The sequence below is a fragment of the Streptomyces sp. NPDC052701 genome (genome assembly GCF_040678355.1).
Classification (GTDB): Bacteria; Actinomycetota; Actinomycetes; order Streptomycetales; family Streptomycetaceae; genus Streptomyces.
This window is the reverse complement of sequence record NZ_JBFATO010000009.1, coordinates 57672-173014: the sequence shown is the minus strand read 5'-3', so window position 1 is coordinate 173014 and position 115343 is coordinate 57672. Positions and strand designations below refer to the sequence as shown.

Sequence of the window (115343 nt, the reverse complement as noted above, 5' to 3'; positions counted from 1 at the left end):
CGCAGGACGTCACCGACCAGGTCGTCGACGTGGAGAGCCGCATCGCGTCGCAGCGCGCCAGCGTGGCCCGCATCCGCGAGCTGATGGACCGGGCGGACAAGCTGAGCGACGTGGTGATGCTGGAGGGCGAACTGAGCTCCCGCCAGGCCGACCTGGAGGCGTTGCTCGCCCGGCAGGCGTCCCTGAAGGACCGCACGAGCCTGGCCACCATCACCCTGTCCCTGTCCGAGACTCCGGTGGAGAAGGCCGCGAAGGAGGACGACGAACCGGGGTTCGTGGACGCGCTGGCGGGCGGCTGGGACGCGTTCGTGACGATGCTGCGCTGGCTCGCGGTGGCGTTCGGCGCGGTGCTGCCGTTCGCCGCGGTGGCGGCCCTGCTCGCCCTGCTGTGGCTGCGGGTCGTACGCCCCCGGCTGCCGCGCCGCCCGCGGCCCGCGCCCGCGGCGAGCGCCCCGGGCCCGCTGCCGGCGGCCCGGCCGGCCCCGGGGGCCGGGCACCCGCAGGAGCCGGGCGGGCAGGTCTGAAGTCCCCTGCCCGCGTAGCGTGTTCGCATGAACATGAGCCGTGCGCGCAGGGGAACGGAACGACTGGTCGTGATCGGCGGCGACGCCGCGGGGATGTCCGCGGCGTCGCAGGCGCGCCGCCTGAAGGGCCCCGACGAACTGGAGATCGTGGCGTTCGAACGCGGCCACTTCACCTCCTACTCGGCGTGCGGCATCCCGTACTGGGTGGGCGGTGACGTCCCCGACCGGGACATGCTGATCGCCCGCACCCCCGAGGAGCACCGGGCGCGCGGCATCGACCTGCGGCTGCGCACCGAGGTCACGGAGATCGACGTCGCCCGGCAGCGGGTGCGCGCGCGTGAGGTCGACTCCGGCGCCGAGTCGTGGACGCCGTACGACAAGCTCGTCATCGCGACCGGGGCGCGGCCGATCCGCCCGGACATGCCCGGCGCCGACGCGCCCGGTGTGCACGGCGTGCAGACCCTGGACGACGGGCAGGCCCTGCTCGACACGCTGGCACGCACGCGTGGCCGGCGGGCGGTCGTGGTCGGCGCGGGCTACATCGGCGTGGAGATGGCCGAGGCGCTCATCAAGCGCGGTTACGAGGTGACGGTCGTCAACCGCGCCGAGGAGCCCATGGCGACCCTGGACCCCGACATGGGCCGGCTGGTGCGCGAGGCCATGGAGGGCATGGGCATCACCATGGTCGGGAACGCCGCGGTCACCGGGATCCTGACCGGGGACGACGGCCGGGTGCGCGCGGTGGCCACGGACGGCGCCGAGTTCCCGGCGGACGTCGTGGTGCTCGGCATCGGCGTCCGCCCCGAGACGACCCTGGCGAGGGCGGCGGGACTGCCCCTGGGGGTGCACGGCGGGCTGCTGACGGACCGGTCCCTGCGGGTGCGCGGCCACGAGGACATCTGGGCCGGCGGCGACTGCGTCGAGGTCCTCGACCTGGTCTCCGGCCAGGAGCGCCACATCGCGCTGGGCACGCACGCCAACAAGCACGGCCAGGTCATCGGCACCAACGCGGGCGGCGGCTACGCCACCTTCCCGGGCGTGGTCGGCACGGCGGTCAGCAAGGTCTGCGACCTGGAGATCGCCCGCACCGGCCTGCGCGAGAAGGACGCGCGCCGCGTCGGCCTGCGGTTCGTGACGGTCACCGTCGAGTCCACCAGCCGCGCGGGCTACTACCCGGACGCCTCCCCCATGACGGTCAAGATGCTGGCCGAGCACCGCACGGGCCGACTGCTCGGCGTGCAGATCGTGGGCCGGGAGGGGGCGGGCAAGCGGGTCGACATCGCGGCGGTCGCTCTCACGGCCGGCATGACGGTGGACCGGATGACGTCCCTGGACCTCGGCTACGCCCCGCCCTTCTCGCCGGTGTGGGACCCGGTGCTGGTGGCGGCCCGCAAGGCGGCCGGGGCGGTGGAGGAGCACAGCTGACGGCCCCGCGGGGCGGCGGCCGGCCCGCGGGGACGGCGCAGCGGCCCCGCGGTACGCCTACGCCGTCCCGTTGATCCGGTCGATCGCCTGTCGCGCCTGCTCGGCCGGCGGCCGCGAGGGCAGCGAGGACACCGAGGCCGCGGCCGTCACGGTCGGCGGCTGCTCCCCCGCCGGTTTGGCGTGCGCGGCGGTCCGCGGCGAGCGCAGCCGATGGCTCACCGCCTCGTCCAGCGTCACCGGCCGCTGCATCTGGGAGGCCAGCCGCCCGGCCTCCTGGCCGAGCCGGGCCACGTCCTCCCAGGGCAGGCGCACCACCAGGGTGAGTTCCGCCTCGCCGTCGGGCAGTGCGTGCATCGCAGGAGCGCCTCGGTCGTTCATCGCCTGTCCCTCACCTCGGCCCCGCGGCCCGTCTTCCCCGTGCCGCGGACGGTTGAGGAGACATACGCACGCGCGCGAGCCCGCGTTCACCGATTCGCCGACGGCTTCCCGGGCACACGTGGGGTGTGGTCATCCCCGTCCATGACGTGAATCCGGCGCGCCGCACCCCCTGGGTGACGTACGCGCTGCTCGCCGGCAACCTCCTCGTCTTCCTGTTCATGCCGGGACTGGCCGGTTCCGTGGCGGGCGACGGCAGCCTGGCCCAGCTGTGCCACCTCCAGTCGTTCCTGGACCAGTACGCCGTGGTGCCGCGCGAGCTGATCCACCACCGGATGCCGCAGCTGGTGCCCACCGGCGACGTCGGGGTGGGCCCGCAGGGCCCGGGCTGCCTGGTCGGCCCGCCGTCCTACGACAAGTCCCCCGAGCTGAGCGTCCTGACGGCGATGTTCCTGCACGGCGGCTGGCTGCACCTGCTGGGCAACATGCTGTTCCTGTGGATCTTCGGCAACAACATCGAGGACCGGATGGGCCACGTCCGCTTCGCGCTGTTCTACGTCGTCTGCGGGTACGCGGCGTCCTACGGCTTCGCGCTCGCGAACTCCGGTTCGGGAGAGCCGCTGATCGGCGCCTCCGGGGCGGTCGCCGGGGTCCTCGGCGCCTACCTGGTGCTGTATCCCCGGGCCCGGGTCTGGGTCCTGGTGCCGTTCCTGGTCTTCCTGCCGCTGAGGCTGCCGGCCTGGATCGTGCTCGGCTTCTGGTTCGTGCTCCAAGCGGTCTACTCATCCGGCGAGGGCGTCTCCCAGGCCGGCACCGTGGCCTACCTGGCGCACGTCGTCGGCTTCGTGACGGGCATGCTGATCGCCTGGCCGCTGCGTCCCGGCACTCCGCCGCCGCCGGAACCGCGCGGCGTGCTCTTCGGCAGGCAGGCCCGGCCGGGCTGGTGAGGGGGCCGGGCGGGTCGTGTGCGTGGTGGTGCGGCGGGGTGGCGGGGTGGCGGGGTGGTTCAGAACGCGTCGCTGGGCACGTAGGTCCCCCACACCTCGCGCAGCGCGTTGCAGACCTCGCCCACGGTGGCGCGGGCGCGCAGGGCTTCCTTCATGGGGTAGAGCACGTTGTCGTCGCCCTCGGCGGCCTTCTGCTGGACGAGCCGGGACCCGGTCCGGGCGGACGTCCTCGCTGGCCTGCCGTTCGGTGAGGCCGGTGATGAGCGGTCCGCCGGGCCGTCCCCCGAACGGGACGCGGTCTCCGCCGGCTTCGCGTGGGGCGGTGCGTCGCCGAGGACCCGGGCCCGTTCCGGCCCGCGTCACCGGGGTCAGCGGCTGACGAGTCCGGCGTCGTGGGCGATCAGGCCGGCCTGCGTCCGGTTGGCGCACCCCAGTTTGACGAGCATGCGCGAGACGTAGCCCTTCACCGTGGCCTCGCTGAGGAACAGCTTCGAGGCGATCCGGGCGTTCGACAGGCCCCCGCCGAGGCAGGCCAAGACGTCCCTCTCCCGGTCGGTGAGCCTGCTCACCAGGCTCTCGGCCCGCTCGCGGACGGCCTCCGCGTCGGAGGAGGCCGCCACCAGCCGGCGCGCGGCCACCGGCGAGAGGACCGTGTGGCCGTCGGCCGCGACGCGCACGAGCCCGATCAGGTCCTCGGGGGGCGTCGACTTCACCAGGAATCCACTGGCCCCGCTGCGCAGGGCCCGCAGCACGTACTGGTCGGCGTCGAACGTGGTCAGCGCCACGACCTTCGGCGGCCGGTCGAGTACGGAAATGCGCTCGATGGCGGCCAGGCCGTCCACACCGGGCATCCGCAGATCCATCAGAACGACATCGGGGCGGTGCCGGACCACGGCCTCCACCGCGGCCGCTCCGTCATGGGCCTCATCGACTACTTCGATGTCCTCGGCGGATCCGAGAATCGTGCGCAGATGTGCACAGACCATGGGCTCGTCGTCGACGACCAACACCCGAATCGCTCCGTGCCCCATGCGCGGCAGTCTATCCAGCTATCCAGCCGAAGGTTCGGTGGGCAGAACGGCTTTCAGGTGGAAGCCGCCGTCGGACCCGGGCCCCCACTCGATGGTCCCGCCCACGAGTTCCACCCGCTGCCGCAGCCCTTCCAGGCCACTGCCCGACCCGCTTCCCGCCAGTTCCTCGTCCACCGGCCTTCCTTGGCCGTCGGGAGCCTAATGGGTCCTCACGCGGAGCTTCGACGGCCGCTGTGACCCGGGGCCTCCCACGTCCCGCCGCGGGAGGCCGCCGGACGGGAAGGAGGGGGCCGACCGGCTACTTTCGTCGGTAGGGGGGCCAACGTTTCCCTCTGCCGGACGGGAGGCCGGGCGGTGTCCACTCGTATGTGTCGGCGGCCCGGTGGTCGGACTCCGGGCCGGGGGTGAGAGGCACGAGGCACTCACCCGGAACGAATCGAGGAGCGGCATGCTGTGGGTCGGCATCGTCCTGGCGGTCCAGGGGTTCGGATCATTCCTGACCGAGCGGGCCTGGGACACGGAATTCGGCGTCACGGCGCTGCTGCCGGACAGTACGCCTTCATGGGTGGGTCTTCTGGTCGGCGTCGTCGGCCTGGCCGTCATCGCGATGACGGCCCCCCGTTCCCGCGGGTCCGCGCGTGACTGACGCTTTCGCACACCGCCGGCACCCGAGTCCCCGGTGATCGGCGCATCCCCCGTCGCCGACGGTAGGACCCGGTACGACCGCCTGGTGGAGCGACCTGCCGCTCCACCACGGCCGGCGCCCGTCCGCCTGCCCGGCCCCGCGGTCTCACCGTGCCGCGGCCGGCTACCGCGGCGCGGTGAGACCGACGCCGAGGGCGCCGAGCAGCTCCGATGCCGTCCGGGCGGCGGAGGGGCTGGTGAGCACCTCGGCGGGGCCGTGCCCGAGGGTGATCTCCCGGGCGACGAACCTCGCCTCGGGCAGCACCAGGGCCTCCCGGGTCCGGCTGAGCCCGCGACCGGGGTCCGACGAACTCAGCGCGGTGCAGCGGGCGCAAGGCCGGCCCCTCCGGGGCCGTCCGGAACGACGCGCCGGGCGAACGGTCCACTGCTTTGGACACCCGCTGCCGGGAAGGACGGACGGCGCGTGTGACACCCGGCGCCGGACATCCGTTCGGGAAGCCGGGTTAGTTCCGGGAGGGCACCGCCCGAATACCCCTACCGAGCCCTTATCAGGCGGTCAGCCACCCCCTGGCCCGGGCCAGTTCGACCACGCAGCTGCGGATCTGCCTGATCTGCGCGGCGGTCAGCGAGTCGACCGACTCGACCAGCGCTTCCGTCAGGTCGGTGCGGAACCGTGCGGTGTCGCGCGGGGCGTCGCCGCGGTCGCCCGGCCGGTCCGCGACCGACTCGCCCGTCGCGGCGGGGCGGTGGGGAATCCGGTTCGCGGACGGCTGGTAGACCAGCCGGACCTGCGAGGCCTTCGGGCCCTTCTCGCCCATCTCCATGAAGAACTCGACTTCGCTTCCCTCGTGGTAGAGGTACTTTTCGTCGAGCAAGTCGTTCGCGTGCATGAAGACGTCTTCACCCGGCTCCGACGGGACGATGAATCCGTACCCACGGACCTCGTCGAAACGCAGCACCTTGCCGGTCATCAGCACAGCCCACACCTCCAGCGACAACACCACGACAACCGAGGGACCCCGCGCGCGGGCCGCCTCGCGGGGCGAACTTACACAGCCTCACCGCGGGATACGACCCCTGCTTTTCCCGGCGGGCCGCTCGCACGGCGCCACCCGCCGGGTGCCGGCGGCACCGCCGGACCGTGCCGGGCCCGCGGTGCGCGCTGCGGGCGGTGCGCCCCTGCGGCGCGGGCGTACGCGGCGCCGGGACCGGGCGTACGCGGCGCACGTCGGCGGCTTCGCCGCCGGCCCGCCGGCCGCCCGGCCGCTCAGGCCCGGCACGCCGTCCCCGCCAGAACCGCGCGGCCTGCCGTCCGGCAGGCGGGCGCGGCCCCGGCGCACCCGGTGATCAGCGGGCCGTCCGGGTGTGGACGTACTCCACGAGCCGGGTCAGCGCGTCCGGGTCGGTGGCCGGCAGGACGCCGTGACCGAGGTTGAAGACGTGGCCCTCCAGGCCCGCCGCCGCGTCCAGGACCTCCTGCGTCCTCGCCTCGACCGCCTCCGGGGTGGAGAACAGCACGGTGGGGTCGAGGTTGCCCTGGAGCGCCTTGCCGGGGCCGACGCGGCGGGCGGCCTCGTCCAGCGGGACGCGCCAGTCGACGCCGACGACGTCCGCCCCGGCCTCGCCCATCAGCTTCAGCAGCTCGCCGGTGCCGACGCCGAAGTGGATGCGGGGGACGCCGTAGGGCGCGACGGTCTCGAAGACCTTGCGGGAGGCCGGCATCACCGAGCGCCGGTAGTCGGCGGGTGCCAGGGCGCCGACCCAGGAGTCGAAGAGCTGGACCGCCGAGGCGCCCGCCTCGATCTGCACCCTCAGGAACGCGGCCGTGATCTCCGCGAGGCGGTCGAGCAGGTCGGCCCACAGCCCGGGGTCGCCGTACATCATCGCCTTGGCGTTCTCGTAGGTGCGGGACGGGCCGCCCTCGACGAGGTAGCTCGCCAGGGTGAACGGCGCGCCCGCGAAGCCGATGAGCGGGGTGGGGCCGAGCTCGCGGGTCAGCAGGCCGATGGCCTCGGTGACGTAGGAGACGTCCTCGGGGGTGAGGTCGCGCAGCCGGGCGAGGTCCGCGCGGGTGCGGATCGGCTGCTCGACGACCGGGCCGACGCCCGGCTTGATGTCGAGGTCGATGCCGATGGCCTTGAGCGGGACGACGATGTCGCTGAAGTAGATCGCCGCGTCCACGCCGTGGCGCCGCACCGGCTGGAGCGTGATCTCGCAGACCAGCTCGGGACGCATGCAGGACTCCAGCATCGGGATGCCCTCGCGCACCTTGCGGTACTCCGGCAGTGAGCGCCCGGCCTGCCGCATGAACCACACCGGCGTGTGCGGCACGGGCTCGCGCCTGCACGCCTTCAGGAAGGCGCTGTCGTACGTCGCGGTCGGCTGCTTGCCCGAGGGGCTTCCGTTGGCACTCACGACGGCAAGTCTCGCACGGCGGCCCGGGCGGCACGGTCCGGGTGCGGGGTGCCGCGCGGGGCGCAAGGGGTGTCTTGCCCTGCGCGAGACCCCCGTTGCGCTTAATCTTCCCCGCATGGCTGCGGCTCAGGGACGACTGTCGGACGGCGCTGGCGGAATGGACGATTCCAAGGACACCTCCGAGGACACCTCCAAGGACACCTCCAAGAACACCGGGAACGGCCTCCGGGACGAGGGCTCCGCCCCGCTGCCGTTCCGGGCCGCCGTCGACGCGCTCAGGGCGGCGCGGCCGCGACCGCAGATCGAGGTGGAGCCGACGCGTCCGCCGCAGCGGCTCGCTCCGCACGCGTACGCCCTGGAGGCCACGGTCGTCGACGGCGAGCAGGACCTGGCCGACGGGCGCCTGGTGCTGCTGTACGACCCGGCCGGGCACGACGCCTGGCGGGGCACGTTCCGCCTGGTGACGCTGGTGCGCGCGGAGCTGGAGGCGGAGATGGCCGCGGATCCGCTGCTGCCGGAGGTGTGCTGGTCGTGGCTGACCGGCGCGCTCCAGGCGCGCGGGCTGGCGTACGGCGAGCCCAGTGGCACCGTCACCCGGGCGAGCTCGCACTACTTCGGCGGGCTGGCCACCCGCCCGGCCGCCTCGCAGATCGAGATCCGCGCCTCCTGGACGCCCCGCGAGGGCCTGGGCGGGGTCCCGGACACGGCCGCGCACCTGACCGCCTGGTGCGATCTGCTCGCCCAGGTCGCGGGATTGCCGCCGGCCGGGCCGGGGGACGCGTCGGTGGTGACGCTGCCGCAGCGGCGCGGACCGCAGGCCCACTGACCGTCTCTTTGTCGATACGACCACTTCCAGTCACGAGCGTTCCTCGAACGAACCGATTCGTTCACCGAACGATCGACCGCATGTCCGAATTGCACAGATTGTTACTCACTAAATCGTGATCTTTCTCTAAAGGGCCGCAGGTTTGGTGCCGAAGACGACTGTGACCTTGAAAGCCGTCCCGCACCCAGGAGGCCTGGTGTCCGTTCTCCTCGAGCAGCCCGCAAGCCTGGTCGCCTACCGCCCGAACAAGCCGACCGCCATGGTGGTCGTGGCCGATCCGCGCGTCCGTTCCACCGTCACCCGCCATCTCTGGGCGCTCGGTGTGCGCGACGTCATCGAGGCCTCGTCCATCGCGGAGGCTCGTCCCCGCATCGGCAACCCGCGCGACATCTGTGTCGCCGACGTCCACCTGCCCGACGGCTCGGGCCTCACCCTGCTGTCGGAGACCCGCGCCGCGGGCTGGCCCAACGGGCTCGCCCTCTCCGCCGCCGACGACATCGGCGCCGTTCGCAACGCCCTCGCCGGCGGTGTGAAGGGTTACGTCGTCACCGGCACCCGCACCAACGTCGGGCTCCCCACCCGGCCCGGTGCCGCCCCCATCGGCGCCGCCGCCGCGCGGCTGCACCGCCGCCCCCCGGGTGCCCCGAGCCACCCGGGCGGCTACCGGGAGCTGTCCGGCCGCGAGGTCGAGGTGCTGCGACTGGTCGCGGAGGGCCAGTCGAACAAGGCGATCGGCGTCTCCATGGGCCTGTCCGCGCTGACCGTCAAGAGCCATCTGGCCCGCATCGCCCGCAAGCTGGGCACCGGCGACCGCGCCGGAATGGTCGCGGTGGCCCTGCGGACCGGCATCATCCACTGACCGCCCGCGATCATTCACGGACGTGAACGGCGCCGGCCGCCGGTTCCCCCCGCACGCCCGCCATCCCTCATGAATCCACCGTTTCCCCGGCCTGACCGGTTTACGACCCTCGGGTGCCCGTCGACGGAACGTTCCGTCGGCGGGCGCCGTCGTTGCACGGATACTCTTGACATGTGACCGACGCCCACGAGACCGCAGCAGACAGTTCACTGCGAACCACCGGAGGCGCCCCTCCGGACGACGACGGACCCTCTGCTGCCGAGGCGCCGATCCCGCTGCTCGAACCCCGTGAGGGCGTTCCGCCCGTGGTCGCGGACGAGGCCGCCCTCACCGAGGTGACCGCCGCCTTCGCCGCGGGCTCGGGTCCCGTCGCCGTCGACGCCGAGCGCGCCTCCGGCTACCGCTACGGCCAGCGCGCCTACCTGGTGCAGCTGCGCCGCCAGGGCGCCGGGACCGCGCTGATCGACCCCGTGGCCTGCCCCGACCTGACCGCGCTGGGCGAGGCGCTGTCCGGCGCCGAGTGGGTGCTGCACGCGGCGACGCAGGACCTGCCCTGCCTGCGCGAGATAGGCATGGTGCCGACGCGGTTGTTCGACACGGAGCTGGCCGGGCGGCTCGCCGGGTTCCCGCGGGTCGGCCTGGGCGCGATGGTCGAGAGCGTGCTCGGCTTCGTCCTGGAGAAGGGCCACTCGGCCGTCGACTGGTCCACCCGCCCGCTGCCCGAGCCCTGGCTGCGGTACGCGGCCCTGGACGTCGAGCTCCTGGTCGACCTGCGGGACGCGCTGGAGAAGGAGCTGGACCGGCAGGGCAAGCTGGAGTGGGCCCGGCAGGAGTTCGACGCGATCGCCTCGGCCCCGCCGCCGGAGCCCCGCAAGGACCCGTGGCGGCGCACGTCCGGGATGCACAAGGTCCGCCGCCGGCGGCAGCTGGCCGTCGTGCGGGAGCTGTGGCAGACGCGGGACCGGATCGCGCAGCGGCGGGACGTCTCGCCCGGCAAGGTGCTCCCGGACGCGGCCATCGTGGAGGCCGCGCTGGCCATGCCGGCCGATGTGCACGCCCTCGCCGCGCTGAACGGGTTCGGGCACCGGACGGGGCGGCGGCAGCTGGAGCAGTGGCAGGCCGCCGTCGACCGGGCCAGGACGCTGCCCGACGCGCGGTTGCCGCAGCCCGGGCAGCCGGTGGCCGGGCCTCCGCCGCCGCGGGCGTGGGCCGACAAGGACCCGGCGGCGGCGGCTCGCCTCTCGGCGGCCCGGGCGGCGGTGTCCGCGCTGGCCGAGCGGCTCAACATGCCGCAGGAGAACCTGATCGCGCCGGACACCGTGCGGCGGGTGTGCTGGGAGCCGCCGAAGTCCGTCGACGCGGAGTCCGTGGGGGCCGCGCTGGCCGGCCACGGTGCGCGGCCGTGGCAGGTCGAGCAGGTGACGCCGGTGCTGGTGGCGGCGCTGTCCGTCCAGGGCGCCTGACCGCCGCAGGGCCGTGTGCCGCAGGGCGTCCGCGGGATCCGCCGCGGCCGTCCGCGCCCCTTGCGGGGCGCCTCACCTCGTGGCGCCCTTCGTGAAGCCGTTGTAGATGTAGCGCTGCAGGCACAGAAAGACGATCAGGGTCGGCAGGATCACCAGGACCGCTCCTGCCGAGATCGTCTCCCAGTGGGCGCCGAAGGGTCCCTTGAAGCGGAACAGGGACGTCGAGATCACGCCAAGATCTTCGGACGGCATGTAGAGGAAGGGGATGTAGAAGTCGTTGTAGACGGTGATCCCCTTGACGATCACGACCGTCGCGACCGCCGGCTTCAGCAGCGGGAAGATGATCTTCCGGTAGATCGTGAAGGCGTTGGCGCCGTCCAGGCGGGCGGCCTCGTCCAGGGAGACGGGGATCGAGCGGACGAACTGCAGGAAGATGTAGACCGACACGATGTCCGTGCCCGTGTAGAGCAGGATCGGCGCCCAGAGGGTGTCGAACACACCGAGGCTGTCGACGATCCGGAAGGTCGCCACCTGGGTCGTCACCCCGGGGACGAGGGCGGCGACCAGGAACAGCCCGAGCACCAGCTTCCTGAAGCGGAACGTGAAGCGGTCGATGGCGTAGGCCGTCATCGAGCCGATGAGGACGGTTCCGCCCACGGCGACGAGCAGGATGACGGCCGTGTTGCCGAACGCCGCCGCCATCCGGCCGTCCCGGAAGGCCGTCCGGTAGTTGCCGAAGTTGAGCGGGTCGTCGGGGAGCGCGAGCGCGCCGCCGTCGTCCGCCATCTCCCCGGGGGACTTCAGGGACGTCAGGAACATCGCCGCGAGCGGCAGCAGGACGACCACCGTCGCCAGGACCAGCGACAGGTACACGAGGGTGCGGGCCACGGCGCGGCGCGTCATACGAGGTCCACCTTGTCGTCGGGGACGAGGCGCCGCTGCAGCCAGGTCACCGCCAGGACGATCAGCAGCAGCACGACCGCGGCCGCCGAGGCGAGCCCCGTCCTGTTGAACTGGAAGGCCAGCTTCACGGTCTGGATCACGAAGGTCTCGGTGCCGGTGGCGCCGCCGGTCATGATGTACGGGATCTCGAAGACCGACAGCGAGCCCGAGACGGACAGGATCACGCTCAGGGACAGCACCGGTCTGATCCCCGGCGCGATGATGTGGCGGAACTGGTGCCAGCGGTTCGCACCGTCCAGTTCGGCCGCCTCGTACAACTCCCCCGGGATGGACTGGATCGCGCCGAGGAACAGCACGAAGTTCAGGCCCAGATGGCGCCAGACCGAGACACCGGCGAGGGAGGCGTTCGCCGAGACGGGCGTACCGAGCCACGCGCGGTCGCTCTCCTGCCCGAACAGGCGCAGGACCGAGTCGAGGGTGCCCCCGTCCTGGAAGAAGTACAGGAAGACGAAGCCGATCGCGACCCCGTTGATCAGGTACGGGAAGAAGAGCACGCCCTTGAAGAAGTTCCGGAAGCGGACGTCGAAGCTCAGGACCGTCGCGAAGTAGAGCGCGGCGGCGATCTGCACCACGGAGGCGAGGAGGTAGTAGCCGCTGACGAAGAACACCTCGAACAGCCGGGGGCGGGTGAAGAGCTCGGCGTAGTTCCCGGCGCCCGTGTAGCGCAGTTCGGGGCTCACGCCGTCCCAGTCGGTGAAGCTGTACGCGACCATGTTGACGATCGGCGCGTAGGTGAAGGCGATCAGCAGGGCGAGCGGCGCGATCAGGAACAGCCAGGGCGTCCCGCGCCGCCACAGCCGCGCGCCGCGCGGCGCGGGGGCCGGCACGGGCCCGGCGGGCGCGGCCGGTGACACCGGCCGCGCCGCCTTCCGGGTGGTGTCGGTCATCAGGACCCCAGTTCGGCTTGCGTCCGGGTCCACCGCTCGCCGAGGCCGTCCAGGAAGTCGTCCAGGCTGCCCTCGCGGGCGCCGCGGGCGAGGTCGACGAGGTCCTGGCGGTAGTCGGGCTTGTAGATGCCGATCTCGGACCGGTTGTCGATGGACTTCACCTCGGCGCCCTTGGAGTCGTCGAGGTCCAGGATCCGGACCCCGGCCTCCTGGTACGGCTCGAGCACGTCGGGCAGGGGCGCGTCCTTGAGGGGGGACAGCGCCAGGTTGGCCTCGGCGTAGCCGGACTTGTCGGTGAACCAGTCGATCCAGGCGCGCGCGGCGGCCTTATTCCCGGAGTGGACGTTGACGGCCTGCTGGTAGTCGGGGGAGGTCACCGCGCAGAACACGCCGTCCTTCTGCGCCGGGAAGGGCATGAAGCCGATGTCGCCGGGGTCGGTGCCGGCCTGCTTCGCCGCCTCCCGCATCTGGACGACCGCCCAGGAGCCGAGCCACATCGTGGCGATCTCCCCCTTCGCCAGCCGGGGCTTGGACGCCTCCCAGTTCGTCGTGGTCGGGTCCTTCTCGGCGAGCCCCTGCCGCACGATGTCGTGCAGCAGCGTGTCGGCGACCCGCAGGTCGGCGCCGTCGGCCCACGGATCGCCCTCGGCGAGCCTCGTGGTGGCCCGCGCGTCACAGCCGACCGAGCCGTTGACGTTGGTCCACTGGGTCAGCGGCCACCTGTCCTTGAAGTTGGTGTAGTACGGGATCGCGCCGGTCCTCGCCCCGATGGCCTTCAGCGCGTCGAGGAACGCGGACGGGGTGGTCGGCCAGCCGGTGACACCGGCCCGGCTCCACACCTTCTTGTTGTAGACGAAACCCGGTACGACGCCGATCGGGCTCTGCCCGTAGACCTTGCCGCCCACGGTGGAGTAGTCGGTGAAGCGGTACTTCCCGCTGCGCTCGGCCCGGCTGCCCAGCGAGGCGAAGAACTTCGGGTAGTCCTTCTTCTCGATCACCGCGGGGATCATCAGGACGTCGCCGTAGTTCTCCGTGTTCATGCGGATCTTGACCTCGCCCTCGTAGTCGGTGAGGCCGTCGAACTCGACCTTCACCTTCGGGTGGGTCCTGGTGAACTCGGCGGCGTACTTCTTCATCGTCCCGTCCTGCACGAGGTCGGTGCGGTGGGTGAGGACCGTGATGGTCCCGCTCACCTTGCCGGGATCGTCCGGGGCCTCGGCGTCGGCGCCCTCGGAGGATCCCCCGGTGCCGGTGCAGGCGGCGGCCAGGAGGGCCAGGGCGGCGAGCGGGACGGCGAGTGCTGTGCGGCGGTTCATGTGCGTCAGCTCCGTTCTCGGGACGGACGAGCACTGCGGGTTGGCTGGTTCGGCACTCTGGCAGGCGGAAACTGAACCGGTAAAGTCTCTATTGCGCCAACGATGTCAAAACGTTCCCTGGAAATCGGTAAACCGGTTTAGGAGTGTGCATGCTTCAGGTCACACCGCTCACCGAGGGATGGACGCTGCGGCACGACGGGGAGGCGCTGCCGGCCGTGGTGCCGGGCTGCGTGCACACCGACCTCCTGGCGGCGGGGGTGATCCCGGACCCCTTCCTCGGCCGCAACGAGGCGGAGGTGGCCTGGGTGGGCCGGCGCGACTGGACGTACGAGACGGACCTGCGGGCCGGCTCGCACCACGAGCAGACCGACCTCGTCTTCGACGGGCTGGACACGGTCGCCGAGGTCCTGCTGGACGGCAGGCCGCTGGGCCGGGTGCGGAACATGCACCGCCCCCACCGGTTCGACGTGACCGGCCTGAGCGGCCGGCTCGCCGTGCGGTTCGTCTCCGCGTACGCCGAGGCCGGGGCCGTGCGGGGGCGGCTGGGCGAGCGGCCCGGCGCCTACGCCGAGCCCTACCAGTACGTCCGAAAGATGGCCTGCTCCTTCGGCTGGGACTGGGGGCCGACCCTGGTGACGGCCGGGATCTGGCGGCCGGTGCGCCTGGAGCACTGGTCGACGGCCCGCTTCGCCCGGGTGCGTCCGCTCGTCACCGTCGAGGAGGGTACGGGGCGGATCGAGCTGGCCGTCGACGTCGAGCGGACCCGGGTCGAGGCGCCGCTCACCGTCGAGGCGACGGTCGGCGGGGTGCGGGCACGCGGCGAGATCGACGGCACGCACGGGGCCGTACGGCTCCGGGTGCCGGACGCGCGGCTGTGGTGGCCGCGCGGCTACGGGGCCCAGCCGCTGTACGAGGTCGAGGTGACGCTGCTGCACGGTGACGAGGTGCTGGACCTGTGGCGGCGGCGCGTCGGCTTCCGCACCGTCGAGCTGGACACCGCGCGGGACACCCACGGCACCGGGTTCACCCTCGTCGTCAACGGCGAGCGGCTCTTCGCGCGGGGGGTCAACTGGATCCCGGACGACGTCTTCCCCTCCCGGATCACCCGCGAGCGGTACCGGGAGCGGCTGGCGCAGGCCGCCGGCGCGGGTGTGGACCTGGTGCGGGTCTGGGGCGGCGGGATCTACGAGAGCGAGGACTTCTACGACGCGTGCGACGAGCTGGGGCTGCTGGTCTGGCAGGACTTCCCGTTCGCCTGCGCGGCCTACCCGGAGGAGCAGCCGCTGCGGGGCGAGGTGGAGGCGGAGGCCCGGGAGAACGTCGTACGGCTGATGCCGCACCCCTCGCTGGTGCTGTGGAACGGCAACAACGAGAACCTGTGGGGCTTCAGGGACTGGGGCTGGGAGGGCCGGCTGGCCGGGGACTCCTGGGGCGAGGGCTACTACCTCGGCGTGCTGGCACGGGTGGTGGCCGAGCTGGACCCGACGCGGCCGTACACGGCGGGCAGCCCCTGGTCCGGGTCCTGGCGGCACCACCCGAACGACCCGGCGCACGGCACGCACCACTCGTGGGAGGTGTGGAACCGGCGGGACTACGCGGACTACCGGCTGAGCGTGCCGCGGTTCGTGGCCGAGTTCGGCTGGCAGGCGCCGCCCGCGTACGCCACCCTGCGCCGGGCACTGCCCGGCGAGGAGCTCGCGCCCGGCTCCCCCGGCATGCTGCACCACCAGAAGGCGGACGACGGCAACGGCAAGCTGGAGCGAGGGCTCGCACGGCACTTCGCCGTGCCGGAGGAGGACTTCGACCGCTGGCACTACCTCATGCAGGTCAACCAGGCGCGGGCGGTCGCCGCGGGGATCGAGCACTGGCGGTCGCACTGGCCGGTGTGCGCGGGCACGGTGCTCTGGCAGCTCAACGACTGCTGGCCGGTCACCTCCTGGGCGGCGGTCGACGGCGACGGACGCGAGAAGCCGCTCTACCACGAGCTGAAGCGGCTCTACGCGGACCGGCTGCTGACGATCCGCCGGGAGGGGGACGGACTGGTCCTGGCCGCCGTCAACCAATCGGCCGGGGCCTGGTCCCCCGCCCCGGTCCTGCGCCGGATGTCCGTCGGGGGCGCGGTCCTCGGCGAGGCGAGCGTGTCGCTGACGGCCGGGGCGCGGGCCGTGGCCGGCCTCGCCGTGCCCCGCGAGCTGACGCCCGCCGGAGCGGGGGAGTTCCTGGTCGCGGACGCGTGGGGGTCCCCCCGCCCGGGCGGGGCCGAGGGCGGGGGGAGGCTGCGCGCCCTGCACTTCACGGCGCCGGACCGCGAGATCCCCTACGTCAGGCCGCAGTTCGACGTGACCGTGGCACCCGGCGGCGACGTCACGGTCACCGCCCGTACCCTCGTACGGGACCTGCTGCTCCAGGCCGACCGGCTGGCCCCGGACGCCCGGGCCGACCGGGGGCTGGTCACGCTGCTCCCCGGCGAGCAGGTGACCATCGGGGTGCGCGGCTGGAAGACTCCGGACGCAGCCGCCGCCCGAGCCGCCCTGTACTGCGTGGAGCCCGCCTGATGCCATCGACGCCCACCGCCCGCGTCACCATCAAGGACGTCGCCGCGCGCGCCGGCGTGTCCAAGGGAGCCGTGTCCCTCGCCTTCAACCACAAGCCCGGCCTGTCGGAGGCGACCCGGGACCGGATCTTCCGGGCGGCCCGGGAGCTGGGCTGGGCGCCGAGCCCGACGGCCCGGTCGCTGGCCGGCTCGCGCGTGGACGTGGTGGGGCTGGCGGTCTGCCGGCCGGCGCGGATGCTCGGCCTGGAGCCGTTCTACATGGAGTTCATCTCGGGCGTGGAGAGCGTCCTGGCCGAGCGCTCCTGCTCGCTGCTGCTGCGGCTGGTGCGCACCCTGGAGGAGGAGGCCGGGCTGCTGGAGTCCTGGTGGCGGGGGCGGCACGTCGGCGGGTCGATCCTGGTCGACTTCCGTGTGGACGACCCCCGGGTGGCGCTGGCCGAGCGGCTCGGACTGCCGGTGGTCGCCGTCGGGCACCCCTCGCTGACCGGCGGTCTCACCTCCGTGTGGACGGACGACGTCACCGCCGTCACGGAGGCGGTGCGGTATCTCGCCGCGCTCGGGCACCGGCGGATCGCCCGGGTCGGCGGCGCGGCCGGCCTCGGGCACACCGCCCTGCGCACGGCCGCCTTCGACGAGGCGGCCCGTGCGCTGGAGCTGGCCGGGGCCTGGCAGGTCGCCACCGACTTCTCCGGGGACGCGGGCGCCCGGGCCACGCGCTCGCTGCTGGCCGCCGCGCCGGCGGACCGGCCGACGGCCATCGTCTACGACAACGACATCATGGCGGTGGCGGGCCTGTCGGTGGCGGCCGAGATGGGCCTGCGCGTCCCCGCCGACGTCTCCCTGCTGGCCTGGGACGACTCCCAGCTGTGCCGGCTCACCCACCCGACCCTGTCGGCGATGAGCCACGACGTGTACGGGTTCGGGGCGGAGGTGGCGCGGACGCTGTTCGGTGTGATCATGGGGGAGGACCCGGGCTCGCACCCGGTACCGACGCCGGTGCTGACGCCCAGGGGCTCCACGGCTCCTCCGAACGTGTGACCTTCGCCGCTTGGGGCGGGGAGACTGGGCAGTTACGTTACCCATAAGTAGCATGGGCCTGAGCGCGCGCTCAGTGCATGCGTGCCGCAGCAGTGCCATCCCGCACCCTGGAGGAGAGCCATCGTGCCTCGTACCGTCAGGGACGTCGTCTTCGTCGACGGCGTCCGCACCCCGTTCGGCAAGGCGGGCCCGAAGGGCATCTACCACGAGACCCGCGCCGACGACCTGGTCGTCAAGGCGATCCGGGAGCTGCTGCGCCGCAACCCCGGTCTCGACCCGAAGAAGATCGACGAGGTCGCCATCGCCGCGACGACGCAGATCGGCGACCAGGGCCTGACCATCGGCCGCACCGCCGGCATCCTGGCGGGTCTGCCCACCTCGGTCCCGGGCTACTCCATCGACCGCATGTGCGCCGGCGCCCTGACCGCCGTCACCACGGTCGCCGGCTCCGTCGCCTTCGGCGCGTACGACGTCGCCATCGCCGGCGGTGTCGAGCACATGGGCCGCCACCCGATGGGCGAGGGCGTGGACCCCAACCCGCGCTTCGTCTCGGAGAAGCTGGTCGACGAGTCCGCCTTGTTCATGGGCATGACCGCCGAGAACCTGCACGACCGCTACCCGCAGATCACCAAGCTGCGCGCCGACGAGTACGCCGTGCGCTCGCAGGAGAAGGCGGCCAAGGCCTACGCCAACGGCAAGATCCAGGCCGACCTGGTGCCGATCTCGGTGCGCCGCACCAACCCGGAGGGCGGCGAGACCGGCTGGGGCCTGGTCACCGCCGACGAGCCGATGCGCCCGGGCACCACGCTGGAGAACCTCCAGGGCCTGAAGACGCCGTTCCGTGTGCACGGCCGGGTCACCGCGGGCAACGCGGCCGGTCTGAACGACGGCGCCACCGCCTCGATCATCGCCTCCGAGGAGTTCGCCCGCGCCCACGACCTGCCGGTCAAGATGCGCCTGGTCTCCTACGCCTTCGCCGGCGTCGAGCCCGAGGTCATGGGCTACGGGCCGATCCCGGCCACCGAGAAGGCCCTCGCGCAGGCGGGCCTGTCCATCTCCGACATCGGCCTGTTCGAGATCAACGAGGCCTTCGCCGTCCAGGTCCTGGCCTTCCTCGACCACTACGGCATCGCCGACGACGACGAGCGCGTCAACCAGTACGGCGGCGCCATCGCCTTCGGCCACCCGCTGGCCTCCTCCGGCGTCCGCCTGATGACGCAGCTGGCCCGCCAGTTCGAGGAGCAGCCGCACGTCCGCTACGGCCTGACCACCATGTGCGTCGGCTTCGGCATGGGCGCGACGGTCATCTGGGAGAACCCGCACTTCGAGGGGGACAAGTGAGCACCACCGCCGAACTGCTGAGGGGCGCGGCCGAGCTGTTCCCCGACGAGGTCGTCACGACCGCGCACGTACGCCACTTCGACCTGCCCCTGGGCGCCGGGCGCTTCGCCCTGATCACCCTGGACAACGGGCACGACCACACCAAGCCGACCACCTTCGGCCCCCAGTCGCTGGCGAACCTCAACACCGCCATCGACCAGGTGGAGAAGGAGGCCGCGGACGGCGAGATCGTCGGCGTCGGCATCACCGGCAAGCCGTTCGTCTTCGCCGTCGGCGCCGACCTCAAGGGCGTCGAGCTGCTGAAGGAGTGGGACCACGCCCACGCCATCGGCAAGGGCGGCCACGAGGTCTTCAAGCGCCTCGCGGGCCTCGCGGTGCCGACGTTCGCGTACTACAACGGCGCGGCGATGGGCGGCGGCGTCGAGGTCGGTCTGCACTGCACCTACCGCACGGTGTCCGCGGCCGTCCCGGCGTTCTCCCTGCCCGAGGTCTTCCTCGGCCTGGTCCCCGGCTGGGGCGGCTGCACCCTGCTGCCGAACCTGATCGGCGCCGACAAGGCCGTCTCGGTGATCATCGAGAACAGCCTCAACCAGAACAAGCAGCTCAAGGGCGCGCAGGTCTACGAACTCGGCATCGCCGACGCGCTGTTCGAGGGCGCGGACTTCCTGGAGCAGTCGCTCGTGTGGACCGCGTCCGTCCTCAAGGGCGAGATCGTCGTCGAGCGCCCGGTGATCGACCGCGGCGAGGCCTGGGACCAGGCCGTCGCCAGGGGCCGCTTCGTCGCCGACTCCAAGGTGCACGGCGCCGCCCCGGCCGCCTACCGCGCCCTGGACATCATCGCCGCCGCCAAGGACGGCGACCTGCAGCGGGGCTACGACGCCGAGGACGAGGCGCTCGCCGACCTGATCATGGGCGGCGAACTGCGCGCCGGCATCTACGCCTTCAACCTGGTGCAGAAGCGCGGCAAGCGCCCCGCGGGCGCCCCGGACAGGAACCTGGCCCGCCCGGTCACCAAGGTCGGCGTCGTCGGCGCCGGTCTGATGGCCTCCCAGCTCGCGCTGCTGTTCCTGCGCCGCCTGGAGGTCCCGGTCGTCCTGACCGACATCGACCAGGAGCGCATCGACAAGGGCGTGGGCTACGTCCACGCCGAGATCGACAAGCTGCTCGGCAAGGGCCGCATCAACCAGGACAAGGCCAACCGCCTCAAGGCGCTGGTGACCGGTGTCCTGGACAAGGCCGAGGGCTTCGCGGACGCGGACTTCGTCATCGAGGCCGTGTTCGAGGAGATGGGCGTCAAGCAGCAGGTGTTCGCGGAGGTCGAGGCGGTCGCCCCGGCGCACGCGATCCTGGCGACGAACACCTCCTCCCTGTCGGTGACGGAGATGGCGTCGAAGCTGAAGAACCCCGAGCGGGTCGTCGGCTTCCACTTCTTCAACCCGGTCGCCGTGCTGCCGCTGCTGGAGATCGTCCGCGGCGAGCGGACCGACGACGCCTCGCTCGCCACCGCCTTCGCGGTGGCCAAGAAGCTGAAGAAGACCGCGGTGCTGGTCAAGGACGCCCCGGCGTTCGTCGTGAACCGCATCCTGACCCGCTTCATGGGCGAGATCCAGAACGTCATCGACGAGGGCACCCCGGTCGAGGTGGCGGAGAAGGCGGTGGAGCCGCTCGGCCTGCCGATGTCCCCGCTGGTCCTCCTCGAACTGGTCGGCCCGGCGATCGGCCTGCACGTCTCGGAGACGCTCAACCGGGCGTTCCCGGACCGCTTCACGGTCTCCCCGAACCTCAAGGCCGTCGTCGAGGCCGGCAAGCGCGGCTTCTACGTCTACGACAGCGGCAAGCCCGAGCTGGACCCGGAGGTCGCCGCGCTGCTCAAGCAGGGCGACACCGTCCTGACCGAGGAGCAGGTGCGGGCGCGCGTGCTGGACGCGGTGGCGCAGGAGATCGGGCTCATGCTCGACGAGGGCGTCGTCGCCGAGGCGCAGGACATCGACCTGTGCCTGATCACGGGCGCCGGCTGGCCCTTCCACCTGGGCGGCATCACGCCGTACCTGGACCGCGAGGGCGTCTCCGAGCGGGTGAACGGCAAGCGGTTCCTCGCCCCGGGCGTGGCGAGCGTCCCGGCGTAACGGCCGTACGCGAGGAGGGCCTCCGCCGTCGGCGGGGGCCCTCCGTCGTTCCCCGGACGGCGCCTCGGCCGCGGCGGGCCGGGCCCTCGGGTTCGACCGGCCCGAGAGCAAGGCCGACGGCCGCTGTCCGGTGTGCCGCGGCATCCGCACGGTGCGCGGGCCGCGACCACTGGGGGAAGACGGGGGCCGCTTCGTGTGAGTTTCATGTGAATTCAAGGCCCGTCGGACGCTGACTTCGGGATCGTCCCAGGTCACGGGCTCGGCGTTCCCATGAGACGTTGATGTTCGTCCAGATGTGACACACGTCGGCGCCCGACAGTGGAGCGGTGCGCGTGACGGTCGCGTGCACCGCACCGGCTCTGGAGTGCTCGTGATCGAGGTATGTGGCCTGACGAAACGCTACGGCGAGGTTCTGGCCGTGGATGATCTCACCTTCGCCGTCCGCTCCGGGGAGGTGACCGGTTTCCTGGGGCCCAACGGCGCCGGCAAGTCGACCACCCTGCGCATGGTCCTGGGCCTGGATGCCGCAAGCTCCGGCACCGCCACGGTGGGCGGGCGGCCGTACGCGTCGCAGCCCGCGCCGCTGAAAGCGGTCGGTGCGCTGCTGGACCCCGGTGCGGTTCTGCCCAGCCGCACCGCCTATCACCACCTGCTGGCGCTCGCGGCCGGCAACGGGATTCCGCGCAGCCGTGTGGACGAAGTCCTGGCGGAGGTCGGGCTGGAGAAGGTGGGCCGGCGCCGCACGGGCACGTTCTCCCTGGGCATGCGCCAGCGGCTGGGCATCGCCGCGGCACTGCTCGGCGACCCTCCGGTGCTGGTCTTCGACGAGCCGCTCAACGGGCTGGATCCGGAGGGCATCGTGTGGATCCGCTCGTTGATGCGCAAGATGGCCGCCCAGGGTCGCGCGGTGCTGATGTCCAGCCACCTGATGAGCGAGATGGAACTGACCGCCGACCACCTCATCGTCATCGGCCGCGGAAAGCTGATCGCTGACACGACGATGAAAGACTTCATCGAAGCGCACTCCGAGCGCGAGGTCCTGGTGCGCACCCCGCAGGCGGAGATGCTGCGCGGCCTGCTCACCGAGGCCGTGGACGTTCGTGCCGAGAACACCGACACCCTGGTGGTGAGCGGTCTGGAAGCTGCGGCGATCGGAGCGAAGGCAGCGGCCGGGGGCGTGGAACTGCACGAGCTGACCCCGCGCCAGGTGTCCCTGGAGAAGGCGTTCATGGACTTGACCCGCGATGCGGTGGAGTACCAGGCAGACAAGGAGACGAGCCGATGAGCCGTACCACGCAGCTCCCCACGGGGCCGGCGACGGCCCGCCGGGGCATGCCCACGCGGCGGCCCCGGCCGGGCCCGGGCCGTGCAACGGCCGGCGGGGCGGCCTTCTGGCGCAGCCTGCACGCCGAATGGATCAAGATCCGTACGATGCGGTCGACGCTGTTCGTGATCCTGGGCACCCTGGCGTGCACCATCGGGCTGGCCGCGTTGAACGGTTCGTCCGCCGGCGGCGAGGTCGCGGGGATGAGCCCCGCGGACCGGGCGTCGTTCGACCCGCTGGCCACCAGCATGCGCGGCTATCTGCTCGCGCAGATCGCGCTCGGCCTGCTGGGCGGCCTGGTCATCACCTCCGAGTACGGGGCACGCACCATCGTCCCGACCCTCACGTCCGTGCCGCACCGGGCGCGGGTGCTGGCCTCCAAGGCCCTGGTACTGGTGGGAGTGGCGCTCCCGGCCGGGATCGTGGTGTCGCTGGCCGGCTTCCTGGTCGGGCAGGCGACGCTGTCCGGGGCAGGCGCTCCGAGCCTGGCGCTCACCGACGGCGTGGCACTGCGCGGCATCATCGGCGGCGGCCTGTACCTGGCACTGGCCGGGCTCTTCGGCCTGGCCCTGGGCACGGTGATCCGCTCCACGACGGCTACCGTGACCACGCTGTTCGGCGTCATGCTGATCGTGCAGGCGTTCGCTCCGGCGCTGCCCGGCGGGATCGGCGACTGGGTGTCCAAGTACTGGCCGCCGATCGCCGGCGGGCAGATCATCACCAGTGTCCAGGACCCCGGGCTGCTGGAACCCTGGGCCGGATTGGGCGTGATGGCCGGGTGCGTGGCGGTCTTGCTGGCGGCGGCGTTCATCGTCTTCCGCAAGCGCGACGCCTAGGGCCTGTCGTCACATTCCCGCCGTCCGCCCGGAGGGCGGGACCCGCGGCGTCAGGTGCGTGCTCCCTGCGTGCCGGGCGCGGACCCTCGTACTGGATGTGTACTCGGGTCTGCGCCCGGTGCGGCGAGAGGGCGTGCAGGGCGTCGCGGGGCAGGCGGGAGTTCGACGACAGGCCCCAGCGGGCCGGGACAGTGAAGACACGGGATCGGCGGCCGGAGGCGCGCGGCATGACAACGACGGCGGCACAGAGACTGCTGGTGGTGGAGGACGAGCCGACGCTGCGTGAGCTGCTGTCCGCCAGCTTGCAGCTGGCCGGCTTCGAGGTGATCCCGGCCGAGACGGGCGCACAGGCGCTGGAGGCGGTCCGCGAACAGCGCCCCGACTTGATCGTCCTGGACGTGATGCTGCCCGACTTCGACGGCTTCGAGGTCGCCCGCCGCCTGCACGAGCGCCCCGCCGGAGCCGGGAGCGGCACGGGCGGGCACCCGCCCATCCTGTTCCTGACCGCGCGGGACGCGGCCGAGGACCGGATCAGCGGTCTGCGGGCCGGCGGCGACGACTACGTCACCAAGCCCTTCAATCTGGAAGAGCTCGTCTTGCGCATCCGGGCCGTGCTGCGCCGCACCAGCGGCCGCCGGAGCGACGGGCTGCTGGTCGTGGACGACCTGGAACTGGATCCCGACAGTCATCAGGTGACCCGGGGCGGTCAGCCGGTGAGGCTGTCCCCGACCGAGTTCAGCCTGCTGCGCGTACTGATGGAGAACGCCGGGCAGGTCCTGTCCCGGGATCAGCTCCTGGACCAGGTGTGGCACTACGACTTCGACGGGGACGACTCCATCGTCGCCTCCTACATCAGCTACCTGCGCCGCAAGATCGACGCGGGTGAACCCAAGCTGATCCACACGGTGCGCGGCACCGGCTACGTGCTGCGCAGGACCCGCGCATGACCGCCGCCTCCGCACGCGGGCCGATCAGCCGACTGTCATTGCGCGGGCGGGTCGTGGCCATCACCTTGCTTCAGGTGGTCGCCGCCCTGCTCGCCAGCAACGCCCTGCTGGTCACGCTGTTGGAGCGGCAGCTGGTGCACCAGCTGGACGGCCGGCTGCACGCGGCTGCCACGACGGCGGCGCGCCTGCCGGTCCCGGCCGACGCACCGGGGCAGGACGAACCGCAGCTGCGCGGCTCGGGGGAGGGCGAACTGGTCGGTGACGTGTACGTCGCCTACCTGAACGCCGACGGCCACGTCCAGCGCACGCTGCGCCCGGCCACCGGCAGCGCCCCGCGCCTGCCGGTACTCGACCGCGCGGCGGTCCGGGAGCGGCAGGCACGAGGCGCCTTCACGGTCCCGGCCCAGGGCGGCGGGGACGACTGGCGGGTGATCACCCTGCTGCTGGAGAGCGCCGGCCGGCCGGGAGCGGGCACAGCCGCTTCCGGCAGTGTCGTGGCGGCCGGTTCGCCGGCGTCGGTCAACGCGACGATCCGGCACCTGGGTGTGTGGATGCTGGTGATCGACTCTCTGGTGCTCGCCCTGTTGGGCATCATCGCCTGGTTCGCCGTGCGGGCCGGACTGCGGCCGCTGCGGCGCATCGAGACGACGGCCGCGGCCATCGCCGGCGGCGATCTGTCCAGCCGGGTACCGGAGCCGGCCACCACCAGCACTGAGCTGGGACGTCTGTCGGCCGCTCTCAACGGCATGCTCGACCGGATCGAGGCCGGGGACGCGGCCCGCGCCGCCACCAACGAGCGCATGCGTGCCTTCCTCGCGGACGCCAGCCACGAACTGCGCACCCCGCTGTTCGGGATCAAGGGCTTCACCGAGCTCTACCGGATGGGCGGCATGCCCGAGCGCGGAGACGTCGACGGGGCCATGAGCCGCATCGAACAGGAGGCGGCCCGCCTCGTGCGGATCGTCGAGGACCTGCTGCTGCTGGCCCGGCTCGACGAGGAGGGCGCCGCCGAGGCGCGCCTGCCGCTGCAGCTCACCCCGATGGACCTGCGCACCCTGGCCGCCGACGCCCTGCACGACCTGCGTGCTCTGGCCCCCGAGCGTCCCGTCACCCTGACCGGCCCGGGTGGCGGCCCGCCCGGCCGCGCCCCGGTGCTCGGTGACGAAACGCGCCTGCGCCAGGTGACCTCCAACCTCGTCGGCAACGCCATCGCCCACACCCCGCCCGGCACCCCGGTCCGTATCGGTGTGGGCACCCTGGAAGGCCGGGCCGTCCTCGAGCTGAGCGACCAAGGGCCCGGGATGACCGCCGAACAGGCCGCCCGCGTCTTCGACCGCTTCTACCGCGCCGACTCCGCCCGCGGCCGGACCCGGATGGGCGGTGCCGGCCTCGGCCTGTCCATCGTCCGCTCCCTGGTGAGCGCGCACCACGGCCGTGTCGACGTCGACACCGCACCCGGCCGGGGAGCCACCTTCCGCATCCTGCTGCCGCTGCACACCGACAGTCCCGCCACCGGTTCCTGAACCGCTCCCCGCCGCGGACCCCGGCTCAGGCCGTCCTGTCCTGCGGCGTGTCCGGCGGGACTTCCCGGGCCCCGGTGCACCGCACGCAGGAGACCTGTACGCAGGGGGCGCCACGCCCGCGGCGCCCTGCTTGATCTCCAGTACACGGGATTGCCGATGCGGCCGACGACACGCACACAGCCGCCCCGCGAGGGCGAGCGACGTTCCCGATACCCCCGTCCCCGGCACCACGCCGGGGACGGCCTCGGACGCGAAGGACTCGGTGATCGCCGCACGAGCAGGGCGTTCTCGGCCGGCCCGTCGTCCGCGGTCACGTGGGCGCCCCGGGCGGCGGTCCTCCGCGTCCTCGGACCGGTCGGGTGCCCGCAGGCGCCGTGGTGCGGGCCGCCGTCGTACTCGGGGTGTCCGGAAGGGACGGGCGATCCTCGCTCCCGGCGATCCGTCAGACCTCGCGCCAGGCCTCCAGGGCCAGTCCCGGCTCGTCCTTGCGGCGGGTCAGGCGCAGGTCGCCGTCCGGGGTGAGGGTGGCGGCGACGACCCGCCCGGCGGCGTCCTCCGCGAGGGCCACCCGGGTGCCCGTCGGCAGGCTCGGCCCGGACTCGGTCCACCACAGGCCCGCCGCCTCCCGCTCGGTCGGGTAGGCCGCGAAGACGACCCGCCCCGAGGCCGAGCGCTGGGCGAGCAGCGTGCAGTCGTGGCCGTCGATGTCACAGCGCAGGGCCGCCACGGGACCCGGGCCCGCCGCGGCGAGCAGGGGCGCCGGTTCCCCGCCCGGCCGCCAGGCGTACAGCATGCCGTCGGGGCCGGAGAAGAACAGGGTGGTGCGCTCCTTGGAGGTGGGCAGCGCGCTCAGCGTGCCGGGCTCGACGTCCACCGGCAGCGGGTCCGCGGCCACGGGACGGGCGCCCGGCTCCTCCTGGATCCAGCGCAGCACCCCCCGCGGGTGGGTGGCGTACAGCTCCACGCGCCCGGACCCGCCCGTGACGGCGACGAGGTGCTCGTGCACCTCGGGGGCCTTCAGGTCGTGCCAGCCGTTCCAGCCGCCCCGCTCCTTCTGGTTGACGGTGTGCACGCCCTTGTCGCGGTTGTGCACGAAGACGTAGGCCCGGCCCTCGGCGTCGACGGCGACCGCGGGCATCCCCGTCCGGTCGCCCTTCTTGTCGGGGTGGCCGATCGGGATCCAGTCCAGGGGCGCGAGCAGCGGCCGGAAGTGCGTGGAGTGCACGAGGCCCGACTCGCCGGGCACGGTGGGCCGCCACGCGACCAGGTGCGCGTAGCCGTCGCTGCCCTGGCCGACCGCCAGTCCGGGACGCAGCTTCTGGTCGCCGCCGACCTTGCGGGGCGCCTCCCAGGGCCCCCCGGGGACGCGCTCGGCGCGGCACAGGACGGCGTCGCCGGACGGCAGGTAGACGGTGAGGCGGCCGTCGCGGCCGCGCAGGAGCCAGTCGCCGTTCACCGGATCACTCTAAGCCGGTGCCCGCGCACACCGCGGCCCGACCCTGCCGGACCGGACCGGCCGGCGGCCGTGGGACCCTGGCGGCATGAACGACACCACCGCCCTGCTCGTCGTCGTCGACGCCGCGAACGTCGTCGGGTCGGTGCCCGACGGCTGGTGGCGGGACCGGCGGGGGGCCGCGGAGCGGCTGCGGGACCGGCTGGCGGCGAAGGGGCTGCCGGGGCACTGCGGCCCCGTGGAGCTGGTCCTGGTGGTGGAGGGCGCGGCGCGGGGGGTGGACTCCGTCCCCGGCGTACGGGTGGAGTCGGCCCCCGGCAGCGGCGACGACCACCTGGTCGACCTGGTCGCCCGGGCGGGTGACCGTCCCGTCCTGGTGGTCACCGCGGACCGGGAGCTGCGCGAGCGGGTGCGGGAGCTGGGGGCGGAGGTGACGGGGCCGCGTGCCGTGCGCGGCTAGGACCTGTCGCCGGACTCCCGTCGTCCGCCCGGAGGGCGGGCCCCGCGGCGCCGGGTGGGCTCTCGGCGGGCCGGGCGCCGGCCCTCGTACGGGGGGGATGTACTCGGGTCTGCGCCCGGTGCGACAGGCGTGCGTGCAGGGCGTCGCGGGGCGGGCGGGAGTCCGACGACCGGGCCTGGGGTCTCTGCCGGGAAGGGGCGGGCGGCTCGGCGGGCACGGCGGCGCGCGTCCGGCCCCGCGCGTGCCCCAGGAGCGGGGCGCACGGGGCCGGAGGCGCAGCGGCTGCCTACCGGACGTCGCCGCCGGGCGGCCCGACCACCTCGTCGGGGGTGGTCTCCGTACGGCGTGCCAGGCGGCTGTGGCCGCGGCCGTACAGGAAGTACACGACGAAACCGATCGCCATCCAGATGGCGAAGCGGATCCAGGTCTCGGCCGGCAGGTTCAGCATCAGCCACAGCGAGGCGCCCACGGACAGGATCGGGATGAACGGCACCCAGGGGGTGCGGAACGCGCGGTGCAGGTCGGGGCGGGTCCTGCGCAGGATGATCACGCTGATCGCGACGATCACGAAGGCGAACAGCGTGCCGATGTTCACCAGCTCGGCCAGTTCGCTCAGGCTGGTGAAGCCCGCCACGATCGCGATGATCACACCAAGCAGGATGGTCGGCCGGTGCGGGGTCTTGAACCGGGGGTGGACGCGGGAGAAGAAGCGGGGCAGCAGTCCGTCGCGGCTCATCGCGAAGAAGACGCGGGTCTGGCCCAGCAGCAGGATCATGCACACCGTGGTCAGGCCGACCGCGGCGCCGAAGCTGATGAAGCCCGCGTACCAGGGGTGGCCGGTGGCCTTGAAGGCGTCGGCGAGCGGGGCCTCCTCGGACAGCCGGGTGTAGTTCTGCATGCCGGTGACGACGATCGACACCGCGACGTACAGCGCCGTGCAGATGAACAGGGAGCCGAGGATGCCGCGCGGCATGTCCCGCTGCGGGTTGCGGGTCTCCTCGGCGGCCGTGGCGACGATGTCGAAGCCGATGAAGGCGAAGAACACCACGGAGGCGGCGGTGAAGATGCCCATGACGCCGAAGTTGGACGGCGCCCAGCCGAAGATCACCTGGATCAGCGGGGAGTCCAGGCTCTGGCCCGCCGCCACGGGCTTCGCCTCGGGGATGAACGGGTCGTAGTTGGCGCCGTTGACGAAGAAGGCGCCGGCGATGATCACGACGAGGACGACGGTCACCTTGATGGCGACGACGACCGAGGTGACCCGGGCGGAGAGCTTCATGCCGAGGACGAGGATGCCGGTGAGCGCCAGCACCAGGAGCGCGGCGAGGATGTCGAAGCTGAAGCCCTCGGCGCCGGTGGGCCCGGTGAGCGCCTCGGGCATCTGCCAGCCCGCGTTGTCCAGCAGTGAGCGGATGTAGCCCGACCAGCCGACGGCCACCACCGCCGTGCCGAGCGCGAACTCCAGGACCAGGTCCCAGCCGATGATCCAGGCGGGCAGCTCGCCGAGGGAGGCGTACGAGAAGGTGTACGCGGACCCGGCGACCGGCACCGTGGAGGCGAACTCGGCGTAGCACAGCGCGGCCAGCGCGCAGACCACGCCGGCCGCGGCGAACGCCAGGGCCACCGCGGGTCCGGCGTTGTTCCTGGCGACCGTACCGGTGAGGACGAAGATGCCGGTGCCGATGATGACACCGACGCCGAAGACGGTCAGGTCCAGCGCGGACAGGGACTTCTTGAGCGCGTGCTCTGGCTCCTCGGTATCGAGGATGGACTGCTCGACCTTCTTCGTCCGGAAGAGGCTGCTGCTCACGGGGGACCTCCCACGCTTGTCGTCCTCGACATGATCGAGAGGGGGCGTAGGCCGTATGCCCCGGCGCGCGTGCGTTCACGCGGATGGGCCGGTCACACCACTGCAAAGAGTAGTGAAACCGGCCCATCCGGACCTTCTGGTTTGCGTCAGTCGCGCGCGGACTCCACGGAGCCGACGGTGTCGGCCGCACCGCGCTCGAACCGGCCGTCCAGCTTGGCGACCAGCCCGGTGACCTGGCGGGCGATGTCGGGCGCGGTCAGCCCGATCTCGGTCAGCACCTCGGCGCGCGAGGCGTGGTCCAGGAAGCGCGGCGGGATGCCGAAGTCGCGCAGCGGGACGTCGACGCCGGCGTCGCGCAGGGCCTGCGCGACCGCCGAGCCGACACCGCCGACGCGGGAGTTGTCCTCGACGGTGACGACCACGCGGTGCTGCTCGGCGAGCGGGGCCATGGCCTCGTCGACGGGCTTGACCCAGCGCGGGTCGACGACGGTGGTGGAGATGCCCTGCCGGTCGAGCAGGGCGGCGACCTCCAGGCACATCGGCGCGAGCGCGCCGACCGAGACCAGCAGCACGTCGGGGCGGTCGGTGCCGGGCTCGCGCAGCACGTCCATGCCGCCGACCCGTCCGACGGCCGGCACGGCGGGGCCGACGGCGCCCTTGGAGAAGCGGACCACGGTCGGCGCGTCCGTCACCTCGACGGCCTCGCGCAGCTGGGCGCGGACCTGGTCGGCGTCGCGCGGGGCGGCCAGGCGCAGGCCGGGCACGACCTGGAGGATCGACATGTCCCACATGCCGTTGTGCGAGGCGCCGTCGGTGCCGGTGATGCCGGCCCGGTCCAGCACGAAGGTCACCCCGCACTTGTGCAGGGCGACGTCCATGAGCACCTGGTCGAAGGCGCGGTTGAGGAAGGTGGCGTACACGGCGAAGACCGGGTGCAGTCCGCCGGTGGCCAGGCCCGCCGCGGAGACGGCGCCGTGCTGCTCGGCGATGCCGACGTCGTAGACCCGCTCGGGGAAGCGCTTGGCGAACTTGTCCAGGCCGACCGGCTGGAGCATGGCGGCGGTGATGGCGACGATGTCCTCGCGCTCCTCGCCGAGCCGGACCATCTCCTCGCCGAAGACGGAGGTCCAGTCGGCGCCGGAGGAGGCGATCGGCAGGCCCGTGTCGGGGTGGATCTTGCCGACGGCGTGGAAGCGGTCCGCCTCGTCCTGGAGGGCGGGCTGGTAGCCGCGGCCCTTCTCGGTCAGGCAGTGCACGATGACGGGCCCGCCGAAGCGCTTGGCGCGGGAGAGCGCCGACTCCAGGGCCTCGATGTCGTGGCCGTCGATCGGGCCGACGTACTTCAGGCCCAGGTCCTCGAAGAGGCCCTGCGGGGCGATGAAGTCCTTCAGGCCCTTCTTGGCGCCGTGCAGGGTGCCGTAGAGAGGCTTGCCGACGACCGGCGTGCGCTCCAGGACCTCCCTGGTGCGGGCCAGGAAGCGCTCGTAGCCGTCGGTGGTGCGCAGGGTCGCGAGGTGGTTGGCGAGGCCGCCGATGGTGGGGGCGTAGGAGCGCTCGTTGTCGTTGACGACGATGACCAGGGGGCGGTCCTTGGCGTCGGCGATGTTGTTCAGCGCCTCCCAGGCCATGCCGCCGGTCAGCGCGCCGTCACCGATGACGGCAACGACGTGGCTGTCGCGCCGGAGCAGCTCGTTGGCCTTGGCCAGGCCGTCGGCCCAGCCGAGGACCGTGGAGGCGTGGGAGTTCTCGATGACGTCGTGCTCGGACTCGGCCTGCGAGGGGTAGCCCGACAGGCCGCCCTTCATCTTCAGCCGGGAGAAGTCCTGCCGGCCGGTGAGCAGCTTGTGGACGTAGGACTGGTGACCGGTGTCCCAGAGGACCTTGTCCTTGGGCGAGTCGAAGACCCGGTGCAGGGCGATGGTGAGCTCCACCACACCGAGGTTGGGGCCGAGGTGGCCGCCGGTCTTGGAGACCGCGTCGACGAGGAAGGTCCGGATCTCCTCGGCCAGCTGGTCCAGCTCCTCCAGGCTGAGCCGGTCCAGATCGCGCGGTCCCCTGATGCGGGTCAGCAACGGCACCCGTGCCTCCTTGCAGTAGAGCTGTTCGAGCTGTCGCCGGGCTTGTCGAGTCTAATGTTCCGCCCCGCCGGAACGTGTCGGGGCGGTGCGTCGTACGTCACGCGGTGGGCTTTACCCATCCCGCGTCCGCACCATGGCACGGCTGTGCCCGGCACCACCGTCGGTGCCGGGCACAGGAGTCGGGGCGGGTGCGGCTAGGCGCGGCCCGCCGTCTTCTGCGTCTTGCGGGTGACCGAGTCGATCACGACCGTGGTCAGCAGCACCGCCGCGGTGATCATGTACTTCACCGGCTCGGCGATGGACTCCAGCTGGAGGCCGTACTGGATGGAGACGATCACCAGGACACCCAGCAGGGCGTTCCAGGTGCGGCCCCGGCCGCCGAAGAGCGAGGTGCCGCCGATCACGGCCGCGGCGATCGCGTTCATCAGCAGGTCACCGGTACCGGCGCTCTGGTTGGCCGAGGCGATCTTGGAGGCCAGGAAGAGGCCGCCGATCGCGGCGAAGCCGCCCGAGATGGCGAAGACCGAGATCCGCACCGCCGTGACGTTGATACCGGCACGCCGGGAGGCCTCGACGCTGCCGCCGAGCGCGAAGATCTTCCGGCCGTACGCGGTGCGCCGCAGCACGAAGTCGGTGGCCACCAGGAAGGCCAGGAAGATCACCGTGGCCAGGGGCAGGCCCTTGTACTGGTTGTACATGAAGGCCGCGGCGAAGGAGACCACCGCGAGCAGTCCGGTGCGCAGCAGCAGGTCGCTGAGCGGCCGGGACGGGATGCCCGCGGCCTCGCGGCGCCGGTTGCCGAGGAACGAGCTCGCGAAGAACACCGCGACGACGACCGCGGCGAGGCCGTAGGCGGCGGCGACGTCCGTGAAGAAGTACGTCGTCAGCTGGCCGATGAGGCCGTCGCTGTCGAGGTTGATCGTGCCGTTCTCGCCCAGGATCTTGAGCATGAAGCCGAGCCAGAACAGCAGGCCGGCCAGGGTCACGGCGAAGGCGGGGGCGCCCAGCACCGCGAAGAAGAAGCCGTGCAGCGCGCCGATGGCCGCGCCGGCGACGACGGCGAACAGCACCGCCACCCACTCGTTCCAGCCCTGGTTCACGGCGAGGACGGCCGCGATGGCGCTGGCCGCGCCGCTGACGGAGCCGACCGAGAGGTCGATCTCGCCGAGCAGCAGCACGAACACGATGCCGACGGAGATCATGCCGGTGCCGACCATCGTGACGGTGATGTCACTGATGTTCTGCGCGGACAGGAACGCCGAGTTCAGGCTCTGGAAGATGACGCAGATGATGACCAGGCCGAGGATGACCGGGAGGGACCCGAGCTCACCGGCCTTCATCTTGCGCTTGAACTCGGTGAGGTAGCCCCCCAGGCCCTGTTCGCGGACCAGCAGGCGGGGGTCGACCGCGGTCACCGCGGCCGCGGCGGCCTCGGGGTTGCCGACGGCGTGCTCGTCCTGCGGCGCCGAGGAGGTCTTCTCGATGCTCACTTGGATACCTCCCCGTTCGTGGTGCGCGACGCACGGCGGGTCACGGCGTTGTCGGTCGCGCCGGTGATGGCGGCGATGATCTCTTCCTGCGAGGTCGTCTTGACCTCGAAGACACCGTTGTTGCGGCCCAGCCGCAGCACGGCGACCTTGTCCGCCACGGCCTTCACGTCGGCCATGTTGTGGCTGATGAGGATGACGGCGTGGCCGCGCTCGCGCAGCCGCTCGACCAGGTCGAGGACCTGGGCGGTCTGCTCGACGCCGAGGGCGGCGGTGGGCTCGTCGAGGATGACCAGCTTGGGCTCGCCGAGCATCGAGCGGGCGATGGCCACGGTCTGGCGCTGACCGCCGGAGAGCGAGGCGATCGGGATGCGCACGCTGGGGATGCGGATCGACAGGGTCTGGAGCAGGTCGCGGGCGCGCCGCTCCATCTCGACCTCGTCGAGGATGCCGCGCCGCTTGATCTCGCGGCCCAGGAACAGGTTGCCGACGACATCGATGTTGTCGCACAGCGCGAGGTCCTGGTAGACGGTCGCGATGCCCAGGTTCTGGGCGTCGTGCGGCCGGCTGATCTGGACGGCCTTGCCTTCCCATTCGATGGCGCCCTCATCGATGGGGTGCACGCCGGCGATCGTCTTGACCAGCGTGGACTTTCCGGCTCCGTTGTCGCCGACCAGGGCGACCACTTCACCGGCGTGGACCTCAAGCTCTACGTCGGTGAGCGCCTGGACGGCACCGAACCGCTTGGAGACCCCGCGCAACGCCAGCACGGGCGTAGCGGACACGTGAACCATCTCCTTCGCCGCCTGACCCGGCGGAAGGTAGTGCAGAAAGTTGGAGGAACGTTCCGTCCGACGCCCCGCGCGAGAGCTTGCGGGGCTGTGGTGGCGCGGGGCGCCGGACGAGTCGTGGGCAGTCGGTCCCGTACGGACTTCCGGTGCCGGGATTCGGGCCGAATTCCGGGGCCGGAGCGGGACCGGTGCTGCTTACTTGATGCCGAGCTTGTCGCAGGCGGACTTGTACTTGCCCGTGCAGATCTCGGCGGCGGTGTAGACGCCGTCCTTGATGACGGTGTCCTTCACGTTGTCCTTGGTCAGCGAGGTGACCGGGACGAGCACGGACGGGACGTCCTTGGCGCTGTCGCTGGAGACCTTGTCCTTGGCGATGGAGCCCAGGTCCTCACCCTTGGCGAGCGCGACGGCCATCTCGGCGGCGGCCTCGGCCTCGGGGGCGTACGGCTTGTAGACGCTCATGAACTGCTCACCGGCGATGATGCGCTGCACCGCGGCGAGTTCGGCGTCCTGGCCGGTGACCGGGATGTCACCGATGCCGGCGGCCTTCAGGGCGGTGATGATGCCGCCCGCCATGCCGTCGTTGGCGGAGTAGACACCGTCGATCTTGCCCTTGCCGAGCGCCGAGATCGCCGCCTCCATGTTGGCGTTGGCGTTGTCCGGCGACCACTCCTTGGTGTCGTACTCCTTGCCGATCTTCACCTTGCCGTCGAGGGCCTCGTGGGCGCCCTTCTTGAACTGGGCGGCGTTCGGGTCGGTGACCGACCCGTTCATCATGACGATCTGGCTGTCCTTGGCCTTGTCGCCCAGCTGCTCGAGGAGGGCCTTGCCCTGGGTGCGGCCGACCTCGACGTTGTCGAACGAGGTGTAGGCGCTGATCGGTCCCTCGGCCAGGCGGTCGTACGCGACGACCTTGATGCCGGCGTCGACGGCCTTCTGCACGGAGTTCTTGATGGCCTTGGCGTCGACCGCGTCCAGGATCAGCACGTCCACCTTGCTGGTGATCATCGTGTCGACCTGCTGGGCCTGGAGGCTGGCGTCCTGGCGGGCGTTGTTGTACTGGATCTGCGCCTTGTTGTCCGTCAGCTCCTTGATCTTGCCTTCGATCAGCGGGCGGTCGAACTTCTCGTAGCGCGCGGTCTTGTTCTCCGGCAGCAGCAGACCGACCTTGATGTTGTCGCCCTTGGCGGCGGAGCCGGTGGCCTCGCCGCCGTCGCCGCCGGACTCCTTGGCGCTGCCACAGGCGGCCAGCGAGACGGCCAGCGCGCTCGAGGCGATGGCAACGGCGGCACGACGCATACGCGTGTTCACTTCAGAAACCTCCCTGACGAGGCCGCGTCGTTGCGGCCGAGGTGGCTGGAAGTCAACTCGGCCGCACGTACGACGTCAAGAAGTAAATCCTTAACGAGATGGCAACGGTGCCATCCGTTCTCTAAGTGAAGGCAGGGGTGGCCGCATGGAGCGTGCCGTCCAAAAGGGTTGAATCACCCATCTCACTGAGGGCCAGAGCAAGTGCTCCCAGCACTTCCGCGCGGCCACCGAGCGCCCCGGGGAGAACGGAGAGCTGACGTGCCGCACTGGGGATCGCATAGCGGCCGACGGACTCCCGGATCGGCCCGAGCACCAGCTCGCCGGCCTCGGCGAGATCACCGCCCAGGACGACCCGGCTCGGGTTCAGCAGGTTGCACAAATTGGCCACTCCACTGCCGATGTGGCGGCCGACGTCGGCGATCACCCGACGGCAGCCCGGGTCGCCCTCCCGCGCCAGCCGTACGACACCCTCCATCGTGAGGTCGGTGCCGTGACTGGACTGGAGGAGCGGGAGCACGTAGCGCGCCGCCGCGAAGGTCTCCAGACAGCCTCGATTGCCGCAGCGGCAGACGGGACCGGACTCGTCAAGTGTAATATGCCCTATTTCACCCGCCGTGCCCCCCGGGCCGCGGTAGATCTTCCCGTCGATCACCAGCCCCGCGCCGACACCGCTGGCGACCTTGATGTACGCCAGGTCGCGCACGCCCCGGCCGCCGCCCCAGACCATCTCGCCCAGGGCGCCGAGGTTGGCGTCGTTGTCCACGTGCACCGGCACGCCGAGCCGCCCCCGCAGCTCCTCGGCGGGCTTGGTGCCGGTCCAGCCGGGCAGGATGGCGGTCGAGCCCAGTGTTCCGGACTCCACGTCGATCGGGCCGGGCACGCCGAGCCCCACGCCGGCGATCTTGGCGCGATCCACGCCGGTCGCCTCGATCAGCCGGTTGACCAGCTGTTCCGCCCGGTCGAAGCCCTGGGCGGAGGAGGCGTCGACGTCCAGCGGCTCGGACTCCTCGGCGAGCACCTGGTGGGCGAGGTTCCCGATCGCGACCCGCAGATGCGCGTGGCCGAAGTCCACGCCGATGACGATGCCGGCGTCCCCGCTCAGCGACACGCTGCGGGCCCGGCGGCCCCCCGCCGAGGTCGGCGTGACCTCGACCGTTCCGCCCTCCTTGAGCTCCCGGACGATGTTGGAGACCGTGGCCGCGGACAGGCCCGTCGTCCTCGCGATCTCGGCCTGGGTGAGGGAACCCGCCAGGCGGACGGCACGTACGACCCGCTCCAGGTTGGCTCGGTGCAGCGACGACTGCGACCCCGGAGTCTCCACGACGACCTCCTGCGCGCGGGACCGCTTCGATGAGGCCCCGTCCATGTCCAACTAGTGAACTCTAAGCTGAGCTGTTCGGGTTGCCTCCCGTCAAGAGGTTGAACTGTTTCCACGTCCGTGCCCCCGCGCGCTCCCGCCGCCCCCGGCGGCGGGAGCGGCGTGTGCGCGGACGGTCGCGCAGCGCTACGCGGACCCCGGTCGCCAAGGGCCGGACCCCGCCGGCTCCCCCGCCGCGCGGCGCGGGGTGAGCAGGGGTTTCACCGGCCTGGCGGGACGGGCGCGGGATCCGGGCCCGTTCGTGCGAACGGGTGAGGAGCGACTCGTGCGGCGCGCCCGGAGCGCGGTCCCCGCACCCGGGCGGCGGACGGACGGAGCGCAGGGCGTGGTGGCCGCGGTCACGCCGCCCGGGTGTGCGCCACGGCCTCTCGCGCGGGCCGCCGACGGGCGGCCGGCACGGGCCGCGGCGGCGGTCGCGCGCGCCGGAGCGGCCGCCGGCCGCTACTTCAGCGCGCCCGCCGTCAGGCCCTGGACGACCTGCCGCTGGAAGACGATGTACGCGGCGAGCACCGGCAGCATGGCCATCACCAGGCCGGCGAAGAGGCCGGACCAGTCGCCCTTGTAGCCCTGGCTGACGGCGAGCTGCACCAGGCCCTGGGTCAGCACGCGCTGGTCCGGTTCGGTGTTGAGGACCGTGGGCAGCATGTACTGGTTCCACTGGCCCAGGAAGTTGAAGATGCCCACGCTGATCAGGCCGGGCCTGGCCATCGGCAGCATGATCTGGAAGAACGTCCGGCTGTGCGAGGCGCCGTCGACGAAGGCCGCCTCCGCCACCGAGGTGGGCAGGGTGCGGAAGAACGCGGTCAGGAAGAACACCGTGAACGGCAGCGAGTAGGCGATGTACACCAGGATCAGGCCGTGGATGCTGTTCAGCAGGCCCATGTTGTTCACGACGTAGAACAGCGGGACCAGGGCCAGCATGACCGGGAAGCTCATGCCGCCGATGAACAGGTAGTAGACGAAGCGGTTGCCCGGGAAGTCGAAGCGGGCCAGCACGTAGGCCGCCATGGAGCCCAGCACCAGCGTGCCGGCGAGGGAGCCCGCCACCACCAGGACGGTGTTGAGGAAGTAGTCGCTCATGTTGGCCTCGGTCCAGGCCCGCGACCAGTTGTCGAGGTGCAGCTCGTCCGGCAGCGACCAGGGCGAGGAGAAGATGGACCGGTCGTCCTTGAAGGACGTCATCACCGCCCACAGCAGTGGCATGACCACCATGAAGGCCCACAGGACCAGGATGCCGTGGGAGAAGGCGTTGAGGACCGTGCCCTCCTTCTTCTTCCCGGGGGGCGGGGCGGCCCGGGGGCCGGTCTTGGTGACGTGCGCACCGGATTCGGCCGGTACGGGAGCGGAGGTCTCGGTCGTCTTCATCGGGATCAGTACTCCAGCCGCTCGCGCCGCCCCAGCCGCATCACGGCCGCGGCGAAGGCCAGCGTCACGACGAGCAGGGCGACGCCGATGGTGGTGGCGTAGGCGGCCTGCCCGTCACGGAACGCCTTCTGGTACACGTACAGGACCATGACGGTGGTCGAGTAGTCGGGGCCGCCGGGCCCGGTCGTCATGATCTGCACGACCGCGAACGACTCGGCGCCCAGGGCCAGGATGCCCATGTAGACCCAGCCGGACTGCACGGTGTCCCACAGCAGCGGCAGGGTGACCCGGAAGAAGGTGGTGGCGCGGCCCGCCCCGTCCAGCAGGGCGGCCTCGTACAGCTCCGCCGGGATGGAGGCCATCCCGGCGGAGAAGAGGACCACGAAGAAGCCGACCGTGGACCACACGAGCACCGCCATCACGGCCCACAGGGCCAGGTCCGGGTCCCCCAGCCAGAGCGGCTGGACGCCGTCGAGCCCGATGGCGCGCAGCACGGAGTTGATCGCGCCGCTCTCCGGGTTGTAGGCGAAGGTGAACAGCAGCGCGACGATGGCGATGGACAGCACCTGCGGGAAGAAGTACACGATCTTGTAGAAGGAGGAGCCGCGGACGCCGGAGACGACCGGGCCGCCCCTCCTCCTGCGCCCGCCCACATTGATCATGAAGGCGAAGAACAGCGCCAGGCCGATCGTCACCAGCGGCAGCAGGAGCGCGAACAGCAGACTGTGCTGCAGCGATTTCCAGAAGATCGTGTCGTCGAGCATCCGGCGGTAATTGCCGAACCCGACCATCTCGAATTCGGGGCTCAGGCCGGTCCAGTCCGTGAACGAGTAGTAGATGGACTGCACGAACGGCCAGACCACGAAGAGCGCGTACAGCCCCAGGGGCAGCGCCAGGAATCCCACGATGAACCGGTACTTGCCGTGCTGCATCGCCACTCCGGTGCCGTCACTGGTGCTTGTAGTGCTTGATGGAGGAATCCTTCGCGGTCTCGTCGGCGAATCGCTGGATCTTCTTGACCGCCTCGGCCGGGGTGAGGCGGCCGGCCATCATCTCGCCGATGCCGGAGACACCGATCTTCTCCTTCTGCAGCTGTACGTACCAGTCCTGGAGCCGCGGGTTCACCACGTTGTCACCGGCCTTCTCCAGCGCCGCGACACCGGATTCCAGACCGGGGGTGAGCGTGAGGCCGTCGGTGCCGCCGTCATAGGCGGTCAGGGACTTCACCTTGCGGGTGAAGTTCTTCGAGGACGCCTCGCTGAGCATGATGCGCAGCTGCTCCATGGCGCCCTCGGCGTTCTTCGCCCCGGCCGGGACGACGAAGGGCTCGCCGCCGGAGGCCCAGATGGTGCCGAAGGGCATTTTGTCGGAGGAGTCCAGTCCGGTGGGCGCGGAGACGGCCAGGTCGAAGTCGCGCGGGATGACGCTGGCCGACTCGTTCTCCACCCAGGAGCCGTTCGGGAGGAACAGGGCCTTGCCCTGGGCCCAGGCGGTCTGCGACTGGATGTGGTCCAGGCCGGGGGTGCCCTTGAGGACGTAGCCCTTCCTGTAGAGCTCGTAGTAGGCGTCGAAGCACGCCTTGACCGCCGGGTGCTTCCAGGCGTTCGGCTCCAGGTTGTCGATGGCGTCGAGCACCTCGCGGCCGCCGACCTTGCCGATCATCGGGTACAGCGAGAAGGGGACGTAGTACGGGTACTTGCCCGCGTACGTCCAGCCCGCCATGCCCTTCTTCCTGGCCTTCTCGCAGACCCTGAGCATCTGGTCCCAGGTCTCGGGGTACTGCTCGTCGAGCGAGTCCAGGGCCTTTCGCGAGTACCAGACGCCGTAGACCGTGTAGGCGTAGTAGAGGATCCAGACCTTCTCGCCGTCGAACCGGCCCATCTCCACGATGCCGGGGCGCAGTGTGTCGCGGACCTTCTTGTCCGGGTCGTCGTAGGAGGGGGCGTCCAGCAGCGGGGTGAGGTCGGAGAGCTGGTTCTTGCCGACCAGGACGCCCATGTCCATCTGCTCGGCGCCGGAGTTGTCGATGAGGTCGGGCGGATCGCCCTGGTTGAAGCGCGGCTGGAGGGTGGACTGGATCTTCTGGGTGGCGGAGAACTTCACCTTCGCCCCGGGGAAGTTCTTCTCGTAGATCCTCACGGCGTCCTCGGCGTACTCCCTGCCGAATCCGCCGTCGAAGAGGACGAATTCCATTCCCGCGGTCCCGTTGACCCCGAGCGGGTTCTTCGCGGTCTTCTCGCCCGCTTTCGCCCTGTCCCCGTTTCCGTCGCCGCCGCCGCTGGCGCACGCGGACAGGAAGCCCGCCGCCGGTACGGACATCAGGCCGAGCGCGGCGGACCGTTTGATCAGATCGCGCCGGCCGGCCCCCGCCGGGCCGTTGCCGCCGGTGCCGTGACTCCCTGCGGAAGTGGATCCCATGCTCAAGTCCTCGCCTTCTCCAGGACTCAGGCGGTGAACCGGATCCTTCCCGGCACCGCGATCGGGTCAAGCTGGGTCGTGCAGAACGTGCGGCTCGTGCGCGGGGGTGTGTCGTGCGGAACGCGCGAGATATCGGTACGTGCTCTTCGAATGCTGTGAGAATGCCCCGGATCGCCGACAGGTATAGTCCACCTCCCGCCAACGGAGCAAGATCGAATACAAGACCGGCCCCGGGTCTTTTCCGAGTCGAGACCTCGCGGGCATATGAGCGGCCTGCGTATCGCTTGCCGGGAAAGTCCCTTGCTCGGCTCCCGGGGGCCACAGTCAACACCCTTGACATCAATCGCCACTTGACCCACTACTTGGTCCTGCGCATCGAAGGTGACAACGTTGTCCGACGCGCAGGGAGGGCACGCGTATGCAGCGCAGAGTGGTGCGGCACAGACAGGGTCCGGCGGTCGTCGCGGCGACCGCCTTTGCTTTGGCCCTGGGTTCACAGGGCGTGGCGGTCGCCCTGCCGGAGGCTCCCGCGGCCGACCGGGAGTTCGCCTCCTCCTTCGAGGCGGACGACCCGGCTCCGGACTGGCTGAACACCGTCGACACGGCCCCGGACGGCAGCAAGCGGGCCCTGGGGGTGGACGGCGGCTACAGCAGCGGCATCCCGGGCAACGTCACCGACCACGTCACCGACGTGCGGGCCAACGGCGAGAACACGGGCGCCGGCGAGGTCAAGGAGAACCTGGCCGACGGCGAGCCGAGCACCAAGTGGCTGGTCTTCCAGCCCACCGGCTGGGCCGAGTTCGACCTGGACAAGCCGGTCAAGGCGGTGCGTTACGCTCTGACGTCGGCCAACGACCACGACGAACGCGACCCGAAGGACTGGACCCTGAAGGGCTCCGCCGACGGCAAGGACTGGAAGACCCTCGACACCCGGTCGGGGGAGACCTTCCCCGAGCGGTTCCAGACGAAGACGTACGACATCGCGGAACCCGCCGAGTACCGGCACTTCCGCCTGGAGGTCTCCGGGAACAACGGCGGGGACGTCCTGCAACTCGCCGACGTGCAGTTCTCCACGGGCGGCGGCGACGGGCCCGTCCCGCAGGACATGCTCTCCCTGGTCGACCGCGGCCCGAGCGGCTCACCGACGGCGAAGTCGGGCGCCGGGTTCACCGGAAAGCGTGCCCTGCGCTACGCCGGACGGCACACCGCCGACGGGCGGGCGTACTCGTACAACAAGGTCTTCGACGTGAACGTGGCCGTCGGCCGCAACACCCGGCTGTCGTACCGCGTCTTCCCGTCGATGGCGGACGGCGACCTGGACTACGACGCCACCCACGTGTCGGTCGACCTGGTCTTCACGGACGGCACCCGGCTGAGCCGGCTCGGCGCCACCGACCAGCACGGCTTCCCGCTGACCCCGCAGGGGCAGGGGGCGTCCAAGGTGCTCTACGTCAACCAGTGGAACAACGTCCTCTCCCGGATCGGGTCGGTCGCGGCCGGCAGGACCGTCGACCGGATCCTCGTCGCGTACGACTCCCCCAAGGGCCCGGCGAAGTTCCGCGGCTGGCTGGACGACGTGACGATCCGGTCCGTGGCGCCCGAGAAGCCCAAGGCGCACCTGTCGGACTACGCGGTCACCACCCGCGGCACGAACTCCAGCGGCGGCTTCTCGCGCGGCAACAACTTCCCCGCCACCGCCGTGCCGCACGGCTTCAACTTCTGGACGCCCGTGACCAACGCGGGCTCGCTGAGCTGGCTGTACGACTACTCCCGCGGGAACAACGCGGACAACCTGCCCACGATCCAGGCGTTCAGCGCGAGCCACGAGCCGAGCCCCTGGATGGGTGACCGGCAGACCTTCCAGGTGATGCCGTCGGCCGCGCCGGGCACCCCGGACACCGGCCGTGAGGCCCGGGAACTGGCGTTCCGGCACGAGAACGAGACCGCCCGGCCGTACTACTACGGGGTCCGCTTCGAGAACGGGCTGAAGGCCGAGATGGCGCCCACGGACCACGCGGCGGTGCTGCGCTTCACCTACCCGGGCGACGACGCGAGCGTGCTGTTCGACAACGTCACCGACCAGGCCGGGCTGACGCTCGACCGGGAGAAGGGCGTCGTCACCGGCTACTCGGACGTGAAGTCCGGGCTGTCGGCGGGCGCGACCCGGCTCTTCGTGTACGGCGTGTTCGACAAGCCGGTCGTCGAGGGCTCCTCCAGCGGCGTCAAGGGCCATCTGCGCTTCGACGCGGGCGAGGACCGCACGGTGACCCTGCGCCTGGCGACCTCCCTGATCAGCGTCGACCAGGCCGAGGACAACCTCCGCCAGGAGATCCCCGACGGCACCTCCTTCGAGACGGTCGAGAACCGCGCCCAGCGGCAGTGGGACCGGCTGCTCGGCAAGGTCGAGGTGGAGGGCGCCACACCGGACCAGCTGACGACGCTGTACTCCAGCCTGTACCGGCTGTACCTGTACCCCAACTCCGGCTTCGAGAAGGTCGGCGGCAAGCACCGCTACGCCTCGCCCTTCTCCCCCATGCCCGGCCCCGACACGCCGACGCACACCGGCGCCAAGATCGTGGACGGCAAGGTGTACGTGAACAACGGCTTCTGGGACACCTACCGCACGACCTGGCCCGCGTACTCGCTGCTGACGCCCACCCGGGCCGGCGAGCTGGTGGACGGGTTCGTGCAGCAGTACAAGGACGGCGGCTGGACCTCGCGCTGGTCCTCCCCCGGGTACGCCGACCTGATGACGGGCACCTCCTCGGACGTGGCATTCGCGGACGCGTACGTCAAGGGCGTCGACTTCGACGCGAAGGCGGCGTACGACGCGGCCGTGAAGAACGCCACCGTCGTGCCCCCGGCATCGGGCGTGGGCCGCAAGGGCATGGCGACCTCGCCGTTCCTCGGCTACACGAGCACCGAGACGCACGAGGGCCTGTCGTGGGCGCTGGAGGGCTACCTCAACGACTACGGCATCGCGCGGATGGGCCGCAAGCTGTACGAGGAGACCGGCGAGAAGCGCTACCGGGAGGAGTCGGAGTACTTCCTCGACCGCGCCCGGGACTACGTGAACCTCTTCGACACCGAGGCCGGTTTCTTCCAGGGCCGCGACGCCCAGGGCGACTGGCGCGTGGAGTCGTCCAAGTACGACCCGCGGGTGTGGGGCCACGACTACACCGAGACCAACGGCTGGGGCTACGCCTTCACCGCCCCGCAGGACAGCCGCGGCCTGGCCAACCTCTACGGCGGCAGGAAGGGCCTCGCCCAGAAGCTCGACGCGTACTTCTCCACGCCCGAGACGGCCTCCCCGGAGTTCGTCGGCTCCTACGGCGGTGTCATCCACGAGATGACCGAGGCGCGGGACGTGCGGATGGGCATGTACGGGCACTCCAACCAGGTCGCCCACCACGCGATCTACATGTACGACGCGGCCGGGCAGCCCTGGAAGGCGCAGCAGAAGGTCCGCGAGGTGCTCTCCCGGCTGTACGTCGGCAGCGAGATCGGGCAGGGCTACCACGGCGACGAGGACAACGGCGAGCAGTCGGCCTGGTACCTGTTCTCCGCGCTGGGCTTCTACCCGCTGGTGATGGGCAGCGGCGAGTACGCCATCGGCTCCCCGCTCTTCGAGAAGGCGACCGTGCACCTGGAGAACGGCCGCGAGCTGGTGGTGAAGGCGCCGGACAACAGCGCGCGCAACGTGTACGTGCAAGGGCTGAAGGTCAACGGCCGCACCTGGTCGAAGACGTCCCTGCCCCACTCGCTGATCGCCCGCGGCGGCGTCCTGGAGTTCGACATGGGCCCGCGCCCGTCGGCCTGGGGCACCGGCAAGGACGCGGCGCCCGTCTCCATCACCCGGGACGACGAGGTGCCTGCTCCGCGCGCGGACGTCCTGGAGGGGGACGGCGCCCTGTTCGACGACACGTCCGCCACGAGCGCGGCCGTGACCACCGTGGACCTGCCGGTCGACGGGCGCACCGAGGCCGTGCAGTACACCCTGACGTCCTCCGACCGGGCGAAGGCACCGGCCGGCTGGACGCTGCAGGGCTCCTCGGACGGGACCTCCTGGAAGACCCTGGACCGGCGCTCGGGCCAGTCCTTCGCCTGGGACCGGCAGACCCGCGCGTTCTCCGTGGGATCCCCGGGTACGTACGAGAGGTACCGCCTGGTCCTGGACGCCGAGGCGACCGTGGCGGAGGTCGAACTGCTCTCCTGAACCGCCGAGTTGGGGGACGTCATGCCGCTTCTTCCCGTGCCCGTGCCGCCCGGGGGCGTCGATCCCGCCTGGCTGCCGCCGGCGGCGTTCCGGCCGCTCGGGACGCGGCGGACGCTGATCCGCGGGTCGCATCCGCTGGTGGACACGGTGCACGGGGAGGTGGCCGCCGCCTGCGCCCGGTTCGGAGGTCGTGTCGTACGCGACCCCGAGCCGGGCGCGGCGCCGTACGACCTGGTGCTCGACCTGGGCGGCGGCGGGGGCGAGGCGTTCTCGTGCGCGCGCCGGGAGGGGACGACCACCGTCACCGGGTCCGGCCCGGCCGGGCTGCTGTACGGCCTGTTCCACGTCGTGCGGCTCGGCGAGGCGGCGTTCCGCGGCGAGCGCGCGCCCGAGGCGCACCGCCCGGCGGTGGCCCTGCGGATGCTGGACCACTGGGACAACGTGGCCGTGCACCCGGTCATGGGCCAGGTGGAGCGGGGGTACGCGGGCGGCTCCCTGTTCTGGGCGGACGGCCGGGTGCGCGGTGACCTGGAGCGGGTGCGGGCGTACGGCAGGCTGCTCGCGGCGTGCGGGATCAACGCCGTCGCCGTCAACAACGTCAACGTCCACCGGACCGAGGCGCACCTGCTGACCGACCGGATCGGTGAAGTGGCCCTCCTCGCGGACGCGTTGCGGCCGTACGGCGTGCGGACCCACCTGTCGGTGACCTTCGCCGCGCCGCTGGTGCTCGGCGGGCTGCCCACGGCCGATCCGCTGGACGGCGCGGTGCGCGCGTGGTGGGCGCGGGCGGCCCGGCGGGTGTACGAGGCGATCCCGGACTTCGGCGGGTTCGTCGTGAAGGCCGACTCCGAGGGCCGGCCGGGCCCGTTCGCCTACGGCCGCACCCACGCCGACGGCGCCAACCTGCTGGCCGACGCGCTCGCGCCGTACGGCGGCACGGTGCACTGGCGGGCGTTCGTCTACGACCACCGCCAGGACTGGCGGGACCGCACCACGGACCGGGCCCGGGCCGCCTACGACCACTTCGTGCCGCTGGACGGGGCGTTCGCGCCGAACGCGGTGCTCCAGGTCAAGCACGGGCCGATGGACTTCCAGGTGCGCGAGCCGGTCTCCCCGCTGATCGGCGCGGTGCCGCGCACCCGGCTGGCGGTGGAGGTGCAGGCCACGCAGGAGTACACCGGGCAGCAGCGGCACGTGTGCTGGCTGGGCCCGATGTGGAGCGAGGTGCTGCGCTTCCGGCCCCGGGGGGCGAGTGTCGGCGAGCTCGCGCGAGGCGGGCTGGTGGCGGTGTCCAACGCCGGCGACGACCCGTTCTGGACCGGGCACCCGCTGGCCCAGGCGAACCTGTACACCTTCGGACGGCTGGCCTGGCAGCCGGACGCGGATCCCCGCCGGATCCTCGACGAGTGGATCGGGCTGACCCACCCGGACGCTCCCGAGCGGCTGGCCGCCGGGCTGCACGCCGTGCTCGACGGGTCGTGGCGGACGTACGAGAAGTACACCGCGCCGCTCGGCGTCGGCTTCATGGTGCAGCCGGGGCACCACTACGGGCCGAGCGTGGACGGCTACGAGTACAGCCCCTGGGGCACGTACCACTTCGCCGACCGGGACGGGGTCGGCGTCGACCGCAGCGCGGCGACCGGCACCGGGTACGCGGCGCAGTACGCCGGGCCGTGGGCCGAGGTCTACGAGTCGCCGGACACCTGCCCGGACGAGCTGCTGCTGTTCTTCCACCACGTGCCCTACGGGCATGTGCTGCACAGCGGCAGGACCGTGATCCAGCACATCTACGACACCCACTTCGAGGGCGTGACGGAGGTGGAGGAGGCGTGCCGGACCTGGGCCTCGCTCGCCGGCCTGGTGGATCCGGCGCGCCACGCGCGGGTCTCGGAGCTCTACCGCGAGCAGCTGCGCTGCGCCCGGGAGTGGCGCGACCAGGTCAACAGCTACTTCCTGCGCAAGTCGGGGGTGCCGGACGAGCGGGGGCGGCCCGTCTACTGAGGTCCGCCGAGGGCGCCCGGCGCAGGGCGGCCACGCCCGGGGGCCGAGGACCAGGAGGCCGCTCCGCTCCGCCCGTCCGCCGGTGAACAGGCCGGTGACGGTGGCGGTGGCGATGGCCGGGCGGACCCGGCGATCCTCGTCCCGTACCTCCTCGGGCCACTGCTCGGGGTTGCCGTCGCCGCTGTAGGGGGTCTTCGGGCGCGGGGCGCGGTCATGCGGTGAAGTCCTCCTGGGTCTCGGCGATCACCGGGCGGCTGCTGTGCAGCAGGGACAGCAGCAGCGGCGCGGCCAGCAGGGCGGGCAGGGCCTCGGTGAACAGGGCGGTCGACGCGGCCACCAGGACGAGCAGCGAGGCGGCGCCGAGGGTGGCGCGGCCGTGCCGCAGCAGGAAGTACGCGGCGAGGCGGGCGGTGTCGCGGGCCCGGAAGGCGAACAGCGAGGTGAGGACGAGCGCGTGCGCGCCCCACAGGAGGCAGCCGGCGCCGACGAGCACCAGCAGCGCGGCCCACCAGCCGGGCAGGCCGGTGGCGGGGAAGTGCGTGAGCGTGACGGCGATGACGGTGAGCCAGCCGAGCAGGGGCGTCCACAGGGCCAGGGCCGGCCGGGCGTTGAGCCGCCAACCGCGCCGGAAGGCGCGGGCGGGGTGCAGGTCGGTGAGGTCGCGGCCGCGGTGGTGCAGGGCGTAGAGGGCGGCGGAGGCGGCCGGGCCCAGCGGCAGCAGGCAGAGGGCGGCCAGGGGCGTGTTGGAGGGGTCGGGGCCGAGGAGGAGCAGGCCCGCGAGCCCCGGTGAGGCGGCGAGCAGCAGCAGCGCCTGCACGGTGACGAGGGTGTGGACCAGGGCGGCGGCGCGGGAGAGGGCTCCGGAGCCGAAGCCGCCGGTGCGGGCGGCGGCCCTCACGGCGCCTGCCCGCCGAGCAGCCGCCGCTCGTCCCACCAGGGCGGGGTCTCGTCGTCGACGGGGGTCAGCTCGACGAGGGTGACCTCGTGGCGGCCGAGCGTCAGCGGCAGGTCGACGCGGCCGCCGTCGGCCGTCAGCCGCCGGTGGTCGCGCGCGGGTTCGGCGGCCTCGTGCAGGACGTCGATCTGCCGGGGCCGCGGCGACCGCGGGCTGCCCATGTGCCGCCAGGCCGCGTACGCGTTGCCCCGCTCCTCGTCCACGGACGAGCGGCGCAGGAACACCTCCCCCCTGTCTCCCCCGCTCCCCCCGCTCACCGGTACCGACAGGCGCAGGGCGTGCCGGTCCGGGCCGGGTGTCGCGCCGGTCGGGTCGACGGGCGCCCAGGCCAGCACGGTGACCCGGCCGTCGGGATGGCGGGTGACCAGGTGGTCGTCGCCGCGTGCGAGCAGGTCCTCCCCCATGCGGGCCATGAACGCGTACAGGTGGTACGCCGGTTTCCTCACCTGCCGGTGGGTGAGCAGTCCGAAGCCGCCGTGGAAGAGGGCGGTCGGCACGCCGGTCTCCTCGAAGACGTCGCTGAACGTCCAGTACGAGAAGGAGTCGGCCAGGTCGCCGCCGGCCGCCACCACCGGGGCCAGGTACGCCGCGTGGAAGGCGGTGTCGTGGACCGGGTTGTCGGGCCGGTAGGAGGAGTTGAACTCCGTGATGTGGACGGGGACCCCGCCGAGGGCCGTGCCCTCAAGCGCCCGGCGCGGCGCGGCGAACTGGTCGAGCAGCGCGCCCGCCGGGGCCAGGGTCTGGTGGACGCCGAACGGGACGTGCTGCGCGGGCCCGGAGGTGTAGGCGTGCCGCGAGACGAAGTCGACGGGGACCCGCCGGCGCTCGGCGAACTCGGCGAACCGCTCCAGCCACCCGTCCGCGGCGGGCGACAGGGCCGGCCCGCCGACCTGCAGCTCCGCGTCGACCTCCTTGACGGCGTGCGCGGTCGCCTCGTACAGCCGGTGGTACGCCCGTTCGTCCGCGCCCTGCCAGAACTCGGGCAGGTCGGGTTCGTTCCACACCTCGATCGGCCAGGTGCGCACCTCGGCGGGGCCGTAGCGGTCCACCAGGTGCGCGAGGACGGCGCGGACCAGCTCGGCCCACTCCCGGTGGGAGCGGGGCGGGGTGACGTTGCCCCGCCACCAGAACACGGTCTGCTCGCCGGAGGCCAGCTCCGCGGGCATGAAGCCCAGTTCCAGGAAGGGGCGGACGCCGAGCTCCAGGTACGCGTCGACGACCTGGTCGACGTAGGTGAAGGAGTGCCGGACGCGGCGGGTGCCCCGCCAGTCGTGGGGGCGGTGCACGCCCATGCCGTCGCTGAGCAGGCCGTGCCCGCGGATGTGCCGGAAGCCGATCTCGCGCTGGAGGAGTTCCAGCGATTCCTGGTAGTCGCGGCGCAGGGCGAGGTCGAGGCGGCCGGTGCCGACGCAGTGGCGCCAGGCGGCGGTCAGCCGGCCGGCCGGCTGACCGGGGACGCGGATCACCCGTTCTCCTTCTCGAAGCGTTCGCGGGCCTTGTTGTGCAGGTCGACGAACTGCCGCATGTTCTTCGCCTTCAGCTCCGAGACGTAGGCGTCCCACTCGGACAGCGGGCGCTTGCCGAGGACGAACCCGAGCATGTTCCGGGTGACGTGGTCCCTGAGCGGCGTCTCCCAGAGGGAGGCCTGTTCCTGTTCCACGGACCGCAGCGGGTGGGCCGGTCCGACGGGGAGCTGCTCGCGCCGGGCCATGGCCTCCTTGAATTTCTTTTCGTCCGGGCCGAACGAGGAGGAGACCAGTTCCCAGCTGCCGCCGTAGGTGAAGACGCCGTTGAAGAAGCCGTAGTCCTTCTGCAGGTCCTCGGGGGCGTCCGGGTCGGAGCCCATGAGGCTGATGCCGTCCTTGAGCCGGTACCGGCCGCCGGAGCGGGTGTGGGTGACGCCCTCGACGCCCCACTTGGCGAACCGCTGGCCCTCGTCCGAGTACCAGAGCCAGTCCACGAACTGCATCATCGCGACGAAGGCGTCGCTCTTGAGCGCCTCGCTGGAGATCATGACGCCGTTCTCCAGCCGGGCACCGCCCATCACCACCGGGCCGGCGGGCCCGAGCGGCACCGGGACCATCTCGATCCTCGCGCCCTCGACCTGCTTTCCGAGGTTGTAGCGGTAGTTCTGCACCAGCTCCTGGGGGTTGGCGCTGATCGCGAAGGACTTCTGGCCCAGCAGTTTCTGCACCGCCTCCTCGTCGCTCTGGGTGAAGCTCTCCGGGTCGACCAGCTTCTCGGCGACCAGTTTGCGCACGTACTCGATCATCTGCCGGAAGGCGTCGGTGGCGCCGGTGAAGACGAACTCCTTCGCGTCCGCATCCCAGCTGATGTTGTCGTACGTCCAGCCGGCCCTGACCCCGTACGCCTGGCCGAGGTAGCTGAACAGCGCGGCGGCCGGGTAGGGCGTGTTCCTGCTCCAGCGGTCGGAGAAGGGGTAGCGGTCCGGGTACTCCGCCCTGATCGCCCGGAAGACCTCGTACACCTCGTCCCAGGTGGCGGGCAGGCTCAGGCCCAGCCGGTCGAGGACGTCCGTGCGCAGCGCCAGCGAGTAGTCGGACCTGATCTTCTCGTGCAGGCCGGGCAGCAGGTAGAACCTGCCGTCGGCCTGGCGGATGGAGTCGATCTCCGGCTCCATCCGCCACTTCCTGACCTTGTCGCGGAAGTTGGGCATGAGGTGCACGTAGTCGCTGACCGGGAGGACGGCGCCCGAGGACACGAACGCGACCTCCGAGGGGTGGTACGTCTTGGGGATGAGGAAGGGGGCGTCGCCCGAGCCGATCAGGACGCTGCGCTTCTTCTCGTAGTCGGCCAGGGGGACCGGGACCGGTTCGAGGGTGACGCCGGTGCGCCTGGTGAGCTCCTTCCAGAACAGCCAGTCCTTCCTCATCGGGTAGACCGGGTTGTCGTTGTGCAGGAGCGAGAAGGACAGCGGCTCGGCCGCCTTGAACGGCCGGCCGACGCGGTAGTCCTTCATCGCGCCCTTCCGTTTCCTCGACAGGTCCTTGGAGTCCCCGCCGTCGCCGCCGCTGCCGCAGCCGGTGAGGGCGGCGAGGCCGGCCAGACCCGCGGCGGCCAGGACCTGGCGCCGCGACAGTTGCCCTGTGTTCTTCACGGGAACTCCCTTGTTCCGCAATCCGGTCGGGGAAGGGCGCGGCGGTCAGCCCTTGACCGCTCCGAGCATCACGCCCGAGACGAAGTAGCGCTGCACGAACGGGTACACGCAGAGGACGGGCAGCGAGGTCAGCACGATCGTGACGGCCTGGATGTTCGCCCCGACCTGGCTGAGCTGCGCGTCGGCGGCCCCGGCGTTGCCGCCGGTGGTGGCGCCGGAGATGAGGTTGCGCAGGTAGACGGTGACCGGCATCAGCTCGGACCTGTCCATGTAGAGGAAGGCGCTGAACCAGGAGTTCCAGAAGGACACCGAGTAGAAGAGCGCCATCGTCGCGACGACCGCCTTGGACAGCGGCAGCACGATGCGCAGCAGGATGCCGTACGTGTTCAGGCCGTCGATCTGCGCGGCCTCCTCCAGGTCGTCCGGCAGGCTCTCGAAGAACGCCTTCATCACCAGCAGGTTGAAGGCGCTGATGGCGTTCGGCAGCGCGATCGCCCAGACGCTGTTCTTCAGGCCCAGGCCGGTGACCAGGACGTAGTTCGGGATCAGGCCGCCGGTGAAGAACAGGGTGAAGACGGCGACGCCGACGAGGAAGCCGCGCCCCCTCAGGCGCTTCTTCGACAGGACGTAGGCGTAACAGGTCGTCAGGACCATGGCGACGGCGGTGGAGACGACCGTGTAGAGGACGGTGTTGCCGTAGTTGCGCCAGAACACCGCGTCCCGCAGGACGATCTCGTAGGTGGTGAGGTTGAAGCCCTTGGGCCACAGCGTGACCTCACCGGCGCGGATCTGGCGTTCGCCGCTGAACGAGCGGGCGACGATGGTGACGAACGGGTACAGCGTCACGACCACCACGAGGGTCAGGACCACCCCGTTGACCGCCTGGAAGACGCGGTGGCCGCGCGAGGACCGGACGCCGCTCACCACAGGCTCGTCCCCGCCGTGCGGCGCGACAGCCGGTTCGCGGACGTGATCAGGACCAGGCCGATGACCGCCTCGAACAGGCCGATCGCGGCGGCGTAGCTGAAGCTGTTGGACTCCACGCCGGTGCGGTAGAGGTACGTGGAGATCACGTCGGCGGTCGGGTACGTCAGCGGGTTGTACAGCAGCAGCACCTTCTCGAAGCCGACCGCCATGAAGGTGCCGATGTCGAGGATCAGCAGCGTGATCATGGTGGGGCGGATGCCGGGCAGGGTGACGTGCCAGGTCTGCTGCCAGCGGTTGGCGCCGTCGATGCGCGCGGCCTCGTACAGGTCCTCGTCGATGGTGGTGAGGGCCGCGAGGTAGAGGATCGTGCCCCAGCCGGCGGTCTGCCAGATCTCCGAGCCGACGTAGACGGCGCGGAACCAGCCGGGTTCCTGCATGAACCGGATCGGCTCGTGCCCGAACCAGCCGAGCACGTGGTTGACCGGGCCGTCGGTGGCGAGCATCTGCAGGGTGATGCCGGCGACGATCACGATCGACAGGAAGTGCGGCAGGTACGACACCGACTGCACGAACCGCTTCAGGGCCTGTCTGCGGACCTCGTTGAGCAGCAGGGCGAGCACGACCGGGACCGGGAAGCAGAAGACGAGGGTGAGTCCGCCGAGCCACAGGGTGTTGCGGAACACCTGCCAGAAGGTGGGGTCGGTGAGGAACATCCGCACGTAGCGCAGGCCCACCCACTGCTCGCCCAGGATCGAGCCGCCCGGCTCGAAGCGGCGGAAGGCGATCACGTTGCCGATCATCGGCAGGTAGCGGAAGACCAGGAAGAACAGCAGCGGCAGCACGGCCAGCGAGTACAGCTGCCAGTCCCGGCGCAGGGCCCGGCGCCAGCCGGTGCGGGCCGGCGCCGGGCGGCGGGGCACGGGCTTCGCCGGCGGCGGGTGCTGCGTGCCGGGCGGTGGCGCCGGAGGGGTGGAGGTGCTCATGGCTCGGGCCTCCCGGGACGGGGACGCGGGACCGAAACTTTCGAGCTCTTACCGGTAACTCCGCGGCAACTTAGGGGCAGGGGAAAGCGGTGTCAATGGGCGGTGCGTACTGGCTCCCCGAAGCGGAGCGACCCCGCGGGATTCAGCGGCCGGAGCGGGTGGAAGAGAGGGAGGAGACCCTGAACGCGCCGGAACTTTCCGTCCATTACGCGCAACGATCGGCCCCGCCCGCTCCCGCCACCGTCCCCTGCGAGGTGCCCGTGCCCGCGTTCGACCTGCCGCCGACCGAACTGGAGCGCTACCGCCCGGACGTCGAGGAGCCCGCCGACTTCGACGCGTTCTGGCGCGGCACCCTGGAGGAGGCCCGGCGGGCCGGGGCGCCGGTGTCGGCGCGGCCGGTGGAGACGGGACTGCGCCTGACCGAGACCTGGGACGTGACCTTCCGGGGCTTCGCGGGCGATCCCGTGCGCGCCTGGTTCAGCCGGCCGGCCGGGATCCGCGAACCACTGCCCGCCGTGGTCGAGTACGCGGGCTACGGCCGCGGCCGGGGCCTCCCCCACGAACGGCTGACCTGGGTCGGCGCCGGGTACGCGCACCTGCTCATGGACAACCGCGGCCAGGGCGACCAGTACGGCTGCGGGGGTGACACCCCCGACCCGCACGTCGCCGCGCCGGGCGGCCCCGGCCCGGCGGTCCGCGGCCTGCGCGCCCCGCGGGACTACCACTACCGGCGTCTGATCACGGACGCGGTGCGGGCGGTCCGCGCGGTGCGGGAGCTGCCCGGCGTGGACGGCGGGCGCGTGGTGGCCGCCGGGAACAGCCAGGGCGGCGGTCTCGCCCTGGCGGTCGCGGGCCTCGTCCCGGACCTGGCGGCGGTCGTGGTCACGGCCCCGCTGCTGTGCGGCATCCGGCGCGCCCTGGACCTGACGGACACCGGCCCGTACGGCGAGATCGCCGCGTACCTGTCCGTCCACCGGGACGCGGAGCGGGACGCGTACCGCACCCTGGCGTACGTGGAGGGCGTCTCCTTCGCCCGCCGGGCCAGGGCACCGGCGCACTTCGGGGTGGGCCTGCGCGACACGGTGTGCCCGCCGAGCGGGGCGTACGGCGCGTGGAACCGGTATGGGGAGCTGACCGGCACCCGGCCCCGCAAGGAGATCCACGCGTACCCGTTCAACGGGCACGAGGGCGGGGACGCGGTGCAGGTGCGGCGCCAACTGGACTGGGTGCGGGACCTGCTCGGTCCGCCGTACCGGTGAGGGGTTCAACTGGCTTGCCGCTGTTCCTCGTTGAGGGGATAGGGTGTTGTCCAGACCACTTAGCGGCGTCGTCCCGGCACGGTGACGGCCTCTCGGACCACCTCCCCCCGGACGTCCCTCTTCCCCCCGAGAGGCCGTCCGAGCTCGCGGACCCGGCGGGCAGCGGCTCACTGCCGGCCGGGTCCGCCCGGAGCGCCGGTCCACTCCCCTCCCCGGGACCGGCGGACGGACGGGCGGGAGGGGAGCGCCTCGGACGGCAGGTTCCGGTCCACCGACATGGGAGCGCTCCCATCCCACCCTGCCGGGGAACGTAGCGCCGGACGGCGCCCTTGTAAACGCCTGGTGCGCATGTGCCCGCCGGGACGGCGGTGCGCCGGGACGCCGGTGCGGCGGTGCGGCGGTGCGGCGGTGCGGCGGTGTACCAGGGCGGCATGCGCCGGAACGGCGAGGGCCGCACCCCCGGCGTACGGGGATGCGGCCCTGGGCTGCCGTGCCGGCCGGCCCGGTCGCGCTTACTTGCGGATCAGGCTGCGCAGCACGTACTGCATGATGCCGCCGTTGCGGTAGTAGTCCGCCTCACCGGGGGTGTCGATGCGGACGACCGCGTCGAACTCGACGCCGGTGTCGGTGGTGACCTTCACCGTGCGCGGGGTGGTGCCCTCGTTGAGCTCGGTGACGCCGGTGATGGAGAAGGTCTCCTCGCCGGTCAGGCCGAGGGACTCGGCGGACTGACCCTCCGGGAACTGCAGCGGCAGGACGCCCATGCCGATCAGGTTCGAGCGGTGGATGCGCTCGTAGGACTCGGCGATGACGGCCTTGACGCCGAGGAGCGCGGTGCCCTTGGCGGCCCAGTCGCGGGACGAGCCGGAACCGTACTCCTTGCCGGCCAGGACGACCAGCGGGATGCCGGCGGCCTGGTAGTTCTGCGAGGCGTCGTAGATGAAGGAGACCGGGCCGCCCTCCTGCGTGAAGTCACGCGTGTAGCCGCCCTCGGTGCCCGGCGCGATCTGGTTGCGCAGGCGGATGTTGGCGAACGTGCCGCGGATCATGACCTCGTGGTTGCCGCGGCGCGAGCCGTAGCTGTTGAAGTCGCGGCGCTCGACGCCGTGCTCCGTGAGGTACTTGCCGGCCGGGGTGTCGGCCTTGATGGCGCCGGCCGGGGAGATGTGGTCGGTGGTGACCGAGTCGCCCAGCTTGGCCAGGACGCGGGCGCCCGTGATGTCGGTGACCGGGGTCGTCTCCATCGTCATGCCCTCGAAGTACGGGGGCTTGCGGACGTAGGTCGACTCCGGGTCCCACTCGAAGGTGTCGCCGGTCGGGACGGGCAGCGACTGCCACTGGGCGTCGCCCGCGAAGACGTCGCTGTAGGACTTGGAGAACATGTCCTCGCCGATGGCGTTGGCGACGACGTCGTTGACCTCGGCCTCGGTCGGCCAGATGTCCTTCAGGTAGACCGGGTTGCCGTCCTGGTCGGTGCCCAGGGCGTCCTTGGTGATGTCCACCTTCATCGAACCCGCGAGGGCGTACGCGACGACCAGCGGCGGGGACGCCAGGTAGTTCATCTTGACGTCGGGGTTGATGCGGCCCTCGAAGTTCCGGTTGCCGGAGAGGACCGAGACGACGGCGAGGTCGTGCTCGTTGACGGCCTGGGAGATCTCCTCCGGCAGCGGGCCGGAGTTGCCGATGCAGGTGGTGCAGCCGTAGCCGACGAGGTTGAAGCCGACCTTGTCCAGGTACGGGGTCAGGCCCGCCTTGTCGAAGTAGTCGGTGACGACCTTGGAGCCCGGGGCGAGGGTGGTCTTGACCCACGGCTTGCGGGTCAGGCCCTTCTCGACCGCCTTCTTGGCCACCAGCGCGGCGGCGACCATGACGTAGGGGTTGGAGGTGTTGGTGCAGGAGGTGATGGCCGCGACCGTCACCGCGCCGTGGTCGATCTCGTAGGTGGAACCGTCGGGGGCGGTGACGCGCACCGGGTTGGACGGGCCGGGGCCGGGCACGACGGCCGAGTGCTGCGGGGCGCCGGCGCCGTTGTCGTCGTGGCCGTAGGCCGGGGCGTCGCTGGCCGGGAAGGACTCGGCGCTCGCCTCGTCGACCGGGGAGGCGACGCCGTGCGGCTGCTCCTGCTGCGGGACGCCCGGCTTGCGGTCGTCACCGCCGGTGACGCCGGCCTGGACGTAGTTGAGCACGTCGGCGTTGAACTGCTCGGCGGCGCGGGACAGCTCGATGCGGTCCTGCGGGCGCTTCGGGCCGGCGATGGAGGGCACGACCGTGGAGAGGTCGAGCTCCAGCTTCTCGGAGAAGTCCGGCTCGGCGGCCGGGTCCAGCCACAGGCCCTGCTCCTTGGCGTACGCCTCGACCAGGGCGACCTGCTGCTCGGAGCGGCCGGTCAGCCGCAGGTAGTTCAGGGTCTCGTCGTCCACGGGGAAGATCGCGGCGGTGGAGCCGAACTCCGGCGACATGTTGCCGATGGTGGCGCGGTTGGCGAGGCTGGTGGCCGCCACGCCCTCGCCGTAGAACTCGACGAACTTGCCGACCACGCCGTGCTTGCGCAGCATCTCGGTGATGGTGAGCACCAGGTCGGTGGCGGTGGTGCCGGTGGGCAGCTCGCCGGTGAGCTTGAAGCCGACGACGCGCGGGATGAGCATGGAGACCGGCTGGCCGAGCATGGCGGCCTCGGCCTCGATGCCGCCGACGCCCCAGCCGAGGACGCCGAGGCCGTTGACCATCGTGGTGTGCGAGTCGGTGCCGACCAGGGTGTCGGGGTAGGCCTTGCCGTCGCGGACCATGACGACCCGGGCCAGGTGCTCGATGTTCACCTGGTGGACGATGCCGGTGCCGGGCGGGACGACCTTGAACTCGTCGAAGGCGGTCTGGCCCCAGCGCAGGAACTGGTAGCGCTCCTTGTTGCGGCCGTACTCCAGGTCGACGTTCTGCTTGAAGGCGTCGGCGGTGCCGAACTTGTCGGCGATGACGGAGTGGTCGATGACCAGCTCGGCCGGGGCCAGCGGGTTGATCTTCGCCGGGTCGCCGCCGAGCTCCTTGACGGCCTCGCGCATGGTGGCGAGGTCCACGACACAGGGCACGCCGGTGAAGTCCTGCATGATCACGCGGGCCGGCGTGAACTGGATCTCCTGCGACGGCTGGGCCTGGGAGTCCCAGGTGCCGAGCGCGCGGATGTGGTCGGCGGTGATGTTGGCGCCGTCCTCGGTGCGGAGCAGGTTCTCCAGCAGGATCTTCAGGCTGTAGGGAAGGCGCGCGGAGCCCTCGACCTTGTCCAGCCGGAAGATCTCGTACGACTCGTCGCCCACCTGCAGCGTGCTGCGGGCGTCGAAGCTGTTCGCCGACACGACAGTCTCCTTCATTGATGTGCGCGTACCACCACGATCCTGCCGCCACGGCATCTCGGCCGATCCGCTAAGGTAAGGCTAAGTTAGGTAACCCTTAGCGAGCTGGCGGCTGCGGTGCTCCCCGGCAGATATCTCGATGTCGAGATAACTCTAGTACACCGGGGCCGGATGGTCATGCCCTGGCTCGCACTCCCGCCCGATCACGCCCGGCCGGCCCGCACCCGGTCCGCGCCCGGCCGCCACCCGGGCCGGCCCCGCGCCCCCGCCCCGCCCGGACTCCGAGCGGCCCCCGAGCGGCCCCGGAGCGGCCAGCCGGGACGCCGCGGGCCTCCACCCGGGCGGCACAGCCATCAGAACGCGGAACCGGGGTAACCGGAGGGGAGCCGGGAAAGCCCGGCGAACCCCGGAAGGAGGCCCTGAATGCCCCTCACGTTCCGCAAGAGTTTCCGGATTCTTCCCGGAGTGCGCCTGAACATCAACAAGCGCTCGTGGTCCATCACCACCGGCGGCAAGAACGGCCCCCGCCACACCCGCAGCAGCACGGGACGCCGCACGACGTCGATGGATCTGCCCGGGCCTTTCGGCTGGCGGAGCACCCGTACGGACAGGCGGCACTGACGTCACGTCACCCGAATGGACCCCCCGCCGAGCGCCATCTCATATCTGAGATAACCTCAGTCGCATGGCAGACGATTACCTCGTACGCATCGGCAGGCTCATCCGGGACGCCCGGCAACACCGGGGCTGGACACAGTCGCAGCTTGCCGAGGCGCTCGGCACCAGCCAGAGCGCCGTCAACCGCATCGAGCGCGGCAACCAGAACATCAGCCTTGAGATGATCGCCCGGATCGGGGAAGCCCTCGACAGCGAGATCGTCTCCCTGGGCTACGCGGGCCCGATGCACCTGCGGGTGGTCGGCGGCCGCCGGCTGTCCGGCGCCATCGACGTCAAGACGAGCAAGAACGCCTGTGTGGCGCTGCTGTGCGCCTCGCTGCTCAACAGCGGGCGCACGGTGCTGCGCAGGGTCGCCCGCATCGAGGAGGTGTACCGCCTCCTGGAGGTGCTGCACTCCATCGGCGTGCGCACCCGGTGGATCAACGACGGCGTCGACCTGGAGATCATGCCGCCGGCGGAGCTCGACATGGCGGCGATCGACGCGGACGCGGCCCGCCGCACCCGCTCCATCATCATGTTCCTCGGTCCGCTGCTGCACCGCATGGACCGCTTCAAGCTGCCGTACGCCGGCGGCTGCGACCTCGGCACGCGCACCGTCGAACCGCACATGATCGCGCTGCGCCGGTTCGGCCTGGAGATCGCGGCGACCGAGGGGCAGTACCACGCGGTCGTGGACCCCTCGGTCCGTCCCGACCGGCCCATCGTGCTGACCGAGCGCGGGGACACGGTGACGGAGAACGCGCTGCTCGCCGCCGCCCGGCACGACGGCGTCACGGTCATCCGCAACGCCTCCTCCAACTACATGGTCCAGGACCTGTGCTTCTTCCTGGAGGCCCTGGGCGTCAAGGTGGACGGCATCGGCACCACCACGCTCACCGTGCACGGCGTGCCGGACATCGACGTGGACGTGGACTACTCCCCCTCCGAGGACCCGGTCGAGGCGATGAGCCTGGTGGCCGCGGCCGTGGTGACGGAGTCGGAGCTGACGGTCCGCCGCGTGCCCATCGAGTTCCTGGAGATCGAGCTCGCGGTCCTGGAGGAGATGGGCCTCGACCACGACCGCACGCCGGAGTACTTCGCCGACAACGGCCGCACGCGGCTGGTGGATCTCACCGTCCGGCCCTCCAAGCTGGAGGCGCCGATCGACAAGATCCACCCCATGCCGTTCCCCGGCCTGAACATCGACAACGTCCCGTTCTTCGCGGCCATCGCGGCGACCGCCCAGGGCAAGACCCTCATCCACGACTGGGTCTACGACAACCGCGCGATCTACCTGACCGACCTGAACCGCCTCGGCGGACGGCTGCAGTTGCTGGACCCGCACCGGGTGCTGGTCGAGGGCCCGACCCGCTGGCGCGCCGCCGAGATGATGTGCCCGCCCGCGCTGCGGCCGGCCGTGGTCGTCCTGCTGGCGATGATGGCGGCCGAGGGCACGTCGGTGCTGCGCAACGTGTACGTCATCAACCGCGGGTACGAGGACCTGGCCGAGCGGCTGAACTCGATCGGGGCGCAGATCGAGACGTTCCGGGACATCTGACCGGCGGTTGCCGCCGCACCCTGTCCGACCTGCACTGATGCAGGTCTGGAGGGGTGCGGCGGCACGTCTGGAACGCCGGGCGGGACCGGTTGCTACCGGTCGTCGGGGCTATGCGAACACCGCATCGACGGCGGCGCTGCCGCGCGCACCGGCGCGGGACGCTTTCCGACTAGCTTGCGCAGGTATACGGAGGCGCCGGCCGGGACGAGGGCGGCACCCGCCAACAGGCATACGAGCACAGTGACCGACAGCGAGACGTACTCCACGGTCGATCCGTCGGAGTACACACAGGCGTTTCGAAGGGGCCAGTGCTGTTGCTCGATGGCTGCCAAGCCGGCGCCGGCGTCGTTCCGGCTCGTGCACAGTTCGGGGAAAGGCCCTCCCATGGTGACGGAGAACCAGCCGTAGCAGTACACCGCCACCGCCGAGGAAGCCAGGATCAGGGCGACAAGCGCGTGAATTCTGGAGACCGGCAGCGGCGGGTGGCTCAACAGGATGAGGACCACCACGATGCCCACCGCCGCTGTGACAAGACTTGCAGCCAGCAACGCGCCCATCAGGAACATGTGAGACCTACCCCTTCTCGGCCTTCTGCCCGGCCAGGAACTTCGCCCGGCGCGCCACCTGCTGGTCGATGAGTTTCTGCAGCGTCTCAGCGAAACCTGTGGGCAACTCGCTCATCACGGAGTCGGACTCGTTCCGAGGTTCCTTGCCCACCGGGCAGTTCCTGTGGATGAGGAGCGCACGAGCGGAAGACAGCAGCGTGTCGTCCATCTCGTTCTCCGGGAACGCCTTCGCCGTCGCCGCACCATTGTTCGTGGTGCCGCCGAATCGGTCACCAGCGCCTGCTGGACGTCCCGGGAGAAGAAGCCGTCGCACGGACCGATGCAGAAGGTCGACCTCTCGAAGCAGCGGCCGTTGAGCCACTGCTGCATGAAGCGGATCTGCTCCGGTCCGCCGGACAGGAGCATCAAGGGCCCCCGGACACGGTGAGGGTGTGCCGCCCGTCATTCCTGCGGACGGCACACCCTCAAGTCGCTCAGCGCTCCGACGCGAACCGCACGAACCGCCCCCAGCCTTCGCGGCCGACGGCGAAGGCCGGACGGGTCACGTCCTTCGAGTCCCGAACGTGGACGGCCTGTTCGGCGATCGCGACCTCCACGCAGCTGTCCCCCTGGCTGCCGCTGTAGCTGGACTTGAACCAGGCGAGTTCCGACGTACCGCTGCTCATAGCTCTCCTCGCAGTCGCTCCAGCAAGGCCCGGGATTCATTGGGGCTCAGGGCCTGTGAGCGCAGTGTTTCATAGCGTCGGCAGAGCACACTCACTTGTTTCGCGTCGGTGATCAACCGCCCGTTCTCCTGCCCTTCGGAGTAGGCGAGTCGACGCCCCTCCGGGGTCTCCAAGAGCTGGACAGGTCCATCCAGACACGCATGCAACCCCGCCTCCAATGGCACCACCTGAAGGGCTACGTTGCGGGGAGCACTGCGCTCCAGCACATGGTCCACCAGCTCGCGCATTGCCCCCGCATCCCCGAAGCGCCGGCGAAACACATGCTCCTCGACAATGAAACTGAACGGCACCCTAGGCCGCTCCCTCATCATCGCCTGCCGTTCCATTCGCGCGGTGAGCTGCGCCTCCAGTTCCTCATCCGTCCGCAGCGGGATCGTGCCCTCGAACACCGCCCGCGCATACGCCTCCGACTGCAACAGCCCCGGCACCAACCGGCACTCGTACGTGCACAGGCTCACCGCCTCCCGCTCCAGCCGCGCCCACCGCCGGAACCACGCAGCGAGCCCCGCCTCGCCCCGCGTCAGATGCCGGGCGGCCTTCCGCAGCGCGCCCGTGTTGCCCAGTGCCTCCTCCGCGCGCTCCACGAACGCCTCGTCCGGCATTCGGCGTCCCAACTCCACCGACTCCACGGTGTGTTTGGAGTACTGGACCCGGGAGCTCAGCTCGACCCGGCTGAGGCCCGCGTGTTCGCGCAGGGCCTGGACGACGGCGCCGAACGTGCGGAGGCTGTCGGACGGGTGGGGCTCCCGTTCCCACTCCCCCGCCGGAACCGCCCGCGCACCGGCGCCCCCGGCCGCCTCCCCCTCGACTCCGACGCTCTCCATCCGCCGCCCCTTTCCGCTGAACCGCACCGCGGCGGCTCCTCACGCCGCCCCGCACTCACCGCCCAGCGTGACGGAAAGTCAGTCGTACCGTCCACTCTTCGTGTCCGTACGCTGACTCAGCGTAAGGGCTGGCACACTCGTCCTCGCCCCGTCCGACCGCCACCCTGACGTCAGGGAGAGCGAGAAGGCGCTGCCCGTTCCCGCCGTTCGGAGCGACGCCGGGGACGCCCGGCCGGCCCTCGCCACCTCCCGTCGACTCCCGCCCGCCACGGGCGGCGGCGGCCGGTCCTGGCCGCGTTCAGACGACCTGGAAGGTGCGGAGATGCAGAACGGAACCACCCTGTACGCGCTCGACATCAGCGGGGCCTCCTTCGTGAAGGCGTGCGGCGGCCCCTGCACGGAGGGGTGCGTGACGCTGGCCAGGATCGGCGAGGACGCCTGGGCCCTGGGCGACAGCAAGCGGCCGGACGCGCAGCCGCTGCGGTTCACCACGCAGGAGCTGGCCGCGGCCGGTGTCGACCCGGGGCGCTTCGGCCTCGACGCCTGACCCTCGCCCCCACTCCCCTCCCCACGGCCGGCCGGACCGGGTCCCTCCCCGCGTCCGGCCGGCGCTTCCCGAGGCAGGAAGAGCCCATGCACCACCACGCCTACCTGTGGACCGGCCCGAAGGAACGCTTCGACGACGAGGCGCTGCGGCGGCCCCCGCACCCCGACCCGCCCCCGGCGGAGGGCAGGCCGGAACTGATCCAGCGCTACCGCCAGGTGGCCGCGGAGTTCGCCGGGTCGGACCTCCCGCCCCTGGAGACGGCGTACTGGCTCGTCAAGCCCCGCTCCCTGGTGCGGGGCACGTGGGACGAGGCGAAGGAGGCGGCGGCCTGGCTCGGCGAGCGGCTGGCCGAGTACGCCCCCCGGTTCGCGTCGGAGGGCGACCGGGACACCGCGCGCCTGGCCCGGCTGGTGGACACCGCCGCCGAGTGCCTGCGCTCGGGCGCCGACGTGTCGTACGGCTACTACCTCGAACGCCCCTCGTACCTCTCGCTGGCCGTGGTGACGTGTTCCCCGAACCGCGCGATGCCCGAACTGGCCTGCCCGTGCGCGTAGTCGGGAACCGGGACCACCGCCCCGCGCAGCACCGCGACGACTCGGCACGACGTTCCGCGCCCGTCACCCGGCGTGACGGACGGTCCGGCGCATCGAGTACCCTCCGCGTCCGTACGTTCACCCTGTGTACGAGGCGCGGCGCTCGTCCTCACCCGCCCCCTGCCGCCACGCTGGCGTCATGAACCACGTGACACCCCGCGTCGGCGCCCCGGTCGGCACCTTCACGCAACTGCTGTCGTCCACGCGGCGCGGCGCCCGTCTGGCCCGGCTGCTCGCCGTGACCGAACTGCGGTCATGGGGCGCCCCGGAGGACCTGACGGAGCGTGCCGAGCTCGTCGTCGCGGAGCTGGCCGCCAACGCCGCCCTTCACGGCCGCGTACCCGGCCGCTGCTTCCGGCTCACGCTCGCCTTCGACCCGCCGGCCGGGCACTTGCGCGTCGAGGTCACCGACGCCCGCGGGGAGCTCTGCCCGCAGATCGCTACGGGCGCCGCCGGACCCGGCGCGCTCCGCCCCGGCGGGCGCGGCCTGGCCCTCGTCGCCGCCCTCGCCGACCACTGGGACTGCGTCCCCCACCCGCCCGGCGGCAAGACCGTCCGGGCGGTGCTCTCAACGTGAAGGGAGGCATCACCGTGACGCGCGAAGCATGCCCACGCGTCAGGTCACCACGCATGCCACAGCCGTCCCCCGCCGACGGGCACTTTCACCTCACATGACTGGCGCAATCGCCTCCGAAGGGATCGTCCCCACGGCCAGAACCGTCATCGACCTCGACGAGGACGTGGTCGCCGAGGCCATGCGCATCTTCGGGACCAGAACGAAGGCCGAAGCCGTCCGCCTCGCCGTGGAAGACGCCGTCAAGAGGCACCTGCGACAGGGGGGCTTCGACGCCATGGACGCCGGCGAACTCGATTTCAGCGAGATCGTCGAGAACACCGGCCCCCGCACCGCAGACGGCTCGCTTGCCAGCCCGCCACCAGCCGCTCCCGGGCGCGGGTGATCATGACGTAGTACGCCATGCGCAGGGTCGCCGACGTGGGGTCGGTGCCCGAGTCGGATTCCGTGCCGGCGATGACGACGGTGTCGAACCCGGCCCTGCGGGGCGGCCCGCCGGGGACCACCGTCGCCGATGCCGGCCTGCGCCGGATCCGGGCCGGACGCCCCCCTTCCCGGGGGGCGGTCCCTCAGGTGACGACGGGGCTGCGCCGTTCCAGCAGGACCACGTCGCGCCACCGGCCGTGGTGACGGGCGATGCGTTCGCGGGTCCCGATGACACGGAAACCGGCCTTCCGGTGCAGGGCGAGGCTGGCGGTGTTCTCGGGGAAGACGCCGGACTGGAGGGTCCAGATCCCGGCCGCCTCGGTGGAGGCGATCAGCGCCCCCAGCAGCGCGCCGGCCACACCGCGGCCCCGGGCGGCGGGATGGACGTACACCGAGTGCTCCACGACACCGGCGTAGGCGCGGCGGTCGGAGACCCGGCCGACCGCGACCCAGCCCAGCACCGCGCCCCGCTCGTCGAGGGCGACGAAGCGGTGCTCGGGGAGCCTGGCCGCGTCGAACACCGCCCAACCCGGCGCCCGCGTCTCGAAGGTGGCGTCGCCCTCGTCGATGCCCGCCTGGTAGATGGCCAGGACCTCGTCGGCGTGTTCTTCGCCGAGCGGCGCGATCACGACACCCGGCGCCTTCTCGTGGGCCGGCCCGCGCTCCCGGTTCCCGTGCGTGCCGCGGAGGCCCGCGTGCCCGGCGGTCCGCTCCGCCCGGTGGACACCGGCGCGGGCCTCGCCGTCCGGGCGGGAGTCCTGATGCTGTGACATGCGCCCATGGTGCCACCCGTCGCTCCCGCAGGGGGCGGGCCCGGACCGGTTGCGCTCAGGACTGGACCAGGAGGATCTCCTGGTGCCGCGTGGCGTGGAAGTGGGGCAGGGGCAGGCCGCCGAGGGTGTGCAGTTCCATCAGGGTGACCTCGGCACGGGCCGCGCCGGCCTGGAGGGTGACGGGGGTGGGCCGGCCGGTGTTCTGCCAGCGGCGCTCCAGGCCGTCGCACACGGCCAGGGTGCCGCCGATGCCGTAGCGGGTCGTCGAGTCGCCCTGGCCCACCGTGGAGCCGACGAAGACCGGGCCCGTGGTGCCGGTGCAGCGGTAGGTCCCGGTCAGGGTGATGCCGCCGTCGGGGGCGAGGCGGCCCACCGGGTCGACGGTGACGGTCCCGAAGGGCTCGCCGGACGGGGCGGCGGACGCCGCGGCGGACGGGGCGGCGACGGCGGCCAGCAGGAGCGCGGCACCGGTCGCCGCGCCGAGGGCGGATCGCACGGGCATGGAAGGACCTCTCGGAAGGAACGGAATGAGGGTTTTCCACCGGTGCCGGGCGCGCACGCCCCGAGCCGCGATCCTCACCCCTTCGGCGGCCGTCACGTCCGCTGAGTGAGGGGTGCGTCGGTCCGCTCGTGGTGCGTCGCCGAAAGGTGACTGACGCGGGCGGTGATCGAGCCGTTGCGGGCTCCGCCGCGCACGGGCCGCCCGGTACGCGATCGCCGGCAGGTGATCGACCGGGCCGGTTCCGGTGACGGGCCGACCACGAAAAGCCACCGCGCCTGCGACGGACACGGTCACCCACCGGCCTCCGGGATCACCGCCGGGATCGTCACCGACTGCACGCACTTCGAGGCTGTGATGAGCGCTGCTGCAACGAGTTCAAGCACCGCAGAGCCCTGGCCCTCACCATCGCCCGCCTACAGCTTCGGCTGCCCCGACCTCGCGAACACGACCTCGGTGAGGTGCCCGGTCGCCCAGTAGTCAGGAAAGCGTCCTTTCGGCACGCCGCCGTGGCCGTGCCACCCGAGCCGATCAGTCGAGAGCGTGGGCGCGGCAGGTCCGCAGGATCTCGTCGGACAGTTCGGGCTGGACGTGGCGGACCGCTCGGGCGAGCACCATCGCCCCGACCAGCCTGCTGAGCAGCAGCACCGCCCGGTCCCGCGCCTGCTGTGGGGTGATCTCCCCGTCCTGCTCACGGGCGAGTTCTGCGGCGAAGCCCGCGAGGTACCCTTCCACGCCGGCCGCGTACGAGCGCTGGATCGTGTCGTTGTGCCGCCCTGCGTCGGTGACCAGGGAGGCCGAGGGGCAGCCGCCGTCCGGAGCGTCGCGGTGGGCGACCGAGAGATAGTCGTCCACCACTCGCCTCAGCGGTGGGCCGGCGGGACCGTCCCCTTCCTCGACGGCCTGCTCCAGGACGCCCAGGGACGCCGCGAACGAGGCCTTGCACACCTCGACGGCCAGGTCGTCCTTGGATGCGAAGTGGTTGTAGAAGCCGCCGTGGGTCAGGCCCGCTTCCTTCATCAGGTCTGCGATCCCGACGGTGTCGATGCCCTGCGCGCGGAACATGCGTCCGGCCGCCTCGACGATGTTCTGCCGATTCCTGGCCTTGTCTTCCTTGGTGATCCGCGGCATGCCCGCCCTCCCGCCTCGACTGCGATTGACCTTTTCAAGGTTACCCCTCATCATTATTTTAATGTTGCCCATCATTAATAGGTGAGTGGAGGAGCCATGCGCACCGTGGTGCACACCCGGCAAGGAGAACCCGCACAGGTACTCACGCTGAGGGAGGAGCCCGGGCGACCGCGTCCCGGCACCGGGCAGGTTCTGGTTCGCCTGCGGGTCCGGCCCGTCCATCCGGGCGACCTGGCCGGTGTGGAGGGACTGCCGGGACTCCCGGAACAGCAGTCGGGCGCCCGAACTCCCGGAGTGGAGGGGATGGGCGTCGTCGAGAGCGTCGGGCCGGACGTGCACACGCTCGGTCCCGGTCAGCGCGTGGCGGTCTTCCCGGCGCCGGGGACGTGGGCCGAGTACGTCGTGGTCGCGGCCGACCGGGCCGTGGCGGTGCCGGACGAGGTCAGCGACGAGACCGCGGCCCTGATGCTGGTCAATCCTCTGACGCTGCTCACGCTGTACCGCGCGCTGGACAGTGCCCTGCGCGGCCAGCGGGGCTCCGTCCTCCAGACGGCCGCCGGTTCCTCCGTCGGCCGGCTGGTCAGCGCGGCCGCAGTCCGGCACGACCTGCCCCTGATCAACCTCGTACGCAGCGCATCCGGTGCCCAGAAGATGCGAACGCTGTACCCCACGCTGCCCGTGATCGCGACCTGCGACGACGACTGGCGGGAGCGGGTCCGCCACGAAGCCGGCGAGCAGGGCATCCGGGTCGTCCTCGACTGCGTCGGCGGTGCCATGACCCGGGACCTCGCCGAGCTGCTCGCCGACGGCGGCACCCTCATCTCCTACGGGCAACTGGGCTCCGGCACCACCCCGCTGGAGAGGCTGCCACTCATCCAACGGGCGCTGACCGTGCAGGGCGTGACCGTGTTGCAGTGGATGAGCCGCACCCCGCAGGAGCGGGCCCAGGACGTCGCCTTCGCCCTGGACTTGGCACGGAACACGCCGGACCTGCTCGAAGTCGCGGCCAGCTACGACCTCGCCGACTTCGCGGCGGCCATCGAACACGCCCGCCGCCCGGCCAAGACCGGGACCGTCCTGCTCACCACACCGCAGGCGGCCAACCCCGGGCAGGGGGCGACCCGATGAAGATCGGAACGCTCGGAGCCGGAACCATCGCCCAGGCCATCGCCCGGCACGCGATCCGGCACGGCCACGAGGTCGTGCTCAGCAACAGCCGAGGACCCGCCTCCTTGGCTCCGCTGGTGAAGGACCTCGGCGCACGCGCGACGGCCGCGACCCCCGCCGAGGCCGCTGCCGCAGACCTCGTCGTGCTCGCGGTCGGCTGGCCGCAGGTCCCCGACGTCGCCGCCCAACTCCCTCCCCTGGACGGGACCGTCGTCATCGACGCCACCAACCAGTTCGACTCCCCTCCCCCGAACGCGAAGATCGCCGACCTGGGCGATCTCACCGGAAGCGAATACGTGGCCTCCCTGCTTCCCGGCGCGCGCGTGGTGAAGGCCTTCAACGCCCTCTTCGCGCAGTTCATCGCACCCGATCCCCGCCACGAGGCCGGGCGTCAGGTGCTGTTCCTGGCCGGCGACGACACGGACGCCAAGAACACCGTGATGGGCCTGGCCTCCCAGTTCGGCTTCGCGCCCGTCGACCTCGGAACGCTGCGCGAGGGAGGCCGCCTCATCCAGCTCGGCGGGCCCCTGTCCGGCCTCCACGCCCTCAAGCAGGACTGATCCCACCCAGCCGCTCGTACTCCCCGCGTCCGCGAGGAGCGCCTTCCTTCACGAAAGAGATCCTCATGTCCGACCCGACTTCGGCATCCGGCACCCAGCCCCTCCTGCGGCCCGTTCGACTGGGCGCGCTCGAACTGCCCAACCGCGTCGTCATGGCTCCCATGACGCGCTCCCGGGCCACCAACGCGGAACTGGCCCCCACCGCCCTGCACGCCACCTATTACACGCAGCGTGCCGGCGCCGGCCTGATCATCAGCGAAGGAACCTGGGTCAGCCCGGACGCGATCGGCTTCATCAACGTCCCCGGCATCTACACGGACGCCCAGACCGCCGGCTGGGCCAAGGTCACCGAATCCGTGCACGCCGCGGGAGGCAGGATCATCTCGCAGATCGGCCACGTCGGCGCCGTCTCCCATCCCGACCACCTCGGTGGCCGCCTCCCCGCCGGTCCCTCGGCGATCAACCCCCGGGAGATGTCCTTCACTCCCGACGGCCCGAAGGAGACGGTCACGCCCCGCGCCTTGACCGCGGCGGAGATCGCCACCACGATCGACACCTACCGGCAGGCCGCCGCCAACGCCCTGCGCGCCGGCTTCGACGGCCTGGAGATCCACGCGCAGGCGTCCCACCTCGTGGCCCAGTTCCTCAACCCCCGCCTGAACCAGCGCACCGACGCCTACGGCGGCAGCAGTGAGAAGCGGGCCCAGTTCCTCTTCGACGTCGTGGATGCCGTCAGCGGCGTGTGGGGCAGCGACCGCGTCGGCGTCAAGCTCTCCCCCTACTGGCGTCGCGAGCCGGCCTTCACCGCGGACGCCGAGGTGCTGGCCGACTACGACCTGCTCCTCAAGCGCCTCAGCGACACCGACCTGGCCTATCTCCACCTCCTGGGGCCGGAACCCGGCACGGGCACCGACGACACCTTCACCGCGTTCACCCGCTTCCGCGCCCACTACCGCGGCGCCGTCATCGCCAACCTCGGCTTCACGCAGGCGACCGGCAACGAGATACTCGAACGGGAACTGGCTGACGCGGTCTCCTTCGGCGCCCCCTTCATCGCCAATCCGGACCTCGTCGACCGGTTCGCCCACGGTCATCCTCTTGCCGCCGGCGACCGCGACACGTACTACGCCGGTGGTGCGGAGGGATACACGGACTACCCCACCGTGACCGGGTCCCAGGCCGTTTCGCTTGGATCGGCCGGTCACTGATCCGGGGGTGCCGTTGACTGATGCGCAGTGGGCGCGGATCGAGCCGTTGCCCCCGGACCGGACGCCGAGGCGGGGTGGCCGGTGGCGGGACCATCGTGAGGTGATCGGTGGGATCGCCTTCAAGTTCCGGACCGGGACCCCGTGGGTGCACCTGCCGCAGAAGTACGGCAACTGGCGAGGCGTCTGCAACCGGCTGCGGATGCGGGCCGTCGACGGCGCGTGGGAGCGGGTGCTCACCGCCCCGGTGGCTCGGGCCGACGCGGACGAGGACGTCAGCTGGGCCGTGTCCGTGGACTCCACGATCGTGCGGGCTCACCGGCACGCCGGCCGGGGCCCGCAAAAAGGGGACCCGGCCGGCGAGCCGGACGACCACGCCATCGACCGGTCCCGCGGCGGACTGGACCGTCTACCCGGCCGGACTCCACACCGCAGGCGTCTTCCTCTGGTCCGCCCGCTGATCCGAACGAAACCGTCTAGGGCAGCACGGCGAAGCCGTCGAGTTCGACCGTCGCCCGCTCGTCCCACAGGCGCACGATCTGCACGACCGCCATCGCGGGGTAGTCGCGGCCCGCCAGGGCCCGCCAGGTCCGGCCGAGTTCGCGGGCGTGGGCGCGGTAGGCGGCGACGTCGGTCGTGTAGACGGTGACGCGGGCCAGGTCGGCGGGGGTGCCGCCCGCGGCCCGCAGGGCGGTCAGGAGGTTGGCCAGGGCCCGCTCGAACTGCTCCGGGAGCGTGTCGCCGACCACCTCGCCGTCGGCGTCGAGCGCGGTCTGGCCGGCCAGGAAGAGCAGGCGCGAGCCGGAGGCGACGACGGCGTGCGAGAAGCCGGCCGGCGGGCAGAGGCCGGGCGGGTTGACGCGTTCGGTGCTCACGGGGCCTCCGGACGGGCGTAGAGCTCCTTGGCGATGATGCCGCGCTGCACCTCGCTGGCGCCCTCGTAGATGCGGGGTGCGCGCACCTCGCGGTAGAGGTGTTCGAGGAGGTGGCCGCGGCGCAGGGCGCGGGCGCCGTGCAGTTGGACGGCCGTGTCCACGACGTACTGGGCGGTCTCGGTGGCCAGCAGTTTGGCCATCGCGGACCGCTTGGGGACGTCCGGGGCACCGTCGTCGTACGCGGTCGCCGCCGCGTACACCATCAGGCGGGCCGCCTCCGTGCGCAGCGCCATCTCGGCGACCTGGTGGGCCACGGCCTGCAGGGCGCCGAGCGGGCCGCCGAAGGCCTCCCTGTCGGCGGTGTGACCGAGGGTGGCGTCCAGGGCCGCCTGGGCCATGCCGACCGCGAAGGCGCCGACGCTGGGGCGGAACAGGTTGAGGGTGGCCATGGCGATGCGGAAGCCGCGGTCGACCTCGCCGAGCACGTCGTCGGCCGTCACCGGTACGGCGTCGAAGCGCAGGGCGCCGACGGGGTGCGGGGAGAGCATGTCGAGGGGGGTGCCGGTCAGGCCGGGGCGGCCGGCGGGGACCAGGAAGGCGGTCACGCCGCGCGCGCCCGCGCCGGGGGTGGTGCGGGCGAAGACGGTGTGGACGTCGGCCTCGGGGGCGTTGGAGATCCAGCACTTGTCGCCGGTGAGCCGCCAGCCGGACGGGCCGTCGCGCTCGGCCGCGAGCGACAGCGCCGCCGCGTCCGAGCCCGCTCCCGGCTCGCTGAGCGCGAAGGCCGCCACCGCGCTGCCGTCGCTCACCCGGGGGAGCCAGCGGGCGCGCTGGGCGCCGGTGCCGTGGGCGTACACCGGGTGGGCGCCCAGGCCCTGGAGGGCGAGGGCCGTCTCCGCCTCCGTGCAGGCGTACGCCAGCGCCTCCCGCATCAGGCACAGGTCGAGCGCGCCCGAGCCGAACAGCCGCCCCAGCAGCCCCAGGCGGCCGAGTTCGGCGATCAGCGGGCGGTTCACGCGGCCCGGTTCGCCCTGTGCGGCGAGGGGCCTCAACCGCTCGGCGGCCAGGGCGCGCAGCTGTGCGCACCAAGCGGTCTGGGCCGGTTCGAGCGAGAATGCGGGCACTGCCGGACCCCCTTCGGAGCGACTCCCCCGACGATATCGCGCACCGTTGACTGCCGTCACCGACACGATACGCTCCTCGTGCGAGCCCATCACGACACTCGTGCGAGCCCACCACGACAAGGGGCGAATCGTGACGAATCCCCGGGGCACCGCTCACGTCGACACCTTCGCGCGCGACCACCTGCCGCCGCCCGGCCAGTGGCCCGAACTCCGCTTCGACCTGCCGGAGTTGCGCTACCCGGACCGGCTGAACTGCGCCGCCGAGCTGCTGCACGGCCCGCCCGGCGACCGCCCGGTCTTCCGCACGGCCTCCGGCGAGGTGTGGACGTACGACGACCTGCGCGCCCGCGTCGACCGCATCGCGCACCTCCTCACCGGCGACCTCGGGGTCGTCCCCGGCAACCGGGTGCTGCTGCGCGGCCCCACCACCCCGTGGCTGGCGGCCTGCTGGCTGGCGGTGCTGAAGGCGGGCGCCGTCGCCGTCACCGTCCTGGCCCAGCAGCGGCCGTACGAGCTGGGCACGATGTGCGAGATCGCGCGGGTCGGGCACGCGCTGTGCGACGTCCGGGCCGTCGACGACCTCGTCAAGGCGGAGGTCCCAGGCCTGCGGATCACCGCCTACGGCGGTGACGCCCCCGACGACCTGCTGCGCCGTGCGGCGCCCGACACGCCGTACACCGCCGTGGGCACCGCGGCCGACGACGTCGCGCTGATCGCCTTCACCTCCGGCACGACCGGGCGCCCCAAGGGGTGCGTGCACTTCCACCGGGACGTGCTGGCGATCGCCGACACGTTCTCCAGGCACGTCCTGAAGCCGTGCGCGGACGACGTCTTCACGGGCAGTCCCCCGCTCGGCTTCACCTTCGGGCTCGGCGGTCTGGTGGTGTTCCCGCTGCGGGCCGGGGCCAGTGCCCTGCTGCTGGAACAGGCCGGGCCCCGGCAGTTGCTGCCCGCCGTCGCCGAGCACCGGGTGTCGGTGCTGTTCACCGCGCCGACGGCGTACCGCGCGATGCTCGGTGAGCTGGCCGCGCACGACGTCTCCTCGCTGCGCCGCTGCGTCTCGGCGGGCGAGAACCTGCCCGCCGCCACCTGGCGGGCCTGGCACGAGCGCACCGGCCTGCGCATCATCAACGGCATCGGCGCCACCGAGCTGCTGCACATCTTCATCTCCGCGGCCGACGAGGACGCCCGGCCCGGCACGACGGGAGTCCCCGTGCCCGGCTGGCACGCGCGCGTGCAGGACGCCGACGGCGTGCCCGTGCCCGACGGGGAGCCGGGGCTGCTCGCCGTGCGCGGGCCGGTCGGCTGCCGCTACCTCGCCGATCCGCGGCAGCGGGAGTACGTGCGCGACGGCTGGAACGTCACCGGCGACACCTACGTCCGCGAGCCCGACGGCTACTTCCGCTACGTCGCCCGCGCCGACGACATGATCGTCTCGGCCGGGTACAACATCGCCGGGCCGGAGGTCGAGGACGCGCTGCTGCGGCACCCGGACGTGGTGGAGGCGGCGGTCGTGGGGCGGCCCGACGAGGCGCGCGGGCAGGTCGTGGTGGCGTTCGCCGTCCTCAGGGCGGGGGCCGGGCGGGACGCCGAGGCGCTGCGCGCCTTCGTCAGGTCCGAGCTGGCGCCGTACAAGTGCCCGCGCGAGATCGTCTTCCTGGACGCGCTGCCGCGCACGGCGACCGGCAAGCTCCAGCGGTTCAAGCTGCGTGCGGCGGACGGCCCGGGGTGACCGCGCCACCGCGGACGAACGGCGCCGACCCGTACGACCTAAGATGATCAACGTGTCCGACCAGCATGCTCCACGGTCTCTCATCGTCACGCTCTACGGCGCGTACGGGCGGTTCATGCCGGGCCCGGTGCCCGTCGCCGAGCTGATCCGGCTGCTGGCCGCGGTCGGCGTGGACGCCCCCTCCGTACGGTCCTCGGTGTCGCGGCTCAAACGGCGCGGACTGCTCGTGCCCGCCCGCACCGACCGGGGCGCGGCCGGGTACGAACTCTCCTCCGACGCCCGTCAGCTGCTCGACGACGGCGACCGCCGCATCTACGCCGCGGACCCGCCCGGGGACGAGGGCTGGGTGCTAGCGGTGTTCTCCGTGCCGGAGTCGGAGCGGCAGAAGCGGCACGTGCTGCGCTCGCGCCTGGCCGGTCTCGGCTTCGGCACCGCGGCGCCGGGCGTGTGGATCGCCCCGGCCCGGCTGTACGAGGAGACCCGGCACACCCTCCAGCGGCTGCGGCTGGAGGCGTACGTCGACTTCTTCCGCGGCGAGCACCTCGGCTTCGCGCCGACCGCCGAGACGGTGGCCCGCTGGTGGGACCTGGCCGCCATCGCCAAGCAGCACGAGGCGTTCCTGGACCGGCACGCGCGCGTGCTGCGCGCCTGGGAGAGGCGTACGGACACCCCGCCCGAGGAGGCCTACCGCGACTACCTCCTCGCCCTGGACTCCTGGCGCCACCTGCCCTACACCGATCCGGGGCTGCCCGCCCGGCTGCTCCCCGAGGACTGGCCGGGGGTCCGTTCGGCGGCCGTGTTCCGGGGGCTGCACGAGCGGCTGCGGGAGGCGGGGGCCGCCTTCGCGGGCCTGCCCGGTCACTGACCGCGGCCCCGGGCGGGCCGGCGCGCGGCCGGGCACCGGCGCGCGGCCGGGCACCGGTGCGCGGACGCGGCACCGGCGTGCGGACGCGGCACCGGTGCGCGGACGCGGCACCGGCGTGCGGACGCGGCACCGGGGGCGGAGCCCGTACCGGGGGCGGAGCCCGTGCCGGTCAGTTCCGCAGGCTCAGGCGCGGCTTGGGCGCGTCCGTGCGGCCGGTCGGGGGACGGCGGCTGCCGGCCCGGTACTGCACCGGCCAGGCCACGCCCGGCCCCGTGTAGCCCTGTTCGGCCGCCGCGTGCAGCGTCCAGTGCGGGTCGTACAGGTGCGGGCGGGCCAGGGCGCACAGGTCGGCGCGGCCCGCCAGGATCAGCGAGTTGACGTCGTCCCAGGAGGAGATCGCGCCGACCGCGATCACCGGGACGCGCACCGAGTTCCGGATGCGGTCGGCGAAGGGGACCTGGTACGACCGCCCGGACTCCGGCCGTTCGTCGGCGACGACCTGTCCGGTCGACACGTCGATGGCGTCGGCGCCGTGCGCGGCGAAGGCCCGGGCGATCCCGACGGCGTCCTCGGCCGTGGTGCCGCCCTCGGCCCAGTCGGTGGCGGAGATGCGGACCGTCATGGGCCGCTCCTGCGGCCACACGGCCCGCACCGCGTCGAAGACCTCCAGCGGGAAGCGCAGCCGCCGCTCCGGGGAGCCGCCGTAGGCGTCCGTGCGGCGGTTGGTCAGCGGGGAGAGGAAGCCGGACAGCAGGTAGCCGTGGGCGCAGTGCAGTTCGAGCAGGTCGAAGCCGGCGCGGGCGGCGCGCCGGGCGGCGGCGGTGAACTGCTCCCTCAGGTCGGTGAGCTGGGCGCGGGACAGCTCGCGCGGGGTCTGGCCGTACGGCTTGTACGGCAGGGCGGAGGCGGCGACCAGCGGCCAGTTGCCCTCCTCCAGGGGCTCGTCCATGCCCTCCCACATCGGCTTGGTCGAGCCCTTGCGGCCGCTGTGGCCGAGCTGCACGCCGATCGCGGTACCCGGTGCCTGCCGGTGCACGAAGTCGGTGATCCGCCGCCAGGCCTCGGCCTGCCCGCCGGTGTAGAGGCCGGTGCAGCCGGGTGTGATCCGGCCCCGCTCGCTGACGCACACCATCTCGGTCATCACCAGCCCGGCGCCGCCCAGCGCCCGCGCCCCCAGGTGAACGAGGTGGAAGTCGCCGGGGACGCCGTCGACCGCCGAGTACATGTCCATGGGCGAGACGACGACCCGGTTGCGCAGGGTCAGGCCGCGCAGCCGCAGCGGGGTGAACATCGGGGGCGTCCCGGGCGGGCAGCCGAACTCGCGTTCCACGGCCTCGGTGAAGCGGGCGTCGCGCAGCCGCAGGTTGCCGTGGGTGACGCGGCGGCTGCGGGTGAGCAGGTTGAAGGCGAACCGGTGGGGCCGCTGGCCGACGTGGAGGGCCAGGTCCTCGAACCACTCCAGGCTGGCGCGGGCGGCGCGCTGGGTGGAGGCGACGACCGGCTTGCGCTCCTGCTCGTAGGCGGTCAGCGCCCGCTCCACGGACGGCTGTTCCGCCAGGCAGGCCGCCAGGGCCAGGGCGTCCTCGACGGCGAGTTTGGTGCCGGAGCCGATGGAGAAGTGGGCGGTGTGGGCGGCGTCGCCGAGGAGGACGACGTTGCCGTGCGACCAGCGTTCGTTGACGACCGTGCGGAAGGCCGTCCACGCGGACCGGTGGGACTTCAGCGGCCGTCCGCCCAGCGCCTCGGCGAAGATCTTGGCGCAGCGCTCGGTCGACTCCCTCTCGTCGAGCCCGTCGAAACCGGCCGCGCGCCACACCTCCTCCCGCATCTCGACGATCACGGTGGAGGCGTCGGCCGCGTAGGGGTAGCCGTGCAGCTGCATCACGCCGTGCTCGGTCTCGGCGGTCTCGAAGCGGAAGGCGTCGAAGGCGAGGTCGGCGGCCAGCCAGATGTAGCGGCAGCGGTGGCCGGTGACCCGGGGGCGGAAGACGCCGGCGTAGGTGTCGCGGGTGGTGCTGTGCACGCCGTCGGCGGCGACGACGAGGTCGTGGGTGCGCGCGAGCCGGTCCGGGTGCGGGGCCACGGTGCGGAAGCGGAGCGCGACGCCGAGCTCGCGGCAGCGTTCGTGCAGGATCTGCAGCAGGCGCCTGCGTCCCAGTGCCGCGAAGCCGTGGCCGCCGCAGGTGTGCCGGACGCCCCGGTGCACGATGTCGATGTCCTCCCAGCGGACGAAGTCCCTCTGCAGGGCCGCGTGGACGACCGGGTCGGCGTGCTCGATGCCGCCGAGGGTCTCGTCGGAGAGGACGACTCCGAAGCCGAAGGTGTCGTCGGGGGCGTTGCGTTCCCAGACGGTGACCTCGCGGTCGGGGCCGAGGCGTTTGAGGAGGGCGGCGGCGTAGAGGCCGCCGGGGCCGCCGCCGATGACCGCCACGCGCAGAGGGCGGCCGCTCCCGTGGTGCGGCCGCGGGTGGCCGTGGGCCTGCCGCGCCCCGCGGCGGAACCGCTCGTCAGCACGGTCCCGCGCCCCAGGGGCCGGCACGCCTACCGCCCCCGCCATTTCGGCGGGCGCTTCTCCTTGAAGGCCGCGTGGAACTCGGCGTAGTCCTCGCTGTTCATCAGGAGGGCCTGGGTGGAGGCGTCCATTTCCACCGCTGCCGTCAGGGACATGTCCAGTTCGGCCGAGAGCAGGGCCTTCGTGCGGGCGTGTGCCAGGGCCGGGCCGTCGGCGAGGCGGCGGGCCAGTCGCCGGGCCGCCTCGTCCGCGCGGCCCTCCTCGGTCAGCTCGCTGATCAGGCCGATCCGCTCGGCCTCCGGCGCCCGTACCGGCTCGCCGAGCATCAGCAGCCGGGTGGCGTGGCCGAGGCCGACGACCCGGGGCAGGAGGTAGGCGGCGCCCATGTCGCCGCCGGACAGGCCGACCCGGGTGAAGAGGAAGGCGAAGCGGGCGCTCGGGTCGGCGACCCGGAAGTCCGCCGCCAGCGCCAGGACCGCTCCGGCGCCCGCCGCCACGCCGTGCACGGCCGCGACCACCGGGAACGGGCACTCCCGCACGGCCCGCACCACCTGCCCGGTCATCCGGTTGAAGTCCAGGAGCCGGGCGGTGTCCATGGACAGGGTCGCGCCGATGATCTCGTCGACGTCGCCGCCGGAGCAGAAGCCGCGCCCCTGGCCCGCCAGCACCAGTGCCCGGACGGCCCGCTCCCGGGACAGTTCGGCGAGCAGGTCGCGCAGGTCGGCGTAGGCGCCGAAGGTGAGCGCGTTGAGTTTGTCGGGGCGGGCGAGGGTGACGGTGGCGACGCCGTCGGCGAGGTCGACGCGCAGGTGCCGCCAGTCGGCGGTGCGGGCGGCGGAACCGGTGAAGGGACTCATGACGGGCGGCCTCCTCGGACGGGCACGGCCTCACTGAGTACTGCCCCACGAAGTTATCACCCATCTTTGACTGTCGTCATGAGTGCGCGACAGCCCGCCCGGGTACGACCTCGGTGTGACCCCGGGTGAGACCCGGGTGTGGCCCGGCCCGGTCACAGCCGTCACGGCTCGTCGACACCCCGGTAACGGTGGGAGTGCTCGTGCGAGGCGGGGCGTCGGCCGGGGTAACCCGCCCGGTGCCGGGGCCGCCGGCCCCGGACGGTGCCCGTCGGACACCCCCACCGGACGGCCCCGTACCATTCCTACGGTCGAAAGCAGGACAGCCTGCTCCATGAACGGACCCGCCTTGCACGAACGCCCCTCGGCCCCCGCCCCCTCCTGGCGCATCGCGCTGCCGCACACCGTCGCGGCCGTGCCGGTGGCGCGCGCCCTGGTCCGGACGGCGCTGGCCGAACTGGAGCACGCCGCCGACTGCGACACCGCCGAGCTGCTGACGGCGGAGCTGGTGGCCAACGCCGTGGAGCACACCTCCGGCAGCGCGCCGATCGAGCTGGTGGTGGAGCTGCTGCCGGGCGGCTGCCAGGTCGAGGTGCACGATCCCGACCCGGCGCCGCCCGGCGATCTCACCCGCCCGGCCGGCGGGCCGCCGGACCCCTGGCAGGAACACGGGCGCGGGCTGCTGCTGATCCGCACCCTGAGCTCGTCCTGCGGGCACCGGCCCACCGCCTCGGGCAAGGCGGTGTGGTTCAGACTGCCTGCGGTACCCCGGCAGCGGTGTCGTCCGCGGTGACCTGCGCGAGACGGGAGTTCCGGCGTCCGTACGCCAGGTAGACCAGCACTCCCACCGCCAGGAACACCGCGAACTGGATCCAGGCCGTCCGGCCGGTCTCGTACATCAGGTACAGGCAGAAGCCGACCCCGAGCAGGGGCGTGACGGGGTACAGCGGCACGCGGAAGGTGCGGGCCAGGCCCGGCTCGCGGCGGCGCAGGGCGAGCACCGCGACGTTGACGGCGGCCATGGTGGCGAGCGTGCCGATGGTGCACAGGTCGACCACCGCGTCGAGCGGGGCGAAGGCCGCCGGGACCGCGAAGACGACGCCCACGATCAGCGTGCCGGCGACGGGGGTCGCGGTGCGCGGCGAGACCTTCTCGAAGACGCGCGGGATCAGCCCGTCGCGGGACATGGACATCAGGATGCGGGTCTGGCCGTACATCACGGCGAGCACCACCGAGGCGATGGCGACGACCGCGCCGAAGGCGACGACGCCGCCGCCGACCGTGGACCCGGTGACCTCGTTGACCACGTACGACAGCGCGGCGGGGCGGCCGCCGACCTCGTCGCCGCCGATCGCGCCGATCGCCGCGAGCGCGACCGCGCAGTACAGCACGGTGACCACGCCCATGCAGACCAGGATCGCGACCGGGATGTCCCGGCGCGGGTTCTTCGCCTCCTCGCCGGCCGTGGTGATCGCGTCGAAGCCGATGTACGAGAAGAACGCGGCCGTGGTGCCCGCGCCGATGCCGGCGAGGCCGGTGGGCGAGAACGGGGTGAGGTTGCCGTCCTGGAAGGCGGTGAACCCGATGGCGCAGAAGGCGACGAGGACGGCGAGTTTGAGGACGGCCATCGCGGCGGTCGCCCGGGCGCTCTCGCGCACCCCGCGCACCAGCAGCACGCAGGCCATGGCGATGACGAGCACGGCCGGCAGGTTGACCGCCCCGCCCTCGCCGGGGCCCGCGGACAGCGCGTGCGGCAGGCGGTGGCCGGTCAGGCCGCCGAGCAGCTCGTTGACGTACTGGCTCCAGCCGACCGCCACGGCGGAGACCGACACGCCGTACTCCAGGAGCAGGCACCAGCCGACGAGGAAGGCCGTGGTCTCGCCGAGTCCGGCGTAGGCGAAGGAGTACGAGGAGCCGGAGACCGGGATCGCGCCGCCCAGCTCGGCGAAGGCGAACGCGGTGAAGACGCAGGTGATCGCGGCCAGGACGAAGGAGACGACGACGGCCGGGCCGGCCTCGGCGACCGAGTCGGACAGGCCGACGAAGATGCCGGTGCCGACGATCGCGCCGACGCCGAAGCAGATGAGCTGGAACAGGCCCATCGTGCGCCTCAGGCCGTGGCCCTCACGGTCGGCGCCCGACTCTGCCACGAGGAGGGCAGGGGACTTGATGCGGGAAGCGGGCATGCGGATGGTGCTCGTTTCTGGTGGTGCGGGGTGCGACGGTCGTCGCGGTCGGCGGCCGCGGAAGAAGGGGTGGCTCCGGGCCGCCGGACAGGATAATCCCTGCGCAGGCGCCGGTCAGGCGAGCGTGGCGACGAGTACGGCCTTGATGGTGTGCAGACGGTTCTCCGCCTCGTCGAAGACGACGGAGTGCGCCGACTCGAAGACCTCGTCCGACACCTCCAGGTACGTGAGGCCGTGGGTCTCGTGGATCTCCCGGCCGACCTTCGTCCCCAGGTCGTGGAAGGCGGGCAGGCAGTGCAGGAACTTCACGTCCGGGTTGCCGGTGGCGCGCAGGACGTCCATGGTCACCGCGTAGGGGGCGAGGGCGGTGATCCGCTCGTCCCACACCTCCTTGGGCTCTCCCATGGAGACCCACACGTCGGTGGCGACGAAGTCGGCGCCCCGCACGCCTTCCTGGAGGGACTCGGTGAGCGTGATCCGGGCCCCGCTGGTCCCGGCCAGCTCGCGGGCCCGGTCGACGACCTCCTGGGCGGGCCAGTAGGTCTTCGGGGCGACGATCCGCACGTCCATGCCGAGCAGGGCCGCGGTGACGAGGTAGGAGTTGCCCATGTTGAAGCGGGCGTCGCCGAGGTAGGCGAACGCGATCTCCGTCACCGGCCGCGGGCAGTGCTCGGTCATGGTGAGCACGTCGGCGAGCATCTGGGTGGGGTGCCAGTCGTCGGTCAGGCCGTTGTAGACGGGCACGCCCGCGTACGCCGCCAGCTCCTCCACCTTGGCCTGGCTGTCCCCGCGGTACTCGATCCCGTCGTACATCCGGCCCAGCACGCGCGCGGTGTCCTTCACGGACTCCTTGTGGCCGATCTGCGAGCCGGCGGGGTCGAGGTAGGTTGTGCGGGCGCCCTGGTCGGCGGCGGCGACCTCGAAGGCGCAGCGGGTGCGCGTCGAGGTCTTCTCGAAGATCAGCGCGATGTTCCTGCCCCGCAGGTACCGGGTCTCGGTCCCGGCCCTCTTGGCGGCCTTCAGCTCGGCGGCCAGCTCGATCAGGCCGAGGAACTCCCGCGCCGTGAAGTCCAGCTCCTTGAGGAAGTGGCGGCCGGCGAGGGCGGTCGGGACTGTCGCCATGGGGCGCTCCAGGAATGCGGGGACACGAACCCTGGAATTCTATACGAAGTTTTGCATGTCTATACGGACTCCCGTTCGGACGCGGGCCTCCCCGGCCCGCGCGGTCCCTACACGGCGTCCCGTTCGACCGGGCAGCTCATGCAGCGCGGCCCGCCCCTGCCCCGGCCCAGCTCGCTGCCCGGGATCTCGATCACCTCGATGCCCTGCTTGCGCAGATGCGTGTTGGTGGTGGCGTTGCGCTCGTAGGCGACCACGACGCCCGGTTCGACGGCGAGCACGTTGCAGCCGTCGTCCCACTGCTCCCGCTCGGCGGCGTGCACGTCCTGGGTGGCGGTGAGCACCCGGATCTCGCTCAGCCCGAGCGCGGCGGCGATCGCGCGGTGCATGTGCTCCGGCGGATGGTCGGTGACCTTCAGCTCCTTCTCCCCGACGCCCGGTTCGATGGTGTACGAGCGGAGCATGCCGAGCCCCGCGTACTGGGTGAACGTGTCGCCGTCGACCATGGTCATCACGGTGTCCAGGTGCATGAAGGCCCGCCGCTTCGGCATGTCCAGGGCCACGATGGTCTCGGCGGAACCGGCCGCGAACAGCTTGTGCGCGAGCATCTCCACGGCCTGGGGCGTGGTCCGCTCGCTCATGCCGATCAGGACCGCCCCGTTGCCGATGACCAGCACGTCCCCGCCCTCGATGGTCGACGGGTAGTCGGCCAGTCCCTCGGACCAGACGCGGAACGGCTCGTCCCGGAACAGCGGGTGGTGCCGGTAGATCGCCTCGAAGTGCACGGTCTCGCGCTGCCGGGCGGGCCAGCGCATGGCGTTGACCGAGACGCCGTCGTAGATCCAGGCGGAGGTGTCCCGGGTGAACAGGTGGTTGGGCAGCGGGGCCAGCAGGAAGTCGTCCAGCTCCATGACGTGGAAGCGGACCGAGGTCGGCTCGGCGTGCGCGTCCAGGAACTCCCGCTTGGTCATGCCGCCGACCAGGGCCTCGGCCAGCTCCCGCGCGGGCAGCGTCTCGAAGGCGGCCCGGAGGTGGTCGGTGGCCAGCGGGCCGTACGCCTTCTCGTCGAAGACCCGGTCCAGGACCAGCGATCTGGCCGCCGGGATGTCGAGCACCTCGGTGAGCAGGTCGCCGAAGAGGTGCACGGTGACGCCTCTGTCGCGCAGCACGTCGGCGAACCCGTCGTGCTCGGCGCGCGCCCGGCGCACCCACAGCACGTCGTCGAAGAGCAGGGCGTCCTTGTTGCTGGGGGTGAGCCTTTTGAGCTCGAGGTCGGGCCGGTGCAGGATGACGCGGCGCAGCCGCCCGGCCTCGGAGTCGACGTGGTATGCCATGCCTCCATCCTGACCAGCCGGACGCGTGTTCACCCCTCCGCGGAACGAACGCGGCGCGATCCTCGCGCCCGGCCGCCGGGAAGCGCGTGAGTCCGCGGATTCCTGGAGGATCCGACCGCTGAACCCGCGCGTCGTCGCCGGGTCGAGGACGGGAACGGGGGCGGGTTCGTCCGCGTCCGCCGGGGATGCGGCGGTTGCCGGAGCCGTGGGGATCGGCGGCGTACGGCGTCGGTGGCTGTCCACGGTGCGACGAGCGCGGCGGCCGCGGAGACGGCGGCCGCCATCGCGAGCCCGGCGAGCACCCAACCGGCGATGAGGGCCGGGAGGTCGGGGGCTGCGGCCACGATCAGCAGGCCGACGAGGGAGAACGCCGCGGTGGTCGCCCCGGCCGGCCAGTCGGTGGCAGCGGTGATCTGGGGGTTGGGGACGGGGAAGGCGTAGGAGGAGATGCCCCGGCTCGCGATCTGCGTGGTGCGGAGGACGGGCGGGGCGGCGCGGGGCCGCGACCGGTCCCCTGCTCCGGTCGCGGCCCCGCGTGCGGGGTGCCCAGGCCGGTCACGAGCCGCAGCAGCCGCCCGCCGGGATCTGAGCCCGTTCGGCAGCCGTCCCGGCCGTGGCGGGGGCGCCGAGCCGGACGAGCTGCGGCGCGGGCGCGCAGCAGCCGCCGCCGTCGGCCTCCTGGGCGTCGGGGGCGTCGAACAGCCCGGCGCCGCCGCAGACTCCGGTCTCGGGCAGGGCGAGTTCGACGCGGTCGGCGGAGGCGAGGTCGCCGGCGATCGCGGCGGCCACGGAGCGGACCTGCTCGTAGCCGGTCATCGCCAGGAACGTCGGGGCGCGGCCGTAGGACTTCATCCCGACCAGGTACACCCCGGGTTCGGGGTGGGAGAGCTCGCGGTGGCCGTGCGGGTGGACGGTGCCGCAGGAGTGCTGGTTGGGGTCGATCAGCGGAGCCAGCGCGACGGGTGCCTGGAGGCGTTCGTCGAGGCCCAGGCGCAGCTCGTCGAGGAAGGACAGGTCGGGCCGGAAGCCGGTCAGGACGATCACCTCGTCGACCGCGTCCAGGCGGCGCCCGTCCTCGCCGGCCAGGACCAGGCGGCCGTCGGTGCCGCGCTCGATCGCCTCGGTGCGGAAGCCGGTGACCGCGTCGGCGTGGCCGTCGTCGACGGCGGCCTTCGCCGCCAGGCCCAGGGCGCCGCGCGCCGGGAGCCGGTCGGCCTCGCCGCCGCCGAAGGTGGAGCCGGAGATGCCCCGGCGCAGGATCCACACCCCCTTCGTCCCCGCGCCGTCGTCGGACTTCGCGAGGTCGGCCAGGTACGCGAGGGCGGTGAACGCGGAGGCGCCGGAGCCGATGACGGCGGTGCGCCTGCCCGCGTACCGGGCGCGGACGGCCGGGTCCTTCAGGTCCGGGACGCGGTAGGTGATCCGGTCCGCGGCCGCCTTCTCGCCGAGCGCCGGCAGGCCGCTGCCGCCGGCCGGGCCGGGCGTGGCCCAGGTGCCGGAGGCGTCGATGACGGCTCGGGCGAGGACGCGCTCCTCACGGCCGTCGGCGTGGGCGACGTGCACGACGAACGGCTGCTGCTCGCGGTCGGCGTCCACGATCCGGTCCCGGCCGGCCCGGGAGACGCCGGTGACGCGCGCGCCGGTGCGGACGCGGTCGCCGAGGACGTCGGCGAGCGGCTGCAGGTACAGCTCGGCCCAGTCGCCGCCGGAGGGGCAGGCGGCCGGGTCGGGCCGTGTCCAGCCGGTGGGGGCCAGGAGCTTCTCGGCGGCCGGGTCGACGACCTCGCCCCAGGTGGAGAACAGGCGCACGTGCGACCACTCGCGCACCGCGGCGCCGGCGCTCCGGCCGGCTTCCAGCACCAGGGGCTCGATGCCCTGGTCGATCAGGTGGGCGGCGGCGGCCAGACCGGTGGGTCCGGCCCCGATCACGACGACGGGCAGCTCGGTGGTGGCGGGCGCGTTCACGGCGACTCCTCGCGTGCTTCGACATCTGTCGATGGCTTGCCCGGCCCAGCATGGCATCTGCATTGATGAGCGTCAACATAGACATTCATCAAAATAAGAGGGGTCACTCATGGAACACGTCGACGTCGCCGCGACCGGCGGCGGCCAGTGCGGACTCGCCACCGCCCACGCCCTGCCGAGGCACGGGCTGCGGCCGGTCGCGCCGGAGGCGTCCGACCGCACGGCCGGGTCGCGGCCGCACCGCTACGACAGCCTCACGCCGTCCTCACCCGCCCGGTACGGCTCCCTGCCCGGGGTGCCGTTCCCCGGCGCCGACCGCGACCGCCACCCGCACCGCGACGAGGTCGTCGCCCACCTCACCGCCCGGCCGCCCACCTCGCGCGCCGATGGCGGCCCACCCCTCACTGGTTCGACATGTGTCAACATAGGCGCATGTCGAACGCGAAGGCGCTGCCGCTGCTCGAGCCCGCCGACGGCCAGGGCGTGGCGCCGTGCTGCCCACCGCTGGCCGAACGCCCGATGACCGCCCAGGAGGCCGAGACGGCCGCCCGGATGTTCAAGGCCCTCGGCGACCCGGTCCGCCTTCGGCTGTTCTCCGCCGTCGCCTCGCACGAGGGCGGCGAGGCGTGCGTCTGTGACATCTCCGACGTCGGCGTCTCCCAGCCCACCGTCTCCCACCACCTGAAGAAGCTCAAGGAGGCCGGGCTGCTCACCTCCGAGCGACGCGGCACCTGGGTGTACTACCGGGTCGAGCCGTCCGTGCTCGCCGCGATGGGCAAGCTGCTGGCCCTGCCTGCCGCGGCCTGACGACCGGACGGGCGGCGGGGGAAGCGGTGAGCGGGACGCCGGGTGCGGTGGCCGTGCCGCCGGCGACCACCACCGCACCCGTGTGCTGCGTCACGGGGCCGTCGTCACCGCGTCGGCGGCGAACCTCCCGCGCCAGGCGAGCGCGACGTGGACCAGGCCGATCAGCACCGGGACTTCGATGAGCGGGCCGACGACGCCGGACAGGGCCTGGCCGGAGGTGACGCCGAAGGTGGCGATGGCGACCGCGATGGCCAGCTCGAAGTTGTTGCCCGCCGCGGTGAAGGCGAGGGTCGTGGTGCGGTCGTAGGCCAGGCCCAGGGCCTTGCCGAGGAGGAAGGCGCCGAAGAACATGACCGCGAAGTAGACCAGCAGCGGCAGCGCGATCCGGGCGACGTCCAGCGGCTGCGAGGTGATGGTCCTGCCCTGCAGGGCGAAGAGGACGACGATCGTGAACAGCAGCCCGTACAGGGCCCAGGGGCCGATCCTCGGCAGGAACTTCGCCTCGTAGTCGGTGCGGCCCAGCTTCTGCTCGCCGATGCGGCGGGTGAGGAAGCCGGCCAGCAGCGGGACGCCGAGGAAGACGACGACGTTCAGCGCGATGTGCCACACGGGCACGTCCAGGCCCTGGCCGTCGCCGAGGTTCGTCCAGCGCGGCAGCAGGTCGAGGTAGAACCAGCCCAGCAGGCCGAACGCGAGGACCTGGAACACCGAGTTCAGTGCGACGAGGACGGCTGCGGCCTCGCGGTCGCCGCACGCGAGGTCGTTCCAGATGACGACCATGGCGATGCAGCGGGCCAGGCCGACGACGATCAGGCCGGTGCGGTACTCGGGCAGATCCGGCAGGAAGATCCAGGCCAGCGCGAACATCACCGCGGGACCGACGATCCAGTTGACGACCAGGGAGGACACCATCAACTTCCGGTCGCCGGTGACGCGGTCCAGCCTGTCGTAGCGGACCTTGGCCAGGACCGGGTACATCATGACCAGCAGGCCGAGCGCGATCGGCAGGGAGATCCCGCCGGTCTCGATCTTCGCGAGCGCGTCGTTCATCCCCGGGATCAGGCGGCCCAGGCCCAGGCCGGCGGTCATGGCCAGCAGGATCCACACCGCGAGGTAGCGGTCGAGGGCGGAGAGCTTCTTGACGATCGAGTCGTCCCCACCGCCGGCCGGAGCGGGGGCGGTGGCGGGCTCGGCGGAGGTCACGGGCAGGCCCTCTTGTTCCCGGCGGCGGTGCGGGCGGAGGCCGCGAGTTCGGCGAACCGCTCGGACAGGCCGGCCAGGACCTCGGGCTTGAGCTTGTAGTAGGTGAAGCGGCCGCAGGGCTCGGTCTCCACGATCCCGGCCTCGCGCAGCACCTTCAGGTGGTTGGACAGGTTGGTCTGCTTGGCTCCGGTCTCCTCGACCAGGTGCGTCGTGCAGAGCGTCTCGCGCGCCAGCAGGGTGACGATCTTCAGGCGGAGCGGATCGCCCAGCACCCGGATCACATCAGGATCGACTGAAGTCAGCATGCACTGATACTTTCACGTCATCGCTCGCTGATACCAGCGAGGGCTGAAGTCATCGGCGGCCGGGTTCCGCCGTGCGACGGGAGAGAACGATCACCATGGCCGACAAGCCGTCCGTCCTGTTCGTCTGCGTCCACAACGCCGGCCGCTCCCAGATGGCCGCCGCGTGGCTGACCCACCTGGCCGGCGACCGCGTCGAGGTCCGCTCCGCCGGCTCCGCCCCCGGCGACCGGGTCAACCCGGCCGCCGTCCAGGCCATGGCCGAAGTCGGCATCGACATCTCCGAGGAGACGCCGAAGATCCTCACCGTCGACGCGGTCCGCGAGTCGGACGTCTGCATCACCATGGGCTGCGGCGACACCTGCCCCGTCTTCCCCGGCAAGCGCTACCTCGACTGGAAGCTCGACGACCCGGCCGGGCAGGGCGTCGAGGCCGTGCGCCCGATCCGCGACGAGATCAAGACCCTGGTCGAGGGCCTGATCGCCGAGATCGCCCCGGAGAAGACGACATGAGCGGGATACGCGACGTCGCCGTCACCGGCTCCGGACCCGCCGGATAGGCCGCCGCCCTGCCCACCGCCCGCGCCCGGCCGAAGCCCCTGCTCCTCGGCAGCGGCGTCTTCGCCGGCGGATCCCTGACGACCACGACCGAGGCCGAGGACTTCCCCGGCTTCCCCGACAGTCCCCCCTACAGCCGCGGGTCCACCGGCTCCGACTCCAGCGCCAGGACCCCGAAGACCGCCTCGTGCACCCGCCACAGCGGCTCGCCCCCGGCCAGCCGGTCGAGGGCTTCCAGGCCGAGCGCGTACTCCCGGATCGCCAGCGACCGCTTGTGGTTCAGGAACCGGGTGCGCAGCCGGGCCAGGTTCTCCGGGCGGGTGTACTCGGGACCGTAGATGATCCGCAGGTACTCGCGGCCCCGGCACTTGACGCCGGGCTGCACCAGGCGGCCCTGGTCGTCGCGGACCAGCGCGCCGAGGGGCTTGACGACCATGCCCTCGCCGCCGCGGCCGGTCATCTCCAGCCACCAGTCGACGCCCGCCCGCACCGACTCGGGGTCGGCGGTGTCGACGTACAGGCGGCGGGTGGTCTGCAGCAGTCCGGTGCCGTCGTGCTCGACGAGCCGGTCGATCAGGGCGAGCTGCTCGTCGTGCGGCAGGCCCGCCATGCTCCGGCCCTGGACGGCCAGGATCTGGAACGGCGCCAGACGCACTCCGTCCAGCCCGTCCGTCGTCCAGCAGTAGCGGCGGTACGCCTCGGTGAACGCGGCGGCGTCCGCGGCCCGCTCGCGCTGGCGCGCCAGCAGCTCCGCCACCTCCACGCCCCGCGCGGCGGCGCCCTCCAGGGCGGCCAGCGCGCCCGGGAGGACCGCGCCGGAGGCGGCGCCCACGGCGGCGTACTGCGAGCGCAGCAGCCCGGACGCCTTCAGCGACCACGGCATCAGCTCGGCGTCGAGCAGCAGCCAGTCGGTCTCCAGCGCCTCCCACAGGCCCGCCTCGCCGGCCGCCGTGCGCACCCGGTCGAGGATCTCCCCGGTGACGGACGCGTCGTCGAAGAACGGGCGGCCGGTACGGGTGTACAGCGAGCCGGCCGGTCCTTCCCCGACGCCGAACCGCCTGCGCGCGGCCTGCGCGTCCCGGCACACCAGGGCCACCGCCCGCGACCCCATGTGCTTCTCCTCGCACACGACCCGCGCGACGCCGTCCTGCCGGTACTGGGCGAAGGCCTCCGCCGGGTGCTCCAGGTAGCCGTCGACGCGCGAGGTGGCCGTGGGCGCCATGGTCGGCGGGAGGTAGGGCAGCAGCCGCGGGTCCACCGCGAAGCGGCTCATGACCTCCAGGGCCGCCGCCGCGTTCTCCTCGCGGATCGCCACACGGCCCTGGTACCGGGTCTCCACGGCCCGCCGGCCGTGCACGTCGGCCAGGTCCAGCGGCCGGCCGTCGTGCCCGCCGGGCGCCTCGGTGCGCAGCGGCCTGGCCGGCTCGTACCAGACCCGCTCGGCCGGTACGTCGACCAGCTCGCGCTCCGGCCAGCGCAGCGCGGTGAGCTTGCCGCCGAAGACGGCGCCGGTGTCCAGGCAGATGGTGTTGTTGAGCCAGGTGGCCTCCGGGACCGGGGTGTGACCGTAGACGACCGCCGCCCGGCCCCGGTAGTCCTCGGCCCACGGGTAGCGCACCGGCAGCCCGAACTCGTCGGTCTCACCGGTCGTGTCGCCGTACAGGGCGTGCGAGCGGACCCGGCCGGAGGTGCGGCCGTGGTACTTCTCCGGCAGGCCGGCGTGGCAGACCACCAGCCTGCCGCCGTCCAGGACGTAGTGGCTGACGAGCCCGTCGATGAACTCCCGCACCTCCTGCCGGAACTCCTCGCTCTCGCCCTCCATCTGCGCGATGGTCTCGGCGAGGCCGTGGGTGGGCCGGACCTTGCGGCCCCTGAGGTGGCGGCCGTACTTGTTCTCGTGGTTGCCGGGCACGCACAGCGCGTTGCCGGACTTCACCATGGCCATCACGCGGCGCAGCACGCCGGGGCTGTCCGGGCCCCGGTCGACGAGGTCGCCGACGAAGACGGCCGTGCGGCCCTGCGGGTGCGCGCCGTCGACGTAGCCCAGCTTGCCGAGCAGCGACTCCAGTTCGGCGGAGCAGCCGTGGACGTCGCCGATGATGTCGAACGGGCCGGTGAGGTGGGTCAGGTCGTTGAACCGCTTCTCGGTGACGACGGTGGCGTTCTCGACCTCCTCGACGCCGCGCAGCACGTGCACCTTGCGGAAGCCCTCGCGCTCCAGGTGCCGCAGGGAGCGGCGCAGTTCGCGGGTGTGGCGCTGGACGACCCGGCGCGGCATGCCGGCCCGGTCGGGGCGGGCCGCGTTGCGCTCGGCGCACACCTCCTCGGGCACGTCGAGCACGATGGCCACGGGCAGCACGTCGTGCTGCCGGGCCAGGTCGATCAGCCGGCGCCGGGCGTCCTGCTGCACACTGGTCGCGTCGACGACGGTACGGCGTCCGGCGGCCAGCCGCTTGCCCGCTATGTAGTACAGGACGTCGAAGGCGTCCGGCGTCGCGCTCTGGTCGTTCTCGTCGTCGGAGACGAGCCCGCGGCAGAAGTCGGAGGAGATGACCTCCGTGGGCCTGAAGTGCCTGCGGGCGAAGGTGGACTTGCCCGAGCCGGAGGCCCCGACGAGCACGACGAGGGAGAGGTCGGTGACGGGGAGGACCCGTCCACTGCGGTTCTCGCTCATGCGGCCTTCGCCTCCTTCGCGTCGCTGCCCAGGGTGAACACGGCCATCTGCGTGGGTGGTCCCACCTCGGGGTCGTCGGGGCCGACGGCGGCGAACTCCACGCCGTACCCGTGCCGTGCGGCCACCGCCCGCGCCCACGCCCGGAACTGTGCGCGGGTCCACTCGAAGCGGTGGTCGCCGTGCCGGAGGTGCCCGGCCGGCAGGGTCTCCCAGCGCACGTTGTACTCGGCGTTCGGGGTGGTCACGAGGACGGTGCGGGGGCGGGCCGAGCCGAACACGGCGTACTCCAGGGCGGGCAGCCGGGGCGGGTCGACGTGTTCGACGACCTCGCTGAGCACGGCCGCGTCGTATCCCTTGAGCCTGCTGTCGGTGTACGCCAGCGAGCCCTGGAACAGCTTCACGCGGGCCGCCTGCCGCTCCCCCATGCGCTCCAGTCCCAGCCGCCGGGAGGCGAGGGTGAGCGCCCGCATCGACACGTCGACGCCGACGATCTCGGTGAACGACGGGTCCTTCAGCAGTTCCTGCACCAACTGGCCCTGGCCGCAGCCGAGGTCCAGGACGCGGGCCGCGCCGGACCGCCGGAGCGCGGCCGTGATCGCCTCCCTGCGCCGCACCGCCAGCGGCGTCGGCCTCTCCTCGGTCCGGGCCTCCGCCTCGGCCGCGTCGTCGGTCTCCCCGGCCGCGGTGTCGATCTCCCCGACCGCGTTGTCGATCTCCTCGACCTCGCTGTCGTCGGCCTCGGCCAGCCGGAGCAGCTCCAGCCGCTCCATCGCCTGCCGGGTCAGCGACCGGCGCCGCGAGAGGTACCGGCTGGTGATGAGCGTCTGCTCGGGGTGCTCGGGCAGCCAGTCCTCGCCGGCCCGCAGCAGCTTGTCGACCTCGTCGGGGGAGACCCAGTAGTGCTTGGCGTCGTCGAGCACCGGGAGGAGGACGTAGAGGTGGCGCAGGGCCCGGGCGAGGGTGAGCGCCGAGGACTCCAGCACCAGGCGCACGTAGCGGGAGGCGCCCCATTCGGGGAACTGCCCGTCCAGTGCCACGGGGTCCGCGGTGACCGTCCAGCCCAGCGGTTCGAAGAGCCGCCGTACGAGGTCCGGGCCGCCGCGCGCCGGCAGTGCGGGCACCTCGACGCGCAGCGGCCTGGGCTGCCCGGGGAGGTCCGGCCTGGCGTTGCACACGCCCTTCATCGCGCTGGAGAACACGCGGCTGAGCGCCACGGCGAGCAGGGAGGAGGCCGCGTAGGGGCGGTCGTTGACGTACTGCGCGAGGGCGGCGTCGGGGGCGCCGCCGCGGCCCTTGCCCCTGCCGCGCCGGACCAGTGCCACCGCGTCCACCTCCAGCAGCAGCGCCGCCGTGCAGCGGCCGGCGTCCGCCTCGGGGTAGAGGACGTGCGCCGTGCCGTAGGAGGTGGAGAACGCCTGCGCCTTGTCGGGGTGCTTGTGCAGCAGGAAACCGAGGTCGGTCGCCGGGCGCTCGGGCGTGCCGGTGGTGCTGATCGTCAGGAACACGGTGGGCTGCCTCGAAGTGGGGTCTGGACTGCGGAGGGCGTGCCGGGCGGTTCCGCCGCGGTGCGCATCGTGCGCGCACGCGCCGGACGGCACCGGCCGCCGTGGACGGCGACGCGTGCTCCGGTGACGACGGCTCCTGGCCCTGCCCGGTCGCGTGGCGATGCGTAGGCCGCGCCGCGCCGGTGCGCCCGTGCGGCGCCTCCTCGCCGGCGCGTCCCGTACACCGTACAGAGCGCCGATCAGCGGCACCCGGGATTTTTTCCCCGCGGGACGGCCGGCGCGGACGGGGGTGTCATGACGCGGGTCCCCGCGCCGCCGGGGGCTCCCCCGCCGCCGCGGGCCGGTGCCGGGCCGTCCGGTGGTGCCCGGGCCGGGTTCCTGTACGACCGGCACCGCGCGGTGCCGGGGGCCGGCCCGCTCCCAGCCGCGGGACGTGACGGGCGGGGAGCCCGTGAGGACGGACGGCTCCGAGGGCGAGGGGGCGGCGGTGCGCACGGACCGCCCCGCCGGGGCCGGGAGCGGCCGGGCCGTGCGCGAGCCGCTTCCCCGGGCCACGGGAGCGTCCCGGCCCGCCGGTTCGCTACGACAGCTGCGACTGGACCTGGGAGGAGATCAGTTCCAGGTGGTCCAGGTCGTCGAGGTCGAGGACCTGGAGGTAGATGCGCCGGGAGCCGATCTCGGCGTAGCGGCCGATCTTGTCGACGACCTCGGCCGGGGTGCCGGCCAGGCCGTTGAGCTTGAGTTCGTCGACCTCGCGGCCGATCGCGGCGGCCCGGCGGGCGACCTCCCGGTCGTCCTTGCCGACGCAGACCACCAGGGCGTTGGAGTACGTGAGGTCGCCGGGGTCGCGGCCGGCCTCCTGCGCGGCGGCGCGCACCCGGCCGAACTGGCGCTCGCTGTCCTCGACGGACGCGAAGGGGATGTTGAACTCGTCGGCGTAGCGCGCGGCCAGGCGCGGGGTGCGGGTGGCGCCGTGGCCGCCGATGAGCACCGGGATCCTGTCCTGCGCGGGCTTGGGCAGCGCGGGCGAATCGGTCAGGTCGTAGTACGTGCCGTGGAAGGTGTAGGTCTTGCCGACCTCCGTCGCCCACAGCCCGGTGACGATCTCCAGCTGCTCCTCGAGGCGGGCGAACTTCTCCTTGGGGAAGGGGATGCCGTACGCCTTGTGCTCCTCCTCGAACCAGCCGGCTCCCAGGCCCAGCTCGACGCGTCCGCCGGACATCTGGTCGACCTGCGCGACCTGGATGGCGAGCACACCGGGCAGCCGGAAGGTGCCGGCGGTCATCAGCGTGCCGAGCCGGATGCGCTTGGTCTCGCGGGCGAGGCCGGCCAGGGTGATCCAGGCGTCGGTGGGGCCGGGCAGGCCGTCCACGGAGCCCATGCGGAGGTAGTGGTCGGAGCGGAAGAAGGCGTCGAAACCGAGGTCCTCGGTGGCCTTGGCCACGGTGAGCAGAGTGTCGTAGGTGGCCCCCTGCTGGGGCTCGGTGAAGATGCGAAGATCCATGCCTCCATCCTGCCCGCTCGGGCGGCGGCTGCCTCTCCGGACCCCCGGCCCCGGGGTGATCGCAGGCCGGGGCGGAGCCGGACCGCCCGGCCACCGCGCCGGCCGGTGACCGCCGCTCCCGGTCCGCGGACGCCCGCGCGGGGCGGCTACCCGGCCTCCTGCTCCGACAGCACCTTCTCCCGGTCCGCGAGCCTGCGGAGCATCTCCAGGACGCGGTCGCGGGACTCGTCCGCCGCGTCGATGGCCTCCACGCACTGCCAGTACGTGCCCTCGTCGTCCGCGGCGCAGGCCAGGCCGACGAGGGCGATGCCGACCTCGCCGAGCAGGCCGCCGAGGTACATCAGGGTCTGGCGGGCGTCGCCCAGTTCGGTGAGCTGGGCCGCGCGCAGCTCACCGAGGTCGAGCCGCGGCGTGTCCAGCACTCCGCAGCCGCGCCCCGCGAGCTCCGTCAGTCCCAGTGCCTCGCCGCGCAGTTCGGGCGGGCCCGCGACCGCGAGGCGGCTTCCTATCGCCTGTGCGAGGGCCTGCGCCTGCCACACCTCCGCGAGGATCCCCGGCTGGTCGCCGCTCGCGGCCAGGGCCCGCCTGCTCGTCACGATGAGCCGCATCGCGTCCATGCGCTGCCCCCGTCCGTCTCGACGCGCGCTCCGCGCGTCCGCCCGAACTCCCATGCCCGTCCACTACCCAGAGTGAAGGGCGTTGAGACGAAAAGCCAGAGGAAGACGGAAATCTCTGGACAACAATTCAGAATCGCCCCACCCGTTGACTACGCAGGGTAATAACGGAATGGTTGCCTCCCTACGGGGCCGGGAACCTGCGCTCGTTCCGTTCGATCTTGGCGTCCAGGGCCGCGAGCGGATCGACCCCCAGCACCTCGCACAGTTGCAGGAGGTAGGCCAGGACGTCGGCGACCTCGTCCGTCACGCGGTGCGCCGTGCCGGGGTCCGCCATGACGCGCTCCGACTCCTCCGGCGTCAGCCACTGGAAGATCTCGACCAGTTCGGAGGCCTCCACGCTGAGGGCGATGGCGAGGTTCTTGGGGGTGTGGTACGGCTGCCAGTCGCGCGCGGCGGCGAACTCGGCGAGCCGGCGCCGCAGCGTCGCCAGGTCCGGCGGTCCGTCCCCGCGCCGGCCGTTCTGAGGATCAGTCACGGTTCAGGTGTACCACCGTGACGCCCCCGGTCCCGGCGGCCCAGGACGCGTCACCGACCGCGCCGACGAACCGGATGTGCCCGCGCTCGCACATCCGCGCCGCCAGCCGCAGCAACTCCCCGCGCTGCCGGGCGTCCAGGCCCCGGTCGAAGCCGTCGGCGAGGACGGTGAGGGTCCGCAGCGCGGCGGGCACCTCGCCGGGCGCGTCCACCTCCAGGACACCGGGCCCGGTGAACAGCACCAGCGCGAACGCGAGATACCTCAGCTCCCCGTCCCCCAGCCGCCCCAGGCCGGTGCGGATGCCGTCGCCGCGGTCGAGCAGCGCGCGGACCGTGCCGTCGCTCCCGGCGCCGGCCAGCACGTCCGCGACGGGCCCGGCGCAGCCGGCGCGCACCGCCGCGACGAACTGCGCGTGCCGCCTGCCGCACTCGGCGCGGGTGCGCCACAGCACGTCGGCGAGGTTGTCGCAGCCGCCGAGCAGCCGGCCGGAACCGATCGGCACGGGCCCGCGCATGCGGCCGGGACGGGGATCGCAGGCGAAGGCGGAACGCAGGGCGACCACCATCTGTTCGGCGGCGGCGAGCACCCGGCGCTGTCCCGGCGTCCGGCCGGCCACCCGCAGCGGCAGCAGCGCGGTGCCGAGCCGGTCGTCCGGCAGCGGGGCACGGGTCACCGGCGACGACCCGGCCGTGTGCCAGGCGGCCTGCACGCTGCGCCGCCCCGGATCGCGCAGGGCGGTCTCCAGCAGGACCAGCCCGCCGGCCGTCAGCCGCTCGCCCACGACGCGCAGGTCGGGCTCGGCCTGGACGGCGAGGTCGAGCCGGACGGGTCCCTCGGGGCCGTCGGCCGTGCAGCCGATGCGGAAGCCGCGGCGGCGCTGGGCGTCGGGCCGGGCCCGCTCCGGCACGCAGGCGACCGGGTCGGGGAACACCTCGCCGAGCCCGGCGCCGCCGCCGAGCCGGGCGAGCGCCTCGTAGGCCCGCAGCGCGCTGGTCTTGCCGCTGCCGCTGGGCCCGGCGAGGAGGGTGAGCGGGCCGAACGGCAGCGCGACGCGCCGGTGCGCGGCGAAGGCGGCCAGCCGCAGCTCGGTGACCCGGGGCCGGTCCGGGTGCCCGCCGCCGGGCGCCGCGGGGGATTCCGCGAGCGGCTGTGCGGGGGCGGAGGGGACGAAGGGGACGGTCATGTGCGGACGGTAGGGCCGCCGCGCGGGGCGGAACCGTTCCGCCGGGGCGGCCTTCCCACGATCGGGCGACCGGCCGCCGCCCGGCGCCCGCTCACACCCCGGGGACCCCCGCCTCCTCCATCAGCCCCGTCACCTCGGTGTCGGCGGGCGTCAGCAGGAACACGTTGCGGTCGACGCGGTGCATGCCGCTCGCCAGTCCGAAGACGACTCCCGTGCTGAAGTCCAGGACCCGCTTGGCGACGTCGGTCTCCGCGTTGGTCAGGTCGAGCAGGACGGGCACGCCCGCCATCAGCGTCTCGGCGACCTCACGGGCGTCCGCGAACACGTTCACGCGCAGCACGACGAAGCGGCGCCGCGCCTCGGTCTCGGCCTCGGGCATCGCCCGGTGGCCGACGGCGGACGGCCAGGCGTCGCGGCCCCGCAACGGCACGACCTGGGCGAGCCCCTCCCACTGTTCGTCGGTGACATCGTGGCTGTTCACCGGCACGCTCCGTCCTGGCTCGCACTGACTGTCTGCATCGGGCAATTGTTGCGCATGGTCACCCGTTCGGCCCAATAACGACACGCTCCGCCAGACCGCCCCCCGTGCGCCTGGGCGCCTTCACGGCCGCCCGCCGGACCGGGGAGGAGGACGAGGAGGGGGCGCACTGCCGTGCGACGCCGCCGACCGGAGTCGCCGCGGCGGGGCCGGGTACTCCCCCTGCATGGTCCCTCATCGGTACCCGGCGCCGCCCCGCCGGCGCCCCTCGCGACGAGTCGCCCGCCGTTCCCACGGGGCCGGCCGCCGGCGGCCCGGCTCGCACGTCTCGAGCAGGAGGAGGACGGGATGACGGCCGAGGCGACGAAGGCGGCGAGACTGGTCGCGGAGGCCGCGGCGGACGCCCCGCTCGAAGAGGTTCCGCGGCGGGTGTGCGCGGCGGTGTGCGAAGGGCTCGGCATGGACGGGGCCACGCTGTCGCTGCTCACCGACACCCCCTCCCGCCAGTTGCTCGCCGCCTCCGACGACGACGCGCTGCTGCTGGAGGAGATCCAGTTCACGGTGCTGGAGGGCCCCTGCATCAGCGCCGCGCACAGCGCCGAGCCGGTCGCGGTGCACGACCTGCGCCACGAGCTGACGCCCTGGCCCCTGTTCGGGGCCGCCCTGCGGGAGAGGCTGCCGCACGTGGAGTCGGTGTACGCGCTCCCCCTCTTCTTCGGCGACTACGTCCTCGGGACGGTCGACCTGCTGGCGCTTCGGCCCCACGCCCTGTCCGAGGAGGCTCTGGAGCAGGCGTCCTACGCGGCCGACGCGGTGGCGACCGCGCTCATGTCGACCCGCGAGATGCTGCTCACCGGGGGGCGGCCCCCCGCGTGGGAGCCGGAACCGGTCGTCCGCGCCCACTGGTTCGACACCGCGCGCGCCGTCGGGGTCCTGGCCTCCCGGCGGGGCGTCTCCCCCGAGGAGGCGCTGGCCCTCATGCGCGCCCGGGCCTTCGCCACCGGGGGGTCGCTGGCGGACATCACCGCGGACATCCTGCGCGAACCGCCCCGCACGGGGTGAGTGCGCGGCGGTCGGGGGACGAGGGCACGGGCGTCCCGTCCCGCGTCTGCCTCCCCGGCGCGCCTGCCTCCCCGGCCGGGCCCGACGGGAGCCGCCGGCCTGGCGGCAGGAGCAGCCGGACCGGCGGGGCAGCCGGACCGGCGGGGCGGCTGGACAGGCGGCTCACAGGACCGTCGGGACCGCCCCGGGCTCGACGCGGGCGCGCCGGCCGTGGGGGCAGTGGACGATCCGGTCGCCGAGCCCGATCCTCTCGGCCTCGGCGAGGAACGCGGCCAGCGGCGAACGCATCACCGTGTAGTCGCCGTAGTGCACGGGCAGCACCAGCCGGGGATCGAGGCGCCGGGCGAGCTCGGCGCCCTGCGCGCCGTCCATGGTGACCAGGAATCCGCCGGGCAGGAGGGTGCCGCCCAGGTGGAGGAGGGCCAGGTCGGCGGCCGGGAAGCGCCGGCCGATCTCGTCGAGGCCGTCGTACAGCAGGGTGTCGCCCGAGACGTACAGCCGCAGCCGCACCGGTCCCTGGGCGGGGCCGAACTCCAGCATGCTGCCCATCACCGGCGGCAGCAGACCGCGCAGCAGCCGGTGCCCGGCGTGCCGGCCCGGCAGGGCCGTGACCCTGACCTGCGCCGCGCCGTGCCGCAGGGTGAACCCCTGCCAGGTGCGCAGGCCAGCGGTGCGGCGGAAGCCGTGCACCACCCTCAGACGGCGCGCGGCGTGCGGTGTGGTCAGCACGGGCACCATGTGGTCCAGGTGCCGGCGGGCCCGGCGGTCCCAGTGGTCCCCGTGCAGGTGCGACAGCACGATGCCGTCGAGCGGGGGCAGCTCGTCGACGTCGAGGGCCGGCTCGGTCAGGCGCCGGCTCAGCAGTCCGTATCCGAGGTAGGCGTACTGCCCGCGGTGCAGGAAGTTGGGGTCGGTCAGCAGGGTGAGCCGCCCGTAGCGGAGCAGGACGGTCGCGTTGCCGATGAAGTGGACGTCGACCGCGTCGTCCGGGGGGCCGTCCGTGATCCGAGGCATGGCCGCGCCTTCCGCCGAGGGGTGGGGGCACCGCGTCGCACCAGGGGGTGTTCGTGCGCTCCTCCGGCGTGCGGAGTACCCCCGGCGGGCCGGATCACTCCCTCCCCGCGCGCCCACGGCCGGTCTCGCGGGGGGGACCGGCGCGGCCCGGGACCGGGCGGGGCACGGCACCGCCGTCAGGGCATGCCGCTGGCCTCGACGATCATCTTGGTGACCGCGTCGAGGCGGCCTCCGGCCAGGACCTGGCGCTGCCGGTCGGCGCCGGTTCCCTCCTGCAGCAGGCGGTGCACCAGCGCGGTGACCCCGCGGCTGTCTCCGGCCGCCTCCAGTGCCGGGGCGACGTGCTCCAGCAGCCCGCACACCACGTCGCCCGCCCGTCGGCGCCGGCCCGCCGGGTCGACGAGGTCTCCGCTGAGCCCGTGCCGGGCCGCCTGCCACATCGCCACCCGCAGCAGTTCCGCGGCCGGCTCCGCCGGCGCCGCACCCGCCGCCGCCTCGCGGATCGCGGTGTCGGCCAGCGCCCGCACCAGACCGGCGAACATCACCGCGTCGTCGGTGCGCAGCTGCACGTCCAGGCACCGCACCTCCACCGTCGGATAGCGCTCGGACAGCCGGGCCTGCCAGTAGACCTGCCCGGCGTCGTTGATCACGCCGGTGGCGAGCAGCCGCCGGACCCGTGCGTCGTAGTCCTCCTCGTCGGCGAAGTGCGGCGGGATGCCGCTGACCGGCCAGCGCTCGAAGACGACGGTGCGCCAGCTGGCGAATCCGGTGTCGTGCTCCTCCCACAGCGGGGAGTTGGCCGCCATACCGGTCAGCGTCGGCAGCCACACCCGGAGCCGGTTCAGCACCTCGACGCCGACGTGCCGGTCGGGGACGCCGACGTGCACGTGCATGCCGTTGACCATCTGTTCCGCCACGAGCTGCGGAGCCTGCCGCTGCATGGCCTTGTACCGGGTCTGCTCGGTGACCGGCACGGGCACGGCCTCCCGCCGCAGCGGCGTCCCGCTGGCCATGATCCGGCAGCCGTGCGCCTCCGCCGCCCCGGCCACGGCGTGCCGCAGCCGCAGCAGGTGACCGCCGACCTCCTCCAGCGTGCCGCACACGGGCGTGGCCACCTCGACCTGGGCCTGCAGCAGCTCCGACTGGATCTCCCGGGAGGTGACGAAGGGCTCCACCCCGGCCGCGGCGCGGACCTTCTCCGCGTAGGGAGCCAGCAGACCCGTGGCCGGATCGACCAGCAGGTACTCCTCTTCGACACCCACGGTCGTCATGGGCCGACGCCTCCGTTCCCACCGGACACCACCCCGGCTCGAAACGGTCGCGCTCCGGCCGGACACCTTCCGGTGAGCCGGGCGCGGCCCCGTCTGCTGGAGAGTGCCCCAAGCAAGTGCCGCAAACAGGGCATTCCAAACATGGCACCGAACGGCGCCCGTGTACAGAGGAGCCGTCGGAGCGGGTGACGCCGGCCCGGTGCGGGCCGGCGGGCGGGTCCCCGACGACGGCGTCGGGGCTGTCGTCGCAGAAGGCGCCGACGGTCACACCAGGGCGACTTCGCACCACACGGTCTTGGCGCAGGGGTCTTCGCCGGTGGTTCCCCAGCGGGTGGACAGGGCCGCCACGAGGAAGAGCCCCCGGCCGGACTCCAGGTCGGGGGAGGGTGGCGGAAGGGTGCCGGGAGCGGGCGGGCGGTGGTCGGGGCGGGGGTCCGTGACTTCGATTCACCCAGCGTGGTCGACCGCCCCCCATGCCGGCCAGTGACGATCGCAGTACGCAGAGTCACTGCCCGGTCCTTGTCCGGCTCTGTCCGGGAAGCGCGGCGTGACGCGGTCCGCCGGTGAGGAGTTGGGCACGGGCGGCACATGGAGGTGTACGGACATGGGTGTGACGGGGCAGGGGACGCAGGGCGGCGACGGGATGGAGCCGTACGGCGCGGACGACGAGGAGTCGGCGGCGGTGCTGCGGACGGTCGGCAGGGTCGTCAAGACGTGCCGTGAGCGGAAGGGGCTCACACAGGCCGAGTTGGGGGCGGCCATCGGCTACAGCGAGGAGCAGGTGTCCTCGGTGGAGCGGGGGCGGCGGGCGCCGAGCCCGACGTTCCTGGAGGCGGCGGATCAGGTGGTGGACGCCGGTGGACTGCTCGTCGGGCTGAGGAAGGACGTGGAGCAGGCCCGGTATCCGAAGAAGGTGCGGGATCTGGCGAAGCTGGAGGCGGAGGCGGTCGAGATCTGCGCCTACGACAACTCCGTCGTCAACGGGCTCTTGCAGACGGAGGAGTACCTGAAGGCTGTGTTCGGCTCGCGGCGTCCGGCATTCTCCGAGGAGGAGGTGGAGCGGCTTGTGGCTGCGCGGTTGGCGCGACAGTCGATCATCCACGAAAAAGGAACGATCCCAGCGTTCAGCTTCGTGCATGATGAGGCTGCCCTTCGTCGGCCGGTCGGAGGCAGAATGGTCCTGCGCCGACAACTCGAACGGCTGTTGGAGGTCGGGCAGATGCGGAACGTGGAGGTCCAAGTACTGCCCCTGGACAGCGAGGACAACGGCGGTCTCGACGGCCCCTTCCATCTGCTGCGGCTGAAGGAGGGCACCACTGTGGGGCACAGCGACATCCAGCTCGTCAGCCGACTGGTCTCGGACCGCCGGGAGATCCAGATCCTTGAACTGCGCTATGGAATCATCCGAGCTCAGGCCCTCACGCCACGAAAGTCGCTGGCCTACATCGAGAAACTGCTTGGAGAGACATGAGCCTGAAGCACCTGGACGGTGACAGCACCGAACTGGAGTGGTTCAAGAGCAGCCACAGCAATCCCGATGGAGCTGCCTGCGTCGAGGTCGCCTTCACCCCCGGCACCATCCACGTCCGGGACTCGAAGCGCAGGCAGGGCCCCCAGCTCGCCTTCGGGCCCCGGCAGTGGGCCGCCTTCGTCTCCCACGCAGCCGACCACTGACGTACGACATGCCGGCGCCCCGTGTCCGGTCCCAGACCGGGCGCGGGGCGCCGGCGTATCCCGGTCAGGGGGACGGCGGAGTCCGCTCGCCCCGGCCGGTGGCCGCCCGGAGCCGTGCCGAGAAGCGGGCGTGCCCCTCTCGCGCCTCGGCCTCGCGGTTCGCCTCGTGGGAGGGGATCGTGCAGCCCTCCGGCGGGTGCTCGGCAGCCTCGCTCCCCCTCTGCGTCCGGAATTCGCCACACCGGACGGTGACCGCGGAATCCCCTCGGGTGCCCGCTGGGTAGGGTCCGCACGGGGGCCGCCAGGAAGAGGGGGGTCCCTCGGCGAGCGCGGAACGGGGGCGACGCGGGTGGGATGGCGCGAGGAGATCGCCACGGCTCTGGGCGAGCTGATCACGATCACGGGTGGTTCGGGCAGGCAGCCGCGCTGGCAGCGGGTGGGGCGCGCGGTTCGCACCGGGGAGGCGGGCCGGTACGCGGTGGACCTGCGTGGTTCGGACATCGGACCGGACCAGTTGGACGCCTTGCGGCTCGCCGGTCCGGAGCCGGAGAACGTCGAGACGACGGGCTTCACCGTCTCGGAGGCGGTGCAGAACGGCTCCCTGCTCACATTGAAGGTCGCCGAGTTCGCGGACCTCCCGGACGCGTACGTGTGGCTGCTCAGGCAGCCGCCGACCTTCCTGGTGGAAGCACTGCGCGACGGTATCGCCGGGCTGGGCGAGAACCCGCTGGCGAGTGCCCTGGCCGCAGGGTCGATCGGTGGTGCGTCCTCTCCCGACCCGGACCCTCCGGGTTTCCACCCCGCGCAGGGGGACGCCTACCGTGCCTGCCTGGGCCGGGGCGTGCATCTGGTGTGGGGTCCGCCGGGGACCGGCAAGACGACGGTGCTGAAGCGTGCCATCGGCGACCTGATCGCCCGGGGCGACCGTGTGCTGCTGGTGTCGGCCACCAACATCGCCGTGGACAACGCCCTGTCGGGCGTGATGAAGGAGAACCGGCACGGTCCCGGGGACATCGTCCGCGTCGGCCCGCCGCAGCTGCGGGAGGTGGCCGACGACCCCGGGGTGTCGCTGCCGCTCATGGTGCGGGAGCGCCTGGCGAAGACGGTGGAGCGCAGTCGCGTCATCGAGGCCGCGCTGGTGGACGTCCGGGCCCGCGCGGCGGAACTGGCCGCGCTGGACGCCTCCCTCGTCCGCTTCGATCCGGCCGCGTACTTCGACGCGCTGAAACTGCTGCGCGCGCCCGGCCAGGATCCGGTGTCCGTGCGAGAACGCGCGGAGAAGGCCGCGTCCTTGCTGGAGGAGGCCGAGGCGGCCCGGGAGACGGCGGAGAGGGCCGTGTCGGCGGCGCAGCGGCACCACGACGAAGCCGCGGAGTCCCGCCGTGAGTGGCCGGAGGTCGACCGCCTGCGCAAGGAGCAGTCACGGATCCTGGGGGCGGCGGAGCGCAAGGAGGCCGAGGCCCTCATGGCCGAGGAGCAACTCCGCGCCGTGCAAGAGGAGTTACGACAGATCGACACCCAGCGCTCCATGGCCAGGTGGCGTGCTCGGGAGAAACGACAGACGCTCCGGGAACGGGTGGCCGTCGCGGAGGAGAACGCCGGGCGTGCACGCCGGACCGCCCGGTACGCGCGCGCGACGGCCGAAGCGCACGTGGTCGCACTGGAGAGGGAGATCGCGGAGCTGGCCGCCGGCATCGCCCACACCCGTGAGCAGATCACCGCCCTGGAACAGGCGCTCGCTTCGGCGCGTTCGGCCCACGGATCGGCCCTCGCCGCCGTGGCGGCCCGCCGGGAGGACGTCACCCGGCTCGAACAGGCCGTCGTCCGCGCCTTCGAGGCCGCGGAGCTGACCGCCCTCGCCGAGCGGCAGGACTGGCCGGCCCGCCACGCCCGCGCCGAGCGGCTTCGCCCCCGGGTGACGGCCGACACCGCCCGCCGCCCGGCCTTGGAGGAACAGTTCCGGCAGGTGCAGGAGGAGCACGAACGTCTCGCCCGCAACGCCCAGGGCGAAATCATCAAGAGCGCCAGGCTGGTCGCGACCACGCTCGCGCGGTTCCGCACCAACAAGGCGGTCTTCGCGGGCCCCTACGACGTCGTCCTGGTCGACGAGGCGGGCGCGGCGACGCTGCCCGAGGTGATCCTCGCGACGGCGAAGGCGTCCCGGACGGCCGTGCTGCTCGGTGATTTCATGCAGCTCGGACCGGTCGTCGAGGAGCGGCTCAAGGACCTTGGCCGTCCGGATGTCAAGCGCTGGCTGCTCCCGGACGTCTTCGAGCACTGCGGGATCCGGGAGCCGGCGGACGCCCACCGGCATCCGGCCTGCGTCACGCTGAGTGAACAGCACCGCTTCGGTCCGGCGGTGATGCGGCTGGCCAACTCGCTCGCCTACGGGGGAACGCTGCAGGGCGGCAGGCAGAGCGCGGCACCGAGACCGCCCGACGACCCGGAGATCGTCGTCGTCGACACCGACGGGCTGCACGAACTGGCCAGGCCCCATCTGACCGGCCGCCGCAGCGGCTGGTGGCCGGCCGGCGCACTGATCGCCCGGGCTCTCGTGGAGTACCACCGGGGCAAGGGCGAGGAGACGGGCGTCGTCACGCCGTACGGCACCCAGGCGGACGCGACCCTGGAGGCCCTGCGGGACGTGGAGGGCGGCAGCGGCCCGCTCGCGGAGGTGGGCACGGCACACCGTTTCCAGGGCCGGGAGTTCCCCGTCGTCGTCTTCGACACGGTGGAGGGCGCCGACGGCCGCGAACTGTGGATGTCCTCCGCCCACCGGGAACCGGACGCGTCGGACTGGGCACGCAACGGCGTGCGGCTGTTCAATGTGGCGGCCACCCGCGTCCAGAGCCGGCTCTACGTCATCGGCAGCTGGGAACGGATCCGGGCCGCACGCAACGGCAGGGCCTTCACCCACCTGGCCGCCCTGGTCGGCACGCCCGGCGTACGGCGGCTGCGGGCCAGCCACCTGATCACCCCGCCGCACGAGAAAGCCAGGGATCTCGGCGGTTTCGGGGTCGCGCTCGCCGACGTCCTGGCCCGGCACGTCGAGGTGACGGGCATCGACGACGAACTGACCTTCTACAGCACGTTCGAGGACGAGATCCGCAAGGCCCGGGCCTCGGTCTGGCTGTGGGCGCCGTGGGTCGCGAACCGGGTACGCGGCATCCTGCCGCTGCTGCGCGAGGTGGCGGGACGGGGTGTGCGCGTGACCGTGTTCATCCGCGACGACACCGACCGGCTCCAGGCCCGCCCGGACAACCAGGGCCTCATCGCGGACCTCCGGGCCGTGGTCCACACCGTCGTCCCCGTCAATGTCATGCACCAGAAGATCGCGGTGATCGACGAGCGCACGGTGATGATCGGCAGCCTCAACACCCTCTCCCAGTCGTGGACCCGCGAGGTCATGGTGACGATGCGGGGCGGCCACTTCGCCCGCAAGCTGCTGGAGCACGAGCACGCCGAGCTGTTCGCCCGCCCACCGAAGTGCGCCCGCTGCGGCGGCACGCGCATCGAACTGCGCCGCCGCACGAACGGAACCTGGTTCTGGCGCTGCTACGACCCGGTCTGCAAGACGGGGCCGAACGGCCGGAGCAACGCCTGGAACAAGGACATACGGGGCGTCAGATGAGCGTCACGGGCCGGCCCTCCGGCGCCACCACCACCTTCGCCTGCGACGGCCGTGACCGCGTCGGCAGACTCGTGCAGATCACCGGCCCGGCGGGCGGAGTCACCCGCCTCGTGTGGGACGTCGACGGCGACCGCCTCACCCACACCGACCCCATCGGCGGGGTGGCCCGCTTCGGATCACAAGCCGTTCGAGAACAACGGGACGAACGGCGCCTACGAGCTCACCGAATTCGACAGTCAGGGAAATCCGATCCAGTACACGGAGTGGGACACGGTGCAGTCCGTCGACAACTCGAAACGGGGTGGCGAAAGGGGCGTGACCGGATCGGACGGATCGGCCCACTGCGCTCCAGCCCACTACCAGACGTACATCGCGATGGAGGCCGACAGATGAACGACGCCACGTGGTGGAACCGTGACGAGGCAGGAGTCCGTGTCGTGCCGACCGACTCCACGGTCTCCGTCCTGCGGGCCTTGCCTCCCACCGGGCTGATCCATTCGGCCCGGATGCGAGGGCGGGAAATGCATGACTCCGACGCCGTGTTCACCCACTTCTACGAGGCACTGCGCCTCCCTGACTGCTTCGGATGGAACTGGGACGCGCTGCGTGACTTCCTCACCGATCTTCACTGGCTCAACGCCAAGAATGTCCTCGTCATCATCGACGATGCCCATGCCGTCCTCTCGGAGAGCCCCGGTGAACGCGGAATTCTCTTCCGAGCCCTGAAGGACACCTCGAAGTTCTGGGCAGAGAAACCCGAGCTCCCAGGCCAGGAGAAGACCGTCTTTCAGGCTGTGCTGTTGTGCCCGCCCGAAGCCCAGGAGAACATGCTCCATGAACTTCAGAAACAGTGACCAGAACTCCGTGATCTGATTCAACGCGCATCGGCTCGACCGCCGGCAGAGAGCACGGGATGCCCGACCTGACTGAGAGTGACGGACGGTCGACTTCCGCCACGCCCATTCCCCAGCCGGCGCAATTTCCACTTCCTCACTAGCGGTGAACGGGTGTTTCACATTGAAGTCCCACGAATTCATCCGCATCGCGCGAACGGTCCTGGAAATCGATGCCCGAGCACGGGAACGCGCGGCCGACGAAGTGACCGACCACGTGGCTGCGTACACGCCTGCCCAGGCGTCGGCCCTGGCGACGCTGCTGGCGGCGACCGCCGCCTCCGAAAAGGAGAACGCCGCCCTGGAAGCCGAGTTGCACGCCATCCTCGAACTCACATCCACCGGCCATGTCCGCCTTGACGACATTTCCCCTCTGCGTGAGATCGCCCTCGACGGCCTTCCCCCTCGGCTCCGCGCATACGTCAGCGACCTGCTGGAGGGATGAAGGCCAAGACGGGAAGCCAGGACCGTCCGGCCTCGGAACACCGCCACACCGCCACACCGCCATACCGCCGGGGGACTGGACGGGACGGGGCACCACCGTGCACCACGGGTTTCGCTGAACGGAGGGAACGGGCGAGGACGCGAAACGCGCGCAGAAACCCGTTCCCCGCGCGTTGGTCCCGGATCGGCGGGTGGCGTCGCGCCCCGTGCGGTCTGCACCCACGCAGGCCGCACGGGGTGCGGCGCCACCGGGCCCTTAGGGCGCGCATCGAGTCGTGATCAATGAGCATCGCAGCCTCCGGGGTGGGTGCCCCGTCTGGGTGCGGGGCCCGGCGGTCTGCGGCTGCGCCGTGCGGGCGCGGGTGACCGGAAGCGTGGCCGCAGGCAGGTAGCGGCGGGGCCCGAGGGCCCCGGCTACGTGCCCGCCGGGACGGTGTGTCAGACCATGGCGAGCCGGTCCACCAACAGCTCCACCCTCGGCTCAGCGTCCTCGGGCAGCAGGCGGCCCGCTCGGGTCAGGGTGGCCAGGCCGTGCAGGGCCGCCCAGAACGTCTCGGTGAACAGCCCGGGGTGGACGCCGTCGCCGGCGACCTCGGCGAGAGTCTCCAGCAGCGCGGCGAAGGCGTCCTTGAGAGGCTCCGGGGTGTCCTCCTGCGCGTACGCCAGGCCGCCGTCGAGCTGGAACAAGGCGTCGTAGACCGCCGGGTTGCGTGCGGCGAAGTCGAGGTAAGCGCGGGCCAGGGCGGCGACCCGGGCGCGCGGGCCGTCCACGGCGGAGGTCGCGGCCCGCACCGCCGTGGCCAGTTCGGCGGCCCCCTGAAGGGCGACGGCGCCGATGATCTCGCGCTTGCCTCGGAAGTGGCTGTAGAGGACGGGCTGGCTGTATTCGATGCGCTCGGCGAGCCGGCGGGTGGTGACAGCGTCCCAGCCCTGCTGCTCGGCGAGTTCGCGGGCTGTCGCCACGATGAGGCGCTCGCGGGCCGCCCGTTCGCGCTGCTTGCGTTCCTGTACCGACATGAATCGATCCTAGCATCGCTAGACAATCGGGCAGTGGCAGTATTAGCGTTGCCTCATCAGCTAGCAATGCTAGTTCAACGGAGGGATCGTCATGCTCAACGCACTCGAGGTCGTCACCACCGTCGTCGTCGGCCTGATGGTGGGGGTAGAGTTCTCCGTCGCCTTCATCATGAACCGGATCCTGGACGCGCTTCCCGAGGACAGCGGCCAGCTCGGCCATGCCCACGGCGGCCGGATGCTCGGCGCCCTGATGCCGTTCTGGTACATCGGCTCGCTCGTCCTCGTCGCGATCTGGGCCGTCGCCGGATGGCACCACGACGGCGCCGGACTCGTCGCCACCGCCGGCGCGCTGCTGATCCTCAGCGTGATCATGTCGATGCTGCTGCTCGTCCCGATCAACAACCGAAACAAGACCTGGACACCCGACAACCGGCCCGCCGACTGGAAGCAGCAGCTGCACCGCTGGAACCGCTACCACTACGTCCGCGTCGCCGTCATCATCACCGCGTTCGCCCTGCTGGTCGCCGCCCTCGCCTGATACCGCCGCTGTCCCGGTATGCACTGGTTCGCCCCTGTACATCAACGGCTTTTGCCCCGTCGGCGTGAGCCCGAGAGGGCTTCGGATTTCTGACCCCGCGGGCCGACGCCGCGCCGGTGGCCGCACAATCCCACTCCCCGGGCGGCGGCTGACCACCGAAATCCCGGCATCTGGAAATGCAGCTGCCGCTCAGATCCCACAACTGCGATCCCGGCAAGCTACGTCCCTCGATCAGCCGCGTCCGCGCGGCCTGATCAGGCCCCGTACAACACAGCAAGCTCCACGAAGCTCACCAAGCTGACGAAGTTTCGCAAGGAGAAGAACAGTGTCGCTGAAGAAGATCAATACCGTACTGGCCGCCGCCTTCATCCTCTTCATCCTCTGGTTCGGGACGGAGTTCATCCTGAGCCCGGAGACGACGGCGCCGGGCTTCGGCCTGCCGAGCTGGCCGTCCGGCGACGGCGACGGCTTCCTGATCATCAAGGGAATCCGCGACGTCGTCCTGGCCCTGGTCCTGGGCATCCTGCTGGTGACGGGCCACCGCCGGGCGCTGGGCTGGGTGCTGCTGGTGGAGGCCTTCGCCGCGTACGGCGACATGACTACGGTGCTGGCCCACCACGGCTCCGTGGCCACCGCGCTCGGCGTCCACGGCCTGACCGCGACACTGATGGTGGTCAACGGCCTGCTGATCATGCGTGAGACCCGCAACGTCGCGGCCGTTCCGGAAACGCCCGCCCCGCAGCCCGCCTAGCGCGTCTTGCGGTCGATCAGGCGGGCGAGTTCGGTGACGTGCGGGGGTGTGAACAGGGTCAGGTGGTCGCCCTCCAGGACGTGCCGGGTGAGCTGTGCGGGTGCGCAGACGCGGGACCAGGAGCGGGCCGCGGCGCGCCGGAAGTCCGGGTCCTGCCGGTCGGCCTGTACGAGGCACACCGGGCCGGTGTACGCCGACGGGCGGTAGGCGCGGGCGGCCCGCAGGTGGGTGCGGTTGGCGCGTAGCCGGAGGTCCAGGTCGAGGCGTTCGGCGGCGGTCGCCCCGGCGCCGGGCCGGCCGGCGCCCGCTTCCGCCCCGTCGCCGTCCTCGTCGGACTCCGGCAGATGCTCCGACAGGTAGCTCTCGACGAGGAACAGCATCCCGGCCCGCTCGCCCCGCTGTTCGAGGAGCCGGGCCATCTCGAAGGCCACGAGCCCGCCCATGGACCAGCCGAGCAGCAGGTACGGGCCGGCCGGCGCCACGGTGCGGACGGCCTTCAGGTAGCAGGCGGCCAGCGCCTCGACGCTCTGGTCCTCGTGCGGCGCGCCGTCCGCGGAGGCGGCCGGCGGTGCCTGGAGGGCGTAGAGCGGGTTGCGGAGTTCCGGGCAGGCGGCGAGGTGGCGGAAGCCGATGGCCTCGCCGCCCGCGGGGTGGACGCAGAACAGCGGGGTGCCCTCGCCCCGGGGCCGCAGCGCGACGATGTCCTCGGAGAGGGCGGGGTCGGCGGCAGCGCCCGCCGTCAGCAGGCGGGCCAGGTGCCGGGGGGTGGCCGGCCTGTCGGAGCGCTCCGGTCCGGGGTCCGGCTCCGTGAACAGGACGGGCACCCGGAGCGCGGTGCCGAACTGCGCGTTCAGCCTGGCGATCAGGCGGACGGCCAGCAGGGAGTGACCGCCCAGGTCGAAGAAGTCGTCGTCCGCTGCGACCGGGCCGGCGTCGAGCAGCTCCTCGAAGACGCGGGCCACGGCGGTTTCCACCGGGCCGTGCGGGGGTGTCCCGGTCCGGCCCGCCGAGCGGGCCGGCGGCGCGGCGCCGCCGGAGAGGACGAGGGCCCGTACGGCGGCCTGGTCCACCTTCCCGTTCGGCGTGAGGGGTATCGCCCGGGCCCTGGCGTACGTCAGCGGTACCAGCTGGGCGGGCAGCCGCTCCGCCAGGAAGGCGCGCAGGACCCGGGGGAGCGTGTCGGCGTCGGTGGCGGTGTCGGCGGCGACGACGCAGGCGGCCAGGTGGTCACCGCGTTCCTCCTCCGTGACCCGGACCACCGCCGCGTCCCGCACCCCGGGGTGGCGCAGCAGCGCGGCTCGGACCTCCTCGGGCTCCACCCGCACCCCGTTGACCTTGATCTGGTCGTCCACGCGGCCCAGGTAGCGGATCAGGCCGTCCGGGCCGACGCAGGCGAGGTCGCCGGTGCGGTACAGACGGCGGCCGGGCTCCGGTGAGAAGGGGTGGGGCACGAACCGTTCGGCGGTGGCGTCCGGGGCGCCGATGTAACCGCGGGCGAGGCTCGTGCCGCCGATGTACATCTCCCCCGGTACGCCCACGGCCACGGGTTCGAGGTCCTCGTCCAGGACCAGGACCTCGGCGTGGTCCATGGGCCGGCCGACGGGCACCGGGCCGGGACCGTCCGCGGTGCTCACCTCGTGGACGCACACGCCGACGGCGGTCTCGGTCGGACCGTACTCGTTGAACACCCTGGTTCCCGGGGCGCCGGCCAGCCAGGGGGCGACCGCCTCGCCGTCCAGGGCCTCCCCGCCGAGTACGAGCGCACCCGCGGTGCCGGCCAGGTCTCCCGGCGCCACGGCGTGGTTGACCACCTTCAGGTGGGACGGGGTCAGCTTGAGCAGGTCCAGTCCGGACCGGCCGGCCAGTTCCGCCGAGAGGGCGAGGGCGTCCCGCCAGGCGGGGTCGAGGTGGACGGGCCGGCCGGTGACCAGGGGCAGGAACAGGCTCGTCACGGTGAGGTCGAACGCGATCGAGGAGTGGGCCATCGCGCCGCCCGCACGGTCACCGCCCCGCCGGCCACGGCCGGCGCCTTCGCCGCCCGTCTCCTCCTGGCCGCCGTCGGTGAGGTAGGTCCGGGCGCTCCACAACAGGTAGTCGCGGACGGCCCGGTGCGGGAGCATCACGCCCTTCGGGGCGCCGGTCGAGCCGGAGGTGAACATGATGTACGCGAGGTCGCCGGGCCGTGCGCCGGCCGGTGCGGCGGGTTCGGCCGCGGTGTCCGCGCCGTCGGACGGCAGGCCGCGCAGGTCCACGCACTCGACGTCCCGCGGGATGCCGGCCCGGTCCGGACGGTCGGTGAGCAGCAGCCGGCATCCCGCCCGCTCCAGCAGCTCCCGTACGCGCAGGGGCGGCAGCTGCGGATCGAGCGGGACGTACGTCCCCCCGGCCTTGAGCACGGCCAGCAGCGCCACGACCAGCGGGGCCGAGTGGGCCGCGCTCACCGCCACCGGGGTTTCGACGCCGACGCCCCGCGCGCGCAGCGACCGGCTCCACCGGTCGGCCCGCAGGTCGAGTTCCCGGAAGGTCAGCCGCTCGGGTCCGGCGACGACGGCGAGGGCGTCCGGGGTGCGCCGCGCCTGCCGCTCGACGAGATGGTGCAGGCACAGGCCGTCGTCCGGCGGTTCCGGCAGGCGGTCCCGCGGCGGGGCGGCGCCGGCCGCCGCGGGAAGGCGCAGCCGGCGCACCGAGGTGGCGGGCGCGGCGAGCAGCGCGGCGAGCAGCGTCGTGTACTGGCCGGCGAGGACGCGCACGTAGGCGTCGTCGAACTGCTCACCGTCGTAGTGCCACGTCGTCCGGCCCTCGGCCGGGCCCAGCGTGCAGAGCAGCCGCAGGGCGTGCCGCTCGGTCTCGACGTCGTCCCAGAGCACGGTGAAGGTCACCCCGGCGGCCGGGCCGCCCGGGGCGGCCGGCGCCGCGGTGAGGTCCTGGCAGACGAAGCCGATGTCCTGGCCCGCCGGGTTCACGGGCGCCGGGTACGGGGCGTCCTCGTGTGCCTGCTCGGCGTCGGACAGGGCGCGTTCCGCCCGGGCGGCGAGGGCGTCCAGGACCACTGAGGGGTCGAGCCGGGCGGTCACGCCGGTCCAGTGGGCGAAGTGGCCGAGGCCGGTGGCCGTTTCCTCGAACTCCCGGCCGGTGAGCAGGGTTTCGACGGTGAGGTCGCGCTGTCCGCTGATCCGGCCCAGCAGCGTCTGCCAGCCGGCCAGCAGCACGGCGCCCGGGCGCACGCGCCGCCGCCGCGCGTAGGCGTGGAGGGCGGCCGTGACGCCGTCCGGCACGGGCACGGTGAGGGTCGTCCGGTGCTCCGGCCGGCCGGGGCCGGCGTTCCGGCGCAGCGGCAGGGGCAGGCGCCGCGCGGGAGCGCCGGCCGGCGCCGGCTGCTCCGGCCGCGGTCCGTACTCCTGGTGCTGCCATTCGGCGAACTGGCTGTACTGCAGGACCTCCTCGGTGGGCGGTGTGCCGGCGTACCGCTGGGCCAGCTCGTCGGCGAGCAGCCGCAGCGCGGGGCCGTCGGCGGCCAGGGCGGTGGTGGTGAGCAGGAGCGCGTACCGCTCGGGGCCGAGGGTGAAGAGGGCCGCCCGCAGGACCGGCTCGTCCGGGCCGCCGTGCGGCAGCCGCCTGCCGGCCCGGGCCGCCTCGTCGATGCGCCGCCGTCTCCCCGCTTCGTCCAGGTGGCGCAGGTCCTCGTGGGTCCAGTGCGGGCGCAGGTCGTCCGGGTCCCGGACGACGAGCAGCGCGGTGCGCACCCCGGGCACCCGCTGGTAGGTGGACCGGAGGATCTCGTGCCGGGTCACCGTGTCGTGCAGCGCGGCCGCCAGGCGCCCCGCGTCCAGGTCGCCGTCGGCGGTGACGAGGATCTGCGCCCAGGACGGCACGCCGAGTTCGGCGAGCCGCCACAGCCGCTGCTGCTGGAAGGACAGCCGGTATCCCTCCACCTGCCGTTCCTGCCCGGTCCGTTCCGTCACTGGTACCTCACCATGTCGCCCATGGCGACGAGCAGTTCGCGCTCGCCGCGGAAGGGGTTGCGGGCGTGGGCGGCGAGGATGTTGTCCAGCAGCATCACGTCGCCGCGTTCCCAGGGGAAGCTGACCTCCAGCTCCTGGTAGACCCGCAGGATCTCCCGCATGGCCTCGTCGGGTATCGGTGTTCCGTCACCGAAGCGGCAGCTGCGGGGCAGTTCCTCCGGGCCCAGCGTGGACAGCAGGGACGCGCGGACGTCCGGGGCGAGGCAGGCGGTGTGCCAGTGCTGTGCCTGGTTGAACCAGGACCACTCGCCGGTGCGCGGATGGCGCAGGACGGCGGGGCGCACGGCGGTGGTGCGCAGCCGGTCACCGTGCCATGTGTGGCGCAGGCCCTGCCGGGCGCAGCGGGCCTCGGCCTCGGCCCGGTCGCCGGTGCGGAAGACGTCCCGCCAGTCGAGGCCAAGGCCGGTGCCGTAGGTGCGGATGTACATGACTCCCTTGGCGGTGAACTCCTCGCGCAGCTCCGGGTCCAGCCCGCGGTGGACGGCGCGGCTGTCGACCACGGGCGTCTCGCCGCCGGACTCGGCCGGGCGGGCGCAGCAGAACCAGATGCGGGTCGGGCCCTCGTCGTTGAAGGAGTTCTCGTTGTGCCACAGGAGTTTCTCCTCCGGCGGGAAGAACACCGGGGTGTAGACGTTGCCGCCGAGCGAGGCCCGGGGGTGTTCGCCGTTCTCGGCGAAGAGGTCGTCGACGAACACGGAGGCGAAGCGCTCCAGGGCGTCGGGGTCGGTCACCGAGAAGCCGCGGAACAGCAGGGCACCGTGCCGTTCCAGGTCCGCGTCGAGCCGGTCGCGGTGGGTGCGTGCCCAGGCCACCAGGTCGACGTCGGGGCGGACCGGCCGCAGCACCACGGGCAGGTCGGCGCCTTCCCGCAGGGGCTCCCGTGCGACGACGTCGCCCGAGCCGAGGGCGATCTTCGTGGGTGTGATGGCGCGCAGTGCCCCGGGGCCGCGCCGCCCGCCGCGGCCCGGTGCGGGCCGGTCCGCGGTGGCGGGCGGCGCCGTGGGCAGGGGCGCGTCGGCCATCGAGGCGTCGGGCCGGGCGGCCATGTCCGCGACCAGCGCGAGGTACTGCTCGCGCAGTTCCTCCATGGTGGAGGCGTCGAAGAGGGCGGGGTCGTAGTTGAGGAACCCGGCGATGCCGGAGTCGTCCTCCTCCAGGACGATGGTGATGTCGAAGCGGCTGGTGTCGATGAGGTCGGCGGAGAACGGGCCGATCCGCAGCCCGGCCGTGGAGCCGGCCGCCCGCCGGTTGTTGTTCAGCACGAACTTGGTCTGGAACAGCGGGCTGTGGTTGCGGGTGCGGGGCGGGCTGAGCGCCTTGACGACCTCCTCGAACGGCAGGTCCTGGTGGGCGTAGGCGTCCAGCGCCAGGGTCTTGGTGCGGTTGAGCAGTTCCCGCCAGGTCGGGGCGCCGGTGAGGTCGGCGCGCAGCACGATCTGGTTGACGAAGAAGCCGATCAGCGGTTCGGTCCTGGTGTCGGAGCGGCCCGCGACGTCCGAGCCGACGACGAGGTCGGTCTCCCCGGTCCGCCGGTTCACCACCGCGTACAGGGCGGCGAGCAGCGCCATGAACAGGGTGCTGTCCTCCTCCCGGCACAGGGCGCGCACCGCGTCCGCGGTGCCGGCCGGGATCCGGAAGCGCAGGCTCTCGCCCCGGTGTTCGGGGTGGGCCGGGCGACGCCGGTCCAGGGGCAGCCCGGGCAGGTCGAGAATGCCGTCGAGACGCTCGGTCCAGTACTCCAGCAGGCGGTCGAAGTGGCCGGCCTCGGCGAGCCGGCGCTGCCAGATGGCGTAGTCGGCGTACTGCACCGGGAGGTCGGCCAGCCGGTGCGGCCGTCCCTCACGGCCCGCCGCGTACAGTTCGGCCAGTTCCTCCAGTAGGACGGCGGCCGACCAGCCGTCCACCGTCACGTGGTGGGCCGTCAGCAGCAGGACGTGGTCCGTGGTGCCGAGCCGGAGCAGGCCGGCCCGCAGTACGGGCGGGGCGGCCAGGTCGAAGGGCTTCGCGTACTGCTCCCTGGCGAGCCGCCGGGCTTCGCTTTCGCGCCGCTCGGGCGGGTGGGCGGTCAGGTCGGTGACCGGCAGCGCGGGCGGCTCGGCGGGCAGCACGGTCTGGTACGCCTGCCCGTCGCGGGCGGTGATCACGGTCCTGAGCACCTCGTGCCGCCGTACGATCTCCGCCAGCGACCGCCGCAGCAGGTCGACGTCGAGTTCGCCGGTGAGCCGCACGAAGACGGGAAAGTTGTACTGGGCGGTGTCCGGGTCCAGTTGGTGGAGGAACCACAGGCGTTCCTGGGCGAAGGAGGCCGGTACCGTCGCCTCCCGTCCGACGGGTTCCAGGGCGGGCAGGGCGGGGCGGTTCTTGTCCGTGAGCAGGCCGTCGACCAGGGCGGACAGGGCGGCGAGCGTGGAGGCGTCGAAGGGCCCGCGGATCGGCACCTCCACCTCGAACTCCTCCCGCAGCCGGAAGACCAGGCGGAAGGTGAGCAGGGAGTGGCCGCCGAGGTCGAAGAAGTCGTCCTCGGGCCGGATGCCGTCGCGGCCGAGCAGTTCGCTCCAGATGGCGGCCGTCCGCCGCTGGGTCGGTGTGAGCTCGGCCTCCGGCTCCTCCCCCGCGCGCCCGGCCTCTTCGCCGGCCGGGGCGGCGGAGGCGGCCGGCAGCGCGGTGAGCGCGGCGCGGTCCACCTTGCCGTGGGCGGTCAGCGGCAGCCGGCTCAGCACGACGTACCGCGACGGGAGCATGGGGCCGGGAAGCCGGGTGCGCAGGCGGTCCTCGATGCCGGGCAGTGCGGCGAGCGCGGCGGGCCGCCACAGCGGTTCGGTCGCGAGCCGCGGCGGCGGGGCGGCGGTGTCCGCGGGCGGCAGGGGCACGGGGGGCGTTCCCCGGCGGTGCAGCAGCAGGTCGAAGGACCCGTCGGGACGTCCGTCGGCCCAGCTGGGCTCGGCGTCGTATCCGTGGCGCTCGGCCAGGCGGCACAGCTCCTCGGGGTCGGCACCCGGGCGGACGGCGTCCGCCGCCGCGCCGGAGAGCCGGGCCAGCAGCCGCAGGTCCGCCGCCAGGCGGGTGTTGGGGATGCCGCGCAGTGCGAGCCGGTCGGGGCGTTCGGAGCCGAGCAGCGCGTCCAGGGCGGCGGGGTCCATGCGCTCCGCCCGCCAGTCGCGCCACGGCGGCGGGGCGGCGGCCGTGTCGTGCGCGGTGCGCCGGCCGGCGACGGTGATCACGACGTCGTAGCGGTACCGGGTCAGTTCGTTGTCGGCCGTCCCCCGCTTCGGCAGGACCCGTACGGAGTCGATGCGCGGCCGGGTGCGCAGTTCGTCGAAGACCCGGGGGTGGAGGCAGAGTTCGTTCTCGGCCTCCACGCGCCACAGGGTCTCGGCGCGCAGGGCGTCGGCGGGCGTGCCCGGCAGCGCGCGGTGTGCGGTCACGGAGGCGTGGAAGGCCTCCAGCAGAGCGAGGTTGCGCAGGTCGCCGAGGAAGACGTGGCCGCCGGCGGGCATCGCCTCGACGGCCTGCTCCAGGACCCCGAACAGGTAGTCCAGGGACGGGAAGTACTGGACGACGGAGTTGAGGACGACGGTGTCGTAGGTCTCGCCGCGGCGGATCGCGCGGTGGGCGGGGCCGGAGCGCAGCGCGATCCGCCGCGGGCCGTCCGGTCCGGTGCCGAGCTCGCGCCGCAGCCGGTCGACGACCTGCTCGGACAGGTCGACACCCTGGTAGAAGTCGCAGTCGGGGGCGACCCGGGAGAGGATCAGGCCGGTGCCGCAGCCGATCTCCAGCACCCGGCGGGGCCCGAGCGCGCGGATCCGGTCGACCGTGGCGTCCAGCCACTCGCGCATCGCGTCGGCGCCGATGGGTTCGCCGGTGTAGCTGCTGTTCCAGCCGGCCAGGTCGAAGGAGGGGTCGGCGGGGCGTTCGGCGGAGCCGTAGGTGTCCTCGTACAGGGTCCGCCAGCGGCTCACCCAGTCCTCCTCGGCCGCCGGGCCGGAGACCGCCTCGGTGCCGGGGCTGACGAAGGCGACCAGGTGGCGGGAGTCCGGGGTGGCGCCGTGGGCGATCACGGCGGCCTCCCGGACCTCCGGGTCCCGGGCCAGCGCGGCGGCCACCTCGTCCGGTTCGATCCGGTGGCCGCGGATCTTCACCTGGTCGTCGAGCCGGCCCAGGTACTCCAGGTCTCCCGTGGGCAGTCGCCGCACCCGGTCACCGGTCCGGTACAGGCGCCCGCCCGGCTCCTCGGCGAAGGGGTCGGGGACGAAACGCTCCGCCGTCAGGCCGGGGCGGTTCCAGTAGCCGTGGCAGACGCCCGCCCCGCCGACGTACAGCTCGCCCGGCGCGCCCACCGGCACGGGGTTCAGCCACGCGTCGAGGACGTGCAGCCGCACGTTGTGGACGGGCCTGCCGATGGGCACCCGGCCGAAGCCGCCGGCCGGGTGCGCGCTGTCGTACGCGGCGCAGGCCACGGCGGTCTCGGTGGGACCGTACTCGTTGACGATGCGCGGCCCGCCGGGGGCGGCGCGCCATGCCGCGAGCCGTTCCTCGTGCAGCTCCTCACCGCCGACCACCAGGGTGCGGGT

Annotated in this window: 95 protein-coding genes and 8 pseudogenes (2 of these 103 cut by a window edge); 46 read left to right on the top strand and 57 right to left on the bottom strand. The window is 72.5% G+C overall.

The annotated features are described in order from the left end of the window. A protein-coding gene (locus AB0L29_RS13775; protein WP_365826626.1) for a DUF4349 domain-containing protein crosses the window boundary here: on the top strand, window positions 1-524 show its 3' portion. It extends 466 nt beyond the left edge of the window; the window shows 524 of its 990 coding nt (coding positions 467-990); its start codon lies beyond the left edge, outside the window; its stop codon occupies window positions 522-524. A 27-nt stretch (window positions 525-551) separates the two neighbouring features. Beyond that, window positions 552-1949 carry an FAD-dependent oxidoreductase gene (locus AB0L29_RS13770; RefSeq protein WP_365826624.1) on the top strand — a complete coding sequence of 466 codons (1398 nt, stop codon included), beginning with the start codon at window positions 552-554 and terminating at the stop codon, window positions 1947-1949. A gap of 57 nt (window positions 1950-2006) precedes the next feature. Here AB0L29_RS13770 and AB0L29_RS13765 read toward each other — a convergent pair whose 3' ends face one another. Next, on the bottom strand, window positions 2007-2327 hold the full coding sequence (locus tag AB0L29_RS13765) for a hypothetical protein (protein WP_365826622.1): 321 nt from the start codon (window positions 2325-2327) through the stop codon (window positions 2007-2009). A 125-nt stretch (window positions 2328-2452) separates the two neighbouring features. On the opposite strand from AB0L29_RS13765, the gene AB0L29_RS13760 reads away from it, so the two are divergent. Further along, on the top strand, window positions 2453-3271 hold the full coding sequence (locus AB0L29_RS13760) for a rhomboid family intramembrane serine protease (protein WP_365826620.1): 819 nt from the start codon (window positions 2453-2455) through the stop codon (window positions 3269-3271). Window positions 3272-3330: 59 nt separating this feature from the next. Here the strand turns inward: AB0L29_RS13760 and AB0L29_RS13755 are convergent. From AB0L29_RS13755 to AB0L29_RS13745, 3 genes and pseudogenes are all read right to left on the bottom strand, one after another. Next, window positions 3331-3465: pseudogene (locus AB0L29_RS13755) on the bottom strand (methylmalonyl-CoA mutase family protein); the annotation flags it as partial. A gap of 174 nt (window positions 3466-3639) precedes the next feature. Next, the gene (locus AB0L29_RS13750) at window positions 3640-4302 is read right to left on the bottom strand and encodes a response regulator transcription factor (protein ID WP_365826618.1); all 663 of its coding nucleotides are present in this window, start codon (window positions 4300-4302) and stop codon (window positions 3640-3642) included. Window positions 4303-4320: 18 nt separating this feature from the next. Continuing rightward, window positions 4321-4476: a hypothetical protein gene (locus AB0L29_RS13745; protein WP_365826616.1), complete on the bottom strand. Its 156-nt coding sequence runs from the start codon at window positions 4474-4476 to the stop codon at window positions 4321-4323. A 274-nt stretch (window positions 4477-4750) separates the two neighbouring features. Between AB0L29_RS13745 and AB0L29_RS13740 the strand changes: the two genes are divergently transcribed. Continuing rightward, a complete protein-coding gene (locus tag AB0L29_RS13740; RefSeq protein ID WP_365826615.1) occupies window positions 4751-4948 on the top strand; it encodes a hypothetical protein in 198 nt (65 codons plus the stop codon). Between the two features lie 162 nt (window positions 4949-5110). Here AB0L29_RS13740 and AB0L29_RS13735 read toward each other — a convergent pair whose 3' ends face one another. Next, entirely contained in the window at window positions 5111-5251 is a 141-nt protein-coding gene (locus AB0L29_RS13735) for a hypothetical protein (protein ID WP_365826613.1), read from the bottom strand. A gap of 244 nt (window positions 5252-5495) precedes the next feature. After that, window positions 5496-5924: a cold shock domain-containing protein gene (locus AB0L29_RS13730; protein ID WP_365826709.1), complete on the bottom strand. Its 429-nt coding sequence runs from the start codon at window positions 5922-5924 to the stop codon at window positions 5496-5498. Between the two features lie 206 nt (window positions 5925-6130). On the opposite strand from AB0L29_RS13730, the pseudogene AB0L29_RS13725 reads away from it, so the two are divergent. Beyond that, window positions 6131-6294: pseudogene (locus tag AB0L29_RS13725) on the top strand (rhomboid family intramembrane serine protease); the annotation flags it as partial. On the opposite strand, the gene hemE reads toward AB0L29_RS13725, so the two are convergent. Then, complete coding sequence (gene hemE / locus AB0L29_RS13720) at window positions 6295-7362, bottom strand: uroporphyrinogen decarboxylase (protein WP_365826611.1); 1068 nt, start codon at window positions 7360-7362, stop codon at window positions 6295-6297. 115 nt (window positions 7363-7477) lie between these two features. On the opposite strand from hemE, the gene AB0L29_RS13715 reads away from it, so the two are divergent. From AB0L29_RS13715 to AB0L29_RS13705, 3 genes are all read left to right on the top strand, one after another. Further along, the gene (locus tag AB0L29_RS13715) at window positions 7478-8188 is read left to right on the top strand and encodes a DUF3000 domain-containing protein (RefSeq protein WP_365826609.1); all 711 of its coding nucleotides are present in this window, start codon (window positions 7478-7480) and stop codon (window positions 8186-8188) included. A 196-nt stretch (window positions 8189-8384) separates the two neighbouring features. Next, window positions 8385-9047, top strand: coding sequence for a response regulator transcription factor (locus AB0L29_RS13710; RefSeq protein ID WP_003993737.1), 663 nt, complete (start codon window positions 8385-8387; stop codon window positions 9045-9047). A 173-nt stretch (window positions 9048-9220) separates the two neighbouring features. Then, on the top strand, window positions 9221-10510 hold the full coding sequence (locus AB0L29_RS13705) for a ribonuclease D (protein WP_365826607.1): 1290 nt from the start codon (window positions 9221-9223) through the stop codon (window positions 10508-10510). A 72-nt stretch (window positions 10511-10582) separates the two neighbouring features. Here the strand turns inward: AB0L29_RS13705 and AB0L29_RS13700 are convergent, their stop codons facing one another. Genes AB0L29_RS13700 through AB0L29_RS13690 form a run of 3 tightly spaced genes read right to left on the bottom strand, consistent with a single transcriptional unit; the run spans window position 10583 to window position 13676 of the window. Further along, on the bottom strand, window positions 10583-11413 hold the full coding sequence (locus AB0L29_RS13700) for a carbohydrate ABC transporter permease (RefSeq protein ID WP_365826605.1): 831 nt from the start codon (window positions 11411-11413) through the stop codon (window positions 10583-10585). Then, window positions 11410-12360 (bottom strand): sugar ABC transporter permease, encoded by a 951-nt coding sequence (locus AB0L29_RS13695; protein WP_365826603.1) that lies wholly within the window; start codon window positions 12358-12360, stop codon window positions 11410-11412. Before AB0L29_RS13695 ends, AB0L29_RS13700 begins: the two co-directional genes overlap by 4 nt. Further along, complete coding sequence (locus AB0L29_RS13690) at window positions 12360-13676, bottom strand: ABC transporter substrate-binding protein (RefSeq protein ID WP_365826601.1); 1317 nt, start codon at window positions 13674-13676, stop codon at window positions 12360-12362. Before AB0L29_RS13690 ends, AB0L29_RS13695 begins: the two co-directional genes overlap by 1 nt. A gap of 149 nt (window positions 13677-13825) precedes the next feature. On the opposite strand from AB0L29_RS13690, the gene AB0L29_RS13685 reads away from it, so the two are divergent. From AB0L29_RS13685 to AB0L29_RS13650, 8 genes are all read left to right on the top strand, one after another. Further along, window positions 13826-16231: a glycoside hydrolase family 2 protein gene (locus AB0L29_RS13685; protein ID WP_365826599.1), complete on the top strand. Its 2406-nt coding sequence runs from the start codon at window positions 13826-13828 to the stop codon at window positions 16229-16231. Continuing rightward, complete coding sequence (locus AB0L29_RS13680; protein ID WP_365826597.1) at window positions 16231-17268, top strand: LacI family DNA-binding transcriptional regulator; 1038 nt, start codon at window positions 16231-16233, stop codon at window positions 17266-17268. The genes AB0L29_RS13685 and AB0L29_RS13680 overlap by 1 nt, the downstream gene beginning before the upstream one ends. Before the next feature lie 123 nt (window positions 17269-17391). Next, the gene (locus tag AB0L29_RS13675) at window positions 17392-18609 is read left to right on the top strand and encodes an acetyl-CoA C-acyltransferase (RefSeq protein ID WP_365826595.1); all 1218 of its coding nucleotides are present in this window, start codon (window positions 17392-17394) and stop codon (window positions 18607-18609) included. Continuing rightward, a complete protein-coding gene (locus tag AB0L29_RS13670) occupies window positions 18606-20735 on the top strand; it encodes a 3-hydroxyacyl-CoA dehydrogenase NAD-binding domain-containing protein (protein WP_365826593.1) in 2130 nt (709 codons plus the stop codon). The genes AB0L29_RS13675 and AB0L29_RS13670 overlap by 4 nt, the downstream gene beginning before the upstream one ends. A 370-nt stretch (window positions 20736-21105) precedes the next feature. Then, window positions 21106-22020, top strand: coding sequence for an ATP-binding cassette domain-containing protein (locus AB0L29_RS13665; protein ID WP_365826707.1), 915 nt, complete (start codon window positions 21106-21108; stop codon window positions 22018-22020). Further along, complete coding sequence (locus tag AB0L29_RS13660; protein WP_365826591.1) at window positions 22017-22895, top strand: ABC transporter permease; 879 nt, start codon at window positions 22017-22019, stop codon at window positions 22893-22895. The genes AB0L29_RS13665 and AB0L29_RS13660 overlap by 4 nt, the downstream gene beginning before the upstream one ends. A gap of 227 nt (window positions 22896-23122) precedes the next feature. Beyond that, a complete protein-coding gene (locus AB0L29_RS13655) occupies window positions 23123-23842 on the top strand; it encodes a response regulator transcription factor (protein ID WP_365826589.1) in 720 nt (239 codons plus the stop codon). Next, window positions 23839-25365 (top strand): HAMP domain-containing sensor histidine kinase, encoded by a 1527-nt coding sequence (locus tag AB0L29_RS13650; RefSeq protein WP_365826587.1) that lies wholly within the window; start codon window positions 23839-23841, stop codon window positions 25363-25365. The genes AB0L29_RS13655 and AB0L29_RS13650 overlap by 4 nt, the downstream gene beginning before the upstream one ends. Window positions 25366-25807: 442 nt before the next feature. Here AB0L29_RS13650 and AB0L29_RS13645 read toward each other — a convergent pair whose 3' ends face one another. Continuing rightward, window positions 25808-26821, bottom strand: a complete 1014-nt coding sequence (locus AB0L29_RS13645; RefSeq protein WP_365826585.1) for a hypothetical protein — start codon at window positions 26819-26821, stop codon at window positions 25808-25810. Window positions 26822-26906: 85 nt separating this feature from the next. Between AB0L29_RS13645 and AB0L29_RS13640 the strand changes: the two genes are divergently transcribed. Beyond that, on the top strand, window positions 26907-27278 hold the full coding sequence (locus AB0L29_RS13640) for an NTP pyrophosphohydrolase (protein ID WP_365826583.1): 372 nt from the start codon (window positions 26907-26909) through the stop codon (window positions 27276-27278). A 286-nt stretch (window positions 27279-27564) separates the two neighbouring features. On the opposite strand, the gene AB0L29_RS13635 is transcribed toward AB0L29_RS13640, so the two are convergent. The 9 genes from AB0L29_RS13635 to ngcE form a co-directional block, all read right to left on the bottom strand. Next, a complete protein-coding gene (locus AB0L29_RS13635; protein WP_365826581.1) occupies window positions 27565-29088 on the bottom strand; it encodes an amino acid permease in 1524 nt (507 codons plus the stop codon). 146 nt (window positions 29089-29234) lie between these two features. Then, a complete protein-coding gene (dxs, locus tag AB0L29_RS13630; RefSeq protein WP_365826579.1) occupies window positions 29235-31166 on the bottom strand; it encodes a 1-deoxy-D-xylulose-5-phosphate synthase in 1932 nt (643 codons plus the stop codon). 194 nt (window positions 31167-31360) lie between these two features. Next, window positions 31361-32656, bottom strand: coding sequence for a sugar ABC transporter permease (locus tag AB0L29_RS13625; protein WP_365826577.1), 1296 nt, complete (start codon window positions 32654-32656; stop codon window positions 31361-31363). Next, window positions 32653-33447, bottom strand: a complete 795-nt coding sequence (locus AB0L29_RS13620; RefSeq protein WP_365826575.1) for an ATP-binding cassette domain-containing protein — start codon at window positions 33445-33447, stop codon at window positions 32653-32655. The genes AB0L29_RS13625 and AB0L29_RS13620 overlap by 4 nt, the downstream gene beginning before the upstream one ends. 192 nt (window positions 33448-33639) lie before the next feature. After that, a complete protein-coding gene (locus AB0L29_RS13615) occupies window positions 33640-34743 on the bottom strand; it encodes a substrate-binding domain-containing protein (protein WP_365826705.1) in 1104 nt (367 codons plus the stop codon). A 133-nt stretch (window positions 34744-34876) separates the two neighbouring features. After that, on the bottom strand, window positions 34877-36076 hold the full coding sequence (locus AB0L29_RS13610) for an ROK family transcriptional regulator (protein ID WP_365826573.1): 1200 nt from the start codon (window positions 36074-36076) through the stop codon (window positions 34877-34879). Between the two features lie 498 nt (window positions 36077-36574). Beyond that, window positions 36575-37498, bottom strand: a complete 924-nt coding sequence (locus AB0L29_RS13605; protein WP_365826571.1) for a carbohydrate ABC transporter permease — start codon at window positions 37496-37498, stop codon at window positions 36575-36577. Between the two features lie 5 nt (window positions 37499-37503). Continuing rightward, the gene (locus AB0L29_RS13600) at window positions 37504-38430 is read right to left on the bottom strand and encodes a sugar ABC transporter permease (RefSeq protein ID WP_365826569.1); all 927 of its coding nucleotides are present in this window, start codon (window positions 38428-38430) and stop codon (window positions 37504-37506) included. A gap of 16 nt (window positions 38431-38446) precedes the next feature. Then, window positions 38447-39916 carry an N-acetylglucosamine/diacetylchitobiose ABC transporter substrate-binding protein gene (gene ngcE, locus AB0L29_RS13595; protein WP_365826567.1) on the bottom strand — a complete coding sequence of 490 codons (1470 nt, stop codon included), beginning with the start codon at window positions 39914-39916 and terminating at the stop codon, window positions 38447-38449. Between the two features lie 418 nt (window positions 39917-40334). Between ngcE and AB0L29_RS13590 the strand changes: the two genes are divergently transcribed. Beyond that, window positions 40335-44132: a GH92 family glycosyl hydrolase gene (locus AB0L29_RS13590; RefSeq protein WP_365826565.1), complete on the top strand. Its 3798-nt coding sequence runs from the start codon at window positions 40335-40337 to the stop codon at window positions 44130-44132. Window positions 44133-44153: 21 nt separating this feature from the next. Beyond that, on the top strand, window positions 44154-46133 hold the full coding sequence (locus AB0L29_RS13585; RefSeq protein ID WP_365826563.1) for an alpha-glucuronidase: 1980 nt from the start codon (window positions 44154-44156) through the stop codon (window positions 46131-46133). A gap of 211 nt (window positions 46134-46344) precedes the next feature. On the opposite strand, the gene AB0L29_RS13580 is transcribed toward AB0L29_RS13585, so the two are convergent. The 5 genes from AB0L29_RS13580 to AB0L29_RS13560 are packed head-to-tail and all read right to left on the bottom strand — an operon-like array spanning window position 46345 to window position 52116. Continuing rightward, complete coding sequence (locus AB0L29_RS13580; protein ID WP_365826561.1) at window positions 46345-47031, bottom strand: hypothetical protein; 687 nt, start codon at window positions 47029-47031, stop codon at window positions 46345-46347. Beyond that, on the bottom strand, window positions 47028-48554 hold the full coding sequence (locus AB0L29_RS13575; protein ID WP_365826559.1) for a xylan 1,4-beta-xylosidase: 1527 nt from the start codon (window positions 48552-48554) through the stop codon (window positions 47028-47030). The genes AB0L29_RS13580 and AB0L29_RS13575 overlap by 4 nt, the downstream gene beginning before the upstream one ends. Beyond that, window positions 48551-50206: an extracellular solute-binding protein gene (locus tag AB0L29_RS13570; RefSeq protein ID WP_365826557.1), complete on the bottom strand. Its 1656-nt coding sequence runs from the start codon at window positions 50204-50206 to the stop codon at window positions 48551-48553. Before AB0L29_RS13570 ends, AB0L29_RS13575 begins: the two co-directional genes overlap by 4 nt. Before the next feature lie 45 nt (window positions 50207-50251). After that, window positions 50252-51133: a carbohydrate ABC transporter permease gene (locus AB0L29_RS13565; protein ID WP_365826555.1), complete on the bottom strand. Its 882-nt coding sequence runs from the start codon at window positions 51131-51133 to the stop codon at window positions 50252-50254. Next, window positions 51127-52116, bottom strand: coding sequence for an ABC transporter permease subunit (locus AB0L29_RS13560; RefSeq protein WP_365826553.1), 990 nt, complete (start codon window positions 52114-52116; stop codon window positions 51127-51129). Before AB0L29_RS13560 ends, AB0L29_RS13565 begins: the two co-directional genes overlap by 7 nt. A 260-nt stretch (window positions 52117-52376) precedes the next feature. On the opposite strand from AB0L29_RS13560, the gene AB0L29_RS13555 reads away from it, so the two are divergent. Beyond that, window positions 52377-53375 (top strand): acetylxylan esterase, encoded by a 999-nt coding sequence (locus AB0L29_RS13555; protein WP_365826551.1) that lies wholly within the window; start codon window positions 52377-52379, stop codon window positions 53373-53375. 512 nt (window positions 53376-53887) lie between these two features. Here the strand turns inward: AB0L29_RS13555 and AB0L29_RS13550 are convergent. Then, window positions 53888-56722, bottom strand: coding sequence for an aconitate hydratase (locus AB0L29_RS13550; RefSeq protein ID WP_365826549.1), 2835 nt, complete (start codon window positions 56720-56722; stop codon window positions 53888-53890). Between the two features lie 420 nt (window positions 56723-57142). Here AB0L29_RS13550 and AB0L29_RS13545 point away from each other — a divergent pair, with 420 nt between their 5' ends. Together AB0L29_RS13545 and AB0L29_RS13540 are read left to right on the top strand one after the other, a co-directional pair. Beyond that, a complete protein-coding gene (locus tag AB0L29_RS13545; protein WP_365826547.1) occupies window positions 57143-57340 on the top strand; it encodes a DUF4236 domain-containing protein in 198 nt (65 codons plus the stop codon). A gap of 64 nt (window positions 57341-57404) precedes the next feature. Beyond that, complete coding sequence (locus AB0L29_RS13540) at window positions 57405-58934, top strand: UDP-N-acetylglucosamine 1-carboxyvinyltransferase (RefSeq protein WP_365826545.1); 1530 nt, start codon at window positions 57405-57407, stop codon at window positions 58932-58934. 92 nt (window positions 58935-59026) lie between these two features. On the opposite strand, the gene AB0L29_RS13535 is transcribed toward AB0L29_RS13540, so the two are convergent. From AB0L29_RS13535 to AB0L29_RS13520, 4 genes are all read right to left on the bottom strand, one after another. Continuing rightward, window positions 59027-59500 carry a hypothetical protein gene (locus AB0L29_RS13535; protein ID WP_365826543.1) on the bottom strand — a complete coding sequence of 158 codons (474 nt, stop codon included), beginning with the start codon at window positions 59498-59500 and terminating at the stop codon, window positions 59027-59029. Window positions 59501-59507: 7 nt separating this feature from the next. Then, the gene (locus AB0L29_RS13530) at window positions 59508-59651 is read right to left on the bottom strand and encodes a hypothetical protein (RefSeq protein WP_365826541.1); all 144 of its coding nucleotides are present in this window, start codon (window positions 59649-59651) and stop codon (window positions 59508-59510) included. Window positions 59652-59973: 322 nt separating this feature from the next. Further along, on the bottom strand, window positions 59974-60165 hold the full coding sequence (locus tag AB0L29_RS13525; RefSeq protein WP_365826539.1) for a DUF397 domain-containing protein: 192 nt from the start codon (window positions 60163-60165) through the stop codon (window positions 59974-59976). Further along, window positions 60162-61049, bottom strand: a complete 888-nt coding sequence (locus tag AB0L29_RS13520; protein WP_365826537.1) for a helix-turn-helix transcriptional regulator — start codon at window positions 61047-61049, stop codon at window positions 60162-60164. Before AB0L29_RS13520 ends, AB0L29_RS13525 begins: the two co-directional genes overlap by 4 nt. 322 nt (window positions 61050-61371) lie before the next feature. On the opposite strand from AB0L29_RS13520, the gene AB0L29_RS13515 reads away from it, so the two are divergent. From AB0L29_RS13515 to AB0L29_RS13500, 4 genes are all read left to right on the top strand, one after another. Continuing rightward, on the top strand, window positions 61372-61596 hold the full coding sequence (locus AB0L29_RS13515) for a DUF397 domain-containing protein (protein ID WP_365826535.1): 225 nt from the start codon (window positions 61372-61374) through the stop codon (window positions 61594-61596). A gap of 86 nt (window positions 61597-61682) precedes the next feature. Further along, window positions 61683-62150 (top strand): hypothetical protein, encoded by a 468-nt coding sequence (locus AB0L29_RS13510; RefSeq protein ID WP_365826533.1) that lies wholly within the window; start codon window positions 61683-61685, stop codon window positions 62148-62150. A 178-nt stretch (window positions 62151-62328) separates the two neighbouring features. After that, window positions 62329-62766 carry an ATP-binding protein gene (locus AB0L29_RS13505; RefSeq protein WP_365826531.1) on the top strand — a complete coding sequence of 146 codons (438 nt, stop codon included), beginning with the start codon at window positions 62329-62331 and terminating at the stop codon, window positions 62764-62766. A 94-nt stretch (window positions 62767-62860) separates the two neighbouring features. Continuing rightward, complete coding sequence (locus AB0L29_RS13500) at window positions 62861-63148, top strand: type II toxin-antitoxin system VapB family antitoxin (RefSeq protein ID WP_365826529.1); 288 nt, start codon at window positions 62861-62863, stop codon at window positions 63146-63148. 184 nt (window positions 63149-63332) lie between these two features. Here AB0L29_RS13500 and AB0L29_RS13495 read toward each other — a convergent pair whose 3' ends face one another. After that, window positions 63333-63818, bottom strand: coding sequence for an N-acetyltransferase family protein (locus AB0L29_RS13495; protein WP_365826703.1), 486 nt, complete (start codon window positions 63816-63818; stop codon window positions 63333-63335). 199 nt (window positions 63819-64017) lie between these two features. Next, the gene (locus AB0L29_RS13490; RefSeq protein ID WP_365826527.1) at window positions 64018-64464 is read right to left on the bottom strand and encodes a DUF6299 family protein; all 447 of its coding nucleotides are present in this window, start codon (window positions 64462-64464) and stop codon (window positions 64018-64020) included. A gap of 101 nt (window positions 64465-64565) precedes the next feature. On the opposite strand from AB0L29_RS13490, the pseudogene AB0L29_RS13485 reads away from it, so the two are divergent. Then, window positions 64566-64824, top strand: a pseudogene (locus tag AB0L29_RS13485) (hypothetical protein); the annotation flags it as partial. A gap of 168 nt (window positions 64825-64992) precedes the next feature. Here the strand turns inward: AB0L29_RS13485 and AB0L29_RS13480 are convergent. Next, window positions 64993-65592, bottom strand: a complete 600-nt coding sequence (locus AB0L29_RS13480; RefSeq protein WP_365826525.1) for a TetR/AcrR family transcriptional regulator — start codon at window positions 65590-65592, stop codon at window positions 64993-64995. An 81-nt stretch (window positions 65593-65673) separates the two neighbouring features. On the opposite strand from AB0L29_RS13480, the gene AB0L29_RS13475 reads away from it, so the two are divergent. The 4 genes and pseudogenes from AB0L29_RS13475 to AB0L29_RS13460 all read left to right on the top strand — a co-directional run. Further along, a complete protein-coding gene (locus AB0L29_RS13475; RefSeq protein ID WP_365826523.1) occupies window positions 65674-66720 on the top strand; it encodes a zinc-binding dehydrogenase in 1047 nt (348 codons plus the stop codon). Further along, window positions 66717-67319 (top strand): NAD(P)-binding domain-containing protein, encoded by a 603-nt coding sequence (locus AB0L29_RS13470; RefSeq protein WP_365826521.1) that lies wholly within the window; start codon window positions 66717-66719, stop codon window positions 67317-67319. Before AB0L29_RS13475 ends, AB0L29_RS13470 begins: the two co-directional genes overlap by 4 nt. 65 nt (window positions 67320-67384) lie before the next feature. Next, the gene (locus AB0L29_RS13465; protein ID WP_365826519.1) at window positions 67385-68527 is read left to right on the top strand and encodes an alkene reductase; all 1143 of its coding nucleotides are present in this window, start codon (window positions 67385-67387) and stop codon (window positions 68525-68527) included. Window positions 68528-68534: 7 nt separating this feature from the next. Then, window positions 68535-68747, top strand: a pseudogene (locus tag AB0L29_RS13460) (transposase); the annotation flags it as partial. Window positions 68748-69000: 253 nt separating this feature from the next. Here the strand turns inward: AB0L29_RS13460 and AB0L29_RS13455 are convergent. Continuing rightward, the gene (locus tag AB0L29_RS13455; RefSeq protein WP_365826517.1) at window positions 69001-69399 is read right to left on the bottom strand and encodes a RidA family protein; all 399 of its coding nucleotides are present in this window, start codon (window positions 69397-69399) and stop codon (window positions 69001-69003) included. Continuing rightward, the gene (locus tag AB0L29_RS13450; protein ID WP_365826515.1) at window positions 69396-70523 is read right to left on the bottom strand and encodes an acyl-CoA dehydrogenase; all 1128 of its coding nucleotides are present in this window, start codon (window positions 70521-70523) and stop codon (window positions 69396-69398) included. Before AB0L29_RS13450 ends, AB0L29_RS13455 begins: the two co-directional genes overlap by 4 nt. A gap of 130 nt (window positions 70524-70653) precedes the next feature. Between AB0L29_RS13450 and AB0L29_RS13445 the strand changes: the two genes are divergently transcribed. Then, on the top strand, window positions 70654-72255 hold the full coding sequence (locus tag AB0L29_RS13445) for an AMP-binding protein (RefSeq protein WP_365826513.1): 1602 nt from the start codon (window positions 70654-70656) through the stop codon (window positions 72253-72255). A 43-nt stretch (window positions 72256-72298) separates the two neighbouring features. Continuing rightward, the gene (locus AB0L29_RS13440) at window positions 72299-73120 is read left to right on the top strand and encodes a PaaX family transcriptional regulator C-terminal domain-containing protein (RefSeq protein WP_365826511.1); all 822 of its coding nucleotides are present in this window, start codon (window positions 72299-72301) and stop codon (window positions 73118-73120) included. Between the two features lie 169 nt (window positions 73121-73289). On the opposite strand, the gene AB0L29_RS13435 is transcribed toward AB0L29_RS13440, so the two are convergent. Then, entirely contained in the window at window positions 73290-75677 is a 2388-nt protein-coding gene (locus AB0L29_RS13435; RefSeq protein ID WP_365826509.1) for a bifunctional salicylyl-CoA 5-hydroxylase/oxidoreductase, read from the bottom strand. Next, a complete protein-coding gene (locus AB0L29_RS13430; RefSeq protein ID WP_365826507.1) occupies window positions 75662-76489 on the bottom strand; it encodes an enoyl-CoA hydratase family protein in 828 nt (275 codons plus the stop codon). The genes AB0L29_RS13435 and AB0L29_RS13430 overlap by 16 nt, the downstream gene beginning before the upstream one ends. A 331-nt stretch (window positions 76490-76820) precedes the next feature. On the opposite strand from AB0L29_RS13430, the gene AB0L29_RS13425 reads away from it, so the two are divergent. Then, on the top strand, window positions 76821-77279 hold the full coding sequence (locus tag AB0L29_RS13425; protein ID WP_365826505.1) for an ATP-binding protein: 459 nt from the start codon (window positions 76821-76823) through the stop codon (window positions 77277-77279). On the opposite strand, the gene AB0L29_RS13420 is transcribed toward AB0L29_RS13425, so the two are convergent. The 5 genes and pseudogenes from AB0L29_RS13420 to AB0L29_RS13400 form a co-directional block, all read right to left on the bottom strand. Continuing rightward, window positions 77236-78672, bottom strand: a complete 1437-nt coding sequence (locus AB0L29_RS13420) for an amino acid permease (protein ID WP_365826503.1) — start codon at window positions 78670-78672, stop codon at window positions 77236-77238. The genes AB0L29_RS13425 and AB0L29_RS13420 overlap by 44 nt on opposite strands. Window positions 78673-78786: 114 nt before the next feature. Beyond that, window positions 78787-79794 carry an ornithine carbamoyltransferase gene (gene argF, locus AB0L29_RS13415; protein ID WP_365826501.1) on the bottom strand — a complete coding sequence of 336 codons (1008 nt, stop codon included), beginning with the start codon at window positions 79792-79794 and terminating at the stop codon, window positions 78787-78789. 107 nt (window positions 79795-79901) lie between these two features. After that, window positions 79902-81125 carry an arginine deiminase gene (locus AB0L29_RS13410; protein WP_365826499.1) on the bottom strand — a complete coding sequence of 408 codons (1224 nt, stop codon included), beginning with the start codon at window positions 81123-81125 and terminating at the stop codon, window positions 79902-79904. A gap of 275 nt (window positions 81126-81400) precedes the next feature. Then, window positions 81401-81727: pseudogene (locus tag AB0L29_RS13405) on the bottom strand (MFS transporter); the annotation flags it as partial. Next, the gene (locus AB0L29_RS13400) at window positions 81681-83090 is read right to left on the bottom strand and encodes an NAD(P)-binding domain-containing protein (RefSeq protein WP_365826497.1); all 1410 of its coding nucleotides are present in this window, start codon (window positions 83088-83090) and stop codon (window positions 81681-81683) included. The pseudogene AB0L29_RS13405 and the gene AB0L29_RS13400, both read right to left, overlap by 47 nt. A gap of 432 nt (window positions 83091-83522) precedes the next feature. Between AB0L29_RS13400 and AB0L29_RS13395 the strand changes: the two genes are divergently transcribed. Beyond that, window positions 83523-83897, top strand: a complete 375-nt coding sequence (locus AB0L29_RS13395; protein WP_365826495.1) for a metalloregulator ArsR/SmtB family transcription factor — start codon at window positions 83523-83525, stop codon at window positions 83895-83897. A 90-nt stretch (window positions 83898-83987) separates the two neighbouring features. Here AB0L29_RS13395 and arsB read toward each other — a convergent pair whose 3' ends face one another. Both arsB and AB0L29_RS13385 read right to left on the bottom strand, forming a co-directional pair. Next, window positions 83988-85100 (bottom strand): ACR3 family arsenite efflux transporter, encoded by a 1113-nt coding sequence (gene arsB / locus AB0L29_RS13390; RefSeq protein WP_365826493.1) that lies wholly within the window; start codon window positions 85098-85100, stop codon window positions 83988-83990. Beyond that, window positions 85097-85405 carry a metalloregulator ArsR/SmtB family transcription factor gene (locus AB0L29_RS13385; protein WP_365826491.1) on the bottom strand — a complete coding sequence of 103 codons (309 nt, stop codon included), beginning with the start codon at window positions 85403-85405 and terminating at the stop codon, window positions 85097-85099. Before AB0L29_RS13385 ends, arsB begins: the two co-directional genes overlap by 4 nt. Before the next feature lie 95 nt (window positions 85406-85500). Between AB0L29_RS13385 and AB0L29_RS13380 the strand changes: the two genes are divergently transcribed. Then, window positions 85501-85914, top strand: coding sequence for an arsenate reductase ArsC (locus AB0L29_RS13380; RefSeq protein ID WP_365826489.1), 414 nt, complete (start codon window positions 85501-85503; stop codon window positions 85912-85914). Then, window positions 85911-86081, top strand: a pseudogene (locus AB0L29_RS13375) (thioredoxin-disulfide reductase); the annotation flags it as partial. The gene AB0L29_RS13380 and the pseudogene AB0L29_RS13375, both read left to right, overlap by 4 nt. Before the next feature lie 8 nt (window positions 86082-86089). Here AB0L29_RS13375 and AB0L29_RS13370 read toward each other — a convergent pair. From AB0L29_RS13370 to AB0L29_RS13340, 7 genes are all read right to left on the bottom strand, one after another. After that, a complete protein-coding gene (locus AB0L29_RS13370) occupies window positions 86090-88633 on the bottom strand; it encodes a polynucleotide kinase-phosphatase (protein WP_365826487.1) in 2544 nt (847 codons plus the stop codon). Continuing rightward, a complete protein-coding gene (locus AB0L29_RS13365; RefSeq protein ID WP_365826485.1) occupies window positions 88630-90138 on the bottom strand; it encodes a 3' terminal RNA ribose 2'-O-methyltransferase Hen1 in 1509 nt (502 codons plus the stop codon). The genes AB0L29_RS13370 and AB0L29_RS13365 overlap by 4 nt, the downstream gene beginning before the upstream one ends. A gap of 580 nt (window positions 90139-90718) precedes the next feature. Then, a complete protein-coding gene (locus tag AB0L29_RS13360; RefSeq protein WP_365826483.1) occupies window positions 90719-91642 on the bottom strand; it encodes an LLM class F420-dependent oxidoreductase in 924 nt (307 codons plus the stop codon). Window positions 91643-91788: 146 nt separating this feature from the next. Further along, a complete protein-coding gene (locus AB0L29_RS13355; protein ID WP_365826481.1) occupies window positions 91789-92259 on the bottom strand; it encodes a DUF6099 family protein in 471 nt (156 codons plus the stop codon). Between the two features lie 181 nt (window positions 92260-92440). Continuing rightward, window positions 92441-92794 carry a nucleotide pyrophosphohydrolase gene (locus tag AB0L29_RS13350; RefSeq protein ID WP_365826479.1) on the bottom strand — a complete coding sequence of 118 codons (354 nt, stop codon included), beginning with the start codon at window positions 92792-92794 and terminating at the stop codon, window positions 92441-92443. Then, window positions 92787-93977, bottom strand: a complete 1191-nt coding sequence (locus AB0L29_RS13345; protein WP_365826477.1) for an ATP-binding protein — start codon at window positions 93975-93977, stop codon at window positions 92787-92789. The genes AB0L29_RS13350 and AB0L29_RS13345 overlap by 8 nt, the downstream gene beginning before the upstream one ends. A 91-nt stretch (window positions 93978-94068) precedes the next feature. After that, the gene (locus AB0L29_RS13340; protein WP_365826475.1) at window positions 94069-94464 is read right to left on the bottom strand and encodes a cell division protein SepF; all 396 of its coding nucleotides are present in this window, start codon (window positions 94462-94464) and stop codon (window positions 94069-94071) included. A gap of 339 nt (window positions 94465-94803) precedes the next feature. On the opposite strand from AB0L29_RS13340, the gene AB0L29_RS13335 reads away from it, so the two are divergent. Then, window positions 94804-95517, top strand: a complete 714-nt coding sequence (locus AB0L29_RS13335; protein ID WP_365826473.1) for a GAF and ANTAR domain-containing protein — start codon at window positions 94804-94806, stop codon at window positions 95515-95517. A 162-nt stretch (window positions 95518-95679) separates the two neighbouring features. Here AB0L29_RS13335 and AB0L29_RS13330 read toward each other — a convergent pair whose 3' ends face one another. The 3 genes and pseudogenes from AB0L29_RS13330 to AB0L29_RS13320 form a co-directional block, all read right to left on the bottom strand. Continuing rightward, complete coding sequence (locus AB0L29_RS13330; protein ID WP_365826471.1) at window positions 95680-96531, bottom strand: MBL fold metallo-hydrolase; 852 nt, start codon at window positions 96529-96531, stop codon at window positions 95680-95682. A gap of 176 nt (window positions 96532-96707) precedes the next feature. Then, a complete protein-coding gene (locus tag AB0L29_RS13325) occupies window positions 96708-97802 on the bottom strand; it encodes a glutamate--cysteine ligase (RefSeq protein WP_365826469.1) in 1095 nt (364 codons plus the stop codon). A gap of 264 nt (window positions 97803-98066) precedes the next feature. Then, window positions 98067-98249: pseudogene (locus tag AB0L29_RS13320) on the bottom strand (ATP-binding protein); the annotation flags it as partial. Window positions 98250-98406: 157 nt separating this feature from the next. Here AB0L29_RS13320 and AB0L29_RS13315 point away from each other — a divergent pair. The 6 genes and pseudogenes from AB0L29_RS13315 (at window position 98407) to AB0L29_RS13290 (ending at window position 104445) form a co-directional block, all read left to right on the top strand. Then, window positions 98407-99273: a helix-turn-helix transcriptional regulator gene (locus AB0L29_RS13315; RefSeq protein WP_365826468.1), complete on the top strand. Its 867-nt coding sequence runs from the start codon at window positions 98407-98409 to the stop codon at window positions 99271-99273. Further along, complete coding sequence (locus AB0L29_RS13310) at window positions 99270-99476, top strand: DUF397 domain-containing protein (RefSeq protein WP_365826466.1); 207 nt, start codon at window positions 99270-99272, stop codon at window positions 99474-99476. The genes AB0L29_RS13315 and AB0L29_RS13310 overlap by 4 nt, the downstream gene beginning before the upstream one ends. A gap of 349 nt (window positions 99477-99825) precedes the next feature. After that, the gene (locus AB0L29_RS13305; RefSeq protein ID WP_365826464.1) at window positions 99826-103107 is read left to right on the top strand and encodes an AAA domain-containing protein; all 3282 of its coding nucleotides are present in this window, start codon (window positions 99826-99828) and stop codon (window positions 103105-103107) included. Then, window positions 103104-103262 (top strand): annotated as a pseudogene (locus tag AB0L29_RS13300) (RHS repeat domain-containing protein); the annotation flags it as partial. The gene AB0L29_RS13305 and the pseudogene AB0L29_RS13300, both read left to right, overlap by 4 nt. A gap of 234 nt (window positions 103263-103496) precedes the next feature. Further along, entirely contained in the window at window positions 103497-103961 is a 465-nt protein-coding gene (locus AB0L29_RS13295; protein WP_365826701.1) for a barstar family protein, read from the top strand. Window positions 103962-104124: 163 nt separating this feature from the next. Then, entirely contained in the window at window positions 104125-104445 is a 321-nt protein-coding gene (locus AB0L29_RS13290) for a hypothetical protein (RefSeq protein ID WP_365826462.1), read from the top strand. Between the two features lie 437 nt (window positions 104446-104882). On the opposite strand, the gene AB0L29_RS13285 is transcribed toward AB0L29_RS13290, so the two are convergent. Further along, complete coding sequence (locus tag AB0L29_RS13285; RefSeq protein WP_365826460.1) at window positions 104883-105461, bottom strand: TetR/AcrR family transcriptional regulator; 579 nt, start codon at window positions 105459-105461, stop codon at window positions 104883-104885. A gap of 91 nt (window positions 105462-105552) precedes the next feature. On the opposite strand from AB0L29_RS13285, the gene AB0L29_RS13280 reads away from it, so the two are divergent. Both AB0L29_RS13280 and AB0L29_RS13275 read left to right on the top strand, forming a co-directional pair. Further along, window positions 105553-105999: a DUF1772 domain-containing protein gene (locus AB0L29_RS13280; protein WP_365826458.1), complete on the top strand. Its 447-nt coding sequence runs from the start codon at window positions 105553-105555 to the stop codon at window positions 105997-105999. Between the two features lie 325 nt (window positions 106000-106324). Beyond that, a complete protein-coding gene (locus AB0L29_RS13275) occupies window positions 106325-106750 on the top strand; it encodes a DUF4267 domain-containing protein (RefSeq protein ID WP_365826456.1) in 426 nt (141 codons plus the stop codon). Here AB0L29_RS13275 and AB0L29_RS13270 read toward each other — a convergent pair. Both AB0L29_RS13270 and AB0L29_RS13265 read right to left on the bottom strand, forming a co-directional pair. Beyond that, entirely contained in the window at window positions 106747-110712 is a 3966-nt protein-coding gene (locus AB0L29_RS13270) for an amino acid adenylation domain-containing protein (RefSeq protein ID WP_365826453.1), read from the bottom strand. The two genes, AB0L29_RS13275 and AB0L29_RS13270, sit on opposite strands and share 4 nt — an antisense overlap. Beyond that, window positions 110709-115343: the 3' portion of an amino acid adenylation domain-containing protein gene (locus AB0L29_RS13265; protein ID WP_365826451.1), read on the bottom strand. It continues 2322 nt past the right edge of the window; only the last 4635 of its 6957 coding nucleotides appear in the window; its start codon lies beyond the right edge, outside the window; the stop codon is at window positions 110709-110711. The genes AB0L29_RS13270 and AB0L29_RS13265 overlap by 4 nt, the downstream gene beginning before the upstream one ends.

Coding starts and splice junctions, on each gene's coding strand:
- AB0L29_RS13465 (WP_365826519.1), top strand. CDS start 67,385: ATGTCCGACCCGACTTCGGCATCCGGCACCCAGCCCCTCCTGCGGCCC.
- AB0L29_RS13585 (WP_365826563.1), top strand. CDS start 44,154: ATGCCGCTTCTTCCCGTGCCCGTGCCGCCCGGGGGCGTCGATCCCGCC.
- AB0L29_RS13690 (WP_365826601.1), bottom strand. CDS start 13,676: ATGAACCGCCGCACAGCACTCGCCGTCCCGCTCGCCGCCCTGGCCCTC.
- AB0L29_RS13560 (WP_365826553.1), bottom strand. CDS start 52,116: ATGAGCACCTCCACCCCTCCGGCGCCACCGCCCGGCACGCAGCACCCG.
- AB0L29_RS13430 (WP_365826507.1), bottom strand. CDS start 76,489: ATGAGTCCCTTCACCGGTTCCGCCGCCCGCACCGCCGACTGGCGGCAC.
- AB0L29_RS13295 (WP_365826701.1), top strand. CDS start 103,497: ATGAACGACGCCACGTGGTGGAACCGTGACGAGGCAGGAGTCCGTGTC.
- AB0L29_RS13435 (WP_365826509.1), bottom strand. CDS start 75,677: ATGGCGGGGGCGGTAGGCGTGCCGGCCCCTGGGGCGCGGGACCGTGCT.
- AB0L29_RS13640 (WP_365826583.1), top strand. CDS start 26,907: ATGAACGACACCACCGCCCTGCTCGTCGTCGTCGACGCCGCGAACGTC.
- AB0L29_RS13325 (WP_365826469.1), bottom strand. CDS start 97,802: ATGACGACCGTGGGTGTCGAAGAGGAGTACCTGCTGGTCGATCCGGCC.
- AB0L29_RS13285 (WP_365826460.1), bottom strand. CDS start 105,461: ATGTCGGTACAGGAACGCAAGCAGCGCGAACGGGCGGCCCGCGAGCGC.
- AB0L29_RS13535 (WP_365826543.1), bottom strand. CDS start 59,500: ATGTTCCTGATGGGCGCGTTGCTGGCTGCAAGTCTTGTCACAGCGGCG.
- AB0L29_RS13700 (WP_365826605.1), bottom strand. CDS start 11,413: ATGACGCGCCGCGCCGTGGCCCGCACCCTCGTGTACCTGTCGCTGGTC.
- AB0L29_RS13660 (WP_365826591.1), top strand. CDS start 22,017: ATGAGCCGTACCACGCAGCTCCCCACGGGGCCGGCGACGGCCCGCCGG.
- ngcE (WP_365826567.1), bottom strand. CDS start 39,916: ATGGGATCCACTTCCGCAGGGAGTCACGGCACCGGCGGCAACGGCCCG.
- AB0L29_RS13525 (WP_365826539.1), bottom strand. CDS start 60,165: ATGAGCAGCGGTACGTCGGAACTCGCCTGGTTCAAGTCCAGCTACAGC.
- AB0L29_RS13385 (WP_365826491.1), bottom strand. CDS start 85,405: ATGCTGACTTCAGTCGATCCTGATGTGATCCGGGTGCTGGGCGATCCG.
- AB0L29_RS13280 (WP_365826458.1), top strand. CDS start 105,553: ATGCTCAACGCACTCGAGGTCGTCACCACCGTCGTCGTCGGCCTGATG.
- AB0L29_RS13615 (WP_365826705.1), bottom strand. CDS start 34,743: ATGCGTCGTGCCGCCGTTGCCATCGCCTCGAGCGCGCTGGCCGTCTCG.
- AB0L29_RS13380 (WP_365826489.1), top strand. CDS start 85,501: ATGGCCGACAAGCCGTCCGTCCTGTTCGTCTGCGTCCACAACGCCGGC.
- AB0L29_RS13770 (WP_365826624.1), top strand. CDS start 552: ATGAACATGAGCCGTGCGCGCAGGGGAACGGAACGACTGGTCGTGATC.
- AB0L29_RS13715 (WP_365826609.1), top strand. CDS start 7,478: ATGGCTGCGGCTCAGGGACGACTGTCGGACGGCGCTGGCGGAATGGAC.
- AB0L29_RS13420 (WP_365826503.1), bottom strand. CDS start 78,672: ATGCCCGCTTCCCGCATCAAGTCCCCTGCCCTCCTCGTGGCAGAGTCG.
- AB0L29_RS13600 (WP_365826569.1), bottom strand. CDS start 38,430: ATGCAGCACGGCAAGTACCGGTTCATCGTGGGATTCCTGGCGCTGCCC.
- AB0L29_RS13695 (WP_365826603.1), bottom strand. CDS start 12,360: ATGACCGACACCACCCGGAAGGCGGCGCGGCCGGTGTCACCGGCCGCG.
- AB0L29_RS13470 (WP_365826521.1), top strand. CDS start 66,717: ATGAAGATCGGAACGCTCGGAGCCGGAACCATCGCCCAGGCCATCGCC.
- AB0L29_RS13510 (WP_365826533.1), top strand. CDS start 61,683: ATGCACCACCACGCCTACCTGTGGACCGGCCCGAAGGAACGCTTCGAC.
- AB0L29_RS13425 (WP_365826505.1), top strand. CDS start 76,821: ATGAACGGACCCGCCTTGCACGAACGCCCCTCGGCCCCCGCCCCCTCC.
- AB0L29_RS13490 (WP_365826527.1), bottom strand. CDS start 64,464: ATGCCCGTGCGATCCGCCCTCGGCGCGGCGACCGGTGCCGCGCTCCTG.
- AB0L29_RS13545 (WP_365826547.1), top strand. CDS start 57,143: ATGCCCCTCACGTTCCGCAAGAGTTTCCGGATTCTTCCCGGAGTGCGC.
- AB0L29_RS13650 (WP_365826587.1), top strand. CDS start 23,839: ATGACCGCCGCCTCCGCACGCGGGCCGATCAGCCGACTGTCATTGCGC.
- AB0L29_RS13370 (WP_365826487.1), bottom strand. CDS start 88,633: ATGAGCGAGAACCGCAGTGGACGGGTCCTCCCCGTCACCGACCTCTCC.
- AB0L29_RS13440 (WP_365826511.1), top strand. CDS start 72,299: ATGATCAACGTGTCCGACCAGCATGCTCCACGGTCTCTCATCGTCACG.
- AB0L29_RS13395 (WP_365826495.1), top strand. CDS start 83,523: ATGTCGAACGCGAAGGCGCTGCCGCTGCTCGAGCCCGCCGACGGCCAG.
- AB0L29_RS13335 (WP_365826473.1), top strand. CDS start 94,804: ATGACGGCCGAGGCGACGAAGGCGGCGAGACTGGTCGCGGAGGCCGCG.
- AB0L29_RS13520 (WP_365826537.1), bottom strand. CDS start 61,049: ATGGAGAGCGTCGGAGTCGAGGGGGAGGCGGCCGGGGGCGCCGGTGCG.
- AB0L29_RS13680 (WP_365826597.1), top strand. CDS start 16,231: ATGCCATCGACGCCCACCGCCCGCGTCACCATCAAGGACGTCGCCGCG.
- AB0L29_RS13655 (WP_365826589.1), top strand. CDS start 23,123: ATGACAACGACGGCGGCACAGAGACTGCTGGTGGTGGAGGACGAGCCG.
- AB0L29_RS13480 (WP_365826525.1), bottom strand. CDS start 65,592: ATGCCGCGGATCACCAAGGAAGACAAGGCCAGGAATCGGCAGAACATC.
- AB0L29_RS13620 (WP_365826575.1), bottom strand. CDS start 33,447: ATGGTTCACGTGTCCGCTACGCCCGTGCTGGCGTTGCGCGGGGTCTCC.
- AB0L29_RS13685 (WP_365826599.1), top strand. CDS start 13,826: ATGCTTCAGGTCACACCGCTCACCGAGGGATGGACGCTGCGGCACGAC.
- AB0L29_RS13750 (WP_365826618.1), bottom strand. CDS start 4,302: ATGGGGCACGGAGCGATTCGGGTGTTGGTCGTCGACGACGAGCCCATG.
- AB0L29_RS13515 (WP_365826535.1), top strand. CDS start 61,372: ATGCAGAACGGAACCACCCTGTACGCGCTCGACATCAGCGGGGCCTCC.
- AB0L29_RS13360 (WP_365826483.1), bottom strand. CDS start 91,642: ATGGATCTTCGCATCTTCACCGAGCCCCAGCAGGGGGCCACCTACGAC.
- AB0L29_RS13500 (WP_365826529.1), top strand. CDS start 62,861: ATGACTGGCGCAATCGCCTCCGAAGGGATCGTCCCCACGGCCAGAACC.
- AB0L29_RS13355 (WP_365826481.1), bottom strand. CDS start 92,259: ATGGACGCGATGCGGCTCATCGTGACGAGCAGGCGGGCCCTGGCCGCG.
- AB0L29_RS13590 (WP_365826565.1), top strand. CDS start 40,335: ATGCAGCGCAGAGTGGTGCGGCACAGACAGGGTCCGGCGGTCGTCGCG.
- AB0L29_RS13345 (WP_365826477.1), bottom strand. CDS start 93,977: ATGACCGTCCCCTTCGTCCCCTCCGCCCCCGCACAGCCGCTCGCGGAA.
- AB0L29_RS13310 (WP_365826466.1), top strand. CDS start 99,270: ATGAGCCTGAAGCACCTGGACGGTGACAGCACCGAACTGGAGTGGTTC.
- AB0L29_RS13740 (WP_365826615.1), top strand. CDS start 4,751: ATGCTGTGGGTCGGCATCGTCCTGGCGGTCCAGGGGTTCGGATCATTC.
- AB0L29_RS13505 (WP_365826531.1), top strand. CDS start 62,329: ATGAACCACGTGACACCCCGCGTCGGCGCCCCGGTCGGCACCTTCACG.
- AB0L29_RS13540 (WP_365826545.1), top strand. CDS start 57,405: ATGGCAGACGATTACCTCGTACGCATCGGCAGGCTCATCCGGGACGCC.
- argF (WP_365826501.1), bottom strand. CDS start 79,794: ATGGCGACAGTCCCGACCGCCCTCGCCGGCCGCCACTTCCTCAAGGAG.
- AB0L29_RS13315 (WP_365826468.1), top strand. CDS start 98,407: ATGGGTGTGACGGGGCAGGGGACGCAGGGCGGCGACGGGATGGAGCCG.
- AB0L29_RS13605 (WP_365826571.1), bottom strand. CDS start 37,498: ATGAAGACGACCGAGACCTCCGCTCCCGTACCGGCCGAATCCGGTGCG.
- AB0L29_RS13765 (WP_365826622.1), bottom strand. CDS start 2,327: ATGAACGACCGAGGCGCTCCTGCGATGCACGCACTGCCCGACGGCGAG.
- AB0L29_RS13330 (WP_365826471.1), bottom strand. CDS start 96,531: ATGCCTCGGATCACGGACGGCCCCCCGGACGACGCGGTCGACGTCCAC.
- AB0L29_RS13410 (WP_365826499.1), bottom strand. CDS start 81,125: ATGGCATACCACGTCGACTCCGAGGCCGGGCGGCTGCGCCGCGTCATC.